We start from the raw sequence: 115,343 nt of genomic DNA, 5'->3' as shown, positions 1-115,343 counted from the left end.
CGTAAGCAACACGGGGACAGCCAGCGCCGCGAGCGTCGTCGTCTCGGATACGCTCCCGGCCGGCTCCGCCTTCGTGAGCGGCAGTGTGACCGTGGCGGGCGCCTCCCGGCCGACCCTGGATATTACGACCGGCGTACCGGTCGGCTCGCTCGCTCTCGGCACGTCCATCACCCTTACATACCGGGCACGGGTAGCGTCCCTGCCCAGTCCGCAGCAGCTGGCCAACCAGGCCCAGGCGGCCTTCACCTTCCAGAGCGTCGCGGGCGGCTCCGTCATCACGGGAGTCATTCCGTCCAATACCGTCATCACGCCGGTCTATGCCCCCGTCATCGGTATCGCGAAGAGTGCAGGCACTTCGGCGGCAACCGTCGGCGATCTCGTTACGTACACGCTGGCCGTGACCAATACCGGCAACGTCGGAGCGGCGGTGACGGTGACCGACAATATTCCGGCCGGCTCCGCCTTCGTCCCGAATTCGGTCACGGTCGGCGGGTCGACGGTACCCGGGGCGAATCCGGCCGCCGGCGTGAACATCGGCACCATCGCGGCCGGCGGCTCGTCGACGCTCACCTTCCAAGTCCAGGTGAACGCGCTGCCCTCCCCACCCCAGCTCGTCAATCAAGGCTCCGCCGCCTATTCGTCCCAAGTCCCTGACGGCCGGATACTGACCGGATCCGCCGCTTCGAATACCGTCACGATTCCGGTGACGCTGCCGAACGTCACGGCCGTCAAATCGGCCGGTGTCCCCAGCGCCGTAGTGGGCGATATCGTCACTTATACCGTAACGGCGGCCAACAACGGCAGCCAGAGCATCACGAATGTCGTCTTATCGGATCCGCTGCCGGCCGGCGGACGCCTCGTTCCCGGCAGCGTGACGGTACGGGGCATCTCCGTATCCGGGGGAAGCCCTGCGGCGGGTGTGGCCCTTGGCACGATTGCCGCAGGAAGCTCCGCTGCCGTGACCTACCGGATCGAGGTCTTCTCCCTGCCGAGTCCGGCCCAGCTCTCGAACCAGGCATCCGTGACGTACAGCTCGGGCACGTTCCAGGGCATCTCGGTGTCGAACGCCGTGGTCACACCGGTCTATCAGCCCGTCATTGGGCTGGAGAAAAGCTCTCCCGCCGGTGCCGCCGTCGTCGGCAGCGAGATTCCCTACGTGCTCACGGTCCGCAATACGGGCAATCTCGCCGCCTCCGTGACGCTGACCGACAGCCTTGCGCCGCCGTCGTCCTTCGTACCCGGCAGCGTGACGATCGGCGGGAATCCGAGCCCGGGCGCCAGCCCTGTTACCGGCATCCCGGTTGGTACGGTGCCGCCCGGCGGAGCCGTGACCGTCACGTTCCGAGCCATGCTCGGATCCCTGCCGTCCCCTCCGAGACTGGTCAACCAAGCGGCGGCCGCCTATACATACCAGCCCCCCGACGGCCGGACGCTGACCGGAAGCGTGTCCTCGGGGATTGTGGATCTGCCCGCTTCCGCACCGAACCTGACGGTCACGAAGAGCGTCAGTGCAGCCGAAGCCGTGCTGGGGGATGTACTCACCTATTCCGTACTCATTGTCAACAGCGGCGCCGCCGCAGCTCAAGGGGTCAGCCTCTCCGACACCGCCCCCTCCGGCACGCTCTTCGTTCCCGGAAGCGTTACGGTCGACGGCACCGCACGGCCCGAGGCGGACCCGGGCGGAGGAATATCCATCGGCGCACTGGCGCCCGGGGCCTCGGCATCCGTGACGTTCCGGGCGCAGGTCCGTTCGCTGCCGAATCCCCCTGAAGCAGCCAACCAGGCCGCCGTCTCTTTCACGTCGGGCGCCTTCAGCGGCGCCGCCTTCTCGAACATAGCGGCGACTGCCATCCTGCAGCCCGTGCTGGGGGCGGCCAAGGGGGCCAACCGGACCGTAACCTCGGTGGGCGACACCTTTGCATACTTCGTTACGGTAACCAATACAGGCAGCGCGGCTGCGGAGATTACGCTGACCGATTCGCTGCCGGCCGGCACTTCCTTCGTCACGAACAGCGTCATTGCCGGGGATAGGCCGCGCCCGGGCGTGAGTCCCCTCTCGGGCATCCCTCTGGGCGCCCTGGCCGCCGGGGCCCGCATCGATGTGACCTTCGAGGTAGCCGTCACCTCCCTGCCGTCGCCCCAGGTGCTCGTCAACGAGGCTGCAGCCGCTTATTCGTTCCGGCTCTCGGACGGCCGCACGGTAAGCGGCTCGGTTCCCTCGAACACCTTGACGATCCCGGTATCCGCCCCGGATGTCAGCGTCGAGCTGTCAGCCGGATCCATGACTGGGGTCTCGGGCGACATCATCCGGTATACCGCTGTGATCCGGAACAGCGGAACGGCCCCGGCGAACAACCTTGTTTTTGCAGCTAACAGCACGGAAGGCACCGCTTTTGTACCCGGCAGCGTTACCGTGAACGGCGCCGCCGCGCCGTCCGCGGACCCCCTGTCCGGCATTCCCATCGGAACCCTGCCTGCGGGCGGTGCGGTTACCGTGACTTATGAGGTGAGAATAACCATGGCAACCCCTCCGAATATCAATAACCAGTCTACGGTCAGCTTCACGACCGGCACGTTCGCCGCTTCCTCTTCGTCCAATACGGTCGTTACTCCCGTGACCCAGCCGGTGATCTCGCTGCAGAAGAGCGCGAATACATCGAATGCGACTGTAGGCGATACGGTAGTCTATACGGTGGTGGTCAGCAACACCGGGAATTTGGGTGCCGCGGTCACCCTGACGGATACGATCCCACCCAGCGCCACCTTCGTCCCGAACAGCGTGGTGGTAGGGAGTAGGCCCCAGCCCGATTCCAGCCCGGCGACAGGCATCGCGGTCGGCATGGTAGCTCCCGGCCAGAGCGTGGCGGTAAGCTTCGCCCTCGTGATCGATTCGCTTCCGCCGGACCAGCAGCAGGCGAACCAGGCTGCGGCCAGCTTCACGTTCACTCCGCCCGACGGGCGGACTCTGACCCGTACGGCCGCTTCCAATACCGTCTCCTTCCCGGTCTCTTCGCCGGATGTGGAGGTGGTGAAGAGCTCCCCCGCCATCGATGCGGTCGTAGGGGATATCGTGGGTTATTCGGTTGCCATCACCAACCGCGGCATAGAGGCGGTGACCAATGTACAGTTCACGGACAGCGTACCGGCCGGCACCTCCTACGTCGCCGGAAGCGCGGCCGTGGACGGCGTCCCGGTTGCAGGGGATCCGGGGACCGGCATCGCGATCAGCAGCATCGCGCCGGGCAGCACCGTCACGGTCACCTTCAGCGTGAGGGTCAATACCCTGCCCGAACCGGCCCAGCTGCTCAACCAATCCGTTGTCAGCTTCACGTCCGGCGCTTTCGCGAGCTCGGTATTCTCCAACACCGATGTCACCCCGGTCTTCCAGCCGATTCTGAATCTCGTCAAGTCGGCCAATACGAGCAATGCCACGGTGGGCGACACGGTCACCTACACGGTCAATGTCAGCAATACGGGGAACTTCCCGGCGGCCGTCACGCTCTCGGATACCCTTCCTCCGGGAACGTCGTTCGCAGCCAACAGCGTCATCGTGAACGGGTCGCCGCTTCCCGGCGCGTCCCCTGGCGCAGGCTTCCCCATCGGCACAGTGGCCCCGGGCGCTGCCGTACCGGTATCGTTCTCCGTCCTGATCGAGACGCTGCCGCAGACACAGCAGATCGTGAACCAGGCGGGCGCCGCCTTCACGTTCACCCCGCCCGACGGGCGGCAGCTCACCGGATCGGCCGTCTCCAATACCGTTACGGTACCCGTCTCCTCTCCGAATGTGTCGGCGGTCAAGAGCACGGCGTCAGTGGATGCGGTTCCCGGCGATATCATTCCCTACACGGTCGTCGTCACGAATAATGGTATTGGCACCGTGGTGGACAATGTGGTGGTATTCGACGCCCTTCCCGCAGGCACGGCCTTCATCCCGGGCAGCGTAAAGGTGAACGGGACGGTCCTGGAGAATGCCACGCCCGCTTCCGGCATCGTGATCGGCTCCATTGCGCCTGGGGATTCCGTTACGGTGGCCTTCCGGCTCCAGGTCGTTTCGCTGCCGAGCCCGCCCGTCATCACCAACCGTTCCTTCGTCAGCTTCACCTCCGGCGCCTTCTCCGGCACCTCGATCTCCAATACGGTCGTGACGCCGGTCTTCCAGCCGCTCCTCACGTTGACGAAGAGCGCGAACACCGCGAACGCTTCCGTGGGGGGAACCGTCGTCTACTCGGTGACGGCGAGCAACGCCGGAAATCTGGCGGCTGAGGTCATCTTGGCGGACCCGATCCCGGCAGGGGCATCGTTCGTGCCGAACAGCGTCATCGTGAACGGCTCCGTCCAGCCGGGAGCGGATCCGGCCGCCGGTTTCTCCATCGGCACCGTAGCCCCGGGCTCCCCGGTAACGGCAACCTTCACCATAGTGATCAATACGCTGCCCACGAACCAGCAGCTGACCAATGAGGCATCAGGCAGCTTCACCTACACGCCGCCCGACGGCAGGACCCTTACCGGCAGCGCCGTATCCAACAGGGTGACGGTGTCGGTATCGGCACCGAACGTCGGCATTGTGAAGTCGACGCCGACCGTGGATGCGATCTTCGGCGATACCATCACTTATACTTCCGTCCTGACCAATACCGGCATCGCGGATGTGACCGGCGTCGTCTTCGGCGATCCGATCCCGGCCGGGGCAGTCTTCGTTCCCGGGAGCGTGACGGTAGGCGGCACGCCGCAGCCGGGTGCGAACCCGGCGGCCGGCATACCCGTCGGCAGCATCGCGCCGGGCACGTCCCTCGCCGTCACATTCCAGGTCACCGTCACTTCGCTGCCGGCGCCCGCGGTGCTCAGCAACCGTTCCTCCGCCAGCTTCACTTCCGGCACGTTCTCGGGCACCAGCTTCTCGAATATCGTGCAGACGCCGGTCTTCCAGCCGCTGATCGCCGTGACCAAGTCGGCCAATACGAGCAATGCCACGGTGGGCGATACGGTCGTCTACTTCTTCTCCGTCACGAACACGGGCAATCTGCCGGCGAACGTGACCTTGACCGATTCCATCCCGTCCGGGACCGCCTTCATCCCGAACAGCGTAGTCATTGACGGCGCCCCCAGACCCGGCGCCGATCCGACCCAGGGCATCCCGCTGGGCAGCGTGGCAGCGGGAGAGACGGTGCTCGTCCGCGTGTCCCTCGAAGTGACGGTCGATGCGCTGCCATCGCCGCAGCAGCTCGTGAACTCGGGCTTCGCCAGCTTTACATTCGCCACGCCGGCAGGCCGGGCTGGCACCGGCACGGCCGCCTCCAACATTCTCACGATCCCGGTATCCGCCCCGGACGTCTCGGTGGTGAAGAGCGCGGACGTGATCGACGCCGTCGTCGGGGATACGATCACCTATACCGTCGTTGTCACGAACAACGGCATTGCGCCGGTGAATAATGTGGTTCTCTCCGACACGATTCCTGCCGGTACCCGGCTTGTCGCCGGCAGCGTGACGGTGGACGGCGCCTCGCGGCCTGCCGATAATCCCGGGACGGGCGTATCGCTTCCATCGATCGCGCCAGGAGCCTCTTCGACCGTCACCTTCCAGGTGGTCGTGGTGCCATGAGCGCCCGGCGGCCGCCCTCCGGGCTGACGAATCAATCGGTCGTCCGCTTCCAATCCGGAGGGTATTCGGGACAGTCCTACTCCAATCTCGTGCATACGCCGGTCATCGGCCCTTATCTTACCTTGGAGAAGGAAGCCGAACCGGCAAGAGCCATGCTCGGCCAGACCTTGACTTACCGGCTCCGGCTGAGGAATACCGGCAATGCTGCAGCCGAGGTCGCCTTGTTCGACAAGCTGCCGGAGGGAACCTCATATGTTGCGAACTCGGTGACGGTGGACGGCATCCCTCAGGCTGCAGCACACCCGCAGTCGGGCATCCGGCTCGGTACCGTGCTTCCCGGGGAAGAAGTGCTCGCTTCCTTCCAGGTGCTGCTTTTCGCCTTCCCCCCGGGAGGCAGGCTGGCTAATCAGGCCCGGGCGGTCTACAGCTTCCGGGTGCCTGACGGGCGCCTCGTGCATGGAGAAGCTCAGTCCTCCCTCTCCGTCGTAGAGGTGGAGAGGGTGCGGGTCGCCGTTATCAAAACCGTGACTCCCGCGGAGGCCCTGGTTGGAGATACAGTCACTTACCGGATCTCCATTCTCAACGACGGATCCCTCCCTATCCGCAGCGTCGTGCTGACCGATACCCTGTCGCCGTTCGCCGAATTTGTGCCGGGCAGCGTCACGGCGGACCGGGTGTTCCTGCCGGGCGCCTCCCCCCTGCAGGGCATCGCCCTCGGCACGATCGCGCCCGGCGCTTCGGTCGAAGTCACCTTCCGCGTCCGGGTCGCGGGGCTGCCTGCGCCGCCTTATGAGATTGCCTCCCAGGCGGCGGTAGAGTACACAGCGGGCACCGGCTCCCGCGGCGTCGCCTATTCGAATGAAGCCGCAGCCGTAGTCCTGGCCCCGGCTGTGACGCTGGACAAAAGCGTGGACCGTACGTCAGCCACGGCGGGAGACCGGCTCCGGTATCATCTGCTCGTGAAGAACACAGGCAACGCTGTCGTAGAAGCATTGCTCACCGATGCGGTGCCGCCGGGCAGCTTGTTCGTCCTCGGCAGCGTACTACAGGTGAACGGGCGCACGCTGGAGGGCGCTCATCCCGCCTCGGGCGTGCCCCTGGGTCCGCTCCAGCCCGGGTCCTGGACCGCCGTCACCTTCGAATCTACGGTCACTGCCGTCCATTCCCCTCCGCTGAGGGAACTCCTGTCCAACCAAGGCGAAGTGGGCTATACGCTGCAGCTCGGGCAGGGGCGGGTCGTTCGGCAATCCGCGATATCGAATGCGGCCGTGACACGGCTGCTGCTGCCGATTCTCACCGTGAGCGCCTCCGCCGCCCCCTCCTCGGCCGATCCCGGAGACCTCATCACGGTGCGTGTGAGGATTACGAATTCGGGCAATACGGCGGCCGCGGTTCAGCTCCGTGACCTGATTCCCCTGGGGGCGGAATACGTGGAAGGCAGCCTGCGGTGGATGGGCGGCGGCGGTACGGGGAGAACCGGGACGGTGCCGCCGTTCAGCTCCGTGGAGATCGTGTACCTGCTGCGGATCCTGCGCCATCCCCACCGGACCTGGATCAAGGGGCGGATCCGCGTACCTTACGAATACGCAGTGAACGAAACACTGCATACCGGAAGAGCCGAATCGGACGATTTCTTCATTTCGCTCGACCCCGGAATGGAATGACCGGGGCCGGGAGGTGCCTTTGGAGCCGCTGACCGCCAGGTCGGCGGCTTTTGGCCGTATTCTTGCTTGAGGTATGGTAGCTTGAGGTATGGCAGTTTCAGGCGGGGCCGGCTTCCAATGCGGGCGAACAGACTTAAGATCCGCTTGTGGATAAGATGTCCTGCCCTTTGGTAAATCTAAGAACAGAGGAGGCTTGCCCACATGACAGACGAACAACAAACCACCCTTGCCGGACTCTCGGACCGGACATCTTCCCTGGCCTTCGACTGGTCTGCGTATTGGCATCAATATTCGCATCCCGGTACCTGGCAGTTCTGGGTCTACCTTCTGACATTCGCTGTGCCCTTAGCGGCCTTGGTCTTCCTGCTGGACCGCAGTAAGGCTTACCGGCTCGGCTTCTACGGACTTACCATCCATCTCATCGCAGTCCAGGTCGATCTGTATGCTACGTCCCACCGCATGTGGGTTTATCCATACCGGCTCCTGCCCACCGCTACATTCAGCGTAGGGCTCGACGTCTCACTGATCCCGGTGGTCTATATGCTCTTCTATCAATGGACGCTGAACTCCCGCAAAAACTACTATCTCTGCCTGTTCGGGGTTGCTTTCGCCTTCTCTTTCCTGTTCAAACCGCTGCTGAGCTGGCTGGGACTCTTCCTGCTGGACGAAAGCCCTTACTGGCAGCTCTTCCTCCTCTATATTGCGGGCGGACTGCTCGGCAAGTGGATCACGGATCTGTTTCATTTCGCCCAAAAAACAGCCTACCGCCAAGACTGAGCCGCGAAGCGGAGCCGTCTCTTCCGCATCTGCCCGGGACGGCGCACGCGAACACCCCTCCCGGGCGAAGGCGGACCTTCCGGGAGGGGTGCTGCTGCCGTGCCTCCTATGATCCTGAGGGGCTTAGGACTAAGGAGTGGTATAAATATTCGGCTTCGCCGGCGTGCTCATGCCGGTGCCGAGGTAGTAGCCGGTATGCGGCGGCTGGTTGTATCCTACATTCTGCCAGGCTACGCCAAGGCGGTAGACCGGATCATGCATCAGCGTATGCAGCTTCGTAGCGGTAGGGACGCTCGTCGTGTAGATCCGCAGGGCAGAGCTGTCGGCCGTCCGCCAGATCACCTCTTCCCTCCAGTCGCCGATCAGATCGGCCTGCAGAGAGGGGTTGCCCTTGGTGGAATTGTTCGAGCTCGTGCCTGTGGCCGTAAGCAGCCGGGTCAGGGAACCTGCGTTATAGTCCCACTTGTCGATCTTGCCGGTTCCCCCGGTATGGTCGAGCAGCTCACGGGAGAGGTCGCCGTCCCACCAGACCGCAAAGTTGATCGAGCCCGGATTCGAGGAGCTGATCTGCGTACCTGTCACCGTATGAAGACCTACTCCCGAGGCCCACACTTCCTCGCCCTTGTAGCGGGGATCGATATCGGCAGACAGGCCCCGGCCTGTATCGGCGCCGGTCTTTTGGCCCCACAGAATCGCTCCGGTCTTCGCGTCATGAATCTCCGCCCCGTACGCGGCACTGGTGCTCTCATGCACCTGGAATACCTCCAGCCCGGCACGGTCCGGGTTCAGGTCCCCCAGGTGCATCGCATCACCGTGCCCCAGGCCCGTGGCATACAGCTTCGCACCATTGTCATCGATGCCGAGCGACCCGTAAGCGATTTCATCTTTGCCGTCCGCGTCGACGTCCGCGATGCTCAGATTGTGATTGCCCTGCCCGGCCGTGGAGGAGCCGTTGGTCGAGGAGCTGCTGTCGAACGTCCACTTCCGGGTCAAGCTGCCGCTCCGCCAGTCGTAAGCGGCGACCACCGTGCGGGTATAATAGCCGCGGGCCATAATAATGCTGGGCCTGACGCCGTCGAGATAAGCCACGCCGGCCAAGAAGCGGTCGACCCGGTTGCCGTAGCTGTCGCCCCAGCTTGATACGGTTCCTCTGGGCGGCACATAATCGATTGTTGACAGCGCTTTTCCATTGGTGCCGGAGAAGACGGTGAGGAATTCAGGGCCGCTTAGAATGTATCCGCTCGAGTTGCGATAATCCGCCGAGCTGCTTCCGATCGTGACCCCTGTCCCATCCTTGGTACCGTCCGCTGTTTTGCAGACCACCTCGGCTTTGCCGTCCCCGTCAAAATCATACACGAGGAACTGGGTATAGTGTGCGCCCGCGCGGATATTCTTGCCGAGATCAATGCGCCACAGCCGGGTGCCGTTCAGCTCGTACGCTTCCAGATACACATTGCCGGTGTATCCGCTCTGCGAGTTATCCTTGGAGTTCGACGGATCCCACTTCACGACAATCTCGTAGTCGCCGTCCCCGTCCAGGTCCCCTACGCTGGCATCGTTAGCGCTGTACGTATAAGAGACGCCGTCCGGCGTCGTTCCGCCTGCCGGCTTCTGGATGCCGACATCGAGATAACCGGAGCCCCATACGCTTGCGGCAGGCGAGGCCGCCTGCTCCGTCCCGTTCACGACAGCCTTCACCGTATAGCTGGAGGACGTCGTCCCCGCGGCATCTTCGTAATTCGTGCTGCCCGTAATCGGCGTCGAATTCACCTTCGATCCGCCACGGTACAGGTTAAAGGCAACCGAACTGTCCTCCGTTCCGAGGAGCCGCCATGACACGAACACGCCGCCAGCCGTCTTGACGGCCACGACCCCGCGGTTCAGCTTCTCCGCCTGCCGGGCTGCGGCAGCCTGGGCCCCGGGTTGTGGAAGGACCGGGGATGCAGCCAGAACGGCCGTTACTACAAGCGAAGCCGCCGCATGCAGCGGCATGAACCTTTTTCTACCCATTGCCGATTCCTCCTGTTCATTGCATGGAATGGTGAATGCAGTGGGGACCGTGTGACTTCCGCAGCACCGGGTGTTGGAATCCGAAGCGGCCTCCGCTCCCCTTCCGAAGCCCTGTTCCGAAGCCACTATTTAACCGGCATCCGGTGACTGGTCCCTCACTCCTGCCCGGTTCCATGTACGTACTCCATCCTTTGCGCCTGATCTTGATCCTCCGTTCTTCATTCCGGGCCGCCTGCGGGATTTGTCCCTGCGGACCGATAGAATTAACGCTTACTGAATGTACGGCTTCTCCTCCTTCCTTCTTCGAACTGGGGAAGAGAGCGCTTTCTTTTCTTCCCCGCTTTACCATCCTAGTTAATTATTTCAAGAAAATAAATACCAAAAATCAGTGGTCCCTGTTCAAAAAACAGACAATATAAGCGTTTAAATAAAGTTCTGCCGGGCTTAAAAGGGTTCTTCGTCCCCTATCAAGAAAGTAGAAGGGGTACAAAATAGTGGAATCCCAAGGAGGCTGCCGCATGGCTTGGCTGCATATCGACTATTATTCCGAAACGCTCCGCATGCCGGTTCCCATGGAGGTGCTGCTGCCCCAGCATGGCGGCCGGCGCGGAACCGCTTCACCCGGCCCTTATGCCGCCCTCTATCTGCTGCACGGCCGGACCGATAACCAGAGCGCTTGGATGCGGCGCACGAGCATCGAACGCTACGCGGAAGGCCTGCCCCTGGCGGTCATCATGCCCGCCGCTCATCTCAGCTGGTACACGGATATGGCGAACGGCCGAGATTACTTCGGATTCATTACGCGGGAGCTGCCGGCGATCTGTGAGCGGAACTTCCCATTGGCTCCTGTCCGCGAGCAGCGGTTCATCGCCGGCCTGTCCATGGGCGGCTACGGTGCCATGAAAGCGGGACTCCTGGCACCGGATACTTACGGGGCCGCTGCCTCATTCTCCGGCGCACTCGATGCGGTCCGTACCTATGACCGGCTCGACCCCGGGCAGGCCGCCGATATTTTTGGGAGCCGGGATGCCCTGGAAGGCAGTGTGAACGATCTCTTCGCGGGGGCCGAGCGGCTCGCCGGTACGGGAGCAGCCGTTCCCGACCTCTATCAATGGTGCGGCACGGAGGACTTTCTGTACGAAGACAATGTGCGCTTCCGGGAGCACGCCGTCCGGCTCGGTCTGCCGCTGACCTATGAGGAGGGTCCCGGCGGCCACGAGTGGAAGCACTGGGACCGGTGCATCGAACGGCTGCTTCAGCGGCTGCCGCTCGCAGCGCGAAGCACGGCCAAAGAGGAGGAATAGCCCATGCGGATCGAAACGAACATTCACTCGGACATGCTGTCGATGGACATCACAGTCAGCGTCATCCTCCCCCAGGATAAACAGCCATATGAGGGAGACGGGAAGCTCAGAGTGCTCTGGCTGCTGCATGGCGGCTCCGGCGACCACACGGCATGGCTGCGGATGAGTGCCGCCGAGCGATACGCGAACGAGTACGGCATCGCGCTGATCGTTCCCGGCGGCCTGCAATCCTGCTTCACGGACATGGAGCACGGAGGCCGCTTCCATGCCTGCCTGACGGAGGAGCTGCCGCCCCTGCTGCGCCACTTGTTCCCGCGCCTGTCGGCCGCCCGTGAAGACAACTATATCGCCGGCTACTCCAACGGCGGCTACGGCTGCCTCAAGGCCGGCCTCTCCCGGCCGGATCTGTATGGAGCGATCGGCGCCTTCTCCGCGGGGGACAAATCCGACGTTCCCTTCGAGAACGACGGCTCGCCCCGCTCACGGGAGCGGATCCAGCTGTTCGGCGAAGGGAGCCTGAAGGGCACCGGGAACGACCTGCAGCACCTGGGCCGCAGAGCCTTGGCGAACGGCGGTCCCCTGCCCCGCGTCTACCATGCCTGTGGCAGCCTCGACCCTTGGCTCGATCTGAATCTGATCGTGCGCGGATTCTTCGAAGGTCTCGAAGGCAATCCTTACGCTTACCGGTATCATGAAGCGGAGGGGATGGGCCACACCTGGGAGTTCTGGGAGGCGGAGCTGCTGCGTTTCTTCGCCTATCTCGGATTGGCGCAGGAGCCCGGACGCTATATCTCGGGGATGTAGGTATATGGAACGCGGACGCTATAGGCTGGAACAATGACATTTTAGATTCGCGGATACGCTTTTTATAGCACTTATAATGGAAGCCGCCTTTAGTTAGGCGGTTTTTTTGATTGTATTTTTGTACAATAAATTGTACAATAAAGAGGAAAGAGAAAGGGGAGGTGTGACGCGATGCGTGCAGTCAACTATTCTAGGGCAAGAGAAAACCTGAAAAAGATATGTGACGAAGTAATCGCAGATTGCGAAACGATTATTATTACTCGCAAGAAAGGCGAAAATGTTGTTTTGATCTCGGAAGCAGAATACAACAACATGAAAAAGAGAATTGAGCGAGGTTTACAGGAGAACAACTTGGACTAATATGCATTCAATAATCCGCCTTTTTAGGATGCCGTGATTCGCGCCTAGTTCGAAAAGGAATAGATGAAACCAACCATCTCGAAAAGGGAGTTTGCCAGGCGGCAGACTCCCTTTTCCCCGTCCTAGTCCTTCACCGCCATACGGGTTGTGATAACATACTCCCCTCCCGAGCACTGCAGGTTGATCGTTCCCGCCTGTGTTGGTATACTTCTGGAAAAAGCGGCAAGCTGAGATCAGCTGAACCTAATCAGCGGGAGGAAGTTCATGAATCTGAAACGTCTATTGCCTTGGATTCCTCTACTTCTTCTCCTCTTGCTCGCGACGGCAGCCTGCCTCCTCCTCAGCGCCCGATTGGGCGAGGCGTATCACTTTCTCCGGTGGGATGTCACGCTGGCCTGGATTCCCGTCGGGCTCGCCCTTCTGTTCCTGTCGCTTTGCAGACTTCAGACGGGCTGGGTCCGCCATCTGCTAAGGGCCGCCGCCGGTACGCTCTGGCTTGCTTTCTTCCCTAATTCGGCTTACCTGGTTACGGAGCTGCTGCATGCCTTCCGGTTCTTCGAGATGCAGCCCCTCTTCTGGACCCGGAACGACTACTGGTACAGCCTCCTGCCGATCTTCGGCGTGGCTTGCCTGGGACTCGCCCTCTCCGCCTGCTCCCTGCTCCTGCTGCATCGGCGGACTTCAAGCCGGCTCGGCACGCTGCCCGGTTGGTTGTTCGCTGCGGCCGCTATGGGCCTCTCGAGCTTCGGCGTGTATATCGGACGCTTCCTGCGCTGGAATTCATGGGATATTGCGGCCCGTCCGCAGATGATCGTGACCGAGCTTACCGCCCTGTACCGGGACCCAGGCAGGTGGACTCATGCGGTAAGCTTCGTGGAGTTGTTTTTCTTTGTCCTCCTTCTCAGTTACGGGATTTTCTATGCGGCTGCTGTACGTATATTAGATCCCGACGCACAATGACCTAACGGCCATGGTTCCGCGCCTGCCGGCCGCTCTGCCCTCGAAGTCGCCGGCTCTCCAACCCCGGCTGCGGCTGTCTCAAGGCCGGCATCTCCGGGCGGATCTGTATGAAGTGTCGGCACGTTCCCCGGGGACAAATCCGACGTTCCCTTCGAGAACAACAGTTCGACCCATTCATGCGACCGGATCCGGCTATTCGGCGAAGGGAGCCTGAAGGGCACCGGGAACGACCTGAAGCACCTGGGCCGCAGAGCCTACACATATCTTCAGACAGGGGCGCCCGAAGTCCCGGGAGCGCACGGCAAAATAAGGAGCTTGCCGGACGGCAGGCTCCTTATTCCTTCATTCTTATTCCGTTTCCTTTGGAGGCGCGGGAGCTGCAAGATGCTCCGTCTCATTGTCTGCTTTTTCTTCAGGAGGCAGGTTCTCAGCTGCGATGCCGTCCCTTATTTCATAATCGCCGCGTAACCGGATTCCCTTGGTCAACTTTAACAGCAGGACAAGCGGCAGGTACAATCCTACCGATGCCAGCACCCCCATAAGGATAAAAGTAACCGGAATGAGCAAGAGTACGAACAGTATCTCTTGAATCCCTGTCACTTCCATCCCGTTAAAAGTGGTGACGAATTTATCAGTGATCATGCTCAGTAGGGAAAAGGGGATCCCAAGTAACGCACCAAACGCGGCTGACGCATAAACATTCCACTTAATGAAGGATCCGAAGCGGATGTGTCTGATATGCAGGTCTGTTCCTTTCAATTCCGCATATATATCTGTGCCCTTCAATTCCTTTCCTCCCCACGGCTGTTCGGCTCAGCGCCTCCCCCTCAACCTTTCGACAAACTTCCCTATTCCCCTCTTGGCAAATGATGCCGCAGATCGGCAGCCGTATATGCAGCACGCCCCCGCCTCTTTCGCTGTGGCGATCCTGGAGCGGCAGCATCCGGCTGTCTTTCGGCTTCCGGCCTGCCGCACCTTATGCTACAATCGGGGGGACAGACTCATCTATCGCAGGAGAAACCCAACATGACCGAACGCAGCGGCATCAAATATACGATCGGGCACACCGCGTTTGCCATCCAGCAGCTGCAGCGAACCGGCGAAACCTCCATGCCCCGCCCTCACTCCCATGAATTCTACGAGCTCTATTATTTGTTCCACGGCGAGCGCGTCTACTTCATTAACGGCAAAGTCTATACCGCCCGCAAAGGCGATCTCGTCGTCGTCGTACCGAACGACCTGCACTCCACCGCCTCCTCGGCTGTGGCCGAATTCGAGCGGATGCTCGTTCATTACTCACCCGGCTTCCTCGGAGAGGAAGGGCCCAAGCTCATGGAACTCCCGCCCTTCCGGACGTCGACGCTGCTCAGCATCCCGATGAAAGAACAGCCCGAGGTGGAGCACCTGCTCCTCCAGCTACATGCCGAATGCAGGGACCAGCCGCCGCTCTACGAGACCTGTGTGCGTCATCTGCTGGGCGAGCTCCTCGTGCGCCTTCACCGCCGGGGTACACTGGAGCTGGAGCAGGAACCGGCTGCAAGCATGCACCCGATGCACCAGAAGGTCACGGAGATCGCTTCCTATATTCACGAGCATTACCGGGACGAGCTGACGCTGGGCGGCGTGGCGAAGCAGTTCTTCATCTCACCGGCCTACCTGAGCCGCGTCTTCCTGAAGCTCACCGGGTTTCACTTCAGCGAATACATCCGCGTGGTACGCATCCGCGAAGCCCAGAAGCTGCTCCGCAGCACCCGGGACAAGGTCCAATGGATCTCCGAGCAGGTAGGCTTCGAACATATCTCCCACTTTAACAAAACATTCAAGCGCATCTCCGGCCTCTCCCCGCTGCAGTACCGCGACCAGCACAGGTAGGCGCGGCGGCAATCGAAGGACTGGCTTCTAAGGCAGGAATACTCCAGGCAGAGCTTCGAAGCGCCAGCCTCTTGGGCGGGTCCCGCTCCAAGCAAGCTTCAAGACGCCAGCCCCTTGGGCGGGACCGCCGGCGCAAAGCAAAGACCCCGGTCTGCAGCTCACACTGCGAACCAGGGGTCTTTGCTTTGCATTCGCGAGGACTTAGCCGACAACCGTCGCCTTCGCCTCTACTTCTTCCGCGACCGTTACCCCGCGGAGCGCATCCGGCAGCCGCGTCTGCCGGCACGCGATATCCCGCGAGCCGCGGCCAGACACGTGCAGCATGCCGCTATGCTCAGGCGCGCTGCCGCCGAGGCCCTCCAGCTCCACCTGCTGCGCATGGCGCAGGGTGACCAGAGGTCCGCGGCTCACCTGCAGCGAGATCTCCCGCAGGGTCAGGTCCAGCACATTCGTGCACACGGCCCCCCGCTCCGCTGAAGCGGTGAAGTTCTCGATGCGCAGTCCTTCGAGCGGCTTCTCCGGCAGCCCGTTGATGAGCAGCGCCGTCTGGGCGCCGGCACACTGGACGTCGCGGATGGTAATCCCGCGGAAGACCGGGGTCTCGACCGATACCGGCACGCGGTTCTCGCCGGCCTCGCCCGAGCCTTCTTTGCCTTCATAGAAGAGGTGGAAGGAGATGGCTTCGCCAACGATGTTGTTCATGCGGATGCGTTCGATCTCGATGTCTTCCACGAGACCGCCCCGGCCCCGCGCGCTCTTGAAGCGGAGCCCGATGTCCGTGCCCATGAAGGTGCAGTCCTCCACGCGCACGCGCCGGACACCGCCGGACATCTCGCTGCCGATGACGAAGCCCCCGTGGCCGTGATACACCCGGCAGCCCCGGATCAGGATATCCTCGCACGGGATGCCGAGCTTCCGGCCTGCTTCATCCTTGCCGCTCTTGATGCAGATCGCATCGTCGCCTACGTCGAACGAACAGTTCTCGACGAGTGCGCCTCGGCATGAATCGAGGTCGAGGCCGTCTCCGTTCTGCCCATACCAAGGGTTGCGGATCACCGCTTCCCGGATCGTGACATGCTCGCACGCCCATGGGTGCAGGTTCCAGGCTGCGGAGTTCTGGAATGTGGCTCCTTCGAGCAGCACGTACCGGCAGCGGCGGAAGCTGAGCAGGTTCGGGCGCAGGTACGCCCTGGCGGCCTCGTAGTCCTTCGGATCCGTTCGGCCTTCGCGCTGCAGCCGTGCTACCGTTGCAGCTCCGTTCATAGCCTCCTCGGACGGCCACCACATGCCGCCCGCGGCATCCAGCGCGCCGCCGGAAGCGATGAGCTTCGCCCACTGCCTCTCGGTCATCTTCCAGTCCTTGACCGGACGCCAGGCATCGCCTCCCCCGTCGAAGACCCCTTGGCCCGTCACAGCCACATGCTCCAGTCCTTCGCCGTCCAGCGGGGATTGGCAGCGGATCGAAGGCCGGCCTTCGTACTGCGAAGCGATCAGCGGATAATCCTCGAAGCGGCGGGAGAAAAGCACGAGCGCGCCGGCTTCCGCGCGGAGCTCCAGCCGGCTGGCCAGGGTCAGCGGGCCGGTAAGCCAGACGCCGGCAGGGATAATGACCCGGCCGCCGCCCGCCCGGGAGCAGGCATCGATCGCCCGGCGGAAGGCGTCGGTATTATCGGTAACGCCGTCTCCGGCCGCGCCGAAGTCGGTGACAAGGAACGCCCGGTCCGGAATGGACGGAAGCTGAACTTCGGGCATCTGCCAGGCGGGCCTGGATACAAGCGGTTCCATGGATGACATGGGGGAATGCACCTACTTTTCTGATAGTGGATGGGTTACTTCGGATCTGTCCCCTCATTATAGGTCATGGAATCACTCGGTTTCTCCCACCGCCCTTGTCCGTTTTGCCCAAAATTGATTCCCCTTGTGCTTATTCCCCTCGCTGGGAGTAGAATTCATACCGGTTTTTGCCCCGCTTCTTGGCCCGGTACATCGCCTCGTCCGCACGTTTGACGAGCGACTCGGCATCGGAGCCGTCTTCCGGATACAGGGCTATGCCAATGCTGGTGCGGATCGCCAGCTCCGCACCGTCGATCTGGGCCGGGTCCTGGAAGGCGCTGAAGATCCGGCCAGCGGCCCGCCGGGCCTCCGCTTCTCCTGTAATGCCCGTCAGCAGCACGATGAATTCATCGCCGCCGAGCCGGGAGACCAATCCGCTGTCTGCGCACACTCCTTGAAGTCTTTGGGCGCTTTCGATCAGAAGCAAATCCCCCATCTTATGCCCGTAGGTGTCGTTAACCTGCTTGAATCCGTCGAGATCGAGGAACAGCACGGCGGCCTGCTGCCCGCCGGCCGGCGCCGACGAGACCGCTTCGGACAGCCGCTCTTCGAACAGCTTGCGGTTCGGCAGCCCAGTCAGCATATCGTAGTATGCCATATTGCGGATCGTCTCTTCCGCCCGCTTGCGCTCGGTGATATCCATTATGGAGCAGACCACATTGCGGGTTCCGGCGATCGTGGCCACCGTCATCAGCATATCGAAGACTCTCCCAGTCCCAGAGACCCCCCTCACCTCATAGGAGGAAGGCGCATCCGGCTGGTTGTCCAGCCGCCTGCTGCGGTAGCCCGCGATCCGGGCCACATCATCCTTGTGGATGAATTCGTACCATTTGCGGCCCGTCAGATCCGCTTCTTCGAACAACCGCAGGCACTCCGAATTCGTGAGCGCCACCCGGTCCCCCTCACCGATTATGATCATCGCCGTCCCCGTGTTCTCGAAGATGGTGCGGTAGCGTTCCTCGGAGGCCCTCAGCTCCAGATTCGCCCGTTCCAACTCCCGGGTCCGTAGATTGACCTTGTGCTCGAGATAAGCATACAGGGAAGCGTTCTCGATTGAGGCCGCGAGCTGCGAGACCAGCATCCCAAGCATCTCCAGCCGGTCGGTCGAGAACGCATGGGTAACCAGATTATTCTCCAAGTAGAGCAGAGCCACCAGATGGCCTTGTTTCAATACCGGCATGCAGAGAACCGACTTCGGCTTCTCCCGCAGCACATAAGCGTCCTGCGTGAACATGCCGGTCTGTCCCGCATCGTCCAGCACTACGCTTTCCTTGGTGCGGACCGCATAGGCAAGAATGGTGCGCGGACGCAGCTTTCCCTCCATTGGCTCCATCGGCTGGGTCACCACAATCTCGCTGCCCGCAAGCGCGCCTTCCGCCGCGACGATCCAGCCTTCTTCCTCCTGGAGCACGAGGAAACCTTTCTCTGCTCCGGCATTCTCGATCACCCCAGCCATCAGCCGCTGCAGCAGCTGGTCGAGCTGGACTTCCTGCGAGATGAGCTGCGTCGCCTTCATGACGGTGCTCAGATCGAAGACATCGTGGAACAGGACGGGGGCACGGCCGGGGCTTCCTCCCGTCACCGCTTGCGGAAGCATCCCGCGGACTTCGGTCCAGGTGTCCCGCAGCCACTCGGGATACCGCTGCTCCAGCGAACTCGCCTTGGCCAGGGCGCCCCAGGCCCGGTAAGCTTCCCAGGCTTCCTGCAGGTAGGCCTTCGCGGCTACGCCAAGGCCCCTGCTCTCATAGAACCCTGCGGCACACTCGGCCGCAACCGCCGCATCCTTAAGATGCCCGCTCCCCTTGGCTGCATCTAGCGCTTGCTCGTAAGCGGCCATCGCCGCTTCGGATGCTCCCTGCAGCCGGAACATCCCGGCGCGGACCAACAGCGCCTTGTGCCGGAAGTTCTCCGGCGCATGGGACGCCCACAGGTCGAGCCGCTCCGCCAGGGACTGAAGCTCCCTCCAGCTCTCCTCCTGCCGGTCCTTCGTCCGGCCCGGGTAGAGGGCCGTGAGAATCAGCGCATGGGTGAACGTATCCTCCGCTTCGCTCCAGGTGGCGAGTCCCAGTCCCTGGCTTCTCATGGCCGCGGAAGCCTCAGCCTGCTCCAGTGCCGCCTCATACGCCCCGTAGAGATACAGCGTGAACGCCTTGACGCCGTAGTAACGCAGCAGGGAGATCCGCTCCGTAGCCGACTTCAGCTGCGCCGTCCAAGCTTCCTCGTCCAGCTCCGCATCCGAGAAGCTTGTCACCCCCTCGGTCTGGCCCCGCAGGCAGCGGACGAACTGCAGATAGAGCGTGAAGGAGTTCACAAGCTGGTCCTTGGTCCGCAGCACGAAGTCGATGTGGGAGGCTGCCGCATGGTACACCTCAGCAAGAGGCCGGCCCATATGGTATTTGGTAGCCATAAGGGTCGATGCCGAATAAGTCGCGAAGAGCGAATTGCCGCATTCCTGCGCGAGCTGCCAGGATTCCTCCAGCAGGCCGAGGCTCTCGTGACCCGGAGCGCACCAGTGGGAGAGAAAGCCGCCGAGCATGTACTGGACGCTGCTCTGAAGCCGCTTGCTCTTGTATTTGCGGGCCACCTCGACCGACAGCCTGCCGAAGGCATAAGCCCTCTCGTACTCCCGGCTCTGTCCGGCAAGGATCACCCCGTAGGCACAATAGCCGCTGGCCGAATTCGCAACGTTCCCATAGAGGATCGAAGTGTTCACGATGCGCAGGGCCACCAGGGCGTACAAGTCCGGCCGGACAAAATACAACGGCGTAACCATGCGGGTGTACAACGACATGATGAGGAGCTGCCGCGGATCCTCCATCGGCGGATGATCCGCCAGCTCCTCCACCGGCCTGTCCCCGGTGAGCTCGCGGGCCCGCCGCATCTCCCGGCCGATCTCTTCCCGCACATCGCCGTCCGGAAACTCGATGCCGAACATCCGCAGTCCCTTCCGGGTGGCCTCGATAGCGTCCGCGAAGCGGCTGAGATTCGTGTACATGCGGACCTGGACCGAGTAGACCTCGACCTTCTCCCGGTCGGTGCGTACCCGCCCCAGCAGGTCTTTCATCAGCACCTCCGCTTCTTCGTGGCGGCCAGTCAGATAGTGGCACTCCGCCAGCTCCATGCTTACCGCCACCATCATGCCGTACCGGATCTCCCACCCGTCCGCGCCAAGCAGAGTGCGGCCCGCCTTCAGGTAGCGCTCAGCCGACTCGTAGGCCGTCGAGTTCTTCGCTCTCCGGCCGGCGATCAGGTGCAGCCGGATCAGCTCATCGCGGTGCGGTATCTTCTCTACTGAGCCCGGCCCGCCGGCGGCCGCATGATAGTGCCCCAGAATCTCGAACACCCGCTCTTCCCGCTCGGCTTCTTCCATGCTCCCCAGCAGCACCTCCCCGATTGCCGCATGCGCGGCTGCCAGGCGTTCCGGATCCATCAAGGCATAGGCCGCTTCCCGCACCCGCTCGTGGGTGAAGGTCACCCCGCCCTCGCTCTTGTATAGGAGCCCTTCGGCGATCAGTACCCTCAGCGGAGCCTTCAAGCTATCCGCTGACCCGCCGTATGCTTCGGCGAGTATCCCCAGCGGGATGCTGCGGCCCACGGCTGCGGCCAGCTGCAGCAGCTCCTGGGCGCGGGCGGGAAGCCCCCGGATGCTGCGGATGAGAAGCCCGGCCGCACTGGCGGGCAGCTCGAAGCGTTCGATCCGCTCTTCGTCCCATGTCCACTCTCCCTTCTCCCCGTCGTACCGGAGCAGCCGGTCCCGGCGCAGCAGCTGCAGGAGCTGGAGGGCGAAGAACGGGTTGCCTCTCGTTTTGCGGAAGAGCAGCCGGGACAAAGATACACAGACCGCTTCGGGAATGCCAAGAGACTCAGCGACAAGCTCCAGCAGTTCGTCCTCCCGCAGCGGATGGAGCCCGGCGGTGCGCAGATTCACCCGCGGTGCGCCAGGGCGCTCGAGGATGCTCTGCAGCGCCGGAATTTCTCCCTCTTCGGCAGGGCGGGATGCGCCAATGATCAGGAGATAAGGAATCTCATAATCCGTCAGCATCCGCCGGATCAGATGCATCGACCCCGGATCCGCCGCGTGCAGATCGTCGAGGAACAGGGTCAGCGGACGTTCTTCCACCGCGATAGCCGAGAGAAAGTCGCGGAAGACCCCGTGAAACCGGTTCACCGTCTCGGAGACCGGCACCTGCTCGAGTGCCGGCTGCGGGCCGAGCAGCCATTCCACCTCGGGTATCATCCGGGTGACCACGCTTCCGTTCGAACCCAGGGCGCCGGAGAGAATCGTCCTCCACCGGGACCATACGTCCTCTTCCTTGGTCAGGAGCTCCCGGATCCACTGGCCGAAAGCTTCGATCAGGCCGGCATAAGGGGTGTATCCCCGGCCCTTCTCGCAGGTTCCCGACAGGAACACGCCTCCCGCCTCTTCCTCGGACAGCCGCCGCCGCATGGCCTGAACCAATGCGGTTTTGCCCGTTCCCTCGTCTCCCGTGACGATTACCAGCCCGGGCGTTCCTTCGGAGGCCTCCCGGTGGGCCTCGAGGAGGGTCCGCAGGGCGCCGTCCCTTCCGATAAGACGGGTGGGCAGGAGCTCCGGCACCTCCTCTTGGCCGGAAGGGACCGCCTGCCGGATCTCGCCGGTACGCCTCCACTCCCCGAAGAACGCTTCCAGATCCCGGATCAGGCCGGAGGCACTCTGATAGCGGTCCGATGCCGTCTTCGCCATGAGCTTCATGACGAGATCCGCCAGCTTCGGGGGAATGCCTGCGGCCAGGCTGCCGAGCGGTTTGGGCCGCTTCGCCGTATGGCAGTGCGCCCATTCGATCGGATCCGCCGCCTCGAACGGCAGCTGCCCCGCCAGCATCTCGTAATAGACGACCCCGAGCGAGTACAGATCGGTGCGGGGGTCCACGCCACGGTTCATCCGTCCGGTCCGCTCCGGGGGCATATAGGGGAAGGAGGCTTCCGACGGCTCGAGCTGAAGCGCGAGCTCCGGCTCTTCTTCATAAGGCAGGGACAGTGCGAAGCCGATGAGCTCCGCCTGCCCGGACTCCGGCCCGATAAGAATGTGCTCGGGACGCAGGTCCATATGCAGGATGCCTTCCCCATGAAGCTTGCCGAGCGCTTCCGCCGCCGCTATCGCGAGGGGGAAGAAGGTGCCCACATCGAGCGGTCGTCCCTTCAGCCGCTCGGACAAGGGCGCGCCTTCCAGAGGGCTCAGCAGTAGCGCGAGCCCTTCCCGGGTCCGGTGCAGCCCGTAAGTCCTCCGCAGCCCGGAAGGCTCCAGCCTTTTGACGATCTCATATTCGTGCCTCAGCCTCTCTTCCGCCTCGGCCGTCCGCTCTCCGCCCGCTAATTTGATCAGCGCTTCCGCCGTCCCCCCGGCTTCCCTCGCACGGTACACGGCAGTGAACGGGCCCTGATGCAGCTTCTCTGTGGCGGCAAATCCGGCAATCATCAGCATACCCGTCCTCCTCCCTCCTCCGCTAAGGCTGGCTGCCGGCAACTGCCCAGCCGCGTATCCGCTCCGCTTCGCCGTATCGCCACCGGGTCAGCAGACAGCGTTACACGCCCGTTGCCCGGCACGAAACGGCGAAGCCCCCGGCTCATCGTTCCTATAGGTTGGCTCCCCCTGCCAAGTTTATACATGTCTCTGCGCCTCGCAGCACACGGACGTCGACCCGCGGACGATCAGTTCCGGATGGAGAACAATCCGCTGCCTCTCGGCACCCGCCCCAAGCTCCTGCAGCAGGGCATCGACGACCAGCCTCCCCATATCTTCCATCGGCTGGGCGATCGCCGTCAGGGGCGGATCGCATACTTCCGATAGGATCGTATTGTCGAAGCTGACAATCGAGATATCCCCCGGCACGGCGAGCCCTCTCGTCTTGACGGAGCGAAGCGCGCCGGTCGCGGAGAGATCGTTGCAGCAGAACAGCGCCGTGGGCCTCTCCGGCAGGCCCATCAGCTCGTCGGCGGCTCTCCTGCCGTCCTCAATCTGGTTGTCGTCCCCGCAGATCCGGATGAAGCAGTCGGAGAGGGCCTGCCCGGACTCCCGCACCGTCTCGCAGAAGCCCCGGACCCGCTCCCGGTTATGCTTCTCGGAGATCACCGCGAGCCGCCGGTGCCCGAGCTCCAGCAGGTGGCGGGCGGCCATCGCGCCGCCCCCGTAATCGTCGATGATCACCTTGTGCACATCGGCGGAGGGCAGGTCTCTTGCCACGAGAACGGTCGGGACCATTCGCTTCGAGAGCCCTTCGAGGAGCGAAGCATCCGTGATCCCCGTTCCGATGATAATGCCGTCGACACTCTTCTGCTGCAGGAGGCTCAAATACCGTTCGAGCCGCTCGTCCTTATTGTCCGTTGAGCAAATAATCACGCTGTACCCAAGCTGGCGCCCCCGCTCTTCCACGGCCCTTGCAATCTCGCCGAAGAACGGATTCGATATATCGGGGACGAGCAGTCCAAGCGTATATGTTTTCTTGCCTGTCAATGCGGATGCGATCATGCTGGGCTGGTACTGCAGCTGCCTCGCAATCTCCAGGATCTCTTCGCGCTTCTGGGGACTGATCTTCCCTTTCCCCCGGATGGCATTGGAGACCGTCGCAATGGAGACGCCTGCTTCTCTAGCCACATCATAGATGGTCGCTTTCATCTCCATCCCTCCTTACCCTTATAGCATACCATATTTTAGGCGATAAATAGAGGAAATCCTTAGCGCGGAGCCGCAAAAACGCACTGCCCTGACAGGCTGTCCCCGCCCTATCCGGAGGTGCTCCGCCCGCTAATCCGTATGGGAGGATGATGCCACCGGCTGGAGAAATTCCGGACGGTGAACGGGCCTGGCGGGTTACACCTTCGCCAATGCCCAAAAAACACCGGCCTGAGAGACCGGTGTCTGGCTCAAGCCGTGACACGAATCGGAAGAGGAAGGCGGCGGAGAGCCCGCCGAGATAAACGGCTTCGCCGTCCTTTAATGACGATGCGTTTATATGAAATACAAGATGACAAGATCGAGCTCTGGTGAGATATCAATTCTAGTATTTCAAGTGCGCTGCGGACCGTCCCGATTGGATGCCGACGTACCGTCCTTCCCCTTAAGGCTCCGTACCCCAGACCCGTGTTCCGTCGCGGTATAGGGTCACTTGGTTCCAGTCCGCATACGAAGTCTTCGACGGGTCGTATGAATAATCGCCCGCTTCATTGAAGCTCGACCAGTCGCCCTTGTTGATACGAATCTGGATATCCCCCGTCTGGCCGCCGGCCGGGATGCTGCCGCCCGTGAAGCTCACTTCCAGGTACGTGTCCGCCCCGGCCGCCGAGGCGCTGCCGAACGCCCCTTGAACCTGACTGCTGCCGATCTGCGCCCAGTCCACGTTGAAGTTCAGGGACGCGCTCCCATCCTTCGTGAAGTAATAGCGGAGCTTAAGCCCTTTGAGGTCGACGGGCGCGGAGCCGGTATTGCGGATATTGAAATGGGGCTTGATCCCGTTATCCGATGCGTTCGTGTCGGCGGCCCGGTACTGGACGGATAGCGTTCCCGTGCCGCCGCCCCCTCCGCCCGGCGATGCCGCTGGCTGGGCGCTCACCGGCGCCGAATCCGGCCCCGAGCCCGCCGTGTTCGAGGCGCTCACGACATAATAATAAGTCGCTGCGTTCGCGAGCCCCGTATCGATATACCCGGTTCCCGTTACCGTCCCTACCGCCGAGTACGGCCCGCCGCTGACCGTCGCACGCTTCACTGTGTAACCGGAAGCGCCGGTTACGGCGTTCCAGCTCAAGGCCACCTGCCCGCTGCCGGCCGCTGCCTTCAGGCCGGACGGGGCGGCCGGTACGCTCACGAGGCCCTCCCGGAGCTTCGCCCGGACGAACTGGCCGGAAGCGGTGAGCTGCGAAGCGGGCCAGCCCCCTGCCGGATTCGCCCCCGGCAGCAGCGCAGCCGACGTCTCTTCCTTGTCGGCGAGCGACCAGTTCGCCCAGGAGATGCGCCGGGCAGCCATGAAGTCGATCCACTGCTGGCTCTGGCTGAGGAACGGGCCGCCGTCGCCCGACGCGTCGCTGGTCCCCCACTCCGTGACGAATACGGCAGCGCCCTTGCTCCGCGCGTAGTCGATCCGGTCGCGCAGCCACTGGCCGTGCGTGCCCGCGTAGAAGTGGGCGGCATACATGATGTTGCCGTAAGGCAGCGGGTTATCCGCCGCCTGGTTCACATCCTGGCTCCAGTTCGGCGTGCCGACAATGATGATGTTGTCCGGGTCGATCGCCCGGATCGCCTGGGTCAGCTCCTGCGCGTACGGTTTGATGTGGCCTCCCCAAGTCACATCGCCGTTAGGCTCATTGCACAGCTCGTAGATTACATTCGGATACTGCCCGTACAAGGAAGCCATCTCCTGGAAGAAGGCTTTGGCCTGCGTCTTGTAGGTGTTCGGATCGCCGTCAACAAGGATGTGCCAGTCGATGATCACGTAGAGACCGAGGTCGATCGCCTCCTGCACCGCTTCCTTCACCTTCTCCTTCACGGACGGATCGGTGATGTACCCCTTCTCGGCCGTATACATCGCCACCCGGAACAGATTGGAGCCCCAGTCTTCCTTCAGCCACCGCAGGCTCATCTTGTTGACGAGATCTCCATACCAATGCATACCGTGGGAGCTCATGCCCCTCAGCTGCACAGGCTGGCCCGTATCGCTCAATAGCTCTGCTCCCTGTACCCGAAGCTGTCCGTAAGGTACAGACGGAGCCGCATATCCCTGCCCCCCGGAGCCGAAGGGCAGCAGGAGGCCAAGCACCGCAGCCGCCGTTCCCAGCGAGGCGCCCCAAGCGCGAATTCGTTTCATAACCGTTCATCCTCCCTTATCGCTACGATGCAAGTCTATCCTTAATGTGCAGCCGGCGGGCATAAAGAAGGGAACCCGCCCCGCAGGCCGGATCCCCTCTCTTCACACGCTATGGTACAGCAGGCCGCCTACGGCTCGATTCCCCAGACCAGCGTGCCGCCTTGATACAAAGTCACTTTGTCCCAACCCGCATACGCCGTCTTCGACGGGTCGAACGAGTAATCGCCCGCTTCATTGAAATTCGACCAGTCGCTCTTCGAGATCCGCAGCTGGATATCGCCGCTCTGGCCGCCGGCCGGGATCGTCCCCGCCGCCGCCGCGAAGCTCAGCTCTACATACGTATCCGTCCCTGTGCCTGTTGCGCTGCCGAACGTCCGCTTCACGTTCGCGCCGCCCACCTGCGCCCAGTCGACCCAAGAGTCAAGACCCGCGCTGCCGTCTTTCGTGAAGTAGTAGCGGATTTTGAGGTCGCTCAGGTTGACCGCCGTAGTGCCGTTGTTCTTGATATTAAAATGAGGCGAGATCGCATTATCGGCCGGATTCGTGTTCCCTGCGCGGTACTGGAGCGTGAGGCTGCCGACCGGCGGAGTGACGGTCCCCTGCGGGGTCGCTGCCGCCTGCGCGGAGTTCGCGCTTTGCCCTGCGCTGTTCACTGCGCTGACGACGTAGTAGTAGGTCGTACCGTTCGTCAGACCTGTGTTCGTGTAGCTCGTGGACGTGAGACCTGCAGCCACCGTCGTGTACGGCCCGCCGCTGACCGCCGCCCGCTTCACCGTGTAGCTCACTGCTCCCGCAGAGGCGTTCCACGTCAGCTTGACCTGGGCATCGCCTGCTTGCGCGGTGAGGCCGGTTGGCGCAGCCGGTACCGTCACGCCTGCGCTTGGAACAGCGCTCACCTGCGCCGAGTTCGCGCTTTCCCCTGCGCTGTTCACTGCGCTGACCACGTAGTAGTAAGCCGTGCCGTTCGTCAGGCCTGTGTTCGTGTAGCTCGTGGACGTGAGGCCGGAGGCCACTGTCGTGTACGGCCCGCCGCTAACCGTAGCCCGCTTCACCGTGTAGCTCGCTGCTCCGGCGGAAGCGTTCCACGTCAGCTTGACCTGGGCATTGCCTGCTGCCGCCGTTACGCCTGCCGGTGCGGCCGGTGCTGTAGGATTGCCTCCGTTGCCGCCCGAAGCCGGGATCGCCGGGAAGGCATTGTTCACCAGCATCACGAACTGGTCATGGAACCAGTGGCCTGCCAGAGGGGAGTCCGGCAGAGAGCCCGTCAATACGCCGTCCGCGTTCGTAAAGGTCGGATCGCAGTTCGGATCCGCCAGCTTGCCTTCGTCGTTCGGGATGAACTTGCTCGCCCCGTCGGATTCGCCCGGCGGTTTGACCCAGACCAGCGCGTCAATGTGAGCTGCCGCATAGGCGGCCGGTGCTGACTGCGGCGGCAGGCCGATGCCTGCACCGCTGTTGTTGCACCAGAGACCTCGGTGCGCCCGGCGGTCGATTCGCCCGGAATTCACGTACGTGTTGATGTCCGAACCGCTTGCTCCTCCCGGACGGTTCACTCCGCCCCAGCCGTTGCGGCCCGTATCGACCAAGAAGCCGAGCGTCGCGGGCCAGCCGGCCGCGGTGAAGTCGGAGTAGAGCGCCGCCGTGAAGTCCGATTCGTCGAAGTTCGGATTCCACTCGTAATACTCCGACGAGCGGATCGGCTGACCGTTCAGCGTCAGGTTCGGATTCGTCAGGTAAGGTTCCTCGAGCGGCGTAGTGTTCGCCGTGTTCGTGATGAGACCGTCCACGCTGGCGAGGCCGGCGGTTGTGCCTTTCACCGCATTGGTGTAGAGCGTCACGGCTCCCCGGCGGTTATCGTCCCAGCCGAGCCAGCCCGAGTGGCCGATATCGAGGTAGTTGTATACGTTCGGGATCGCATGCAGCTTGTTCAGCGCATACTGGAACCCGGCGATGTAGAGGCCGCTGGAGTTCGCCGCCGCGCATTTGGGATCGCTGAGGTTCGTCACGAGATTCGGCAGGCCGTCGGGTTCGATGACCGTGACGATCCGGATATCCTGATACTTCGGCTTGGCGAAGATCGCTGCAATCGCGTCGATATACTCCGTCTTGTACCGCTGCAGCCCCTCCTGGGTCAGCGGCAGCTCGCCGTTCGAAGCGAGCGCGTGGCAGTCGCGTCCCGGCAGGTCGTAGATAACGAACGTAGCCGTGATCGGCGCGCTGCCCTGCTTCTGCGCCAGCACCGCATCGAGATGCCCTTCGAGGCCACGGCGTCCGCCGTTCGCCTCTCCGCCGCCGATCGCTGCGATCCGGTCGAGCCATACGGCCGTCGGATACGATTTGATCGTCTCCATCTTCGCCTTCAGCGCCGCGTCCCCCGTCTTCGCGATCGAGGTGTCGATCTCCGCCGCGTAGTCGGGGTTGACATACGATGTCGCACCCGCGAAAGGGTTGTCGACATGCGCAGCCGCCGCATAAGACGTATTCGCTCCTGCCGGCAAGAGGCCGCTCAGCAGCACGGCAGACGCCAGAACCGAGGAGATTGTGGACCATACCTTTTTCTTCCTCAAATCATTCACTCATCCTTTCGCATTCCCTATGGATTCGAGTCGACTACAGCCGTTATGGCGTCCGCTCTTCGCGAGCGGGAATGGCGCCGCTTGGGCCGTTCCTTTCGGCTATTCCAGCCGTATTCCGGATATTCTCCCGATACCGCCTCCCTTGGCTGCCCAGCCTCTAAGGATGCTTGATACCCTTTTAGTATAGTTGTAACTTCTGGAAGAAACTAACACTTGTGTAACCTGTTGACTAGCACTCTGGTGAGCATGGGACGGGTATCTCTGCCCGGGCCGGTCGAATGCCTTGCCCTGCAGCTTGCTTCCCGATCCCCTAGGATAGGCCCCGAGCTTGGGGGACTTTACGAAGACACACCAAAAAAACGAGGTCCGCCGGAACCCTCATCCGGTGACCTCGTTTTCCCCTTACCTGAGTCATGTATCCGCCGCCTCAACGGCCTCGGGCTCCCGCCTCTTCTATCCTGCCTTCTGCCATATCCCGGGGGCTTACGCCCCGGCCCTTCAGGCCGGGCCGGCTTGCGAAGCGGTCGTGACCATCCACTGCACGCCGAACTTGTCCTGGAGCTGGCCGAACAGCGCCCCCCAGAACGCAGGCTCGAGCGGCTGCTGCACCTGCCCGCCCTCCGACAGCTTCCCGAATGCGGCGTGCGCCTCTCCTTCCGATTCGAACTCCAGACATTGGTTAATGGCATTGCCGTGGCTCAGCGGCCCGAATACCGAATCGGAGAAGTAGAACGTCACTCCGGCAGCCACCAGACTCAGGTGGATCACCTTGTCCTTCATCTCTTCCTTCGCTTCCGGCATCTGGCCGTACGTCATCACGGACTGGATCTCCCCGCCAAGCGCCCCCGCATAGAATTCCGCCTGAGCCCTGGCGTCCTCCGAGATAAAATATGTGTTGTGCTTTGCCATCTTTCATCATCCTTCCGGCTATGTGTGGTGTTCATGCTTCTAAGGATAGCAGATTCCGGAGGCCGCCGTTTCTTTTGGATTGCGTTGTTGACAGCTGTATAGGAGAAGGCGGCGGGAGTTTCTTCAAAGCAGCGGTTACTTCTGCGTTCCCGGCCGATTAGACCAGCATGTGTCCGCCATCCACATGAAGCACCGTTCCAGTCACGAACCGGTTCCGGAGCAGATAGAGCACGCTCTCGGCCGCTTCTTCCGCCCGGCCCACCCGTTTTACAGGCAGTTGGTTCCTACCGAAGCGTAGAGCTGGGCGCGCGCCTCTTCCGGCATGTCGCTTCGGGCCGGCGTATCGATAATCCCCGGCGACACGGCGTTCACCCGGATCGGAGCCAGCTCTAGAGCCAGGGTCCGGGCCAGATTCGAGACGGCTGCGTTCGCCGCGCCCAAGATGGAGGAGCCCGCCATCGGTTTGTATGCCGCAACCCCGGAGAACAGCGTAATGGATCCATGCGGCGGCATAAGCGGCGCTCCGTATTTGACTGCGTAGTAAGGGCCCCAGAATTTATTCTCCACAAGCTGCCGGGCTTCCGCCGTATCCATCCGGAGGAGCAGCCCGCCCCAAGTCTGTGCAGCGCTGACCACCAGATGATCGAACGGGCCGAGTCGGTCGAAGAACGACTGAACCTGCTGCTCTTGTGTCACATCCAGCCGGAAGGCGGCAGCCCCCGGACCGAGCTGCTCTGCCGCCCTGTGCAGCTTCTCCTCGGAGCGCCCGGCGATGACGACTTCTCCCCCGTGGGCGATCACTTGTTTGGCGGCAGCCAAGCCGATGCCGGAGCTTCCCCCGATAATGACGGTCTTCTGGCCTTGGATCATGGTTTTTCTCTCCTTCAGTTGGGATGCAGTACGATTTGTTGCTCCTCGGGGTTGACATGGTCAACTTTCGGGGATCGCTCCGATCTGCTGCATGAATGTCAGATTGTCTTCCAGGTGCCAATCCTCTACAAGCTTCCCTTCCTTGATGCGCAGCATGTCGATGGCCATGAACCGGATCGGCTTGCCCGTCGCCTTCGCTCCGGCGAACTCTCCCGTATGGGTGCCGGTGAAGGAGAGACGGGCTGTCACTCTGTCCCCGGCAACCGTCAGCTCTTCGATTATGCAGTGCAGGTCAGGAACGGCTTGCCGGAAGCCCCGGGAAGCAAAGGCCAGGCCTTCCGGGCCTTGGGGCCGGCCCTTGGGCAGCGTGTGATCGATGAAGTGCGGCACGACGGTCTGAGGGAGGAGATCTTCTCGGCCCGTATCCCAGAAGCCGTAGAAGCGCTGCGCAGCCTGCACCATCGCCTCGGCTTCTTGGCGGCTCAGCGAAGCATCGGCGGTCAGCGTACGGGGTTGGGGCAGGTCCTCCAGCAGTCGGATCTCCCCAGAGAGCTGCTGGGCAGCAGGGGACGGCGCCCCGGTTCCTTTCAAGCTGCATCCCGGTACGAGAAGCAGAGCTGCAGATATGGCAGCCAAGCACACTGCCGGCCACTCGGGCCTTGCGGCTGTTTTCATAGGACACCTCCATAAGTGAATGGATTGATCGGGCACATGGCTATTATATGTGCATTAACTTCCCTTATGGAAGTAGTGATATTTATTTCACATAGTTTCCCTAAATATACTTTTGTGCTATGATGGGGAAAATGGCCCAAAAAACCTGTGACGGGAGGTGTTCCGATGCTTGGTAGTGAGCCGGTTACGCTGACGAAAGGCACGCCGGGGGAGCTTTGTCCGATCGCCAAGACGCTTGACGTGATCGGGACCAAATGGACTTTCCTGATTGTCCGGGACCTGCTCATCGAGGGCACGATGCGGTTCTCGGATCTCTTGAAATCGATGGACGGCATCAGCCCCAAGACGCTCTCCCTTCGTCTGAAGGAACTGGAGGAGCATGGCCTGTTGGAACGAACCGTGTTCCCCGAAGTCCCGCCGCGTGTGGAATATACGTTGACCGACAAAGGCAGACGGCTGGAGGGCGTCTTCATCGAATTGAAGCGCTTCGGCTTATCCCTGTAGAAATCAACCACAGTTGGGAGTAGTGGAGTGAAGAATACCGGACGAACCCGGATGTTCAGCCACAACAAAACAAACCGGCTGCCTCGGCAGCCGGTTTGTTTATTGTTCAAGCTCAACGCTCGTGGGGAAAGGACCGAACAACGGAGTCTTTCTACCGCTCCCGCTCCTGCCGCTCTCGCGCAAGAATACATCCGTTTACGAAATACTCCAGCGTCTCGAGCTCCTCCTCAAGCAGCGCGCGCCCCTTCTCCTTCTCATAGGCCGCCCGCATGCCTGCCGCGTCACTCCCGAATGATTCCGTAAGCCGGGCCATCGCCTTGAGGAGCGCCATCTCTTCCCGGAACTCCGCCCGGGAGACGGGCTTCCAGTGGGATAGCACATACGTGTCCGCCTCGAAAGATTCCAGTACCGCGGCCAGGGCCAGTATGTTCTCCGGGGTATACTGGCGCCTCTTGGCATAAATATCCGGGTATATGCAGTCTCCGAGGAACAGGATTCGCTCCTCTGGTATATAGACAACCACCGAGTCCCCCGCATGATCCCCGCCCACATGCTGCAGAATGCAGGTAACCCCGCCGAGGTCGACGGTCATCCGGTTCTCGAAGGTACAGACCGGGAGGGCGATCTCTATATCGCGATCCTCTGCGAATTCCTTCTTGATGGCGGCGGCGCAGAACTCAATCTCGATGCCCTCCTCTACCCGCCGGTCTATGGCCTCATCGCTCCAGGAGAACGGCACGAGCTTCGCCATCTCCTCTTTGGTCAGGGCAGACGCTATCGATACCGTCCCCTCCCTCAGCGCGGCAAGGCCGAAGATATGGTCCCAGTGCCAGTGGGTCAACACTACGAACCCGGGTGCGGGCACGCCCCTGGCTGCAAGTTCCTCCAGGAAGTACTGCGCATGGGCCCCGGAGTTGCCTGCGTCGATCATCAGCGTCCGTTCGCTTCCGGCAACCATCCCCAGGATCGGACGGTCCGTCTCCGAGACGGGGGTCTGATACCAGAATCGTTCGCCTACTCTTTCTATCGTTTGCACGGACATTTGCACGAGCCCCCTTCATCAATACATATTTCTTGCTTGTGCCATCCTCCTTTGTTTACTCCCAATGGAAGATCCCTGCACCGTAACCAAGAAGCTGAGGCGCCAGGAACGTCAGTACCAGCCCCGTGAACATCAGCGTTACGAACCGCTTCCTGTCATGGCCCTCCCGCAGCTCCCATAAGGCCAGCGTAATACAGTAGAGCCCGGTCATCAATACCATCGGCTTCCGCAAGAAAAACACCATACCCCCCTCTAGAGGTTATGGGCAGCAGACTGCAGAAGACTGCCCTCTCACAAAGCTAATCCCTACTGCGCTGCGTCTGTCTTACCTGGCCCCTGCACCTCAACGGCAAAATGGTATTCCGAGGAGTTTCCCTCGCCCCAAACCGCATGAAGATCGTAGAGATAAATTCCCGCGGCATCGGGAAGCGCGAAGGTAAAGTCCTCATAGCCCGGAACCTCCGCCCGCCCTGGTCCATACTTACCGGGGCTCACACTAAGCACAGTGCTGGAAGGCCGGTTCCAGAACCGGATTCGGACCTTGGCACGCGCCGGAGCGGTCATAGTCACATAGCCATTGTCGGACATTCTCTCGGTAGGGGAATCGATATCCACACATTCCGTGCCCCGAAGAGCGCTCCAACAGTAAGATCCGCGAATTACAGGGATCTCCTGCTCGCCTGCCATAACATCAGGCAAGGGCGGTTGGCTGTAGAAGAACGCAGTCCCCCGGCTCACCATCAGCGCAAGAACCAGAACGCACAGCAGGCCTCCCGCGAGATACTTCACAGCCACTCCCCCTTTACTCTCCAAGCCATCTTCGTACCTACACTGACGTCTCACCCCCTGTCAGGGTTGCAGTACCGCAGAGAGTCTGTATGTTCATCTTATTCCATGGGCGAACCCAAGGACGCGGCAGCCTTTGCCTTCGTGATCCAGCCGCCGCGCCTAGTTTGCGCTTACGATGACGGCTCCTTGGCCGCATAAGCTTCTGCCCCTGCAGCAAGATAATACGCCAATCCGGTTTGCTGGTCTTCGAGCATACGCAGATGGAAGGGGTCACTGAGGAAGAAGCGCGTCTGCAATACAAAATCGGCGGGAGCTGCCGCATGCCCCTGTTTGTTCAAGAAGGCGAGGTGGCTGCCGATCAGGCGGTGTACTTCCCCGTCGTTGTGCATGACTCCCTTTCTTAATGCCCGTGCCATGCCGTACATGAAGGCCGCGGCTTCCGCAGCTTGCTCGTTCATCTCTTCGACGTTGATTTCGGCTGAGTCCAGCAGGTCATAACCGTACGCTTCTTTCAAATATTGATTCTGCTCCGCTAGTCCCTTCCTCCACTCTTCCTCGCTCTCGAATCCTTTGAACATGTCCGCAGTCTCCATCGGTATGCCCTCCCCCATGCTGGATATGGACTGCCTCAAGGTGCGGAGAATCGCGTCCAGCCTTTGTTTGCGGAGCAGAAGAAGGTCTTCCTGCTGCGACAGAATCGATAACCGCTCCGGTTCTTCTCCGAGCAGCCGTTCGATTTCCTTCAGCGGAATTTCGAGTTCCCTGAAGAACAGAATCTGCTGCAGGCGCTCCAGCTCTTTCACCCCGTACAACCGGTACCCGGCCTCACTGACCTCACACGGCAGCAGGAGCCCGATCTTATGATAATGATGCAGCGTCTTGACGGTCACACCCGACAGGTCCGACACCTCTTTTACGGTATATAGCATTCATCCTCACTCCTCTCTGCCACCAGTGTAGAGACTCCCCTTAGGGGAGAGTCAAGAGCCGGTGAATGAAGATCCGCTCTCGCCGTCTTCCCGAAAATAACGATGGACTCTCCCCTTAGAGGAGGGTATAACCTGAGTTCGTAATACACCAAGCAAGGAGGGAACCACCCATGTCAAGTTCAACCCAGCTGCTTCGAAATGTATTTGTACGGACCATCCTGATCTCCAATGCTTTATCCCAACTTGGAATATGGATTCGGAATTTCGCCGTGCTGTTATATGTAATGGAGAGGACCGGAGGGAATGCTCTGGCGGTCTCCCTGATCTCCGTCGCCGAGTATGCTCCGATCTTCGTATTTTCCTTCATCGGCGGAGTGCTGGCGGACCGGTGGCGTCCCAAAAGAACCATGTTCTGGTGCGAACTCTTAAGCGCTCTGTCCGTCTTCATCGTCTTTCTGGTGCTTGAATCCGGATCGTGGGAAGCTGTTTTCTGCGCGACGTTATGCTCTTCGCTGTTGTCGCAGCTGGCTCAGCCCTCGGGAATGAAACTGTTCAAAGTCCATGTACAATATGAGGATGCTCCCGCCTGCATGTCCCTTCTTCAGACCTTATTCTCGATCTTTATGATCATGGGTCCCGTACTGGGTACGTATGTGTATCAGGGATGGGGCATCGGGCTGGCGCTCCTACTGACAAGCGTATCTTTCCTGCTCTCCGCGCTTGTTCTGTTGTTCATCGCCCCCGATAAGGAGCAGCAGCCCATTCGCCAAGAGGAAGTACCGCCGTCTTTGCTGCGCGAGATGGCAGAAGGAATTCGTTATATTGCGGCCCGCAAGGACCTCCTGTCCTTAAACATATGCTTGATGATCGTAGGGCTGGGCGTAGGTCTGATCACGCCGCTTAGTATGTTCCTCGTGACGGAGCGTCTCGGGCTGACCGCACAACATCTGCAGTGGATCACCATTCCATACGGTGCGGGAGAAATCATCGGCGGAATCGCCACATTCCTGCTCGCAGCCAGGATCGCCCCGCAGCGGTTAATCATGATCGGGTTAGCCGCCAATGGAGCCGGAATTCTATTGGTGGGAATGTCTACGAGCTTAGGGATGGCGATGCTCGCCCAATTCTTCATCGCGCTTCTGCAGCCGGCGATCTTTGTTGGGAACACCTCCCTGGTCATGCAGCGAACCGAACCCGCTTATATCGGACGCGTGAGCGGAATCCGCACTCCCCTGATGACCGGGGCCATGCTCCTGACGATGAGTTGTTCGGGAATACTAAAAGATGCTCTCTCGCTGGAATGGGTATACGTATGGGCCGGATTATGCTTCTGGGCGGGACTCCTTCTCATGCTTCGCCCCCTTCCTCTCGCAGAAAATGAAGAGCCTTCGGCGCACTGATCCCTCGCGCGGCAAGGAACGAAGTTCGTCCGCATGCTCATCCGACAAGGAGCTGTCCAGCGGCAGCTCCTTGCTTGTGGTCAAGCCTACTGGATGCGGTTCGGGAGAGTCATCCTCCGCTCTCCGTTCGCCCTAACATTTCATTAATACTATGTAGCTCGATTCGATCCGCTTGCTGTCTATTATCGAGATAGTCATTCTCACTTGTTACCAGTAATTCATGATTCTCAAAAAAAGACAGCAGTCTCTTTGCCTCGGCTGCAATTGGCACCAAGTAGCTGGCAAGCTTCGTTTTGTCTTCTCCTAGGATAGTCTGGTGTTCGTCGCTTGTCGTAATAAACACCAAGGCAATGTACCTAAGGAAAGTAAATCCGCTGCCGTATTCTTCATACAAAACCTTCATTACTTCAAGCGACTGGTCATCCGAAACGGCCAGCTTGCGAAGCAGTTCCACCAGACGTTCTTGTTCAAAGGCTGCCGGATCAATGAGCCTTCGGATTTGTGTTTCGCATTCATGAAAAGAAAATGTATGATGGTAGTCTCTGGAGATAAACTCAAGATACTCTTTTACACCCAATAGATTCTCTAACTCCGTGTGCTGATATAACCATTGCTCAAACTCATAAAGAGGCATTTCCTGTTTCATAAATCGAAATAAACATCGGTGTGCTTCCACTTTATCCATCATGGATTTGGTCTCCGATACAAGATACTGAAATTATTTACCGCTCTCTTGGGACAAGAATGCTGCCAACCAGGTTAAAATTTAGAGGCAGCCCCTTTCGCCGGGTATCCCAGCCTTGCCTAAAGGCCAGCACTCCCTTGGTTGAAGGTGTTAGCACCCACCTGGACACTTGTTGACCCACTGTTATTCTACTCCTAATGTCCTCTAATTTTATACGTATCAAGCACCCTCTCCAGCACCAAAGCAACCCCGTCCCTATCATTGGTTTCAGTCACTTCTGTGGCTGTATCGATTAATTCCTTCACAGCATTTCCCATGGCTACAGAAATACCGCAGGTGCGGAACAATCCCAGATCATTATAATCATCACCGAAACACATCACTTCACTCATCGTGTATCCAATGGATTCGACCAGATATTGAACGGCCTTTTCTTTAGAGGATTCTCTGGACATGATTTGAATGAGCCTTCCGCTATCCGTGCATAGAATATGAACCTGACTCCCGAACAGCCTGTTAAGTTCTTCTACACCTTCGTAATCGGAGATGAGGATTTTGGTGCAGTCATAAGTTCTAAGTTGCTCCATGGTCACTATGGACGGATTGCTGATAACCCTCATCATCTCCCGATAATCAAGCGCCTTATAAGTAAGCCATTCATCCTTAACTTCCATACTGAGATGGGCACCAGGGTCTCGGGACAGACAGTAATCAAAGATGGAACTGGCGGTTTCCTTCGTTATGGAATAATGCATTTCCCGGCCGGTTGTCCGGCACTGGAATAAGGCGCCGTTGTAATAAACCACCGAACCATACGATAACAAATCCACTTCCAGTTGGTTCACGGCTCTCGGCGGACGGGCTGTCGCAAATATCATCGGAATTCCCGCGTCCTTTAATCCACGCATAACCTGCAAATTCCGGTCAGTAATCCGCTTGTTCGAATCCAAAAGCGTTCCGTCCAAATCAAGTACGATCACTTTGGGCATCATCGATTCTCACTCCCCTATCCTCCTCTTATCCTACCATGTCCGCACAGGAATAGGCCCAAAAACCCCTTGAGTATTTATTTTATTTATAATATCATGAACTTATTAATAAATAAGTGAATAAATAAGCTTTTGGAAGCGGTTCATGGGCCTGGAGGAGGGATAAAAAAGTATTATTTTAAACAGAATTAAATGTATGCGTTTTTATTTTAAGGAGGGTCATGGGATGAAGAAAAGATGGACGCGAAGACTCACAATAGCTACGTTAGCATTGGTATGCCTTATGCCGAATACGGTTCTGGGACAGAGTGCGGATACGGCAGGCCAATATGAAAGTAATAGCAATAAGCCCGGGCAGGATCACCAAAAGCTGGCGCCTGTATTCCAGAACGTATCGGTGCACGATCCTTCGATCGTCAAGGACGGCAAGACCTTCTACGTGTTCGGCTCCCATATCGAAGCGGCGAAGTCTACGGACCTCATGAGCTGGACGCGGTTCACGAACGGCTACACGACGCCGGGGAATGTGATCTTCGGCGACCTCTCGAAGAACCTGGCGGGCTCCTTCGCTTGGGCCGGCGAGAACGACTCGGACAGCTTGAACGGCTTCTCCGTCTGGGCTCCGGATGTGTTCTGGAATCCGGACTACCAGAATGCCGACGGCACGAAGGGCGCCTACATGATGTACTACTGCACCTCTTCCACTTATAAGCGCTCCGCTATCGGATATGGCGTGTCCCAGAAGATTGAAGGGCCTTATACCTACGTCGATACCATCATGTATTCCGGCTTCACGAGCATGGATGCCTACGACAAGAACAGCAAGATCAATACCAAGTACACGAACACGAACCTCGGTCAGCTGATCGACCAAGGCGTTCTGGCCGGTCCGCGCTCCGACTGGTTCACCGGTACGGGTGACTTCAATACGAGTGAGAACGGCGGCTTCCCTAACGCGATCGACCCGGCTTTGTTCCACGACAAAGAAGGCAAGCTGTGGATGGCCTACGGCTCCTGGTCCGGCGGGATCTTCGTGCTGCAGATCGACAAGAAGACGGGCAAAGCGATCTATCCGGGCAAAGACGGCAAGACCAAGAACGGCAATACCGTTGACCGTTATTTCGGAACGAAGATCGCCGGCGGGTACGGCAAATCGGGCGAAGGCCCTTATGTGACGTACAACAAACAGACCGGTTACTTCTACCTGTACGACACGTACGGATGGCTCGGAGCCGACGGCGGATATAACATGCGGGTGTTCCGTTCCAAGAATCCGGACGGGCCTTATGTAGACGGCCAAGGACAGAATGCGGTGCTGCCGGGCGATACGGACCATGCGCCGTACGGCAACAAGCTCATGGGGAACTTCCTCTTCGAGCGTAAGGTCGGAGATCCGGGCACAGGAATCGGTACAGGTTATACGTCCCCGGGACATAACTCCGTCTTCCAGGATCCCAAGACCGGCCAGCAGTTCCTCGTCTTCCACTCGCGCTTCCCTAAGACCGGCGAGGTGCATGAGCTGCGCGTCCACCAGATGTTCATGAACGAACACGACTGGCCTGTAGTGGCGCCTTACCGCTATGGGGGCGAGGAGCTGGAGAAGGTGAACCGGCAGGATCTCATCGGCGAGTACCAGTTCATCAACCACGGCAAGGAGACGACGGGAGCCATCAAGACCCAGCAGTACATCCGCCTGAACAAGAACAACACGATTACAGGCGATATCCAAGGAACATGGGAGAAGACGGACCAGAACGAAATCAAACTTACCGTGGACGGCAGCAAGTATGACGGCGTATTCGTACGCCTCTGGGATCCAACCTCCGCGCGGTATGTCATGACCTTCACGGCCGTGTCCCAAGCCGGCGTCTCCGTCTGGGGCAGCCAGCTGCCGGACCGTACGGATGCTGATGTGGTAAGCGATGTGTACCAGGATCTGAATCTCGGCGACACAGACAAAGTCATTGCGAACCTGAACCTGCCGACCGAAGGCAGCCGACATACGAAGATTGTCTGGCAGACTTCCGACGCCGGCGTCGTGTCCGCTGCGGGAGAAGTGCACCGTCCGGAGTCCGGCTCCGCCAATGCGACGGCTACCCTGACGGCGACGGTCACCAAAGGCGGCGTGACGAAGACGAAGAGCTTCGCGATCACGGTGCTGCCGTACAAGGATGCGCTGCTCACCGCGCAGTATGGCTTCGAAGACAACCTGGCCGATGGCACAGGCCACTTCGGTGTAGGGACGATCACAGGCAACCGGCTCGATAATACCGGCGGCACCGTCACGTACACGCCAGGCAAAAGCGGCCAGGCGGCTGTATTGAACGGCGCATCGGGCGTGCGCCTGCCGAACGGTCTTATCTCGAGCAATGCCTACTCCGTCTCCCTGTGGCTGAAACCGGAGCAGCTGACCTCGTTCACGACGACCTTCTTCGGCGGCAGAGACGCGAACAACTGGGTGAGCCTGGTTCCAAGCGGTCCCGCAGCCAACAACACGATGGTCTGGTCGGGCAGCACCACTTGGTACGATGCCCCTGCAGGCATGACCATCCCGGCCGGCGAATGGTCGCACGTGGCCTTCACCGTGGATAACGGGACGATTACACTGTACGTGAACGGCGTGCAGAAGTTCACCGGATCGAACTTCCCGAACGTCTTCACCTCCAAGGATGCCGCCTTCGGCCTGGGCGTGAACTGGTGGGATACGCCGTTCAAAGGAGCGGTGGACGAGCTGCGCGTGTATGAAGGAGCGCTCTCGCCATCCCAGCTGAACAGTCTGGCAAGCAACACCCCTTAATCCAGCCGGGCCCTGCGCTCGCCAAACCATCGTACGGATGACCCGTACGATGGTTTTTTGGTGATTACAGGGGCCGATTCCATGTTCACCGGCAGCCCTTCGGCCCTACTCGCGGATATCCCATGTTACCTTGAAGCGCCCCCTGCTTCCCCCTCTGCTATCCGCGATGATCCGATAGGTGCCGTCCTCTTCGATCTGGACAGCCGAACGGTGGTCGGCCGTCTCCTCAAAATCGGCATAGCTGCCGCTCGGCTTCAGTACATGATGCCCTACAGACGAACCGCCTTGGGTATCCCACAGAATGGAGAACACGAGAGTCTGTCCTTTGCGCACCTCCACCGGGATCGCTTGCGATCCGTTGAACGAGCTGAATGACGCTTCGTAGGACGAAGCGGTCCGGGTTTCCCGCCAACCGATTTTCTGATTATTCACCGCAATCATCAAGACGAACAGAATGCACGGAAGGATGATTCCCGCCAGGTAAGGCACCGCCGCATGCTTGGCAGCCGCCTTGGAGCCGGCCCGGAAGGCAAGCGCTCCGAAGGCACCGACCGGTCCCGCGATCAGGAGGTTGGTGGAGAGTACCCAGGAAGACAGATCCGCCCCGCTGCGGATATAGGCGAGCGCCGGGAAGTAAAGATAGCCGCACACCAGGTAGAGCAGCAGTTCCAGAAGCCTGCCGGAGCCCCTCCGGGCCCAAGGGATATACCGTACCAGCAGGTCGATCAAGACCGAGCACCCGATACCGTAAAAGTAGAGAATCCGCCACAAGCCAAGCTCTTCCAAGGCTCCGAAGATCCGGTACGGATCAAAAAAGTTGACGAGGGCCGCAAGCCCCAACAGACAGAGCAGCGCGAATCCTGCCGAAGTCAGCTTCACGAGGATATAGCGGTATCCTTGAGCGAATGTGATGGAATTCATCTTGCCCCCCCGTTCCAATGGATCGGCCAAACCGATCATCGATATCGAAATCTTTCGTTGTACGAACCAAGTGAGCTCATTATATGATGGGTTTACCAATCTAACAACAGAAGGAGCGATTGCACTATGCAGCCACCCATTGATACCCTCCAATATTGGATCGACCGTCTGCCCTTGGAGCTCGGGCAGCTGTCCGAAGACGAATGTACCGCCCGCCCCCTCCCGGGCAAGTGGTCCAAGAAAGAAATCGTCGGCCACCTCTGCGACTCCGCTCTGACGAACCTGCAGCGGCTGGTCCGGGTCCAGTATGAGCCGCAGCCCTATACGATATTAAAATACGACCCGGATCAGTGGGTGCGGATCATGGGGTACCAGGCAATGCCGACAAGCGACATTCTGGCGCTGTGGATCCGGCTCAACCGGCAGATGGTCCAGGTTATTGGCTCCTTTCCCGCCGAAGCGCTGCTCTATCCATGCGACGCAGGCGGGGGCAAGCAGGTAACCGCAGCGTATATCATTGAAGATTATGCGGCGCATCTGGAGCATCACATTCATCGGATTCTCGGGCTTCCGTCCAGTTATCAGGCGTGAGTCCGCATAGGACGGGGCCCGAAAATGAAAGAAAGTCTGCCGGGGGCAGACTTTTTGACTTTCACGGTGCAGGGAGCACATTCCTCTAGACCAGCTCCACCGCCCGCAGCTCCTTCACCGGGTAGAACACCGGCCGCTCGTCCGGCGTGCGGTTCGGGGCATGGATGGCGAGCATCCACTCGCCGTCCAAGGTACGGAACAGCATCCCGTGCCCCCCGTCCTCTTCGAGCAGCCGCTGCACATCGTGAACCCAGGGCCCCTCGATCCCTCCGGATACCGACCGGGAGATCCCGATCGCATACCCCTTCTCCCCGATGCTCGACCACAGCATGATGAGCTCGCCGCTCCCCGTACGGTGCAGGAACGGCCCGTCCGTCACGTAGTCCGTCGCTTCCCGGCCATGCCGGGTCCAGGGCGCTTCGGATGCGCGGAAGAGCAGCAGGGGCTCGCCGACCGCGCTGCGCAGATCGTCCGACAACCGTACTGCGTGCATCTCGCCGTCGTGTACCTGCAGCCACTCCCGGCAGAAGACCATCCAGGGCGCTCCCTGCTCATCCCGGTACAGGGTACCGTCGAGGCACTCCCACCCCTCCGGAGTGACAGGCCCGCCGGTCAGCGGCACGAACGGCCCGAGAGGCGAGTCCGCTGCAAGAATCTGTGTCCCCCGGCACCGGTCTTCCGCTTTGAACGAGGCGAACATATAGTAACGCCCCTCGTACACGTGCACCTCGGGAGCCCAGAAGTGACGGTCAGCCCAGAAGTCTGCCGGCGGACGGAACGCCGCGAAGGGACCCTCCCACGCTTCCAAATCCCGGCTGCGGAATACATCGAAGCCTGCAGCAGCGCCTTGCCATACATTCTTGTCGGTTGTCCCGTAGAGATAATACATCCCTTCCTCGGGCATCGTCACCACATACGGATCGCGGATCCGAATTTCATCTCTGCGAAGCATGATCTCATCCTCCTGGCGGCTATTGGGCCGGTCGATCCAGCCTGTAACCCCGACTATAACGGGACCGGGCCCTGCCGTCCATCCAAGGAACCGACGATTTTGTTCAAAAAACGGTGTTCCCCCCTCCGCAGAATGCCAGCAGCATCGCACCGGTGCCTAATGCGGTTGACAGCCTCCGCCGGACTACGTATCGTGTAAGCCACGGGGCATCCGGCCCCTCAAGCCTTCGTTGACCCACAAGAAAGAGGAGTGACATATCGTGATCGTCCAGCTTCATGTAACCCAGCCGCCGGTAGCGAGCCAGCTGCTTGCTGTCCAGATCCCAGCTTACCTCGTCGAGGCGGAGCTCATCGGGTTCCATGGGATCCCAGCGCTGCAGGATACGGCAGAGAGCCTGGCCCGGTCGGCCGAGACCTTCTACGGATACTACGCGGACGGCGAGCTCGCAGGAGCGGCCGCCTATGAGCTCGTCCAAGATACGATGGACATTACCCGGCTGGTCGTGCATCCCCGTTATTTTCGCCGGGGTATAGGCGGCAGCCTGATCCGCTGTCTGCTCGGGCTGCCCACCGGGGCACAGCGGTATACGGTCAGCACCGGTGCCAAGAACGTGCCCGCCAAGGAGCTGTACAAGAAACACGGATTCGCCGAAACCACAGACGTCGAGGTCGCTCCCGGGGTCTGGCTCACGCGCCTGGAGCGGCAGGCGCCCGCCTCCTTGTAAGGCACCGGATTCCGCAGAGTGGATCCGCAGGCGGAATCGGCGTACGGCTAGACCAAGCTAGCTCATCCATTGATCGGCAAGCTTCAGCCTCTCCCGTTGAACAAGCAGGCGGGTGCGGCCTCAGCCGGCCGGCCACATTTGACCGTGATACGCCATATCCCAGAACATGTACTCGTACCTCGTCGTATGGAGGAAGATCTCCTCCAGCCTCGCGAGGTCCCGCTCGGAACGGCCTTCCGCCAGTTCGTCAAGCAGGCCGATGCACCACTGCGCCAGCGCTCCGAAGTCCTCCGAGCTGTACATGCGGATCCACTCGCCATAATACTCGTGATCGGCGGCTCCGGGAATCCCGCTGAGCTCCTTGCCGATCTCCCAGTAGCTCCACATGCAGGGGAGCAGGGCGGCCACGAGCTCCGCCAAGGAACCGTTCTGCGCCGCATGGAGCATATAGTGCGAGTAGGCCAGCGTGATCGGCGAAGGCTCCGCCGTCTCGAGCTCCTCCTCCGAGATCCCGAAGCGGGCGGCATAAGCGCGGTGCAGCGCCATTTCCTCATGCAGCGTCGAATGCAGCAGGGCGGCGAACCGTTCCATCGTCGCGAGGTCATGCGCCTTCACCGACCCGAGTGCGAACAGCTTCGCGTAATCGATGAGATAGAGATAATCCTGTACCATATAGAAGCGGAATTTCTCGCGGTCCAGCGTGCCTGCCCCCATCTCCCGGACGAACGGATGCGCGTGATTCTGGCGCCAGACCCCTTCCAGCTTGCTCTGCAGTCGTTCCGTGAATTTCATGTCCTCTTCTCCCTCCGCTATTTGGGCGTATGTCCCCATTCGTAAATAAATCGCAGCATGACTTTGGTGAAATCGACGAGCTGCCGCACAGACACTCCCTCGTTGACGGCATGAGCGTTGCGGAGGTCGCCGGGTCCGTAGATCGCTGCCGGGATGCCTGCATCGGCGAACCATCCGCCATCCGTTACCGTAGGCGATACATCGGTCACTGGCGGTACGCCGAGGGCCGCTTCATGCGAGCGCTGCAGCAGCCTGACCGCCGCATGGTCCGGATCCACCTCCAGCGACGGGAACACTTCGCCCCGGTCCTCGATCATGGAGCTGCCGCCCCAGCGGAACTCCAGGGGATGCTCCCTCAGCCACGGATCCGCCGCAGCCACCCGGTTCAGGTGCTCCTCGACTTCCCGCGCGACCCCTTCGTATGTTTCGTCCGGGTAAAAATGGACCGTGATCCACAGCCGGCATTCATCCGCCACGAAGGCCGCATGACGGCCTCCTTCGATCACCGCCGGATTGATCGTATTCGTCCCCGGCTCGAAGCCCGGATAGCTCTTCATCACGGCCCAATGCCGTTCGAGCTCCTGCAGCCCGGCGACGATCTTCATCATCTTCTCGATGGCGCTCGCGCCGTGGAGTCCGCCGCCTGCGTGGATCATCCTTGTGCGCGTGGCATCGTGGAAGGTCTGGTCGCTGCGGACCGTGACCCAGCCCGTAATGACGCCGCCCTGGCCTTGGATATGCAGGTCGCTCGTGTCGACGACCACGGCGAAGTCCGCCGTATATCCGCGCCGGCAGCACTGCAGCGTCCCCGCTTCCCCGACCTCCTCGCCGATCACCGACTGGAAGAGAAGGTCGCCCGGCAGGCGGATTCCCGCTTCATGGAGCAGACCGATGGCGAACAGAGCTCCCGCCAGCCCGCCCTTCATATCCGAGGCTCCCCGGCCGATCAAGCGGCCGTCCCGCACGACCGGCGTGAAGGGATCCTGCTCCCACGGCTCGTCCGCCCCTACCTCCGCGACGTCGATATGCCCGTTCACGATGAGGCTCTTGTGCGCCTGAGGCGCGGTTCCTTGGAGAACCCCGACGATATTAGGGTCGCCGGGATACACATCCCACCGGTCCACGGAGAACCCCTTCTCCTCCAGGTAGGAGGCCACGAACGCCTGTGCCTCCTCCGTATTGCGGGCCGGCGGCGCCGGCGTGCGGAAGGAGATGAGCTTGGACGCCAGCGCGACGAGCTCTTCCTGCCTTTGCTCCACGAGACCGGTCAACCTCTCTAACGTACCGCTGACGGAGCCCGTCCCTATGCCGGTCGGCGCTTGCGTGTTCCCTCCTGAAGCTTGCTTCGTTGTGTCCTTCACCCTCCGGATTCCTCCCATGCCGGCCCCTGAGTCTGCGCTCATGCCTGCTCTTTTTGTTAAGCATTGAAGAGAACGACCGCGAGGCCATTCCTTGAGGGGCGTAACCAAGATCAACGGCTTCGCCGTCCTTTAAGGACCATGCGCGTATGCAAAAAACCGCTCTCCGGAGGAAAGCGGCTCATACATCCGGAGACACGGTCATCATGCGGCGGACGGCAGACCACTTCCCTTCGCTGGCATTACCCAGATCAGGTGCAAGGGTTAAGACTCCCGTCTCTCTCAGCCATCGCGGCACCCCTAGTGTTCCTATCAATTCGGTTGTCATATTCTCCCGTCATCGTAGCATACCCTTCCGCCGGCGGGCAACCCCGGATCATCAAGTGGAGCGGCAGGCCATACCGCAGGGCCTGCGGAAGCAGCTGCCCATCCGCAGGCCCTCTCCGCCCCGCCCCCCCTTACACCAGTGCCAGGCAGAGCAATAGGAGCACCACGCCTGCCGACAGCCCGAGCAGCAGGAGATCGTTCCGGTCCCACCGTATGGGAGCCCGGCTGCGTACCGAGGGCCCTTCGATCCGGCAGCCTCTCGCCTCGAGCGCAAGAGCCAGATCCTCCGCGCTCTTCATCATCGACAGCAGCAGCGGAACCAGGAATGGCGGCACATCGCGCAGCCGGATCGAGCCGGGCTTCACCCGCGCCCGTCCCCGGGAGCGGACGATGAGCGACATCCGCTCGATCTCCTGCAGCAGCTGGGGGATCATCCGCAGGAGCAGGGCCGCGTAGAGGCTGACCGTCCCGACACGCAGGCCCGTACGCGAGAGGAGGCCCAGTACCTGGTCCAGCCCTTGGCGCAGCCCGCGCTGCCCTGTGACCCGGACAAAAACGAATCCGAGCAGCATAACCAGCGCCAGGTTGGACAGCAGGCGGAGCGTGACGGACGCATCGGCAGCGGAGAACATGCCGGCGCCCCCATCTGCCGCCCCCGGCCCCCACCGGATGCCGGCGAGCAGACAGGAGACCGTCAGGAAGATGAGATAAGACCGCAGCGGCTTCAGCAGGGGCGCGGGCGGCAGGCGGAACGCTGCCAGGCAGATGCCCAGCAGCAGCGCCCCCGCCCCGAGACCCGCCCACGTGTCCTGCGGAAGCATAGCCGCAGACACAAGCAGATACGCCAGCCACTTCGCCACCGGATGCCGCCCGCGGATCCAGGGGTGCCCCTCATCCGGCGGCTCGGCGGGATCCGGGGAGGCGGATTGCGCAGGCTCGGGCGCAGCAGCGGATGCGGGCGAAGTGCCGGGCAACTGCGCGGGCGCCGCATGCATTGGCTTGGACGCCAGCGGGCCGCCCGGAGCGCTGGGCACCTGCGTGTGCGCTGGGGACTCCGCTTGAGCAGTAAGCACGGACGCAGGCACCGGAGGCTCGGGCGGAGCACCCAGCGCCTGTGCGGAGCCCATCGGCTCAGCCGGAGCGCCAGGCACCGCGGGCGCCGAGCGCAGCGGCCCAGCCGGTGCGGCGGCGCCTGCCTCCAAGCGGCGCCGGATCGCGGCCGCAGCCGCAGCCGGCGCAAGCGGCAGCGGACCCGTGCCGATGCCGCGGGCCGCCAAGGCGGCAGCGAGCTGCACGGACGCGGGCACGCCGACGCCGGCGGCGAGCAGCGGCCCCGGATCGGCGCACCACGCCTCCGGCGTGCCGTCGCCCGCCAAGGCCCCCTCGCGGATGACGATCACGCGGTCGGCCACGGGGAAGAAGGTGTCGAGATCGTGCGAAGCGATCACGACACCTCCTCCGCTGCGCTTATGGGCCAGCACCGCGTCCAGCAGCGGCGGTATGCCGGCGGGATCGATGCCCGCCGTCGGTTCGTCGAGCAGCAGCCAGGCCGGCTTGACGGCCAGAGTCACCGCCAAGGCGGCCCTGCGCTTCTGGCCTTCGGATAAGGTCATCACCGCCTCCTCGAGCAGCGCTTCCGGCAGCCCCGCCGTACGCATGCCTTCCTGTGTCCTGCGCTGTAACTCTTCCTTCGACAACCGCAGCGGCCGCAGCGAGTACCGGAATTCCCTGCGGAGCGTCTGGGCGAACATCTGCCTCTCCGGGTATTGGAAGGACAAGGCCGTGAGCCCGAGCGCGTCCGCACCAATCCGCTCTCCATCCCACAACGGTACGTCCCCATAGTGGATCGACCCCGCCGTCAGCGGAACGAGTCCGGCCAGCGCGAGCAGGAACGTGCTCTTGCCTGCACCCGTCCTGCCGACGAGCAGCGTGATCTCGCCGGGCTGCAGCGTGCAATCGACCGGGCACAGCAGGGGCCTGCGCGCCGCATCCCTATCCGGATGTACGGCGGCTCCGCGCAGCGAGACCGTCACCATGATCCCACCATCTCCGCCAGGTCCTCCACCGTCAAGGGCCGCTGCTTAAGCACATGTCCCTTCCGTTCCAGTTCCTGTGCCACTCCGACCGCATAAGGCGGCTTGAAGCCGAGCTGTTCGCACGGCGTCACATCGCCCTCGCTCTTGTTGTAGAAGAAGTCGGTCGGCGTCCCGCAGAACGTGAGCCGCCCTCCATCCATGGCTGCCACGCGGTCCGCACAAGCAAGCTCGTCGAGCAGCTGCGTCACCCAGACGACCGAGGCCCCCTCCCGGTGCTTGCGCCGGGCGGTCTCGAGCAGTTCCCTCCGCGAGAGGGGGTCGAGCATGGAAGTCGCCTCGTCGAACAGCAGCAGCGGAGGCCGGAGCGCCAGACAGCCAGCCGCCGCCAGCAGCTGCTTTTGTCCGCCGGACAGCGAGTGTACCCGCCGGTGTGCGAGGTGGAGCAGACCGGTATCCCTCAGCGCCTCCTCGGCGCGGGAATCCATCTCTTCCATACTCAGCCCGAGGTATTGCAGACCGAAACGCACTTCTTCGTGCACGGTTTCCCCGAGCAGATGCGTATCCGGGTTCTGGAACACGAGCGGGATCGTACTCCCCGCAAGAGGCTCGGCAGACTCCGGGACCAGCAGCCGTACCGAGCCCGACGTCGGCTTGTGCAGCCCCGCCATCGCACGGATCAGGGTGCTTTTGCCGCTGCCGTTCGTCCCCGCGATAGCCAGCCACTCCCCGCGCCGCACGGACAGCGAGATATCCTGCAGCAGGGTCCGGCTCCCATCCGCCGTAGGCAAAGTATAAGTAAGATTCTCCAACCGGAGCAGCATAGGCTCGTCAAGATTCATAAGAAAACTCTTTTCCAGATAAGATCGTTATGATAGAATGCTCAGTAAAACTCATATTGTTAACCGTTATATCATAAATAAAGGTTAACAAAACAAAGGGGAAAGATCAATGAAAACATCCATCTCCATCCGGGGGCTCGTCTTCAGCACGCTTTTCGGGGCGCTGTTTGTAGCAATGAGCTTTTTCAACATCCATCTCGGCTTCTCTCCCGTACCCATCTCGTTCCAGAACCTGGCGGTCATGCTCGCCGGACTCATCCTCGGCCCCGTCTACGGCTTCATCAGCATCGGGCTGGTCGTCCTGCTCACCGCTGCCGGCCTGCCCCTGATGCACGGCAGCGGCGGACTGACCCTGCTCCTCGGCAAGACCGGCGGCTTCATCTGGGCCTATCCTTTCGCAGCGCTGCTCATCGGCTTGGTCAGCGAGCGCGTCCAAGGCCGGGGCGTCTGGGCCTTCGTCCGGCTCTTCCTCGCTGCCGAAGTGTTCGGCTCGCTGCTGTTGTATGTCACCGGTGTGCCTTGGCTGGCCTACGTGGCCCATCTCCCTATGGAGAAGGCGATGCTGGCCGCCTGCTATCCGTTCCTGCCCGGCGATGCCGCGAAGGCCGTGCTGGCCGCACTGGTTGCCTTGCAGGTCCGGCAGGTGTTCCCCGCCTCACGCCTACGCTAGCATTGTAATCCCAACCGTATCCGCAAAGCAATGAGCCATCCGGGGGATTCTCCGGATGGCTCATTTGATTGTATGGGAAGACTGTACAAAGTCCCAAATCCTTGCGCCCGGCGCTTCGCTGCACCCTGACTTCCTGACTAGCCCGCCTTCACCACAGATTATCACCCCGGCTTAAGGCCCAAGCTCTCCGGGCCCCTCCCCTTTAAGCAGCCGAAGCCCGGCCAGCTTCTGCCGACGCCTAAGCCCCTTCGTCCCTTTCATCCGGCCGCAGATTCAGCTCGAAGCCCTCATTGCGGTCGCACAACAGCACCCCGTCCTTTACCTCAAGCCTTGCGGCTTGAATAGAGGATCTCCGGCTGTCGATAGTCTCATCCCCGGCGCCATTTCTTCTTCCCGGATGGGTGAAATAGAAGATATACGCTTCCTCATCCTGTACGACCACATCGGCATGGAGACCGATCGTACCATCGTCCTCTCTAGTTCCTCCCGTGTCCAGAAGAAGGCCGTTTCGTTCCCAGTTCTCCAGATCGTCCGACCGATAGACACCCTGACCTCTCCATTCGTCGATAATCATCCAATACCGGTCCTTGAATCGGAATACGTTCGGCCCCTCATGCGCCCTGTGCGTAAGAACGGGACCTGCCACCTGCCAATGGAACAAGTCCGTGCTGTCTGCAGCGTAAGTGTAGGAGTGGTGCGCCTCGTCCTTATACCACATCCGGAACCGCCCGTCCGGCATGCGGAGGATGCACGCATCAATGACACGGTCCGAGGAGAGCGCCAGCTGCGAGCGGAAAGTCCAGGACAGCAGGTCCGGCGAGGTATAATGGAGCATGTGTCTCGGGTGGCCCGCCCACTCCTGCGGCACTCCCCGGATGTAGCTGACATACATGTGGTACAGCCCGTCATGCCACAGGATCTCGGGGGCCCAGAACGTATTGCGGCCCCATTCCCTATCGAGTCCGCCAAGCGTCCCGCGGTACAGCCAGCTCCGTCCGTTGTCCGCCGAGGACGCGACCCCGAGGTCCGTCCCATGTACCCAGGCCACCCCTTGGCCCGGTGCCGAAGCTCTGCGGTTTGTGTAGATCATCCACCACTCCCGGGCCTGCCGGTTCCAGATCAAGACGGGATCGGCGGCCCCGTCATAGACCGGATCCCGATACAGCGGTGCTTTCATGAGAACTCCCCCTTGGGCTTCGATGGGGAGAACAGCCGCAAGGTTCGCAAGGCAAGAGGATTCCCCCGCCCGCTCCCCTGCTTCCGACTCCCTGATGTGCTCTCATCTTACCGCAGCCAGTGCGCCGCCGGAACTGAAAAATCAGACGCAATTGTTCAAATGTCCGACTTTCCGCTCCAGCAGGCTTCCCCGGAAAGCTATACCGCTAGGGGAGGAGCATCTGCCAATAGAACGCCCACGGTACAAAAAGAAGGAATACAGCCAGCGTGAACAAGGTAAGCAGCCGGCCTTTCAGCCTCGTTCGGCCGCGCCCCTGCCACGCTCTCCAGGCGAACGCCGCGCCTGCTGCGCAGGTCACCAAGGAGCCCGCCTGCAGCAGCAGCCACACGAGCGGCCTGTCTCCCGCAAGCGGGGCCACATGCTTGGCGCCGCTGCTCATCAGCCAGCCGAAGTAAGCGGCGAAGCCCAGGACGCTGAGCAGCCCCGAACCGGCTGCCAGTTGAGCCGCCCCCCGTCCGGGAGGCTGCGTCCCCTTCCCCGCTGCCGCAGAAGGAACAGCACGCTGCCGCCTCCACAGTGCGGCAAGTCCGGCGAAGCCCGCGAGCAGCACCAGCATGACGCCCAGGTGCACCCATGCCGTTTGGTGCCAGGCATAGCTGTCGATCCCCGGCTGCGACATATGCTCCTGCACCGGTGCAGCGCCGGCCGTCTGCGGCCCCGTGCCCCGGCCTGCCGTTACATCCAGTACCCAGGAAGTCATCGCTTCGGCATAGCCCGGAGCAAAGTCTTCCGTCTGCCGGATGCCATCCGGAGCGGAGCGGAGATTATGGCCCGCCAGGTCAAAGAAGCGAAGCGAATACCCTGCGTTCCCTCCCCGTTCAAGGGCTTCCCTGATGAGACGCGAGCTCTCGAGAGGCGGCTCAATGCGGTCCTGCCTGCCCCAGATCGCAAGCACCGGCTGCTTCAGCGACTCGAACGCCTGCAGAGGATTATAACTCGCCTCGGCGAACATTCCGGCAGATACCGCAAGCTTCACCGCCCTGTCGGAGAGCGCCTCGGTAACGGAGGGGCTGGTGACCCCCTGGTCCCGGAGCCGGTTAACCAGCTGCCAGGACTGCTGCTGCACCGGGGGCACGCCCGAGGCACCGACGGTAATCAGAAAGTCCGGCTTCTCCGACCGCGAAGCAGCCAGCGAGGTGACCCAAGCCCCTTCGCTCAGCCCCCACAGCCCGATGTGGTCCGGATCCAGACTTTGGTGCGCGTGCAGCGCTTCCACAGCAGCGTTCGCATCAGCCGCCAGTTGATCGTACGAGCGCAGCTTGCCGAAGCCGTCGCTGCGCTTGTCATAGATCAACGCCGCGATGCCCGCCTTCGCGAACATTTCGGCTTCCCCCCGGTACTTCTCCCTGCTGCCCGAGCTCGAGCCATGCACCAGAACAACGGCCGGATGCGGCCCGGGAGTTTGGGGAAGGAGCAGGGTCCCATGCAGCGTCAGCGTTCCGCTCGCGAAGCTCACCTCTTCTTCGGTCCATGTAGCTGCTTCCGCCGCCTGCGCGCCTGGGAGAAGAGCCGCCAGGAACAAGAGGGCCGCCATTATACTGACAAGCATTTTACCTGCGGAGCGGAACCGCCCCCCGTTCCCTCTGCCTGAATTTGCACCTGCCGCTGCACTTCTACGACTTCCATCCCACCATATGAATGCCATAATCCTCACCTTTACCCTTCTGTGCCGGAAGACCGTTCCGTTTCTTTATCTTAATCATACCGGGAAAGGGATGGCAAGGTAACGAACCGCCGGCGGGGTGAGGCCCTGGACCAAGGTCGTATCACTAGCTGGACGCAAGGCGGCGTCCGGACGTCCGCTTGGGGCGAAGCTCGGCAGACTCTGCGGATGCTCATAAGGGGCATGCTTACAAACATCCTGTTGGAGGCTTACGTATCCAGCAGCAGACAAGCATCGCCCATCCGGCCCAGGATCGAGTCCTGGCGAGATATAAATTCTAGGATTTCAAAAAGGCCTCCATATGCTCCAGATGCAGACGCATCTGCCGGACCGCCCGGTCTTGGTCGCGGTCCGCCACCGCCTCATAGATCGCCGCATGCTCCTCGAGCAGCCGGCGGGCGGTCACGGCGTTATGCGTCTCTGCTGCGGCAGGGCACGGACGGCGATTCTGCTGCCCGCGCGTGCCTGTGATCGCCGCCTGCAGCGGCACGGCGATCGACTCGAACACGCGCAGCAGCACCGGATTCTGCCCGGCCCGGGCCAGCGCCGTGTGGAAGCGCAGGTCCGCCTCGTCCGCATCCGCGCCGCCCGCCGGCACCCGCTCCATGTCCGCCAGCGCCCCGCGCAGCCGGTCGAGGTCCGCGTCCGTCCGCTTGGCGGCGGCAAGCGCTGCGTTGGACACCTCGAGCATGCCGCGGGCCTCGAGCATATGCGCCAGCGCGCTGCGGTCCAGGGGCAGCGCAGCCGGGGAGAGCCCCAGCGCACCCGCTGCATACGCCGCAGCTCTCGTCTCGCCCCTGCCGATCACCCGGCAGGCGCCGCCCTGGCGGATCTCGATCAGCCCCATCGCCTTCAGGGCGCTGAGCGCTTCACGGGTCACGGAGCGGGAGACGCCGAAGCGCTCGGACATCTCCTTCGTGGACGGCAGCTTGTCGCCGGCCTTCAGGCGCCCCTGAAGGATCTGGGTCTTGAGCTGCTCCGTCACTTCTTCGTAGTGGCTGCGTCTTGCCACAGGCGTCACTGGCGTTCCGTTCATTCGCCCAAGTCCCCCTAACCGACAATCAGGGCATAGACGATCCCCGGTCCGTGGACACCGATCGTCAGGTCATTCTCGATATCCGCGGAGCGGCTCGGCCCGGAGATAAAATGAATCCCCGCCGGCAGCCCTTCGCGCCCCACCGCATCGAAGTTCACGAGAATCTCGCCCAGCCTCGTTTTCAGCCGCTCCACCGGGATGATCACGAACAGTACCGTAGGCAGCAGGCTGACGGAGCGGCCTTTTTGCTCCGCCGACAGCACCGTGACCGAGCCCGTATAAGCCGCCGCATAGTCCGCCATCACTACGCCGAAATCCGCTTCGGCCGCACGAGCTTTCCAGTTCTCCTCCGCATCCGCGTTCCAGACGGATACCCGGGCCTGCGGCAGAGCCGTCTCCAGGCCCAGCCCATCCAGCTCCGGCTGGTTCTGCCGGACGACATACTTCGCTCCGGTCTGGGCCGCTTTGTCCGCGATGAAGCGCGTGACGTCCTCCATGCCGGACAGTCGCTCGACATGTCCGCCAGCGCCCCGGAAGTTCGCCGTGAACCGTTCGATCCGCTCCTCCGCCGGCCATTCGAACTCCCGCCAGAAGTCCGGCGCCCCGATCACGGGACGGACCGGCTTCTCCGTCACTTGCGGGCGCCCCAGCTTCCGGGCGATACCGCCGATGAACCTATTCTGCTTCGCCTTCGATTCCTCTTCCATCCGCTGCAGCCAATGCGCATGCGTCTCAGCCATGTCCGTGTCCTCCCTTGCCGCGCTGCTTCACGATCGCTTCCATCCGGCTCTTCACAGCCGGGTCCATCTCCTGCAGCCCGCTGCGGATCTCCGCCTCCAAGGTGCCCCACTGCTCTCGGAACGACTGCTTCGGCAGCGTCGGTGTCACGCGGTACGTGTTCCAGCCCTTGAGCGGGCCGATCTTGATGCGGATCCCGCCGTCGCGGGCGACGAGCTTCTGGCCCAGCTTGCCGAGCTTCAGCGCCGTCTTCATCCTCAGCGAATCCCCGGCCAGGGCGGCGAAGCCCTTCATCCCGATCGTCTCCATCCGGTTATCGTGGCCGGCCTCCACCTTGCGGCGGCGCAGCGAGACGAGCATGTCATGCAGCGGGATCTTGACCGGGCAGGCTTCATAGCAGGCGCCGCACAGGCTCGACGCGTTGGCGATGTCGTCCCACTCCGCCACGTTCTTCTTCAGCGCCGGCGTAAGCACCGCACCGATCGGTCCGCTGTACGTGCCGCCGTAGGCATGGCCGCCGATATGGCGGTACACCGGGCAGGCGTTCAGGCAGGCTCCGCAGCGGATGCAGTTCAGCAGCTCCTGGAACTCAGGATCGCCGAGCTGCAGGGAGCGGCCGTTGTCGACGATGATGATGTGCATCTCCTCCGGTCCGTCCGCATCCTTGCTGCGGCGCGGGCCCGTGATGCCCGACATGTAGACGGTCAGCTTCTGGCCCGTCGCGGAGCGCGGGAGCAGCGTCGCCATGACTTCGAGGTCCGTCCACGAAGGAATGATGCGCTCCATCCCCATCAGCGTGATCTGCGTCTTCGGCACGGTGGAGACCATCCGCGCGTTGCCCTCGTTCTCGAAGAGCACCATGGACCCGGTCTCCGCAATGGCAAAATTACAGCCTGTCATGCCGATGTCGGCTTCGAGGAACTTCTCACGCAGCTTTTTGCGTACGAACCCGGCCAGTATGGACGTATCCGGCGGCAGCGTCTCGCCCGCTTCCTTCGAGAGCAGCTCCGCGATCTGATGCCGGTTCTTGTGGATCGCCGGGATGATGATATGCGACGGCGTCTCGCCGGCGAGCTGGATGATATACTCCCCGAGGTCCGTCTCCACCGCTTCCACGCCGATCCCTTCGAGCGCATGGTTCAGGTGAAGCTCCTCGGTCACCATCGACTTGGACTTCACGACCGACTTCGCCGACTTATTCTCGGCGATCTGCAGCGCAATCTTGACGGCTTCCTCCCCCGTATCCGCAAAATGCACATGCACCCCGTTCGCCCGCGCATTGTCCGCGAACAAGTTCAGATAGTAATCCAGATGCGCGATCGTATGCAGACGGATCTGCCGCCCGCGCTCCCGCCACTCGTCCCAGTTGCCGTGGTCCTCGGAAGCGTTCTTTTTGCCGAGCCGGAGTCTCTCCGTCGTGAACTTGACCGCCTTGCGCAGAAATTCGTCGTTCAGCGCAAGCTCCGCTCTCTCTTTAACCGTTCCGTTCGCCTTGGCTGCACTCATGCGCCCTTCACCCCTTCATACAGCAGCTCCGCCAGGTGCATCACCCGCACGGGTTCGCCCCGGTACCGCAGGTTGCCGGCAATGTTCATCAGGCAGGCCATGTCGAGCCCGACCAGCACTTCCGCTTCCGTCTCCTTGATGTGGTCGACCTTCTCGGTCACCATCGCGCCGGAAATATCCGCCATCTTCACCGCGAATGTACCGCCGAACCCGCAGCAGTCCTCGGCAAAAGGCAGCGGAATAAACTCCAGCCCCTTCACGTTCTCGAGCAGCAGGAGCGGCTCTTCCTTCACGCCGAGCAGCCGGCTGCCGTGACAGGACGGATGGTAAGTCACCTTGCGTGGGAACTGTGCGCCGAGATCCTTCACGCCGAGCACCTGCACGAGGAACTGCGTGAACTCGTAAGTCTTCTCCTGCAGCCTCTCCGCCTTCCCCAGCAGCACCGGATCGTCCTTGAAGAGCTCCGAATAGTGGTGGATCATGTACGTGCAGGAACCGGATGGCGCGATTACAAAATCACTGTCGTCAAACGCCGCCAGAATCGTCTTGGCGGAAGCGCGGGCCTCGTCCCAGTAGCCGCTGTTATAGGCAGGCTGCCCGCAGCAGGTCTGCACGGTCGGGAACTCCAGGCTGACACCGTACCGGGCCAGCAGGCGGGCCATCGCCTCCCCCACGGGAGGGAATAAAGCATCGCTCAAGCATGTGATAAACAAGGAAACTTTCATCGGGCACCTCTCGCGTATAAGGATTTTGGAATAGGGGGAATGAAATGGATGGTACACATTGGAACCAACAGGGTATAGTTATCAGGTTATCAGACAAGTTGGACAAAAAACAGAGCCTATTTCAAAAAAACACCGGCTCTTCACTTTGGAAGATGCCTTTCCTGGAGAAAGAAAAGCGCCGCCCCTCACGGCGGATCGCCTTCAGCCTCATAAGCATCGTCGATGCTTTACGTGACGGCTAACCGGCTTCGCATAGACCATGGGCCGCCTCTTCTATCCATCCCAAGAAAAGCTTCTTCCTGCCCGCATGCCTCCCTACACCAATGTCACCGGCAGCCCCTTCTCCTGCAGCTGCGCGACGGCCTCCTCCGCCAGACGGCGGTCGGTGATCATCGCGTGCACGCCGCTGAGTTCGGCCACCTGGGTGAACGCGCGGACGCCGAACTTGCTCGCATCGGCGAGAAGGATCACCTCGTCGGCGATGTCGATCATCCGCTGCTTCACGCGGGCCTGCAGCTCGTTCGACTCGGAGATGCCGCGCTCCAGATGCACGCCCTTACAGGAGAGGAACAGCTTATCGACGTGATACGCCTCGAGGGACCGCTCGGCCAGCGGGCCAACATAAGACAGCGAGCGCTTCGCCAGCTGTCCCCCCGTGCAGATCACTTCCACCTTCTCCTTGGAGCTGAGCTCCGTGGCGACCCGGATCGAATTGGTCAGGACCGTCAGCGGAATGTCGGGCAGGTAAGAGGCCATATACCAGGCGGTTGTGCTGGCGTCGAGCAGGACGCGGTCATGGGGCTGGATTAGCAGCACTGCCTCCTGGGCGATGCGCCGCTTCTCTTCGGCGTGCATCACTTCGCGCTCGGCGTAAGGAATCTCGCCCTGCTGCTCCTTGACGGAGACGGCGCCTCCATGGGAGCGCCTCAGCCGTCCGGCCGCTTCGAGCCGGTCCAGATCGCGGCGGATCGTCTCTTCCGTCACCTGGCACAGCTCGCTGAGCTCGGAGACCCGGATGCTTCCTCTTTCGTTGACCAGCCCCACTATTTTCTCGTACCTCTCAGCCACCAGCATAAGCCGCCCTCTTTTCCTGTCCATATTGCAATTCTGTCGTCCGTTAGTCCGCCAGCCCGGCAAGTCTGCGGAAAGTGCCGTACGCATCTTCCCACGCCTCGCCGTCCTGCGGTTCGTATACGGTAACTGGGAACGAATCGCGAATCACCCGGCGCGCTTCCCAGATGTCCGAGAACTCGCCGCGGGCGATCCACTGCACCGCCAGGTTGCCGATCGCGCTGCCTTCCGCAGGGCCGGCCCACACGGGCCTCCGGATCGCATTCGCGGACCACTGGCACAGCAGCGCATTCTGAATGCCGCCGCCGACCATATGCAGTCCGCCGAACTGCTGTTCCGACAAGGTTTCGGTCAGCTCCAGCACATAACGGTATTTTAACGCCAGGCTCTCCAAAATACAACGAACGACCTCGCCCGGCCCCTCCGGCGCTCGCTGCCACGTCCGGGCGCAGTACTCGCGGATGCGCGGCGTCATGTCGCCGGGATGGAGGAACAGGCCGTCGTCCGGATCGATGAACGCTCCAAAGGCCGGCGCCTCTCCGGCAAGCCGTACGAGCTCAGGGAAGGAATACTCCCGTCCGGCCCGATCCCACTCGCGCTTCGTCTCCTGCAGAATCCACAGGCCCATGATGTTCTTGAGCAGCCGGTACGTCCGCCCCACGCCGCCTTCGTTCGTGAAGTTGTACTTCTGCGACAGCTCGCCCATGACCGGGCGGTCCACCTCGGTGCCCATCAGCGACCAGGTGCCGCAGCTCAGGTAGGCAAACGACCGGTCCGTCGCCGGCACCGCCGCAACCGCCGAGCCCGTATCGTGCTCCGCCACCGCAATGACGGGGATCCTCGGAAGGCCCAGCGTCTCGCTCACCGAAGATCGGAGCTGACCGGCACTGGCCCCCGGATCGGCAATGGAGCCGAACCACGAAGACGGGATCCCGATGCCTGCGAGCAGGTCCGCATCCCACCCGCCGGTCAGCGGGTTGTAGAACTGGGTCGTCGTGGCGTTGGAGAACTCGTTCAGCGCCTCGCCCGTCAGGAAGTAGCGGAGCAGGTCGGGGATCATCAGGAAGCGCTCGGCGCCCGCGAGAAGCGGAGAGTCCGCTTCCTTCAAGGCCGCCAGCTGGTACAGCGTGTTGAACGGCAGGAACTGGATGCCGGTCTTCCCGAAGATCGTCTGCTCCCCGAGCCGCGCAGCCACCCGCTCCATCACACCGTCGGTATGATGATCCCGGTAATGGTACGGGTTGCCGAGCAGCTCGCCATTGCGGTCCAGCAGACCGAAGTCCACCGCCCAGGAGTCGATCCCGATGCTCTCCGGCGTCTCGCCCCGGTGCTTCGCCTTCAGCAGACCCTGCTGGATCTCATGGTACAGACGCAGAATATCCCACTGCAGCCGGGAGCAGGTAGCCACCGGATCGTTGCCGAACCGGTGGATCTCCTCTACCTCGATCTTCCCGCCGGTGAGGCGGCCGAGCAGCGCTCTGCCGCTGCTCGCCCCGAGGTCGAATGCGAGAATACTCACCAGCTCGCACCGCCCTTGCCTCTCGCCAGGATGTCCTTGCCGTAGGAGCTGCTCAAGTACGCTTTCATCGGATCGACCGGCAGCCCCTGCTCTTCACGCAGCGCGTGCAGCAGCGGAGCCACGTCGAATTCGAACGCACGGCGTACGGCATCTTCCGCGCCGAGCACGTCGCCGCGCTTCTGCGCTTCTTCCACTTCCGCGTGGTTGATCAGCAGCGCCTTGGCGTACTGCGTCTGCACGTTGAGGACGGAGCGAAGCATCGCCGGGATTTTCTGCTCGATGTTGTGCGACTGGTCGATCATGTACGCAATGTTGTCCACCGTGCTGCGGATCTTCGCATCGTCGTCGTTCGCCGCGCTGAGGATCTGGTAGAAGATCAGGAACAGCTCGTACGGGTTGACGGAACCGACCACAAGATCGTCGTCCGCATACTTGCGCGAGTTGAAGTGGAAGCCGCCGAGACGGTGCTCGTCGATCAGGTAAGCGACGATATGCTCGATGTTCGCGCCCGGCAGATGGTGGCCCGTATCCACGAGCACTTCCGCCTGCGGTCCAAGCTTCATCGCATAGTTGTACGCCATGCCCCAGTCCGCGATGTCCGTGTGGTAGAACGCCGGCTCGAAGCACTTGTACTCGATGAGCATCCGCATCTCCGGCGTCATCGCCTTGTACATCTCGTTCAGCGCTTCGAACATCCACGCTTTGCGCTTGCGGATATCGCCCTGGCCCGGATAGTTCGTGCCGTCGGCGAACCACAGGCTGAGGTCGCGCGAGCCGGTTTGCTTGGCGATGTCCACGCACTCCAGCAGGTGGTCGGTCGCCTTGCGGCGCACGGCCGGGTCAGCATTCGTTACGCTGCCGAGCATGTAGTCGTCCTCTTGGAACAGGTTCGGGTTCACGGCGCCGATCTTCAGCCCCAGGCTCTCGGCGTGGTTGCGGAGCTTGCCGTAGTCCTCGACCTTGTCCCACGGGATATGGATCGCAACCGACGGACAGAGACCGGTCAGCCCATGCACCTGCGCGGCATCCTCGAACTTCTCGAACGGGTTCCGCGGCACGCCTTCCTTCTGGAACACCTTGAAGCGGGTACCCGAATCCCCGTAGCCCCAGGATGGCGTTTCGATGTGGAGCGCTTTCAAACGGCTTTTCACTTGTTCCAGGTTGATGCCTCTGGCTTGCTGCTGCTCTTCAAATAATACGTAGGCGCGGTCGGACACATTCAACACCCTTTCCTTCATATGCAATGGCCCGCTAGTGGGGCATATTGTATCCATCTATCTTGTCCTAAGGTCACTTCGGCTGTAAAAAGGACTACAATCCGATGGAGCCGCCGGGAATCAGCATAAGTTAGCTGTTCACCGGCGGCGTCTCATGGGACAAGCAAGTCCTGGGCTCCCCGCTTCTACCGAACCGGGTAAGCCATCGTGGACATCAGGGCATTCTCTGCCTGCGTGGAGTCGAGGCGGCTGTACTGCACGATCACCGGCACATCGCTCACCACTTCGATCGCATAAGGAACGCCGGCCGGTATCGACACGCCATCCTTGAGCAGCGAGCTGGTGCGGATATGTCTCGTTCTCCGGCCCGGGACTACGACGAGAATATCGGCCAGCGGGTCGCGGTCCTCGAAGAAGATCGTAAAGCGGAGCAGCGCTTCCTCGGTGCCGGTGTTGAGCACGCACACGGATTCGTGGCTGGCCAGCTCGCCCGAGCTTTTCTCCGGAATGTAGGTGTCCGGAATCACCCAATGCTTCTCGCCTTTGGCCTGAAAGTACATACGGTTCACCACTCCTATGCTTAGCGGGTAAAGGCAGCCGGTACGCCGCCGTCGATCGTCAGCATGCAGCCCGTCGTCTTCTCGGACTTCGAGGAGGCGAAGAACGCAATGCCTTCGGCGATGTCGCTCGGATAGATGTTCACGAGCAGCGTCGTGCGCTTGCGATAGTATTCTTCGAGCTGGTCCGGCTCAATGCCGTACGCTGCGGCACGCTCGTTGCGCCACGAACCGTTCCAGATCGCGGAGCCCTGCAGGATCGCATCCGGCAGCACCGTGTTGACGCGGATGCCGAACTCGCCGCCTTCAGCCGCGATGCAGCGGGCCAGGTGCGCTTCGAGAGCTTTGGCCGCGCTGTAAGCCGAAGCGTTCTTGCCGGCATAGACGGAGTTCTTCGAACCGATGAACACCATGTTGCCGCCGGTCGCCTGTACTTTCATCTGCTTGAACGCTTCGCGCGCCACGAGGAAGTAGCCTGTGCCGAGCACGTTCATGTTCAGGTTCCATTCCTTGAGGCTCGTCTGGTCGAACGGGCTCGAGGTCGCAAGGCCCGCGTTGTTGACGAGGATGTCCACGCCGCCGTAGGCCAGAGCCGTCTCGGCGAATGCCGCCGCCACCTGCTCTTCGCTCGTTACATCCATTTTAACCGCAATGGCCCGGTTCTCGCCAAACTTCTCGTTGATCTCGGCTGCCACATTCTGCGCGCCCTCGAGATTCAGGTCCGCGAGCACCACATGAGCGCCTTCGGAGACGAGTCTGCGTGCGGCTGCGCTGCCGATGCCGCCGGCGCCGCCCGTGATCAGGGCCACCTTGCGCGAGAACTCGGCTTCCGCCGGGGCCAGCGTCAGCTTGTAGAGCTCAAGCGGCCAGTACTCGACGTTGTAGGATTCGTTCTCGCTCAGGGAGACGAATTCGCCCAGCGCAGTGGCGCCGCGCATAACAGCGATCGCACGGTGGTACAGCGCGCCGCTGACCTGGGACATCGCCCAGCTCTTGCCGGTGTTGATCATACCTACACCCGGGATGAGGATGACGCGCGGAGCCGCTTCGAACATCACGTCGCCTTCGTTCTTGTTGCGCTCGAAGTACGCTTGGTACTCTTCCTTGTAACGCGCGATGCCTTCTTTCAGCTTCGCCTTCAGGCCGTCCACGTCCTCCGCGTTCGGCTCCCAGTCGATGAGCAGCGGAACAACCTTCGTATGCACGAGATGGTCCGGACAAGCAGCGCCAACCTGGGACAGCTTCGGAGCGTTCTCGCTAGAGGCGAACTGCAGTACATCCGCTTCGTCGTCGAAGGAGAGAATCATCTTCTTCACGTCGCTGACCGCACCGCGGATGGCAGGCATCACTTCAGCGGCAATGCTGCGGCGTACTTCAGGCGCAAGCACTTCGTACTTCGCGCCGCCGAACAGCTTCGCTTCGTCCACGCGGGCGTCGATGAAGCTCTCTGCTTCATTAATAATCTGTATCGTCTTAGCGTAGCACTCTTCGGAGGTTTCGCCCCATGTCACCAGACCGTGCTTCTCCATGAGAACGAGCTCGGCCTTCGGATTCGCGAGCACGCCTTCGGCGATCATCTTCGAGAGCGTGAAGCCGGGACGCACGTAAGGAACCCAGACGAACCGGTCGCCATAGATCTCCTTCGCGATCTCCTTCCCGTTATCCGCGCAGCACAGCGCGATGATCGCATCCGGATGCGTGTGGTCGACGTGCTTGAACGGCAGGAACGCGTGCAGCAGGGTCTCGATGGACATGCGCGGGTGCTTCGAATCGATCATGCAGTGCGTTAGGTACGCGACCATCTCCTCGTCGGACATCTCCGGCTTCTCGAACAACGGACGGATATCCTCCATGCGCAGGCCGGTGAAGTTGCCGGCTTTCATCGTCGCGAGGTCGGAACCGCTGCCCTTCACGTACATCACTTCCACGTCCCGGCCGCGGAAATCCTTCACGGTCGTCTTCGCGGACGTGTTGCCTCCGCCCCAGTTGCACACGCGGCGGTCCGATCCGATGATATTCGAACGGTATACGAGCTCGTCGAGTCCGCCCTGCAGCTGCGATGCTTTCGTCTGATCCCACAAACTTTGTACCATGGTTTGGTTTCCCTCCGAATTTACGCTTGAATGATTTTGTTTTTGCTTGTTTTGATGATATCATCTTTATTTATCTTTGTATAGTATGAATTCAAAAGTAAACGGGCATCATAAATCGAGTTTATTTGATTCCAAGCAAATATAGTTGCTATACATATAATCGTCATGTTAATATTTTAAGAGTGATAATGGTAAGGAGAGGGAAAGCTATTGCCGCACAGGCACCACGTCTCTTCTCTGCCTTACGGATTGACAGGAGGTCCTGGCCTACGCATGCACACCAACGACTCGATCGGATTCATGATCAGCACCATCGGCCGCAAACTGAACCAGAGCTTAACGCTTCGGTTCCAGCCCTATGACATTACCTCGGAACAGTGGTCTGTTCTGAACACGCTGACGCTCAGGGACGGCGTCAACCAGCGGGAGCTGTCCCAGCGGACGGAGAAAGATCCGACCAACGTGACCCGGATCCTCGACCAGCTCGAGCGCAAGGGCTGGATCCGCCGCGCCCCCCACCCCGAAGACCGCCGGGCCTATCTGATCTATGCGACCGACAGCGGCCGCGAGCTGAACCGCACGCTGGCCCCGATGGAAGCGGAGATGGTCGCCTCATTGCTCGCTGCCGTCCCTCCAGAGGCCGAGCGCGTGCTCCGGGAAGCCCTGATCTCGATTAACGACCATATCAACGACCATATCAACAACCCTATTAAATAAAGAAAGAAGAGAAGTTCTCATGCAGCATCCATCTCCGATACAAGCCGCACACGCTCCCTTATGGACCCGGGATTTTATCTCGATCTGCTTCAGCTCCTTCTTCGTCTTCATGACGTTCTACATGCTGGCCGTAACGCTGCCAAGCTATGTGCTGGACGAGCTTCACGGCAGCAAAGGGCAGATCGGGCTCGTCACGACCGTCTTCGTCATCGCGGCGGTGGTGTTCCGTCCGCTGACCGGCAAATGGCTCGATGAACGCAGCCGCCGCACGCTGCTGCTCACCGCACTCGTGCTGTATGCCGTCTGCAGCGCTTTCTACTTGAGCGTGCACAGCTTGCCCGCCCTGCTGGCGCTCCGGGTGCTGCACGGCGTCTCCTTCGGGATTGCCGCCACGGCTACCTCCGCCATCGCCGTCGACCGGGTGCCTGCATCCCGCAAGGGCGAAGGCGTCGGCTACTTCAGCCTGTTCATGAGCCTGGCCATGGTGGTCGGCCCTTACCTCGGGCTCATGTTCATCGGCAGCTTCGACTTCACCGTGCTCTTCACCGCCTGTGCCATCCTGGCCGTGCTCGCCCTTCTCTGCGGCAGCACCGTGCGCATACCGGCACATGTGCCGAAGCCGGTCACCGGGCATCCGTGGCACTGGACGCGGTTCATCGAGCCGGCAGCCATTCCGATCTCCCTGGCCGGCAGCGTGCTCGCCTTCTCGTACGGGGCCATCTCGACCTTCATCTCCGTGTTCGCCAAGGAGATCGGACTCGAGTCCATCGCCTCCTACTTCTTCATCGTGTTCGCCGCGATGATCCTGATCTCCCGGCCGTTCACGGGCCGGATCTTCGACCGCAGAGGCGAGCATGTCCTCGTGTATCCCGGACTCGCGCTGTTCGTCGTCGGCATGCTCCTGCTGAGCGAAGCCCACTCCGCCGCCTTCTTTCTCTTCACCGGCGCCGTGATCGGCCTCGGCTTCGGTGCCCTGCTGCCGAGCTTCCAGGCCATCGCGCTGAAGGCAGCCCCCGCCCACCGCAGCGGCCTCGCGACCGGGACGTACTTCGTCCTCTTCGACACCGGGTACGGCCTCGGGTCCTATATCCTCGGCATCGTCGCCGCGGGGACAAGCTACGGCACGATGTACCTGGTCGGCGCGGTCATCACCGCCTTCACGGTGGTGCTGTACTACCTGCTGCATCACCGCAAGCAGAACAAGGCCGCAGCAGGCCGGCAGGCGGCGTAGTCCGCGGGAAGCGGACCGCAGGCGCAATCGGCATGACGGGTGGAATCTGGATCGAGCCCTAGTGAGATATAAATTCTAAATAGTTCAAAAAAACACAGCGGCCGTCAGGGATCCAAGCTCCCGGAATGCCGCTGTGTTTTTTTATTCTGCTGCCTGCGCGAATGCTGCGTGGGTGCCGTGCTCCCTTCCACTGCCGCTGTTCACTTCAGCTCATTCCTGTCGCCATCGGATCCTTCGGGTTCCTCGTCAGATCGTCCAAGAATCGGATTGCGGACCGTATAAGTCAAGCATGGACACAGGAAGTCCTAATTGTTTCATATAAGTAAACATCTGTGCCCGGTGATGAAACAGATGCGTCGTAATCTCAATCAACCATTTCGCCTGAGCGACGGGGTGATGTTTGGCAAAAAAAGGAGCCGTCGTCTTATACAGAAAATCCTTCTCATCCAAGGAAATCATATACCGTTTCAACTCTTGTACTCCCCGGTGCATGACATCCGATAAGGAAGCTGCATCACGCAGATGCATGATCGTCATCGCAAGATTCCTAATCTCCTCCTCGGGCTTCTCCTGCAGGATCGCCAGCTCCAGTGCGGGGACTTGTACAAGATGACGGACAAGCTCGATTAAACTCATCATCCCTTCCTGGGGGCGAAATTCCCACTGATCTTCCTTGATCTTAGCGATTAATCCACAGGTCGTAGAGAGCGCCAGCTCCATTTCGTCGAACAGAAGGTCCTGTACATGGGACATATCTTTATTCATCTTCTCTCATCCTCTCCAAGCTTATAATAGCTGCTCACGAGAAGACCATAACACTCAAATAAGACAGATCCCGGCTTATTTTCATGATAAACTGAAAGAAAATGAGCAGGCGAGGAATCCTTTTGATAAAATCACAGCGGCTAATTCAACTGATGATGGTGATCAACGCCAAAAAATCATTTACGGTCCGGGAACTTGCCGACGAGTTTGGCTTGTCTACACGAACGATTACCCGGGATTTGCAGGAACTGAGCGAAGTAGGCTTTCCTATTTACACAGTACAGGGACGGGGCGGCGGCTATCGGCTGCTGCAGGAGAGGATGTTACCGCCGATTTCATTCTTGGAGAGCGAAGCCGTCGCCATTTTTTTCGCCTGCCAGTCCTTGCAGTATTTCGGCTCTTTGCCTTTTGACGAAGGCGCGGCTTCCGCGATCCATAAGTTCTATCATTACTTGCCTGCCGACGTGAAGGAGCAGATCGACCGGCTGAAGAACAAAGTGGTCATCTGGAATCCTTACCGTTCCATGTCCTCGGCCTTCCTCCAAATTTTGCTGCAGGCGATCATGAAAAAAAGCATCGTTACCATCACGTACCATTCCACGGACGGTTTGACGCAAAGAGATATCCAGCCGGTGGGCCTTTATGCAAGCGAAGGCTATTGGTACTGTCCGTCCTTCTGCTTTCTGCGTCAAACGCACCGGCTTTTCCGCGCGGACCGAATAACCTCCGCCCGTTTGAACGAATCGCTCCCCTACCGGGAAGACCTGAACAGATCCGTATTCGATTGGATTACTCCCGATCTGACCCGATTTGAGCGAACCTCTCTTATCGTAAAGCTTACGCAGGAAGGCGTCCGTGCACTCGAATCGAGCGTCTGGTTCGGCCCCTGCATGGAACTTCATGAAGACGGAAGCGGAACCATCCGCATCCAGATCCCCGTTAAGAAATTGCCTTTTTTTGCAGATATGTTCTGGGCCCTGGGGGGAGATGCAAGAATCCTGGAGCCTGCAGAGGCTGTAGAGTACATCACACATAAAATCGAGACCATTAGACAGCAGTATCTATAAGATCCAGCGCCCCGTGTATCTCGGCATATATACCAATGTTTACTTGCACCCCTGAAGTGTATTTTGCGCAATAGCACGCCCCGTCTCCTTCGTCTTTGAATTAAAAAGCCGCACCTCCACACGTGTATTCACTGGAAGATCCATCGAAATCTCTTCCGTTTTCCCTGCCCAAAGCTGACCTCCAAAGAAACCAGAAGTCTTCGTATATACTGCAGACAATTTAAAGCGCCAAGAGATCGCACCAGGTATTTGGACCAATCCTTCATACTGATCATAATCACCAAACGAAGATGGATCTGGCATCCAATCAGCATAAATCCCTACACTTTGACGTTCTCTTAAAGGGCTGATGGGGTCAGCGGTATAGGGCTTTTTTACTTTGGTTATCAATGCAGCCCCTTGCGTATTAGGCATATCCATAACTGGAAGCAATACAACACTGCATGGGTATTGTACCTTTGGCTGTGTTTCTGGCTGAGCAGCTGTTGTACTAATCTCTAAAAGCAACAAAGGAATCAGCATCATCCATAGACGCATAGCATCACCTCAAGGATAATTTCCCCTGCAAAGATGAAGTTATCCTGCTTGCTAACGAAACCAGTGAGCGGTCTGCAGACTCGCCCGAGCCCCCAGCAACCCGCCACCCGCCACCCGCCACCCGTACAAGGTTACGAAACCGCTACTCAAAAAGTCACGCCTGTGGAAGTTATGGTCCAGGGAATATTTTACAATCGGTACAAGGGATTGCGCAACGCGTCTCGGACCCAGCACCGGAAAGGAGGGCCGGACTCTCCGCTTTCCACACTATTCCTAGGAGGAATTCAAATCGTGAATAAGAAGAACACGAAAGTGTACCAGCGCCTCGGCAAGCTGCTTCTCGCCTCTTCCCTCTCCCTGCCGCTGTTCTCGGGACTAGCCCTGACCGCCCCGGTGAACCGCGCCTATGCCGCGGAGGATACGACGAACAAGACCCGCTTCCTCACCTTGTACAACCAGATCAAGGACCCGGCGAACGGGTATTTCTCGCCGGAAGGCATCCCTTATCATGCGGTCGAGACGCTTCTCAGCGAAGCCCCGGACCACGGTCACATGACGACCTCCGAGACTTACAGCTACTGGCTCTGGTTGGAAGCGCTTTATGGACATCATACAGGCAACTGGACCCGGCTCGAGCAGGCATGGGACAACATGGAAAAGTACATTATTCCTAATGCCTCCGAGCAGCCGACGATGGGCGGCTATAACCCGTCGAGCCCCGCCACCTATGCGCCGGAGCACCCGCAGCCCGACCAATACCCCTCGCAGCTCGGCAGCTCGGTGACGGCCGGCAAGGATCCGCTGGACGCCGAGCTCAAGTCGACCTACGGCAATAACCAGACTTACCTCATGCACTGGCTTGTCGACGCCGACAACTGGTACGGCTTCGGCAATCCGCTGAACCCCTCCCATACCGCGAACTATATCAATACGTTCCAGCGCGGCGAGCAGGAATCCGTCTGGGAAGCGATCCCTCATCCGTCCCAGGAGACATTCCAGTTCGGCAAGCCGGGCGAAGGCTTCGCCACCCTGTTCGTGAAGGACAACAGCGCCCCTGCGAAGCAGTGGAGATACACCGACGCGACCGATGCGGATGCGCGTGTCGTGCAGGTCATGTACTGGGCGAAGAGCCTCGGGTACAACAACACCGTCTACCTGGAAAAAGCCAAGAAGCTCGGCGACTACCTCCGCTACGGCATGTACGACAAGTACTTCCAGCAGATCGGCAGCGCGGCGGACGGCACGCCGGCTCCGGGCTCCGGCAAGGATTCCGCGCATTACCTCATGGCCTGGTATACGGCTTGGGGCGGAGGCATCGGCTCGAACTGGGCTTGGCGGATCGGCGCATCGCATAACCACCAGGCGTACCAGAACCCGATGGCCGCTTACGCCCTGTCCGAGGGCGGGCTCGCTCCCAAATCGCCTACAGCCAAACAGGACTGGGAAACCTCGCTGAAGCGCCAGCTCGAATTCTATACGTGGCTTCTGTCCAGCGAAGGCGGGATCGGCGGCGGCGCCACCAACAGCAAGGGCGGCACGTATGCGCCTTACCCTGCCGGCGTCAGCACCTTCTACGGCATGGCGTACGAGGATGCGCCGGTCTACCACGATCCGCCGTCGAACACCTGGTTCGGCTTCCAGGCCTGGCCGGTCGAACGGATCGCGGAATACTACTACTCGATGGCCGCCAAGGGCGACACGGCCTCGGAGAACTTCAAGATGGCCAAACGTGTTATGGACCAATGGGTGAAATGGGCGCTCTCCTACACGTTCGTCGACAAGAAACCGGTGACCGACAGCGACGGCTACTTCCTGAACAGCAGCGGCCAAAAAATCCTCGGCGGCGCCAACCCGCAGGTGGCCACGACCCCGGATCCCGGGCAGTTCTACATTCTCGGCGGGCAGGAATGGACCGGGCAGCCTGACACCTGGAAGGGCTTCGGCAGCTTCACCGGCAACCCGAATTACCATGTCATCGCCAAAGGCACCTCCCAGGATACCGGCGTACTCGGCTCCTACATTAAGCTGCTCACCTTCTATGCGGCGGGGGCACAGGCGGAGAATAACGGTACCCTGACGGCGGCGGGCTCGCAGGCCAAAACGACGGCAGAGCAGCTGCTGAACGTCGCCTGGAACCACAACGACGGCATCGGCATCGCCGTCCCCGAGAAGCGCGGCGATTATTCCCGCTACTTCACGAAGGAGATCTACTTCCCGTCGGGCTGGAGCGGCACGTACGGCCAGGGCAATACGCTGCCGGGTACCGGAGGGGTTCCATCCGATCCGGCCAAGGGCGGCGATGGCGTCTACCTGTCCTACACCGATCTGCGGCCGAAGATCAAGCAGGATCCGAAGTGGTCCTATCTCGAGAACCTGTATAAGAGCTCCTATGACCAAGCCGCCAAAAAATGGACCAAAGGCGAGCCGACCTTCACGTATCACCGCTTCTGGGCGCAGGTGGATATGGCTACGGCCTACGCCGAATACAGCCGCCTGTTCGGCAGCGGCACGACGACGCCGTCGGTGCCGGGTGCTCCGGCCGGGCTCGCAGCGGCCGCAGGTGATGCCAAAGCGACGCTGACCTGGAGCGCCTCTGCAGGCGCGGCGTCCTACAACGTGAAGCGGGCGACCACCGCAGGCGGACCGTACACGACGGTCGCCACCGGGGTGACGGGCACGAGCTTCACGAACACAGGCCTGACCAACGGCACGACATACTACTATGTCGTCAGCGCGGTCAACGCCGTTGGCGAGAGCCCGAACTCCGCCCAGGTCAGCGCCAAGCCGCAGGCCGGCACGCCGGCCGTACCGGCAGCGCCTGCGGGCCTGACGGCTGCAGCGGGTGACGCCAAGGTCACGCTGGGGTGGAGCGCCTCCGCCGGTGCCGCTTCGTACACCGTGAAGCGCGCGACGACGGCGGGCGGACCGTATACGGCGCTCGCCACCGGGGTGACGGCGACCGGCTACACGGATACCGCCGTGACCAACGGCACGACGTACTACTATGTCGTCAGCGCCGTCAACGCCGCAGGCGAGAGCGCGAACTCCGCCCAAGTGAGCGCCAAGCCGCAGGCTCCGGCAAGCACGGGCGCCGTGTCACTGCAGTACCGTGCAGCCGACACGAACCCGGTGGATAACCAGTTCAAGCCGCATTTTAACCTGGTGAACAAGGGAACAAGCGCCGTGCCGCTGAGCTCCCTCACGATCCGTTACTGGTACACGGCCGACAGCGACCAAGCGCTGAACTTCAACGTGGACTATGCCGTGGTCGGCAGCTCCAATGTGACCGGCAAGTTCGTCAAGCTGGCCGCCGCCCGTACGGGGGCCGACAGCTATCTCGAAGTCGGCTTCGGCACCGGTGCCGGCTCCATCGCCGCCGGTGGCAGCAGCGGCGAGATCCAGACGCGCATCAACCGCGCCAACTGGTCGAACCTGAACGAGAGCAACGATTACTCGTTCGACCCGACGAAGACGGCTTTCACGGATTGGAACAAGGTCACCGTCTACAAGGACGGCGTGCTGATCTGGGGCGTGGAGCCGTAAGTGCGTATCGAGATACTTGAGCGGGAGTTCACCCCTCCTCAGCTGATTAGCTTATAGAAAGTCGTTACACAGCCCAAACACCGGAAGCCTGCGCAATGCGGGTTTCCGGTGTTTTCGTATATATGGGCCCTCTGTGCCATTCCCAGGGTACGCATATGCTTATTGAATTATCCGCCAGAATTATCATAACAGCAGTGAGAGTTTTGCTGGAAGAATACGTCTATATGGTATAGAACTCCTAGCCCCTATGACTCCACTTTCGGCGCTAACCCGGAAGACGTTCTGCTAGAGGATGAGAACCGCGCCCATCTTCAGATACTCATCCAACAGCTTCCTTCGAATTATCGTGCAGCGCTTCTTCTCCGAGGATGAGTGGACTTTAGAAGATCCAAGCGGTCATACGAGAAAATACCAACCCACTAAGCGGGGAGTCTCCACACCCCAAGGCAGCGGATGGAAGGACGACTTCACCCTTCTGGGCGAAGATTCGCCGGAAGGTTATGCTTTCCGGGCCCCGGGCCTCACCACGATACAGGAGCAGCTTCTGTTGAAACGCACAGTGGTAGGCCGTCTGTATAAGAACGTGGAATGGTCTGTTCGGCTGCATGAAACTACACAGCCGGAGTTGGATAAGCCCGGGCAATAGGTTCCTGCGGGAAAGGGGCTGCTGCTTGATGAGCCGCTCCTTCGTTCATCCCGAGGTAACTCATTGCAACGGATCCGCACTTCCGCCAACCAGACTAGTACGGAATGCCGCTGCCTCTATTCATGCCCGGAATCCATGGTTACTTGAATGATGATTATGAACTCGCCTCCTCCTGCGTTTTAACCAGACATTCCTCCCTCCTCTCTCCTCTTCCTCCGGTAGTCCTGCGGCGTCAGGCCTGTCGACTTTTTGAACAGCTTCGTGAAATGCGAAAAATTGCTGTAGCCGACCGTCTGGGCAATATCGCTCACCCGCAGCGTCGACTCGGCGAGCAGCCGCTTGGCCTTGTCCATGCGCCTCTCCAGTATGTAGCCGGTCAGGGAGAAGCCGGTCGTCCGCTTGAAGAGGCGGGAGAGGTAAGAGGGATGGAAGTGGACGTAAGCCGCCAGCTCTTCGCGCGTAAGCTCCTCCGCCAGGTGGTCGTCGATGAAGCGCCGTACTTTCTCGACCACCGGCCCTTCGATCTTCTTGGCCGCCTGCAGGCCGGCCATTCCTTCGGTGACGACCCGGACCGCCCAGGCACGCAGGTCGCCGAGCGATCGCGTCGCGGAGAGCATGTCGTGCAGCTCGGGGGCCGCATACACGTCGTGGACCGACAGGCCGTTCTTGTGCAGCGTATGGTAGATCGTCTGAAGGAAGGCGTGATAGAAGGCGCCCAGCGACTCCGGGGTCAGCGGCTGCGACTCGAAGGCCTCGAACTGCTCCCCGAGCGCCTGCATAACCTCGTCGCATTGCCCCGACTCGAAGAGCACGGACAATTCGGTGTACCAGGACAGCGGCACCAGCACGGTCGGCGGCTGGGGAACCAGCGCTTCCAGGAAAGCGACCGCCGGCGGACGCGCGGCCTGGCTGCGGACGCTCCCCGTCAACCGGGCGTGGGCATCTGGCAGGTCACGGATCGAGGTCGGCGTGCCGATATAGCATGACAGCTTGCAGTAGAAGTAATCCGAGCATGCCAGGATGTACCGCTCGCACCTGGCCGCCAGCTCCTCTTTGTCGGCATAGGCTTCGCCCCCGTCATAGACCAGCACGATATTGCTGCCCGACGGGTTCTGCAGCACCGTCCCCTCCCAGCCGCCCAGAATGAGCTCCGCCGCAGCGTTGCGCAGCGCGTACTTCATGATCTCCTCATCTGCGCCGGACAGCGGGCGTTTCCACTGCTCGATGCTCAGCAGGATCGGCAGGATGCCGCCCGGCTTCTCTAGAGCCAGGCCGTAGGTCGACAGAATCTCCTGCAGCCGTTCGGCGGTGGGAAATTCGCGGCGCTTGAGCAGATCGTACCAGAACCGCTCGACGAGCAGCCCCTTGCGGGACTCCCAGAGACTCCGGTACTTCTCGGCGACCGCCTCCTTGTCCACAGACTCGCCGCGCAGCCGGATCTTATCGAGCTCCCGCGCCACCGTCTCGCGCAGCTTGTCATGCCCCACCGGCTTCAGCAGATAATCCGCGCAGCCGAGCTGCAGGGCCGCCTGGGCATAGGAGAATTCAGCGTGGCCGGTCAGGAAGATCGTCTGCGTGTGCGGGGACGCCCGGTTCACCCAGCGCAGCAGCTCCAGACCGTTATCTCCTGGCATCTCGATATCGCAGATGAGCAGGTCAATCCCCGTTTCCTGAAGCACCGTCTTCGCTTCATGAACCCCGTACGCCCGGAAGATCCCTCCGATCTCCAGATCCGACGCCCGGATGGTCCGGATAATCCCGGCCACCGCATACTGCTCGTCATCGACCACCAGCAAGTTATACAATCACCCAGCCTCCCTTCGTGACTAAGCTCATCTGAGATCATTTGGACAGACCAATGAACCGCTTACATTTATCTCGTGAACCCTCCTTACATTCAATTATACCTTTTATGGTAAATAAAGGGTTACCAAAAATACTATAGTTTGTACTGCAATAATTAAATCAAGTGATTGGCGCAGGCTTTCCTTGCCTTGACATGCTATGTAAATTGATTTAGTAAGCGTTTACATATTTTATTATAAAGGTTTATAAAAGGGAAAATACCCCAAAATTTAGTGATCGTATCATATCATAATTACATCATTACAGCAAAAAGCAGACCTCCCGATTCGGAAGGTCTGCTTCAGCTAATCTTTAACCGTCTCCGGCAGCAAGCCTGCTTGGAATACCGGTCAAATCGCCAAAGGGCGGCATCTTGCGAGTTCGCCCAACGGCTGATGTCCTGCACGGTCGTCAGCTGCACACGCAACCGCCTGACGTAGGCCGGCCTCGTTCCCGGCGCTTGTGCCCGGCGTCAGCAGCGCATTTCACCCAACGGCTGATGCCCTGCACGGTCGTCAGCTGCACACGCAACCGCCTGACGCCCGGTGCAGGCTGACCGTTCCCGGCGCTTGTGCCCGGCGGCAGCAGCGCACTTCACCCAACCGCCGATGCCCTTCGCTGCAATCAGCTGCACACGCAACCGCCTGACGCCCGGCCCGGTGCAGGCTGACCGTTCCCGGCTCGCGCCCGGCCGCACCCGCCCTTACCGCCCGCTATCGCCTCACCCGCGGCGCTCCTCCGCCCCAATAAGCTTCGCACCGGCGCCCAGCCCCTGCGCCCCGCGGGCCGTTCCGCCTTCTACCCTGCCTCGGCAACGGCCTGCTGCCAGCGGGAGCCCGCCGGATTCGGGCAGTCATTGGCCCTCAGCTTCGCCCGCACCTGCACGAAGCAGCCGCACACCTTGCACGTCATGCTGCTCAGGGTGAGCTGCGGGCAGCTGTCGCACGCGGCCAGCCGCTGCTCGTACACGCCGTCCGGCACCGCAGCCTCGGAGCGGAAGACGGGTGCGGCGAGCACCCGTGCGATCCCCTCCTGCGTCACCTTGTACGCATCCGAGCAGCTGCGGCAGCCTCGGGGCGTACTCACAGTCCTTCCTCTTTCAGCTCGAGTACCACCAGAGACATCGGGGGCAGCACGGCCGTCAGGCCGCCTTCCCTTTGTTCAGCCCCATGGTAAGCCTGCGGAGCGACTTTGTCCGGCTCATCGAACGAATTATGATCCTGCATGTCGGTTGAAGCAAGCACGGTGCCGCTGACGGCATAGCCGCCGGCCAGCCCGCGAAGATCGAGCTCGACCTTCGCCTCCGAGCCCGGATCGAGATTGCACAGCGAGATGTGAATCCGTCCCTGTGCGTCCCGCGAAGCGGACACCGACACCTGCTCCAGCTCCTCGCCACCCTGTGCATACGAAGCGAACGTACCGTGGGTCTCCAGCCTTTCCGCTCCCTGGTGTACCTTGTACATATCGAACACATGGTAGGTTGGCGTCAGGACCATCTTGGCGCCCTCGGTCAGGATCACGGACTGCAGCACGTTCACCGTCTGGGCAATGTTCGCCATCTGCACGCGGTCGTTGTGGTTGTGGAACAGGTGCAGGTTCAGACCCGCCACGAGCGCATCGCGCATCGTATTCTGCTGGTAGAGGAAGCCTGGGTTCGTGCCGGGCTCGACATCGAACCAGGTGCCCCATTCGTCGACGATGAGCGCCACCCGCTTGTCCGGATCGTGGCGGTCCATGATCGCCTTGTGCTTCGTGAGCAGCTCGTCCATATGCAGCGTCTTCTTCATGGTTACGAACCAGTCTTCTTCCGTGAACTCCGTCGCAGAGCCCTTCTCTTGCCACGTGCCCGGTACCGTATAGTAATGCACGGAGATCGCGTCCATATACCGGCCCGCTTCCCGCATCACGACATCCATCCAGTTGTAGTCATCCGAATTCGGGCCGCAGGCGATCTTGTAGATCTTGTTCTCCCCGTAATTGCGCACGTAGGTCTGGTACTGCCGGTATAGATCCGCATAATATTCCGGACGCATGTTCCCGCCGCAGCCCCAGTTCTCGTTCCCCACGCCAAAATATTTCAGCGCCCAAGGCTCCTCGCGCCCGTTCTCCTTGCGAAGCTTCGACATCGGGGACACGCCTTCGAAGGTCATGTACTCGACCCACTCGGACATCTCCTGGACCGTGCCGCTCCCCACATTGCCCGAAATGTACGGCTCGCAGCCGAGCGTCTCGCAGAGCATGAGGAATTCGTGCGTGCCGAAGTGGTTGTTCTCGGTCACGCCGCCCCAGTGGGTGTTGACCATCTCCTTGCGCTGCCCGCGCGGACCGATGCCGTCCTTCCAGTGGTACTCGTCGGCAAAACAGCCGCCCGGCCAGCGGAGCACGGGAATGTTCAGCTTTCGAAGCGCTTCCACCACGTCATTGCGGATGCCGTTCGTATTCGGGATCGGAGAATCTTCGCCTACCCAGAATCCTTCATAAATACAGCGTCCGAGATGCTCTGCAAAATGCCCGTAAATGTTGGGGTTAATGGTCCCTCTATTGATGTCCGTCTGGATGATGACCCGATTGGCTGAAGCGCTCACAAGGTTTCCTCCTGTCCCTGGCGGGAATTAGATTAATGTAATTATTAAGTCATTCACATTTTCATTAACATAGTATCAAGCCCGCTCGACAGTGTCAATAAGGAATAGAGGAACCCTTTTCCACCCGAATCGTGATATAATCGAGCCAGGCTTTACTCCGTTTTGAGCAATACGAATACGATGAACAGTAGATGAGGTGACTCCCGTTGACTTATGATTTTGACCGACTTATTGACCGACGCAACACCCGTTCTTACAAATGGGATCAAGGTGCCAAGCTGTTCGGCAACCCGGATATTCTCCCGCTGTGGGTAGCGGACATGGACTTCCTTGCGCCGCCTGCGGTCCGTGAGGTGCTCGAGAAGCGCGCCGCACTCGGCGTCTACGGGTATGCCGTCCGGACGGAAGGCTACCTGGGCAGCATCGTGAACTGGTACAAGCGCCGCCATGGCTGGACGATCGAGCCCGGGTGGATCACCGATTCCCCGAGCATCGTGACTTCCCTGAGCCTGGCCGTCGAGCTGTTCACCGAGCCCGGCGGCGAGGTCGTCCTGCAGTCGCCGGTCTACTATCCGTTCTATGACGTCATCCTGGGCAACGGCCGCAAGGTCGCCAAGAACCCGCTCGTCATCCGGAACAACCGGTTCGAGATGGACTACGACCACTTGGAGTCCCTGTTCCAAGGAGGGGCCAAGCTCCTGCTGCTGTGCTCCCCGCATAATCCGGGCGGCCGCGTCTGGGAGCGTGAGGAGCTGCTGCGCCTCGGCGAGCTGTGCCTGAGATACGGTGTGACGGTGGTCTCCGACGAGATCCACTGCGACCTGGCCCTCTCCGGCCACAAGCATATCCCGTTCGCGTCCCTGTCGCCCGAGCTCGCCGACATTACGCTGACATGTCTTGCGGCTACGAAGACCTTCAACCTGCCGGGCCTGCATACGTCCTATGTCGTCACCTCGAACCCTTCCTTAAGACGCCGACTCGAACACCGGATCAAGACGCTGAGCATCCATATGGCGAGCCACTTCGCGCAGGACGCAGTCGAAGCGGCCTACAACGAAGGCGAAGCTTGGCTCGACGAGATGCTCGCTTACGTCGAGGGCAACCTCGAGTATGCGATCGGCTACCTGGCTCAGCATCTGCCGGAGGTGAAGCCGCTCCGTCCTGACGGCACCTACCTGCTGTGGGTGGACTGCCGCGCGCTGAACCTGGACATCCCGGGACTCAAGGACCTGATGTTCAACCGCGCCAAGGTCGCCTTCAGCGAAGGCTCTGTCTTCGGCACGGAGGGCGAAGGCTGGCTGCGCATCAACCTGGCCTGCCCGCGCTCCATCCTCGAAGAGGCGCTGCTGCGCTTCTGCGGAGCGGCTGTTCCGCAGTAAGCGGGGGCCGCTGCAGCAAAGCGAATAGCCGTACGGAAGCAGGAACATTCTGCTTTCGTACGGCTTGTTTGTCGTCTCCAGCCGGCCCGGCGCCAGCCCTCTGCATCTATGGTCCGCAGCCGGACGTGCAGCCAGCCGGTCCTGCTGTCCTACGATACTGCCCGCCCTCGCTGCAAGCGGTGCCCTTGCGCCCCGCTTCGTTCAGGGTGAGGCGGCCCCTCGTCCAGCTCTCCGGCCTTCGCCGCCCGCTGCCTTTTCAGCCCCCGGATCCCGTCTTCAGATATCCGGCAAGCGAACTGTCCGACGCCGCCAGCGCTTGCGCCACCAGCCCTGCCACATTTCGGGCCCCGAGCTCGTTGAAGTGCGTGTTGTCCCGCTCCCCTTCGGGGTAGTTCGGATGCTCGCCCGGCTCCAGCCAGACGAACCAGCCTTTGGACGCTTCTGACCCCAGCTTCCGGTACGCCCTCTGCGTGAAGTGACACAGATCGAGCAGCGGCACCCTCTGTGCCTCCGCCAAGCGCCGCACCGCATCCGGGTACTCCCCATGCGACGGCACAAGCACGCCCGCTTCATCGAATGCCCGCCGCTCTACCGAGGTCAGCAGCACGGGATACGCCCCCTTGCCGCGCGCCATCTCAATATAACGCAGCAAATGCTCCTCGTAAGTGGAGCCGGGGTCTGTATGCCGCGATTCGTCCGGCTTTTGGTCGTTATGCCCGAATTGGACCAGGAGATAGTCTCCCTCGCCGATTCCCGCCGCAATCCGGTCGAAGTGTCCCTCGCCGATATAACTCTTCGAGCTCCGCCCGTTGCGAGCTTCGTTACAGATCCGCACCCCGCCCGTCAAGTAGGAGCCGATCCACTCGCCCCAGCCCGACATCGGCCTCTTCTCCTCCGGGTAATTCGCGGCGGTCGAATCGCCGGCAATATATACCGTAACGGGTTTGGTCATTGTCCCACTCATTCGTATGCCAGCTCCATTCATCCCGGCCCTCATGCCGGTCCCTTTGTAAGACCCTGTATTTTGAGTCCTCAGACTCTATTCATTGTAGTACATCTATAAGAAAATTAATTCTATCTTCCTGCCCTATCGGAGCTATTCTTTCATTTATTTGTCCTTCTTCACCTAACTGCCAGCCAAGGAGGCTCCCATGAACGACGTTTACTCGCAGAAGTATACGCTGGAGGACGAATCCTTCGCCATCCAATATATGAACTACAAAGGCTATTACGCTATGCCCCGCCGCCACCTGCACTCCTACTATGAAATCTTCTATCTGCTCGGGGGCGAACGGGTGTATTTCATCAACGATACGGTCTACACAGCGCGGCAAGGCGACCTCGTCATCGTCAATCCGCACGACCTTCATCATACATCTTCCTCCGATGTGCCCGGATTCGAACGCATGCTGATCAACTTTACGCCTGAGTTCGCACTGCCGCTGTACGCGGCGGGTACCGCTTCGGAGCTGCTGCCCTTCGCCCAAGGCTCGAAGCTGCTCCGGCTTCCGCTCAAAGAGCAGACCGCCGTCGAGGGGCTCATCCGGCAGATGTATACGGAGTGCGCCGAAGCCCAGGCCGGCCATGAGACCTGCGTCAAGGCGGCCCTCGCCCAGCTGCTCGTCCGCATCCACCGGGACTATCTGCGGGAGAGCCTCAGTCCCTCCCCTCCCCAGTATACGCATCCCATGCACGGGAAAATCTCGGAGATCGCCGCCTACCTCGCCCGGCACTATTACGAAGAGCTGACCCTGGACGGGGTCGCCAGCCGCTTCTTCATCTCCCCGTCCTATCTGAGCCGCGTCTTCAAGAAGATCACCGGCTACCACTTCCGGGAATACCTGCTGCAGATCCGGGTCAAGGAGGCCCAGCGCCGCCTGAGAGAGACCCGCGACAAGACGATCTCGATCGCGGAGCAGACCGGCTTCCGGCATATCTCCCACTTCAATACGACGTTCAAAAAAATCGTCGGCCTGCCGCCGCTGCAGTATCGCAAACATCAACAGGAGCTGCGGGAACCGAAAGCGCCCCGGGGGTAGGCCCCCATTTCCTGTGAAAATAAAGGGTTTTCTTAATGCTTAGGTTAAAATAAGCACCTTGATTAAGAACTACAAGCTACCCGCGTACGTTCTTTAGTATCATTGGAAAATTGAATATAAGGAGTAGGGCGTAGCCCAAGCGAAGGCGCGGGAGCGCTCTTTTAAGTAAGGCATTTAACCGACAATGTTACTCGTTTACAAGTCAACGATGTACAAACAGTCCCGGCTTCTACCTTTCTGATTTATACTTAGTTTCTACGGACCTATGATTCCCAGATTGTTATCATAGTCATCCAGCAGCCACAGCCCTCGCTCTTTCTTCAGAATGAAGGTGTCCGTAATCTCCTTGTCTTTCTCATTTGTGGTAACAACTCGTACCTTTACTTTCTTCTTGGTAGGGCTGAGACCCCATATACTCACAATTTTGTAGTTCTTCATCTCGCCGTACTGCCATCTATAGTTCATTAGTTCACCATGGCTGGAAGGGGAGACCTTATGATACAGTGAGCCAAAATCTTTACGGCTGAATAACTCATAAAAGGTGGCGACTTCGGCTTTCACCTCCGATGTCCCCCTTTGATTCAATACCAGCAATAGACCGGAGAGCATTATAACCATAATGAGCATGCCCATGCGCTTTCTTCCCATACTAGCCCCCTTACCTTATAGCTTCAGAAAACTTCCAATATTTGGAATGATCTAGGTAGCTGGGCATTTAACATCAGGAAATGCTAGATGCTGTTACCCTTCAGGGATAAACACATTATTCTTGATAAGGATAACGGTTTGGAGAAATACTCTTTATGGATAACAAAGGAGGTGGACTATAAAATGAGCACTAAAACCAAACCCGATAAAAACAACCCAAAGAATAGCCCGTCACGTTCTAACGACCCAAACGATCAAGGAAGACCTAGCGTGCAAAAATAATTCGCATTAAATATTATGAAAGCATCACCGAACCCGGTCTTCACGACCGGGTTCTTTCGTTAGCCTAATGTTCAAAACCCTTTGTTCGTTTTTTATACAAGCCTACTAAAACCACATAAACCATATATCCAATTAGGCACCCTGTCTTTAAGTATATTGCGAAAAGATGCTTTGCTTTAATGCTTTTCATAATTGCGGTTATTGAGCAAGCTTCTTCGTTACTTCAAAAGATTCTGATAATTCGGGAGGAAGTCATCCTTATTGGGTCCTCTGAGATGTTCAACATTTTTAAATTCAACTCCAGCGGATGATATCCGATATGTAAGTATATCTTCACCGACAGATATATGAGGGCCGACTATTGGTTGAGCAGCGATTGTGATTAAAAAATCAAAACCACGGAAACCAGCTACCCTTTCAATGTTCTTCACATTTACAGAATACGGAGGGACGACTGGTGGTATTGAAATTACCTCTGAGTACACCTCAGCAAGCTTCTCTTCCATATGCGGAAGTAGAATTAAAACAAGCATATCTTGAAGCTGCAGTTCCCTTGAGTCCGCATGATCAGTTACATTTGAAGCTTGCGCTGAAAGAGCCTCTTCAGCAACATAGTGAACATCTATTTTATGTTTGTTATCCGTCTCAGGAGAGGCTTGTGTATATTTCACAAGAGCACCGCTGCTCTCAGCGAATAAACGAAGAGGTACATATGCCTTGCTATTATAGCTAATCACCTCTTCACCTTCCTGTAGTTCTACTACTTTGGAGAGCCCGTTAGCTAGAAAAAAAGTGACTTTACTCGGAAAGATTGTTGCTTCAATTACACTCGAAGCAAATACAGAAGCGGTTGTCATTAAGAAGGCACCACACAATAAACCTGCAATAAAATGTTTTTTCAATTCGTCCTCTCCTCTTGAATTCCAAATTATATCCAATTAACGAAGTCAATGTACTGTTTGTTGCAAACAAAGCTCCAGCATCAATATTTCGTGTTGAAGAGCGTATGCCTTTCAATGTTTTCGGACTGAATCCTTGAATGCATTTGTCAGTTTCATACAACACCGACAACACACTTACTTCATAACAAAACCTCCCTCTTAGAAGCAATTAATTCTAGTTAGCTTCTAAGGGGAGGTTTTAATCTGCCTGTTGTTTTGATCAGTGTTCCAGTTCCTCGATGTTGAATGATTAACGGGCTCCCCTCAACATTCCTATAAAGAAGACTTAAAAACAGGGAGTAGCTGCCGTGGCCTGCTGCGCTTATTGAACTAACGTCTCCTGGACAGCTCGATAGCACACTTGCTACATATCAATACACTTTAGTGTTTCAGGCTCATTTCGAAACATAAGTTCAAGATGATTTTTTATTGCTTGAAGTTGATCTACGGCAACATTGAACCTAATTGCAATGTGATTTGGTATTTGCAGCACTTTGACTGTTGAGTCATCAAGGATGATCTCTAATGAGTCACTACGTAAAATTATTTCTTTTATATCGCAGTAGTCTGAACAATCTTCTCCATTTATGGTGATATGTACTTTATCAAGCCCTAGAGCCTTGTCTTGGTCATCGCTCTCTGTAGATCTCTGAAGAAGTATATATTCTTTTGTTTCAAATTCTTGATCGGCAAAACCAACTAGTACAACCTCCATCTCTTCATCAAAATTCGAATATAAAAAATGGGCGTATTGAATGAACAAGTGTATATCCCTCCACCTTATTTCCGCTTAAGTTAAAAGAAAGGGTTCTCCCCGTTTATATAGATCACATCATATTCCCAAAGTATATTAGGGCTCTCATATTGAACGTCAAGAAAGTCCGTACGAACGAAACCAAGATCCTGAAATAATTGATTCGCTAGAGTTGCCCCACTGCTCTTTTCTTTATGATTCGAAGCTGTTGTAATTAGCGTAATTGAGCTACAGGCATTCTTACTATCTGTTTGTGCTTAATTCCCTTGTAGGAATAACTCGTATAGACTCTGTGACTCGGTATTAGCAGGGGAGTAATGGGTTTCCCATCAATTGTTAGACCAGTTAACTTAATACCTTCAAAGCCTTGTAGTTCAATTTCTAATAACTCGATCTCCTTATCGCTTTCGTTGACTAACCCTAGAACCATACTTCTGTTCGGTATTAACTAGACTAGGGGCAGCCGATCGCATGACCAGCTGCTGCAGTGGTTTATTCAGCTATCGTTCTCCAGATAGTTCAATTAACTCAAATCAAATGTGGTCCAACCTACCTCAATTATTTTTGTCTGCAAATCCCTGAACTTGCACTCAGCATTCAGACCGGTGAACTCAATCTTGGTGAAGGGCTTAGTGAAAAATGTAAAGAAGCAAGGCTTGGCACAGATATCACGTTGACCGACACACTTACTTTGATTGCGAAACTCCTGGGCCTCTACATCCAACCAATTGTTCTTCCGCTTGTGGTAGCTGACCCAGTTTTCATTACATTCCTTAAAATCCACTGATGATTCCTTACCGCTATTATCAATAAAGCTAAAGCCTTCTGAAGTTATCTCCAAAATTCTCAAAATCACCCCTCCAATCCCGAAGGCAGCGGTTTAGCTAGCCGGTGGCCTTCGTTTATTCCATTTTACTAACGTTCCTCGTTAGTTGAGCAATTAGCTAATTTCTTGACAGTATCCCCATCAATAACGATGGCTTCACCATCCGCCAATCTTTCAAATCCAATATTAGTTTGTTGTTCGAGTTGTTGTAGTTTCGTTTCAAATTGAGGATTGGCATCCATGAATCGATTGTAATGAGGAACTACGTTTATCTTTACTAACCCAACGGCACTATGATCGCTTAGCTCATCTACATCCATGGGATCATACCCTGCAATTACATTTAACTGATTCACATGTTTAATTGAATCAGCAAGCACCATAGCCCCCGCACTAGTCCCAATTATTATTTTATCTCGAAGTGCTACATTTCTAAGCGTTTCTATTGCATTGCTTTTATACAACCAAAGCAACAGAAAGAAAGGGTTCCCCCCGTTTATATAGATCACATCATATTCCCAAAGTATATTAGGGCTCTCATATTGAACGTCAAGAAAGTCCGTACGAACGAATCCAAGATTCTGAAATAATTGATTCGCTAGAGTTGCCCCATAGCTCTTTTCTTTATGATTCGAAGCTGTTGTAATTATGCAAGCTCGCCTGCTGGTAATTGGTAATTCCAGCAATTGAATTAGCTCTTCTCTGATACGATTGTTACTTATTCCGTTCGACGTTAGCATAATCTTCATGGCCCACCGCTTTCTGGGTTAAATATAATCTCAACAGAGACAGACGGCCGATCACCCTGCCAGCCGCCCCCTAGTCCTCCATTGTGCCAACGTTCTTCGTGAGCTGAGCGAACACGTATTTAAATACCCGTCGTTGTAAATAGCGACATAAAAAAAGACACCTAATAGTGGTGCCGATCATTCCGTAATAGATGAATTATTTCATCAAGTTTTCGCCCTATTTCTACATCAGCCTTTTTCTTCCAGTTTAAATACTGTATCCCTTTCACTATCGCAAAAACAATGAGCAGTATAAAGGCAAAATAAAGGATTTGAATAATACCAGATTTGAACTCTCCCACCACTTAGGTAACGCTTGAAGCGGGGGATTCTTGGATAATCGAACCTGTTGGTTCAAACTATACAGCACTAAGCTGTATGCCAAGCGAACCTGTGGTTCCCACAGCTTTATAGAGCCGCTATACAGCGAGTTTTTTTATATTTCGGGCGGCATTTTCGTCCCGATCATGCAAAGCACCACAGGATGGACAGCTCCACTGCCGAACGGATAGCTGCTTGACTGCTGGATTCACAAAGCCGCACACATGGCACGTTTGGCTGGTTGGTGCATACGTGTCCGCCACCTTTAGGATGCGTCCATACCATTCGGACTTATAGGTAAGCTGCCTTGCAAATTCACTCCAGGATGCATCTGCGATGAATTTTGCCAGCTTATGATTTTTGAGCATCTTCCCCACTTGCAGGCTTTCGATGCTGATCGTTTGGTTTTCACGAATCAGCTTCGTGGACAGCTGGTGCAAGAAGTCTTGGCGCATATTTGCAATTTTCTCATGGATACGAGCTGCCTTGATTTTGGCTTTATGCCAGTTCGATCCACCTTGGGTGCGGCGGCTCATGCGCCGTTGCCAGAAGGCTAACTTCTTCTCGTATTTGCGGTAAGCCTTTGGGCTTGCAACTCGCATTCCGTCCGAGCAGACCGCAAACTCTTTTAAGCCAAGATCAATACCGATATGCTTGTCGGCCGGCGGCAGGGATTGCTGCTCCACCTCACAAACAAGCGATACGAAATACTTACCCGCCGCATTTCGACGTACCGTAGCGGAAAAAATGCGTCCTCCGCAGGTTCTGGAATTCGCAAAACGAACCCAGCCCAGCTTCGGAAGCTTGACTTGGTTGCCTTGGATTGCAATATTGCCATTCGTATACTTGGTTGTATAGCTTTGAATAGGATTCTTGCGGCTTTTGAAGCGTGGAGCTTGGGTTTGCTTTTTGAAAAATCGGTTAAAGCTGTCAGCAACGTGCTTCACAGCCGATTGTAATGCAATGCTGTCCACTTCTTTAAGCCATTCAAAGGAGGTTTTCAGTGCCGGCAGCTGCGTGGCACATGTATTGTACGACAAGCCTTTCCCTGTTGCTGCATAGGTATCATTCCACTTCCCTAAGAAGTGATTGAACACAAAACGGCAACAGCCAAACATCTGGTGGATAAGCCTTTGTTGCTCTTTTGACGGATAGATGCGGTATTTATAGGCTTTGTGTATGAGCATGCCGCACACCCTCCTTTCAAAGTGAGTATAGAAACATTATAGCACATACGTTCGGATTGATAGCAAAAAAACGTGATTCATCCCCCACTTAGCTAACGCTTGAAGTCGGGGTATTCTCGCTTGGGTAGGATAAACGAAAAGGACATTTCTCCACATGGTCTCCTTATTTTTGATTTTCTCTTAACGATACAGAAATATCCATCTATTTGCAATCTTTACTGATGATAGCTTTAATGCCCTCCCCCCACCTTGAATCAACCCTTGACGGCATGGCAAAGAGACTTCAGTCACCCGGAGGCCGCGCTATACCCCGATCCACACCGTCGGCCTCAATGACAAGTTTGGTTTATTGGGCTGCATTGGAACTATCGTCTCCCGTTTAGTTGAACTTACTTTGTGCCTCTTTTACACAGTGCGCCTCGACATCACTCAACCTTAGGTTAAACATTACCTTGCATCTCTTTTATGATTTCTAAGAATTGACCAACTTCCTTGGATGGATGTAAGGGATATAGTAAACCATAGGGAACTGCGAAATCTAAATCACTAGGGATCGTCACCAAGGATGGATGAATATCTGCCCACGCCTCCAATGTTAACATAACCGTATTACTTTCCTCGCAGCGATTAAACACATCAAGATCATAGAGACGCGGAACATCCTTAATTTGTATTTGAGGATGTTTCATTTTTAGGAAATCACGTATGTCATGAATGACGGCACTATTCCCACCATTCACTACAGCCAATCTTTCCCCATACAAATCTTTGACAGAAAGTGTTTTTCTTGAAGCCAGCCTATGTTGCCGGGATACGGCAAAGCAAACGCGGTAACTCCCCAGTTCAAGCACACGGTAGTAATCCTTGGAGTTATCTGTAAGCAATGGCCCCGCAATGATATCGAGCGATTGGCCAATCATGCGGTAAGTGGTTGGGAGTGTATGTGCGTCATCTTCGAAATGAACGATGTTTATTCCGAATTGAGGGTATAGGTCGCTAATTCCATTCCACATATCAATCAAAACCTTACAGGGGTTAAGCATCGAAGTACCCACCCGAACAATATGCCGATTGGCCTGTGCGGAGTGATGCATGCGGATCAGAGATTCTTGAAAATACTGCAGCATATGTTCCGCATCTTTGATAAAAGCTGTTCCTGCCTTTGTGAGGCTGACACCGTGGTTGGTACGGATAAAAAGTGGGACTCCGGTTTGCTTTTCCAACAAATTCATTTGTTTCATCACAGCGGTTGAAGAAATAAAAAGCTTTTCGGCTGCCTTAGAAAAGCTTCCGGACTCCGCCACTTGAACAAACGTCTTCAGTTGCTCAATCATTCAGGCGGGCTCCTCCTTTTGCATAAACCATAAGTTAATACCATGCTAACTTATTTGAAATTCCGTATCAAGCTGATAAGCCGTAACATGATAGAAGAACGAAAGAGAAAACAGAAGCTTTAACAAAGCTGCACACAGAACTGTATTGGAGGAGAATACTATGGAAAACAAAGTCTGGTTCATTACAGGAGCCTCTCGCGGATTAGGACGCATTTGGGCGGAGGCCGCACTCTCCCGAGGGGATAAGGTTGCCGCGACCGCTCGGACACCGGAAAGCATCGCCGAGCTTAAGGAACGTTTTGGAGACGCTGTTCTCCCCCTAGCGCTCGATGTAACAGATTCGGAGCAGGCCCGGCATGCCGTTCAGCAGGCTCATGCGCATTTCGGCAGACTGGACGTCGTCCTAAACAATGCCGGTTACACACTGGTTGGCACGACTGAGGAGGCTGACGAATCCGACGTCCGCGAACTATTTGACACCAATTACTTTGGTACGCTTCGTGTCATCCAAGCTGCCCTGCCTCTGCTTCGACTACAGGGCAGCGGGCACATTCTCGGCGTCTCAAGTGCCATGGGGATTGTTGCGGTGCCGCTCATCGGCTTCTATTGCGCGTCCAAATGGGCTGTCGAAGCATTACACGACAGCCTCGCTCAAGAGGTTAAAAGCTTCGGCATTAAGGTCACGCTGCTCGAGCTGGGCGCCTTTGCAACTGACTTTGGAAGCCCCCTGTCCATGAGGACATCCCAGGGATTGGAAGTCTATGCTGAACTTCGAGATCGGGTGTCCGCTCGTTTATCGACAGAAGAACGGGGCAATCCGAATGCGACGGCCGAAGCGATTCTTCAAATCGTAGACGCCGAGGATCCGCCTCTGCGGTTTGCGGTCGGCGCAGGGGTCTTGCCTTTGGTGCGCGGAGTCTATGCTGATCGTTTAGCCACTTGGGAGACATGGGAAGCTGTTTCGAACGGAGCACAAGGAACGCCGATAAGCCGCCGTTAGATTTGGAATTAGCAAAGAGTAAAGAAACAGGGGGCAGCTGCCAACAAGGCAGTCTGTTCCCTGTTTGCCTTTTGCAATGCTTCCAACTGAGCCGATACGTAGACTTCAATTCAACTCTTCTGCCCAATACTTCAATGAAGAAGAGAGCAGCTACTGCGGTGATATGCTTCCCTTGTTGTTGAATTAACTGAGTTATTTACTTTGTTGAGTTTCTGCAAACCATGCAATCGCAAGCTGCTCCATTCTCGTTACAAAGGCCTTCTTTGCTGGACTATATTCACTTGTGTTTTCAAAGCGTTGAGCTACTTCTTCCTTGAATCGGCTATATCTTGCGACTTCTTCCGGATGACTTCTCAAGTAGTCTCTGAATATTAAATGCCGTTCCATTTGAGGATGATCGGCTTGTTGAACACTCCCACCACTTAGCTAACGCTTGAATTGGGGGATTCTTGGATAATCGAACCTACTGGTTCAAACTATACAGCACTAAGCTGTATGCCAAGCGAAACTGTGGTTCCCACAGCTTTACAGAGCCGCTATACAGCGAGTTTTTTTATATTTCGGGCGGCATTTTCGTCCCGATCATGCAAAGCACCACAGGATGGACAGCTCCACTGCCGAACGGATAGCTGCTTGACTGCTGGATTCACAAAGCCGCACACATGGCACGTTTGGCTGGTTGCTGCGTACGTGTCCGCCACCTTTAGGATGCGTCCATACCATTCGGACTTATAGGTAAGCTGCCTTGCAAATTCACTCCAGGATGCATCTGCGATGAATTTTGCCAGCTTATGATTTTTGAGCATACTCCCCACTTGCAGGCTTTCGATGCTGATCGTTTGGTTTTCACGAATCAGTTTCGTGGACAGCTGGAAGGCTAACTTCTTCTCGTATTTGCGGAAAGCCTTTGGGCGTGCAACTCGCAGTCCGTCCGAACAGACCGCAAACTCTTTTAAGCCAAGATCAATACCGATATGCTTATCGGCTGGCGGCAAGGGTTGCTGCTCTACTTCACAAACAAGCGATACGAAATACTTGCCCACCGCATTTCGTCGTACCGTAGCGGAAAGAATGCGTCCTCCGCAGGTTCTGGAATTCGCAAAACGAACCCAGCCCAGCTTCGGAAGCTTGACTTGGTTGCCTTGGATTGCAATATTGCCATTCGTATACTTGGTTGTATAGCTTTGAATAGGATTCTTGCGGCTTTTAAAGCGTGGTGCCCAGAGTTTGCTTTTTGAAAAATCGGTTAAAGCTGTCAGCAACGTGCTTCACAGCCGATTGTAATGCAATGCTGTCCACTTCTTTAAGCCATTCAAAGGAGGTTTTCAGTGCCGGCAGCTGCGTGGCACATGTATTGTACGACAAGCCTTTCCCTGTTGCCGCATAGGTATCATTCCACTTCCCTAAGAAGTGATTGAACACAAAACGGCAACAGCCAAACATCTGGTGGATAAGCGTTTGTTGCTCTTTCGACGGATAGATGCGGTATTTATAGGCTTTATGTATTAGCATGCCGCACACCCTCCTTTCAAAGTGAGTATAGAAACATTATAGCACTTACGTTCGGATTGGTCGCAAAAAACGCGATTCATCCCCCACTTAGCTAACGCTTGAAGTCAGGGTATTCTCGCTTGTGACAACGATAAATAGGGAGGAGCAGTTTGCCGTGGCAAGCCGCTCCTCCTGTCATTTTCTAAAAATATAGAGCTGTACGCCGGAAACAGGTACGCACCCGAATCCGCGAACTTTGGGCACTGGGCGTGCGCGGACAAGGCTTGTTCGTTACCGGGACTCCGTATTTTGATTCCGAAGCCTCCATTGCCAGATACGCTTAATTCATTTCATTATATCTTTCGACTGCCTTGCTTAGCAGATAATTGAAATTCTCAGGTGTACCATCCGTCGTGTGCAGGAACTGGCCCTTCAGGTCAGAATCCGATACAGGCTGCTTCTTATTGATGCGTTCAATGATTTTCGAAGCGGCCGCTTTTGCCTCGGTGGCTGAATGCACAAAGTTCTCGATGCTGAAGCTATTTACCCCTTCTTTTTGCATTCGTTCCTTGTCCTTTGCGATTGTCATGAGCGTATTCAGATCTTCAGTCATGATGTCGTATTTGGCTTTAAACTTCGTCATATCAAGCTGCAGCACATTGCCGGCGCTGATTCCCTGCTCATCCATTTCAATGGCTGCAGCCTCGGCATCGATCATGAACTTCAGGGCATTATACCGGCTCTGCTGGCCTGCATCCTTGAGTTTTTGCAGTTCGGCCTGACGCTGCTCGTTACCCAATTTTTGCATAGCCGTGAAGTATTGTTTGGCGACAGTCTCGTATGCGGTATGGGCACTTACTAGCTTGGTATGCAGCTGTTTTCCTTTTGCGAAATCATCATCCACGTAGCCTTTACTATCATAGTAGGCTTTCAGATCGTCCAGAACGGACAACAGATCTTTGATGACCGGTGTCAGTTTGTTCACTACAGGATCCGCGTTCGCAAAAGCAGGTTGGCTTGCGGTATAGCCGTTCGCTTTATCAATAACTTCCCGCTCCGTTGCGGCAACGCCGATCATGATAAAGCTCAGGTTCTTCTCGATTACAGGCTGTTGATCCACTCCGAACTTCTCGAAATAATGATTCAGAACCTCATTGATTCGGCCCGTCATCAAGTTATTGAGCCCCACATACGCATTGTATTTCTCGATTTCTTTGCTCTCGCCCGGCGTAACGCCCGCAGCCGCTTGATTCACGGTGGATGAAATGGCAGAACAAGCGGACAACATGGCACCTAACACGATAATGGCAATAAAAAATGATAGCTTTCTCACAAAGTAATTCCTCCGACTAAGTAATTGTGAAACATACCTATTGAATTCTAGAATGATTTGGTGAATAGGTCTTGAGTCTTGAGTAGCAAAATTTGCAACAGGATTGTGTTACATAATTTTCCCAAGCGTCCAATGTAATTTTTCCAACCCAAGTTTCAATATAATCAGGGAGCATATCACGGCGATCTGCTCCCTTGATTATTCCACTAATGTTCTCCCGAGAGTTGAGAATCGCACGACACGACTCCATTTTGGCTTCAACTTCGCTCCGAATTGAACTTACCTACAAAAGATACCTTGAAGTGGGAGGCAGGTTGATGGAATGGCTCAACCAACAGACTTAGGGGCCGTATTACACGGGGCCAAACGTTTGCACCGAGCGAGCGTACAGGATGTAATCCACACCGGCCGGCTCTATCCCGCCTGCGCGGAGCGCGGCATTGATCTGCCCGCGGTGGTACTGGCCGTGCAGGGCCACATGGATCAATATGTCCCGCAGGGACGACTCGAACGGTGCTCCGGCTTGACTGCGATAGGCGATCGGCTTATCCAATCGATCTTCGGGCAAAGCGTCGAGATAAGCCCGGTAGCCATCTCCATTCGCGTCGATCAGCGCAGCGCAAACGGCAAGATCAACAGGGTCTACCCATAGTGCGAGACCCTCGCTGCTCTCCCCGCGAAGACGTGTCAGCCAGATGTGCTCCGCTTGAAGCACGTGCAGGAACAGAACCGATGCCTTACTGGCTTCTTCCGCAGGCGCGGCTTGCAGTGCCTCAAGCAGCTTACGGTTCGCCCAATCCAAGTGTGCGAACAAGTTTCGAATCGTTTGCATGTCCGTTCGACCTCCATTATCCCTGATCTCTTACCTTATATACCCTTTGATTGTAACACGCATCGGCATGACAACCAACGCCCCTCCGTGTGCAGCCTGTAGTATTGGAATCATTTTGCATATTACTCCATAAGTTCGTCGATCGGAAGACCGTCCAACACGATATCTACAACAATTGGTAGTTTTTTAATGAATTGGTTCCACTTCAGGCCTCCATAAGTGTACAGTTCTTCATGCTCCACATCGAAGCTCCCTAGACATTTTTGATCAGGGATCCAAATGACAAAACCTGTGCTGCCATAGCCCTCAACTTCTTTCGTTAAGTCCCAAAAAACTCTACCCTGCCACTCTATAGGCTTAACGTCAAATATCGTTTCGAACTCGATGTATTGGGCGGGACATGTCTCAGGAAGGTCAATGCGGCGATTTTCGGTTCCAAGCCACTTCATGATGTCAGAGGGTAATCCCATTTTCTTGAGTTCTGCAGCCCGTTGATCCGCTTCATGCCAAATGGACGGTTCAAACTGCTTAATATACTCCATCATTTCTGTATTTTTATGCCGTTTCGCCTCCAGAAACGCACGATTCCCGTACTTATCCTTCATCGTCACGTCCGCGCCGTGCTCCACCAAATAGGTAACGATTTCAAAGTGATTTCCATTCGCAGCCATTTGGACAGGAGTCGTACAGTATGGAAAAACCTGATCCGGACCATTGAAATTGACATCCGCCCCATGTTCGACGAACAAACGGACCATTTCAAATTTACCATCCCAAGATGCAGTTCGAAGAGCATTCCCGCCATTCGATTTCAAATCGAAGCCCAGCTCAATCAAAGCACGAACACCTTTATAATTTTTAAAAGAAAGGGCTCTCCAGATAGCGGATGTTTTTACATGATTCAGTGCATGGAGATCTGCTCCATGCGCTAAGAGTTTTTCGAAAATCGCCCTATTCCCATATCGAGCGGCCGCGGTGATTACGGGTTCTTCTTTATCATTTATACTATCAATGCTGTAGCTGTCCAGGATATGGGAAGCCCAACCTATTCGGTTATATTCCAGCGCTTTCCCCAGCACCTGAAACGGTAACACAGAGCCTGCGGGATATTTGTATTTTTCCAGCGTATCCGTGAACTTACTGTAATCATTTTCCTTCAAACACTTTTGTACTTCTTCTAAAAAGTCCTTCATAAGCTCCTCCGATTTTTCCTTACCTATATTCCACGCAAAAAAATGCTTTACCCACTTTAATTGCATTGCTGTTACCAATCCGACATTAATAAAAAAATGACTCAGATGCCACAGGTATTGAGTATTGCTTTTCGAATTCACTCCTAACCTAATAAACGACAATCCCAATATTGAAAAAATGGAGCAGATGCCTCGGCAAACTGATCCTGGATCGTTGAACTAACGTCCCCCAAAGCCTTTTTCCTCACCTGGTCTCAACCAGCCATGCAAACTTTCCAGCAATATCCGAGGCAACTTGAGATATCGCCTCTTCGAATTCATCATCCATGTCCATAGGGTGATCGATCTCGATAATCTCCTCAATTCATTTAGAGACACGAATGCATAATTCCCTTGGGAATTCGCCAAGATTCCAGTTAATCTAATGATTCACTATTGATGACCCTGTTGAACTTCAGATAGCTTTCTTTAGTAAAGTGAGGCACGGACAGCAGATATTGTTCAAGCTCATATGCCCCAACCTCTCCAGAATAAGTTGTATCGGGGTATATACATCGTACATTTCGTTCTCCTCCTGCTCTTCTATGCGCCCTTCCTTTCTCCTTTATGCGTAATAACCGCCTTCTTCCGGATACTTGCTATCTTTGAGATAATGACGGTAGATCTCTCCGAAGACTCGATTCGCCATGCTTTGGCTCTGCTTGTCGTTCATTAATCTTACCACTTGACTGATCGGTGTATCTCCGTCAATATCCCCTCTCACCAGCTTGGTGATATCGATTTCGAATACTCCGTCTAGCACCTCGTTACATCCGCCGAATCTGTATCTCGCTGTCGTATCCACGACTTCTACTAACTCGAACTTAAGACAAATCGCCATATACTCCGCTCCATTCTCATCCGCAATAGAACCTTGAAGATTCTTGCTTCGTACGTTCACACCCCATTCACTTGTCAGAAGGGCTGCTCCGCCCGGTTCTGTAATCAGCGAATATGTGCCGTGCCTCCATACAACGCAGCCAAGACTGCCTCTCCCGATGGCAGTCTTGGTTCAACCCAGCGATATTCGAACATCAAGGCGTCATCCTTCGCCGCCTGGTGCGGGTTCAATCCGGCAGGATGCCGAGATGAACCAGACCAGGAACACGGCACACAGCATAGCTATGAAGCCATACCCTCGGAACACGTCGTACCGGGATGCGAAATAACCGAAGCCCAGGCCCGCCAGCATATGCACCGCATTCAATCCAAGCGATTGGAAGGAATCGATCGTCGCCCGCATGGACGAATCCTGGATCCGGTGATGCAGGTAGCCGGTTGTGAGCGGTTCGATCACACCGGAGAACAGACACACCGCGAGTATGGCCGCCAAGCCTAGAACGCCTCGGCTTAGGGCAGCACAGGATAGGCCGATCGCCAATAGGGCCGTGACGCTGATCAGCAGCCCCCGGATGCCGAAGCGGTCTGCCAGCCGGTGGGCGAGCAGGCTGCCCGGCAACCGCAGAAGCATGAACGCGGCGGACATCACCCCGAAGTAGAGTACGGGCAGCCCGAGCCGGTTCACGTACAGCTGCCAGAACTCATCAATGAATCCTATGGCTGTACCCGTCACCATGCCGGAGAGCAGGACGGTGACCACGCTGGGGCGGTTTCGAAAAAATCTCAGAGACACCACTACCGACCGCTTGAGCGAGACCGCTTCCCCGGCAGCGGACTCCTCTGCCACCGAGGCTGGCTCGACCAGCAGGAGTGTAAGGGACAGCGCGGTCAGCGCGCTGCCAAGGGATATCCAGTAATTGAGCTCCAGGCCGAACCGGCTGGCAAGCAGGCTGCCGCATAGAGCCGCGAGCATGGCGGAGACGAAGTCGCAGGCGTGCAAGCGCCCCAGCTGCTTTTCGAACGAGGGCGCCCTGCCCTGCAGCAGTAAGGTATCGTAGAGCAGCGCATTCTCCGCCCCGCTGCTGGCCGAACGGCTGATACCGGCTAAGAAGACGACCAGCGCGAAGTGCCAGAACTCCTCTGCGACCAGCAGGATGCCGAATTCGCCGCACGCCAGCAGGCTGCTGAGCACCAGCATCCTCTGCCGGCCCCACTTGTCGGCAAGGACGCCGGTCGGCACCTCCAGCAGGACGATCGTCAGCGCATAGATGATCTCCGTGTACACGACCATCTGAATCGACATGCCCCGCTCCTCCCAGTAGAGCCTCTCGATCACATAGGCCGGGATGAGGCTAGACAAAAAACGGAATGCATACAGCTTCCGCAGATTTGCAGTATAGTCCATGAAGGTACTCCTCTCCTGATTGCGGTTGAGACGGTTCACTCAACCCGGTCAGGGAGGGGCACGGGAACGACCGGCGGTTCGATCTTAGCAGGGAGGTCTGGCGTAATCGGTCATCTTCCGCTCTCCTTCCTTCAGATCCATGTATTCCCATCATAAGCCGGCGGATGGGAAAGGGTCAATTCACCTTTCGCTATTTTGTCACCAGAGCAACAAACGAACTTGTTTCTTGCCAAAAACTTATTAATAAAAGGTAAAAGTTGTAAATTTACCAGAACCAATTTATACTAATCTGGGACTACTCATTCTCAATAAGTACCAGGCAGGTGATACCTATGAACGAATCCGGCCGGAGGGGGGGCTCCCCTCCCGAGACATACACTCCCAAAGATAAAGCGATCGCCATCACCGCTATTGTCCTTATGATCGCATTCATTCTAGTCTTCGTGGCAGCAGCCGTATTCTTCCTGACCACGGGCACGTTCTACCTCCTCGGCATCGAATACGACTCCTGGCAGTCGGTCCTCGCCTTTATCGGGATAGGGTTCGTGTTCGACCTCGTGCTCGGCTTTCTGATCTTATGTCTCATCACCTGCTGTACCCTCATCTTTCCCTCCGCCCCGAAGTGGCAGGTAGCCGGGCTCACGCTGCTTCTCCACTTTACGTTCGATCTCCTCTCGCTGCATTATACGGACGAGTGGATGGACGGCGTGACGTTCGGCTCCGGCGCGGAGGTCGCCTTCGTTGCCTTGATGCTCGCCATAGACGGGCTGATCCCGGACAGCAAGAAAAAGGGCAGGACGGAGGACGGGGCCTCCGATGCACCGGTCTGAGCTTTTTTGCGCGGATGACAGCATTTGGGTGTCCATTCGGGCTGCAGGAATGAAACGGAGGACGTGCGCCGCACGTAATACGGGTATAACCGATTGCGAGGTGTCCAACATGTATCTTCTTGCCATTCTGCTGCCTCCCGTAGCCGTGCTCTTATCCGGCAAACCGTTCCAGGCGTTCCTTAATCTCATCCTTACCTTGTGCTTCTGGCTGCCAGGCGCCATCCACGCCTGTATGGTCGTCCACGAGAAAAAGCAAGACCGTCGTATGGAACGCATGCACCGGGAGTACCACAGATAATCTATCCCGGATCATCAGATTCTCACCAATAAGCGTTACGAAGAAGACCGGCTGCAGCGCAGACCGGTCTTCTTCGTGTATAGCCACCGCCCTCGATACCGGCGGCTTCGCCTATCCGTACAGTTCACGGGCGTCCTGCGGCAGCGTTCTTACATAGTTCAGATGGGCCGTTACTTTGCGGTCATCCTCGTGCGGGTAATCGCAGCCGAAGTGGTCCGCCACCTCTAATGCCGTTTCGCGGAACAGGCGGACCATCGCGAAGAGCGCCTCCCAGATGCGGTCGTCATCCCCGTCCGCATAAGTGCTTACGTAGGCCGCCCAGCGCTGCGGCTCCAGATGCTTCTCGAGATATTTGCCGGCCTTACCGGGGACGGCAGTGAACCCGCTCCGGACGCCGATATGCCACTCCAGCATCCGCACCAGCATATCCCGCACCGGTCGATCCATCATGTATTTGGCGTACGGCAGTTCGCGGCGCCACAGGCCTTTGGCTATGTAGGTGCTCACCCACCAGAACTCGTTGCAGCAGTGGGCGAACTGCTCCCGGCTTGGGGGCACAATGAGATAATCCCGGTCGCTCGGCGGCGGGAAGGGCTCCAGCGCCCCGTCTTTGTCGAGCAGCAGCACGCTCAGGCTGTCCCGCTCCAGCATCTTCTCCTGCCCGGCCGGACAGAGGGTCAGATCGATGCGGTTCCCATCGGCGAACTGCATCAGGAACGCAAAGCGGTTGTACTCGCCGGAAGCGTCCGGCTCTGTGTCCATGTCGTCCGGCGTCTGCATGATCATCATCTCGCCGAACCGCTGGATCCAGGTCCGGTCCCGGACGAACGCGCTGACCTCCCTGACGAAGAACACGATATCATAATCCTGGAACGGGTCCCGGGGCGCGGCAGGATTCACACGCGATCCGTTCATCACGACAGCCCGCACCCCGTCATGCTCCCGGGCTAGCCCCAGAATCGCCTCCATCATTTCTTGTTCGCTTCGCATCGTCACACCCCTCCGCTCAAGTTTACCGGTACTGCACCGTTCCTTTGTACACGAGCTCCCCGCTTTCCGGACTGCTGCGCCGCACCTCTTCGTGATAGGCCAGGTTGTATACCAGGATCACCGTGTTGTATGCCTCGCCCGAAGGACCGGGCAGCTCCCGGAAGGCCGGGAGAATCTCATCGTCATAGGAATGCCCGGCCAGTAAGACTTCGAGTGCCGCTTCAGGCGCCTCCTTGTAGTTCAACTCGATGAAGTCCGGGTCATACCGGAAAGCAAAATCCTGCTCGAATGAAGAGGGCGCATACTCCCCGTCCTCCGTATAGCTTCCTTCCACATACTGCCCTGCGGCTTCCTCCGAGCTGAAGGTACCGAGCCACAGGGATACGCGGGCCTCGTCCTTGAGTTCCCTGCCCATGTCTGTTCCTCCTCTGCTGTCCGGCAGCCCATTAATCTTCGCCTGCCGGCCGTACTTCCTTCGCTTCCACCGGCGCCTCTGCGACAAACGCCACGTCTTTCCACTGATGGACGACCTCCATATAGCTCCCTTTGGACTGGTCGTAGTAAATGTTCACGAAGGCCTTCGTACCCCTCTTGCGGTATCGGATCGATGCCTCTTGATCCGCGGAATACATCTCCTTCGAGAGTACCCGGAACCCGTCCGGCCCGAGGGTCAGCATGGAATACACACTGCCATTGCTCCCTTGCCGCTGGCCGACCGTGAATTCGGAGCGGCCGTCCTCGTTGTAATCGTCGAAGAGCAGCCGGAAGGGTGCTCCCTTGCGGAATCGCATCTCCCCGCCGCCGAAGGCCTCGTTCAGCGGGAACCGGTGGAGCTCTTGCCCGTCCGGGGCCGTCGCTACGGCCTCGAACGTACCGTAGAGGAAGGTGCCCTCATAGGCTCCGGGGTTCGCATCCGTCACTTCCCTGCCTCCGCTTATCTGGATACGGACAGTCTCCCGCATGCCGTCCCCATCCATATCGCTCTTGCCTTCGCCGATCACGATGCCTGCCAGCGCCGGATCCTCCGCCGGCTCCACTGCTGGTACGCCCGCCTCGTTACCAGGCTCCGGAGCGGCAGCTTGTCCCGCCTCCCCGTCATCTTGGCCGGGAGAAGCATACCGGTACACCGGCTGCTCCTCCCCTATATGCACCACTGCTCCCTCCGGATCAGGAGATGGGCTCCCCCTCCCGGGTGCGGCAGCCGACGCAGGCGTCGAAACGAAGCTGGCGGGCGGCTCAGGCACTCCTGGAGCTGCACCCGTCTGCGGGAAGCCCGATACAGCAAGCGCACTCCCGAGGAGCGCGGTGATCCAGATCCGATTCACAGCTTTTCTCTCCATTCGCCGTTTCTCTCCCTATGCGCCAGAGGAGCAACCCGTGAAACGGGGCTGCCCTGCTCCAAGTCCTTCCCGGGGCAAGAGACATTATCCGCCGAATCCGGCACCGCGTCACTCAGTTCAGCCTCCGCAGCGGCTCGCCGGCTAGAAAGGCATGAATGTCCTCGGCCGCCCCCTCGTAGAAGGTGCGGTAGTTGCGCCCTGTGACATAGCCGAGGTGCGGGGTCGTCAGCACGTTCGGCAGCGAACGGAAGACATCGTCCGCCGGCAGCGGCTCCTGCTCGTAGACATCGAGTCCGGCACCGGCGATCCACCCCTGCTGCAGGGCTTCGACCAGTGCCTCCCGGTCGATGATCGGGGCGCGGGACGTATTGATGAGATAGGCGGTGGAACGCATGCGCCGCAGCTCTTCCCTGCCGATGAGCCCTCTGGACCGGTCGCCGAGCACGAGGTGGATCGAGACAAAATCGCTGCTCTCCAGCAGCTCTTCCTTCGAAGCGGCGAGCTGTACTCCCTCTTCTTCGGCACGTTCCCGCGTCAGATTCGGACTCCAGGCGCATACTTCCATGCCGAAGGCCAGACCGACGCGGGCCACCCGGGAGCCGACCTTGCCAAGCCCGAGCAGACCGAGCCGCTTGCCGCTCAGGTCTACGCCGAGGGTGCTCTGCCACGGGCCGTTCGAACGCAGCGCCTGATGCTCCGGCACCAGATGGCGGGCGAGCCCCAGGATCAGCGCCCAAGTCAGCTCGGGGGTCGGCTCGGCATGCCCCGGGGTCCCGCAGACGACGACGCCATGCACCGAAGCGGCGGCGAGATCGATCGAAGCGTTGCGCATGCCCGTCGTCACCAGCAGCTTCAGCCGGGGCAGGCGGGCGAAGAGCGAAGCCGGGAACGGCGTCCGCTCCCGCATGATGACGATGATCTCGAAGCGCTCCAGCCTGGAGGCGAGCAGGTCCTCGTTCTCCTCGTGCTCATGGAAGGTCTCCACTTCCACCCTGTCCTCCAGGGCGGACCAGTCGGCGAGACGGTGTGCGAGCTGCTGGTAATCATCCAGTATGGCGCAGCGAAGTTTCATATCAAGGCAACCTCCATTATATGGATGTGAATTCGAAGTTATATGGAGAGGTTCGCCGGAACTGCGGCTTTTTCCTTCCCTCGATCAAAACTTAGTTCAGGCCATGGATTACGGGCCGAATCCAACCCAACGCATCGGTGAACTGGCGGTCTATCCAGGGTACGGCATAAAAGGGAAGTTGTCCCTAGCCTGTCACATCATCGGATCATCATTTCAAGACAATAGATTCAAGAGGTGCTATAATCCAACAATATATTCATTTATGGGGGATAGATATGAGCAGTGTTCAGGGAAATCATCAAACGGAAGAACAATCCGAGCGGCCGGCCATTGGAGGAGGACTTCTCTTTTTGGCCGTAATTTTACTACTTCTCCCATTCAATGTGCTAGCCTATTACAAGACCGACGTCTTACCTTTTTTTACAGGCGGTTCATTCTCCATCATGTTGGAGATGTCTCCCCTCTGGAGCTTACTGCTCCTCGTGGATCTCGTAGTGCTGCCTGCAGCCGCGCTGTTCTCACTGGTATTCATTGTCCTTATCTTCAAGAAACATCCCATCTTACCAAAGGCCACGGTCATCCTGTTCGCTACATTGGGTGTTCTCGCTGTATTTGATTATGGAGCAGACATCCTGATCGCTCAGTATGCTGACGCTACACTCAGAGAGGCAATTCATCTCCGAATCATTAAGCATATGTCCAAGATGCTCCTCTACAGCGTCCTATTGATTCCTTATGTTCTCTTCTCCAAAAGAGTTAAGGAAACGTTCCGTAAATGAAGATGGTTACCCGCTTAAGCAACGGTCTATAACCCAATACACCAAGAAGCCCGCCTCCCCTCATCGGGAAAAGCGGGCTTCTTGGTGCTGCAAACCTACAGCTCAGCCATGCTTACGTGCCGAACTGGGCCTGATGCAGCCGGCTGTACATGCCGCCGGCGGCGACGAGCTCCCGGTGCGGGCCTTCCTCGGCTACCCCGTCCTCCGTCACGACAATGATGCGGTCCGCATTCTTGATCGTGGCGAGGCGGTGGGCGATGACGAGCGTCGTGCGGCCGACCGACAATTCGGCCAGGGACTGCTGGATCGCCATCTCGGTGGCTGTGTCGAGCGCCGAGGTCGCTTCGTCGAGGATGAGGATCGGCGGGTTCTTCAAGAACATCCGCGCGATCGCCAGACGCTGCTTCTGGCCGCCCGACAGCTTCACGCCGCGCTCGCCGATCTGCGTCTGCATGCCGTCCGGCTGCTTGCGGATGAAGTCCTCGAGCTGGGCCCGGCGCGCCGCTTCCCAGATCTCATCGTCACTGGCTTCGAGCTTGCCGTAGGCGATGTTCTGGCGGATCGTGCCCTCGAAGAGGTACACCTCCTGCTGGACGATGCCGATCTGGGCCCGCAGCGACTGCAGCGTCATGCGGCGGATATCCATGCCGTCGATGGTGATACTGCCTTCGCTGCACTCGTAGAACCGGGGGAGCAGAGAGCAGATGGTCGTCTTGCCCGCACCCGAAGGCCCGACGAAGGCGACGGTCTCCCCTGCCCGGATGGACAGATTCAGTCCGTTCAGGATCCGCTTCTCGTGGTCGTAGCCGAACGATACGGACTGGAAGCGGATGTCTCCCCGCAGAGGACCTGCCGTTACCGCATCCGGCGCGTCGGCCACATCCGGCTCGGTGTCGAGGATGGCGCAGTACCTTTTGAACCCGGCGATGCCCTTGGGATAGCTCTCGATGACCGCGTTGATCTTCTCGATTGGCCGGAAGAACACGTTCGAGAGCAGCAGGAACCCGACGAACTCGCCGTAGGTCAGCTCCCCGCGGATGACGAACCACGTACCGCAGATCATCACGAAGATGGAGACGAGCCGCATCATCATGTAGGTGATCGACATGCTCTTCGCCATGAGCTTGTAAGCGAGCAGCTTCGTCAGCCGGTACTGCTGGTTCGTTCCCTTGAAGAGCTCCTTCTCGTACTCTTCGTTCGCGAACGCCTGCACGACGCGGATCCCGCCGATGTTATTCTCGACCCGCGTGTTGAATTCGCCCACATCGCCGAACAGCCGCTCATAGGTGCGGGTCATCTTGGAGCTGAAGTGGATCGCGAACCAGGCCATGAGAGGAATGATGATGAACGTCATGACCGCGAGCTTCCAGTTGATCGTGAGCATGAGGCCGAAGGCGCCCAGAAGGGTCATAATGGCAATGAAGACATCCTCCGGACCGTGGTGCGCAATCTCCCCGATCTCATTGAGGTCGTTCGTAATCCGCGTCATGAGCTGCCCGGTCTTATGATTGTCGAAGAACCGGAACGACAGCTTCTGGATATGATTGAACAGCTTCCTGCGCATATCCGTCTCGATATTGATCCCGAGCATATGCCCCCAGTAGGTGACGATATACTGCAGCGCGGTGTTCAGCACGTAGATGAACAGAAGCGCCGCGCAGGCCCACAGGATCAGCGTCCAGTTCTGGCCCGGGAGCAGCTTGTCCACGAACTGGTTGACCGCCAGCGGGAAGCCCAGCTCGAGCAGGCCCGCTAGGACAGCGCAGCCGAAGTCCAGGAGGAACAACCCCCGGTAGGGCCGGTAGTACGAAAAAAATCGGCGAAGCACACGCATCCCCCATTTCATAAAAAGTAATCCATTCCATTCATCCTACAACCGGAGCCGGTATTTGGCAATCGGGTCCCGGACTCCTGCCTGCGGAAGATCCGTATCGCGGAGCTCGGACTGGCCGCTTTCTTCGACGACGCCGCGCCTGCCTCCTTTACCTAAAAATTTCAAACTATTTTTGAAAAAAAATCCAATAAATCCATCGCCGGATGCGGACTGTCCATAAAAATCAACAACAAACCCAAATTATATTGCATATAACATTAAAAGAAAGCGTTTTATAATTGGTTGATATTAAAATAAAGGCCGCGCCTGATCGCCATGCCACAACGCGGCAAGGAGGAACGATCTCTATTCCAGCGAAAATCAAGAAGGCCGGACTCCGGCACCCGTATCATCATTCCACCGCCCCAAGGAGGCCGCGTATGAAACCATGGGCTTCAATGCTCGTACTGGCCGCGCTGCTCTCGTCGGCTTACACGCCCGCCGCTTATGCGGACAATCCCGTCATCAAGGACGCCTTCACCGGGGACCCGGCGGCGTTCGTGCACGGAGACAAGGTCTATCTCTACACCGGGCATGACGAAGCGGCAGCGAACGGCAATTTTTTTGCCATGAAAGATTGGCTGATCTTCTCCTCCACCGATATGGTCAACTGGACCAAAGAAGGTTCACTTGACCTGGGCACATTCGCCTGGGCGCAGCCGAATTCCGCTTGGGCCAGCCAATTGACCGAGAGGGACGGCACCTTCTACTGGTACGTCACGGTGCTCAATCAGGACGGTAACGGCTATTCCATCGGCGTCGCCACATCGGACAATCCGACGTCCGGCTTCAAGGACGCGCTCGGCAAACCGCTGGTGAGCAGCCCCATGACCCAGGCACCCGAGAGCATGGGCACCGCCCCGTGGGACGATATCGACCCGACCGTCTTCATTGACGATGACGGGCAAGCCTACCTGTATTGGGGCAATACGCACTGCTACTACGCCAAGCTGAAGCCGAACATGACCGAGCTCGACGGCGAGATTCACCGCGTAAGCATCAACAACATGGAAGGCACTTACACGGAAGCGCCTTGGATTCATAAGCACAACGGTACATACTATCTCTCCTTTGCCCACAACTACCCGGAGGAGCTCGCTTATGCGACAAGCAGTTCCCCCACCGGCCCTTGGGAGTACCGGGGACTCCTGCTCGATGCGCTGACACAGGACGGCAGCGATACGGCAGCCAGCAACACCAGCCACCAGGCCATCATCGATTTCAAAGGCAAGTCGTACCTGGTGTATCACAACAGCGCTCTGCCGACCGGCGGGCAGTACCGGCGCTCGGTCGCCATCGACCGCCTGTATTACAACGCGGACGGCACGATCCGCCAAGTCATTCCGACGTCCACAGGGCTGGACGGGACCGCACACAAGATCGAATCCTACAACCATACGGGCCGATACATACGTCATTACAACCGCGATGTGCGGATGGATCCCATAGACCGGTCGATACAGGATTCCAAATGGTACATGGTACCCGGCCTGGCGGATGCAGGCACCGGCTATGTATCGCTGCAGTCCGTGGACCGGCCTGGCTACTATCTGCGTCACAAGGACGCAGGCGTCGTGCTAGAGAAGCATGACGGCACCCCCGCATTCGCCCAGAGCGCTACATTCCGGGTAACGGCAGGCCTTGCCGACGGGTCGTTCTCTTCCTTCGAGGCTTATTCCCTGCCGGGTCATTATCTGCGCCACGCCGGCACTCTGCTTAAGGTGGAGCCGGTGAGCGGTGCGGCAGCTCAAGGCGATGCCACGTTCCGCACTGCAGCGGCGGACGTCCAGGGTGTCTCGCTGGACAAGCAGTCGGTCGTCCTTCAGAAGGGGACCGATGCGGTGCTGACAGCTGTCATACGGCCGGCTTCCGCGCTGAACGGCAGAATCTCGTTCACTTCGAGCGATCCGGCGGTGGCGGAAGTCGGCACCCCGGTCCTTCACCCCGAGAGCGGTACGGCAACGATCACGGTAAGCGCCAAGTCCCCAGGGAACGCGCAGATCACAGCGCTGACCGAGGAGGGGCAATTCGCGGCTTCTGCGGACGTTAAGGTAGAGGCGGCCAGCACAGCGGGCGCGATCGAGCAGGTGAAGATCGGCGTAAGCGCTGCGGAGCAGAAAGTGACCATCGAAGGGCGGGCGGCTTCCGGCGCAGGCAGCGAGATTGCCGTCCGTGTCACCAGGCCCGACGGCACCCTCGATTATCTCGACCAGGCGACGAGCGGCGAGAGCGGAAGCTTCGCGTTCGGCTACACGCTGGCAAGTCCCGTACAGGGCGAGTACAAGGTGGCTCTCGGAGCGGCGGATGTCGCCGAGCCGCTGGCAGCGAAATTCGCGTACACGCCTGTCGCAGACGGCAATGGCGGCGGCGACAGCGACAGCGGCAGCGGCAGCGACAGCGGCAGCGGTAGCGGCAGCGGTAGCGGCAGCGGTAGCGGTAGCGGCAGCGGTAGCGGCAGCGGTAGCGGCAGCGGTAGCGGCAGCGGCAGCGGCAGCGGCTCCGACAGCGACAGCGACAGCGACAGCGACAGCGACAGCGACAGCGACAGCGACAGCGGCAGCGGCGGCAGCAGCGGCGGCAACGGCAGCGACAGCGGCGGCAGCGGCGGCAGCGGCGGCAGCGGCGGCGGTAGCGGCAGCGGCTCCGGCAACGGCAGCGGCAGCGGCAGCGGCAACGGCAGCGGCAGCGACAGCGGCAGCGGCGGCAGCAGCGGCGGCAACGGCAGCGACAGCGGCGGCAGCGGCGGCAGCGGCGGCAGCGGCGGCGGTAGCGGCAGCGGCTCCGGCAGCGGCGGCGGTAGCGGCAGCGGCTCCGGCAGCGGCAATGGCGGCGGAGACAGCGACAGCGGCAGCGGCAACAGCAGCGGCAGCGGCGGCAGCGGCAGCGGCGGCAGCGGCAGCGGCTCCGGCAGCGGCAGCGGCTCCGGCAGCGGCAGCGGCGGCACGCCAGCGGCCCCGGTGTTCAGCGACGTGACCGAGGGCTATGCCTGGGCGCAGGAGGCGATTAAGGCATTGGCGGCCCAAGGCTTCATCCAGGGCACGTCCGAGACGACCTTCGAGCCCGGCAAGCCGGTAACCCGGGCCGACTTCATCACCCTGCTCATGAGAGTCTTCGGCTTGCAAGGGACCACGCAGACCGGCGGCTTCGAGGATGTGCTGCCCGGAGACTATTACTATGAAGCCGTCAACCTGGCCCATTCCCTTGGCCTGACAGATGGCGTCGGCGGGAACCGCTTTGATCCGCGGGCCGAAATCTCGCGTCAGGACATGATGGTGCTGATCGCAAGAGCCTTGAAGACGGTGAAGAAGACGGAGCTGGCCGGCAGTTCCGATGACTTGAGCGGATTCGCCGACGCGGCGGACGTGTCCGATTATGCTGCAGAGAGCACGGCGGCTCTGATCAAGGAAGGCATCATCGAGGGCAGCGGCGGCGCTATCCACCCGCGCAGCAGCGCAACCCGGGCGGAGACAGCGGTCATGCTGCACCGCATCTGGACCAGCCATTTGACGACAAAGAAGAACTAAGGGGGCAATCACGTGCGACTGCATCAAAAACTCGTCTCATGCTTCACAGCGTTCACGCTGCTGGCCGCCCCGTTCACTGCACTGCCGCTGCCGCAGGCATCCGCGGCAGGCACGGATGACGGCCTCCTGCTCCGCTACGCGTTCGATGACGCCCCGGGCTCTCGGACCGCAGCGGACAGCTCCGGCGGCGGACATACCGGCGAGCTTGCCGGCGAAGCGGTCATCACCGCTTCGGAGAAAGGCGGCGCCGTCGATCTCAGCGGCTCCGAAGCTTATGTCAAGATGCCGGCCGGCATCCTGGACGGCTTGACGGACCTCACAGTCTCGGCCTGGGTATACATGGACACGGCGAAACCTTGGGCCTCCCTTTACAGCTTCGGCAATTATAAGGACAGCACGAACGAAGCTTTCTCGGGACTGAACTTCGCCCCGGTCAACGACGCGGCGAAGAGTTCGCTGGAACTGTTCAAGACCGGCTTCGCCAGCAATCAGTCCCTGACCCTGGAACCACTGCCGGCGAAGTCCTGGAAGCATGTCACCACCGTCATCTCTGGCTCCCGGCATACAAACTCGCTCTATGTGGACGGTGTGCTCCAAGGGACGCTGACCGGCATGAATGCCCTGCCGGGCGACATTGTCAGCACGTATAACTACATCGGCTATGCCCAGTTCCCTTGGGAACACGGTGCCGGCAAAGGCCTCGACGGCAAAATCGCGGACTTCCGCCTCTACGGCCGGGCTCTCGGCTGGGAAGACATCCGGGCACTCGCCGGGGCTTCTACGGCGGCGTTATCCGTCGATACCGCCGAAGTCAGCACGACGGCAGGGGTCGCTCCCGTTCTTCCTTCCACCGTCACGCTGCGGCTAGCCGACGGCAGTACGGAAGCCGTGCCCGTTCAATGGGACAGCGTGCCGGCCGATGCCTATGCTACTGAAGGCACCTTCACGGTCAGCGGCACCGCAGAGGGGACGGCGCTTCCGGCGGAGACCCGCGTCACGGTCCTCGGCGAGCTGCGGATCGTCTCGGCGGAGCCCGTCCGCGTCATTACGGCGGCGGGCAGCGCTCCCGTACTCCCTTCCGTGGTGACCGCCGTGTATAACAACGGAGCCACATCCGTAGTACCTGTGACCTGGGCGGCGATCGAGCCTGCATTATATGCGGAGCCCGGACGCGAGTTCACCGTGAAGGGCAGCCTCGGCGGAACGACGGTCGAAGCCGAAGCGGTGGTAACCGTGTCGGGAGGCATAACGGAAAGTCTCATAACATGGTACAAGTTCGACGAGCTGAACGGCACGACGGTGCCGGACGCTTCCGGACACGGCAAGAATGCGACCGCCGTGAACGGACCCTCCTTGACGACGGTGAAGGAGAAAGCGGCTCTGGATTTCGACAACACCAAGAAGCAGTATGTGCAGCTTCCGGCAGGCATCATGAGTACGCTGGATGATTTTACACTGGCGACCTGGGTATACATCGACTCCAAGACCGGCGATTGGACCCGGATCTTCGACTTCGGGACGGGCGTCAGCGCAGGCAAAATGTTCCTGACGACGAACCTGCGCTACGACATGGAAGGCAGCATCGCCGATGCGACGTCAAGCGCCCCGAAGGCCGGGGCATGGACGCACGTGGCCGTCACCAAATCCGGCACCGCCTACACGATCTATGTTAACGGAACCGCGGCGGCTTCGGGTACGTCCACGAAGAAGCCTTCTGATTACGGGGCCACAGCCTACAACTATATCGCCAAATCGAACTGGACAGCCGACCCTTACCTCGACGGCAAGCTGAGGGACTTCCGGATCTACAATAAGGCCCTCCCCCAGCAGGAGGTCGCAGGCATCGTCACCGCCTCTTACTCCGATCAAGAGGCGGTCACCGCAGCCAAGGAAGCGCTCAGCCTTGGGGATACGACCCAGGTTGTCTCCGACCTGGAGCTGCCTGAAGGGGCGGACAACGGGGTCCGCGTCACTTGGACCTCCGACAAGCCGGCCATCCTCTCTTCCGCAGGCAAGGTGACCCGTCCGGCCAAGAACGAGCAGGATGCGGTCGTGACGCTGACAGCAGAGCTCAGCCGCGGCGGATACACCGATACACAGACGTTCCAAGTTAACGTGCTCGCGGACAGCATCGTCTCGGTGGACGAAGTCCGGGTAACGACAACCAAAGACTTCCCGCCAGTGCTGCCGGACAAGGTAACGGTCCGCCACTATGACGGCCATAAGGTTGAATTGCCCGTAACTTGGGAGCGGCTGCCGCTGGACAAACTGTCCGGCCTCGGTACGTTCCAGTTGAACGGTACGGTCTTCAGTACGGCCATTCCCGCCGCCGCCCAGATCCGTGTAGCGGATCTCGTCAGCGTCGACGAGGTGCAGGTAAGCACGACCGCGGGAAGCGCACCCGAGCTTCCCGCGAAGGTGACTGCCAGGTACAGCGACGGGACTTCCGCGGAGCTTGGGGTCACGTGGGACGAGATTCCGGCCGGCGCTTATGACCAGTCCGGCGTCTTCTCGGTGCAAGGCTCGGCCGTCGTGCAGTCCTATGACAACCCGCTCATCGAGCAGCGGGCCGATCCGCACATCATGAAGCATACGGACGGCTACTACTACTTCACCGCCTCCGTACCCGAATATGACCGCATTGTCCTGCGCAGAGCCAAATCCCTTCAGGGGCTCGCCGAAGCGGAGGAAGTGACCGTCTGGCAGAAGCATGCGTCCGGCGAGATGGGCGCGCATATCTGGGCGCCGGAGATTCACTATATCGACGGCAAGTGGTACATCTACTTCGCGGCCGGGAGCAAGGAGGAGATCTGGAAGATCCGTCCGTACGTCCTCGAATGCGCGGATGCCAACCCGCTCACAGGCACATGGATCGAGAAAGGCATCATAGGGAAGCCGGCTTCCAATACCGCTTCCTTCACCGACTTCTCCCTGGACGCCACCACGTTCGAACATAACGGACAGCGCTATCTCGTATGGGCCCAGAAGGAGAACGGCCCTTCCAACCTGTACATCGCCCCGATGAGCAATCCGTGGACAGTCTCGGGCGATCAGGTGCTGATCTCCACACCGGACTACGCCTGGGAGCGCCAGGTGTACTGGGTGAACGAAGCGCCGAGCGTTCTCAAGCGGAACGGCAAAATCTTCATCTCGTTCTCGGCCAGCGCGACGGACGACAACTATGCCATGGGTCTGCTTACCGCTGCGGACACGAGCGACCTGCTCGATCCGGCTTCCTGGACGAAGTCGCCGGAGCCTGTGCTGGTGAGCAGCGAGGCGGCAGGCCAGTATGGCCCGGGCCATAACTCCTTCACGGTCGCCGAAGACGGAACGACGGACGTGCTCGTCTACCATGCCCGTCCTTACAAGGATATCGAAGGCGACCCGCTCTATGATCCGAACCGGCACACCCGCGTGAAGCGGCTCGCCTGGAAACCGGACGGTACGCCGGACTTCGGAGCACTTGCGGCCGGCAAGTCCGCAGGCCCGGCGGTACCAGTCACGGCGCGGATCACGGTCGCAAGCGAGGCTCCCTACACGGTGCAGACCGCATTCAATGCGGACCGTCTCACCGCAGGCGGGAAGCTTGAGGCGTCCGTGACACTGGCGGACCGCAAGGGGACCGGGGGAACGCTTCTGGCCGTGATGGCGCTCTATAACGGCGGAGGGACCCTGGTAGACTCGGCCTACGTGCCGGTGAACCTGACGGGCACAGATGGGGATACGGCGAAGCTGGGTCTCACCCTGCCTCTGGACGTGACAGGCCACAAAGTCAAAGTGTTCGTCTGGGATGGAAGCACTCCGGACGACTCCCTCCTGAAGCCTGCCGCGCCGCCGGCCATTCTTCAGCCATAGAGGGATGCCGGAGCGGCAGCCCGATCATCCAAACAAGATAAACGGCTTCGCCGTCCTGTAGGCGATGCGCGTTTATAAGAAATACAAGATTACGGGATCGAGCTCTGGCGAGATATACATTCTATATAAGACGCAATTAAGATTATAACCTTAAGAGTAGTCGATCAATTGTCATCAATGGATGCTTGTTGATTCGCTTCATGAACTGACCTACATGTAACTTGATTCGATAAAACTTTTCAAAAAACACATTGTTAACGACGTCTGCCTTTAGCCATAGCCACAATCCTTCCACCGGATTTAAGTTCGGGCTGTACGGCGGTAGAAAGACAAGTTGTAGACGAGTATGCTTTTTCAAAAAAGGCTGCAGTGCCGCTGCATGATGAATGCGGCTATTATCCAGAATGATTGCGATCTTTCCCTGTGGATACGCAGCAAGCAGATCTTCCAGGAACCGTATCCAAGCTGCTACATCCGCTGTTTCTTCTTCTCGATGATGTACTTGTCCGGTTTCATAATTGATCGCTCCAAATAACTTGGCACCTTCATGCTTCCCGTACGTTGGCACTCTGCGCTGTCTTCCGCGCGGAAACCAGCTATATTGCAACGCTTGATAAGAACGAATCATCGATTCGTCTTCGAACAGCAGGTGATCAATATCCTCTTCTTCAACCCGTTCCTTGAGCCGGGCGAAGGTGTGTTTCCGGAAATAAGTTTGCTCTTCCTTGTCAGCTTTAGCCAGTGTATAAGTGGCTTTGGTAAAGCTGAAGTTCATCCGTTTGAGCATCGCGCTGATGCCACGAACGCTAATCTCTTGGCCAAATTCACGCTGAATCCACTCGGCTACCAGGGGCAATGTCCAGGTATAGCGGGCTTCAAAGCCAACATCGGCCGGCTGCTTCTGCTCCAGCATCGCTGCCAGCTGCTGCCTCTGTTCTTCGGTCAGTTTGGGCGGCTGCCCAGGGGAATGATCCATCTCTAGGCCTGCGATCCCTTGTTTTTGATAGCTTTGCCAATAGCTGCTGATCGTTTGGCGAGCGCGGCCAAGCCATTGACCGATTTCCACGAAGGAGTGACCTTCCAGATGAAGGCGCACGGCCAGATATCTCTCGTACAACCGTTTTTCTGAAGTTTCTTTCATGGCTTCATTCAAGCGTTCGATCTCTGTTGACGTCTTATCCATCTTCATCGCCGCCTCAGGTGTTTTACTAATAATTACCCATACCAGCGGCATGTTACGTTGTTAAATGCGTCTTATATAGTATGATATAAATACTAATATTTTAAAGAAGCAGGCCCGAAGGATCTCGTTCCTTCGGGCCTGCTTGTATTCGTGTGATTACCGGCTCCGCTCCGCGCCTCCGAGCTTCATGCCCACCCGGAGAAGCCGGCACAGCCTTGCTGCCGCTTCTTCCACCAGCACGGGAGCCGAGGCGATGCACTCCTGGAGCGGCATGGGCCCGGGGACGATGCTCATCAGGGCACCGATCCCCTGCTCCAGCACATCCCCGCTGCCCGGCCCGAGGCTGCCGGAGAGACAGACCACCGGCACCCCGTACTGCCGGGCGATCTGCGCTACGCCTACGGGCGCCTTGCCGAAGGCCGTCTGGGCGTCGGTGGCTCCCTCGCCCGTAATGACGAGATCGGCCCCCTGCAGCTTCCGCTCGAACTCCGCCGCCTCAAGCACGAGCCGGATGCCCGGCGTAAGCTCCGCCTCCGTGAAGTACAGCAGCCCGGCCCCGAGGCCCCCCGCCGCTCCCGCGCCCGGAAGCTCGGCCGCCTGACGGCCCGCCGCCCGGTGTGCGGCTTCGGCGAACCGCTGCAGCGCGGAGTCCAGCTGCGCCACCATCTCCATCGAGGCCCCCTTCTGGGGACCGAACACAGCCGAAGCGCCGCGCGGTCCGCACAGCGGGTTGTCGACGTCGCACGCGACGCGGATGGCGCATTCGGCGAGGCGCGGATCCAGGCCCGCCGCATCGATGCGGGCCAGCCTTGCCAGCGCCGCGCCGCCCTGCGGCAGCTCCTCCCCCGCCCCGTCGAGGAAGCGGACGCCGAGCGCCTGCAGCAGCCCGGCACCGCCGTCATTGGTGGCGCTGCCGCCGAGGCCGATGATGAGCTTGCGCACTCCGTGCTCCAATGCCGCTCGGATCAGCTCTCCCGTTCCGTAGGTCGTGGTGAGCGCCGGGTTGCGCCGGTCTGCGGGCACGAGCGGGAGTCCGGAGGCCGCGGCGGTTTCAATCACGCCGGTGCGCCCGTCCCCGAGCAGCCCCCAATACGCTTCGACGGGTTCGCCGAGCGGGCCCATTACGCGCTCCCGGAGCAAGCGGCCGCCGGAGGCCGTGACCAGCGCCTCGGCGGTACCCTCCCCGCCGTCCGCGACAGGCACCTTGTCCACCTGCGCTTCCGGGAAGACGGACAGGACGCCCTTCTCGATCGCGCCGGCTGCCTCCAGGGCGGAGAGGCTTCCTTTATAAGAATCGGGGGCAGCTATGATCCGCACATGATTCACTCCGATCAATAAATTCTGGATACGTTCTCAATTCGAGACGGATCCCCCCTGTTCCTGCCCTTCCCCCAAATGAAATAAGACGCTCCCCGCTCCGCCCGGGGCGGAGAAGGAACGCCTATAGGTGGAGCTGCAGCCCCTTGCTGCCTGACGCTAAGAACCTCGCAACACGGCAGGCGCTCACCTGCTGCCGAACCGCATACATTCCTTCAGAACGCTTTCTTCAAATTCAAGCCGTGCAGCGATGGCAGGACGACGACCTTCTGTTTGCCGGATACGAGTCCGAATACGTCCCTGTTCTTGTACTTCTCCCGATAGGTGTACACCCACATTTTCTTCGCTTCGTCGAAGCCAAGATACTGCATATACTGAATTCTTTGCTGCAAATCCTGGACCGTCATCATCTATTATTCCCCCTTGGCGGCTGTGTTGTGCTGCAGGTCGGTCGCGATAGCACCTGGACTCTCTTGGCTCTCTTCTATCTTTCCATTGAATCTGTTACTAAAGGATATACGGAAGGATGCGTTAGTTTGAGGGGGCCCGCCACGGTATTCTTCACTTCCATATTTCTACACCCGGCGAGCGCCGAAGGCGACAGGGACCTCTGTCCTCCCGGAATTAACCCTTGTACATTCATGGATCCGCGGTTCTCAAGCGTTGTAACCCCTTCCGCTCCAGCCCCCTATCACGGGAAACTTCTATCTTTTTGGAATTATTTTTCTTTTTGGGAGAGCCTCGACACGATTTGCTAGAATATGATATTATGGGATTCTTGATAAAGTGGTAACGCACTAAAGCAAGGAAATGAAATGATAATTCGAGACAGTAGCATAATTCGTTAAAGGTGGTTTTTCTTGTGAAGAAACGTTTGGCAGCCATGGGACTCATATTAACAGCCGCATTCTCGATTCTGGCCGGATGCTCCGGCTCCGGCGGCTCCGCAGGCGCGGACAAGAAGCTCGTCATCGGGATCGACGACAAGTTCGCCCCGATGGGCTTCCGCGATGAGAAGAACGAGATTGTAGGATTCGATATCGACTATGCGAAGGCCGCAGCCCAGAAGATGGGCAGCGAGGTGGAATTCCAGCCCATCGACTGGAATACCAAGGAATCCGAGCTGAAGAGCGGCAGGATCGACCTCATCTGGAACGGCTATACGATCAACGAGACGCGCAAAGCCCAAGTGCTGTTCACTAAGCCTTACCTCAAGAACGCGCAGGTCGTCGTAACACTCGCGAAGTCGAACCTGACCAAGCTGGATGAGCTGGAAGGAAAAACGGTCGGCCTGCAGTCCCAATCCTCCGCGGGAGAAGCCCTGGATGCGAATCCTGCCGTGAAATCCAAGATCAAGACGGTGACGGAGTACAAGGATAACGTGCTCGCCCTGACCGATCTTAAGATCGGCCGGATCGATGCGGTCATCGTCGACGAAGTCGTCATCAATTATTACATGGCCAAAGAGAAGGAATCGTTCAAAATCCTGAGCGAATCCCTGGCTCCCGAAGAATACGGCGTAGGAGTGAAGAAAGGCAACGAAGCCCTGCTGCAGAAGCTCCAGAAGGCGCTCGACGAGTTGAATCAAGACGGCACGGCCGCCAAAATTTCGCAGAAGTGGTTCGGCGGAGACAAGGTCCTGAAGTAAGGGTGAAGCTTCACAACAAATGAATGATGATCAGCAGAACGGATTTCTTCCCGGAAATCCTGTTTTGTTTTTTGGGGGAGTTCTTTCATGTCCGCAGGGGATTATATCTCGATGATTAAGCCTATGCTCGAAGGGGCGCAGATGACGGTGCTGTTGTTCCTGATCGCCATCGCGCTGTCCATTCCGCTGGGCTTCGCACTCACGCTTGCCGTCCAAAGCAGCATCAAGCCGCTCTCGGCGCTGGCTCACGGTTATATCTATATTATGCGCGGCACGCCGCTGCTGCTGCAGCTGCTCTTCATCTGCTTCGGCCTCCCGATGATTCCGGTCATCGGCGAATTCCTCGTGTTCGACCGGTTCACCGCGGCGTGCATCGGCTTCATCCTGAACTATGCGGCCTACTTCGCCGAGATCTTCCGCGGCGGATTGCTCGCTATCGACAAAGGGCAGTACGAGGCCTCGCAGGTGCTGGGCTTGAGCAAGTGGCAGACGACCACGCGCATTATTCTGCCTCAGATGTTCCGCGTCGCCCTGCCCTCCGTATCCAATGAGTCAATTACGCTCGTCAAGGATACCGCCCTGCTCTACGCCGTAGCCGTACCCGAGCTGCTGCACTATGCCCAGACGGTGGTCAACCGCGACTTTACCATCGTTCCGTTCTTCTTCGCGGGTATCATCTATCTAATCTTGACCCTGGTATTAACCGCGCTCTTCAAATGGCTGGAGCGGCGGTTCAAATTCGAATAAAGGAATGGCGCACGTGGCTATCATTGAAGTATCCGCCCTCAAAAAATCATACGGCACACTCGATGTGCTGAAGCAGATCACCTTCGATGTCAATAAGAACGATGTCGTTGCGGTCATCGGCCCCTCCGGTTCCGGCAAGAGCACGATGCTGCGTTCGCTCGTCCATCTGGAACAGATCAACGACGGGTCAATCCGTGTGGCAGGGGAAGATCTGGTGAAGGACGGGATCTATTCGAAAGGACAGGAAATTAAGCGGATCACCGCCAAGATGGGCATGGTGTTCCAGCATTTCAACCTGTTCCCGCACCTGACCGTGCAGGAGAATCTGGAGCTCGCCCCCCGCCTCGTGCAGGGGGAGCCGGCCGCCGCATTGCGCCGCCGCAGCAGCGAGCTGCTCGAGAAGGTAGGCCTCACCGGCCGGGCGGACGCGTATCCCGCCAAGCTCTCGGGCGGCCAAAAGCAGCGCGTAGCCATCGCCCGGGCGCTGATGATGAACCCCGAGATCCTGCTCTTCGACGAGCCCACCTCGGCCCTCGACCCCGAGCTCACGGGCGAAGTGCTCCAAGTCATGAAGAGCCTCGCAGAGGAGCACATGACGATGATCGTCGTCACTCACGAGATGGGCTTCGCCCGGGAAGTCGCCAGCCGCGTCCTCTTCATGGACAACGGCGAGATCATCGAATCGGGCCCGCCCGAACAGCTTTTCGGCAGCCCGCAGCACGAGCGGACGAAGGCATTCTTGAACCGGAGCTATCAGTAGAACAGCCCCTGATCCCCCGGAGCCTCCAGTTTCTGATATTTCAATCGAAAGACCACCTCAGTGAAATGACACTGAAGTGGTCTTTTTGGGTGGGGGTTCCAGCTGCCGCTGCATTAGGACTGCCCCCGCATAGAACTCACTGCTCCCCCATAATCTCCCCAAGCCCTTCGCGCAGCCATGCGTTCGCCAAGGCGATCGCGCCGCGGGCAGCCGCCGTGTCGGCGAGGGCATTGAGCATCACGAAGTCATGGATGGTCCCTTGGAAACGGGCGGCCGTCACGCGCACGCCGGCTTCGCGCAGCTTGTTCGCGTAGGCTTCGCCTTCGTCCCGCAGCACATCCGCCTCGCCGGTGATGACAAGTGCGGGCGGCAGGCCCTCCAACTGTTCGGTGGTAGCGCGCAGCGGCGAGGCCGTGATCTCGGCGCGCTGCTCTTCATCCTTCGTATACTGATCCCAGAACCACATCATCGCATCCCGCCGCAGGAAGTAGCCTTCGGCGAATTCGCGGTAGGACTCCGTATCGAACGAAGCATCCGTTACGGGGTAGAACAGCAGCTGCTGGCGGATCGCCGGGCCTCCGCGCTCTTTGGCCATGAGGGTAACCGCCGCCGTCATATTGCCCCCCACGCTGTCCCCCGCCACCGCAAGGCGATTCGGATCGAGGCCCAGATCCCGCCCGTTCTTCGCGACCCACTCCACTACGGCATACACTTCTTCAATGGCCGTAGGATATTGGGCCTCCGGGGACAAGCTGTAGTTAGGGAAGACGACGGCCGCTTGGACGCCTACGGCAAGCTCGCGGAT

At 58.8% G+C, this 115,343-nt stretch carries 91 protein-coding genes, 3 pseudogenes and 1 riboswitch (2 of these 95 cut by a window edge); of the genes and pseudogenes, 30 read left to right on the top strand and 64 right to left on the bottom strand.

Translation table 11 applies throughout. The annotated features are described in order from the left end of the window. From O9H32_RS03610 to O9H32_RS03600, 3 genes are all read left to right on the top strand, one after another. Positions 1 to 5,599 carry the 3' portion of a DUF7507 domain-containing protein gene (locus tag O9H32_RS03610; RefSeq protein ID WP_269864450.1) on the top strand. It extends 1,118 nt beyond the left edge of the window, so only the last 5,599 of its 6,717 coding nucleotides appear in the window; its start codon lies off the left edge, out of view; the stop codon is at positions 5,597 to 5,599. Next, positions 5,596 to 7,263 (top strand): hypothetical protein, encoded by a 1,668-nt coding sequence (locus O9H32_RS03605; RefSeq protein ID WP_269864449.1) that lies wholly within the window; start codon positions 5,596 to 5,598, stop codon positions 7,261 to 7,263. The genes O9H32_RS03610 and O9H32_RS03605 overlap by 4 nt, the downstream gene beginning before the upstream one ends. Positions 7,264 to 7,464: 201 nt before the next feature. After that, positions 7,465 to 8,040, top strand: a complete 576-nt coding sequence (locus tag O9H32_RS03600; protein WP_269864448.1) for a CBO0543 family protein — start codon at positions 7,465 to 7,467, stop codon at positions 8,038 to 8,040. 129 nt (positions 8,041 to 8,169) lie between these two features. Here O9H32_RS03600 and O9H32_RS03595 read toward each other — a convergent pair whose 3' ends face one another. Further along, positions 8,170 to 10,050, bottom strand: a complete 1,881-nt coding sequence (locus tag O9H32_RS03595) for a rhamnogalacturonan lyase (RefSeq protein ID WP_269864447.1) — start codon at positions 10,048 to 10,050, stop codon at positions 8,170 to 8,172. Positions 10,051 to 10,568: 518 nt separating this feature from the next. Here O9H32_RS03595 and O9H32_RS03590 point away from each other — a divergent pair. The 4 genes from O9H32_RS03590 (at position 10,569) to O9H32_RS03575 (ending at position 13,478) form a co-directional block, all read left to right on the top strand. Beyond that, positions 10,569 to 11,354 (top strand): alpha/beta hydrolase, encoded by a 786-nt coding sequence (locus tag O9H32_RS03590; protein WP_269864446.1) that lies wholly within the window; start codon positions 10,569 to 10,571, stop codon positions 11,352 to 11,354. A gap of 3 nt (positions 11,355 to 11,357) precedes the next feature. Beyond that, complete coding sequence (locus O9H32_RS03585) at positions 11,358 to 12,158, top strand: alpha/beta hydrolase (protein WP_269864445.1); 801 nt, start codon at positions 11,358 to 11,360, stop codon at positions 12,156 to 12,158. 171 nt (positions 12,159 to 12,329) lie between these two features. Beyond that, a complete protein-coding gene (locus O9H32_RS03580; protein WP_269864444.1) occupies positions 12,330 to 12,518 on the top strand; it encodes a type II toxin-antitoxin system Phd/YefM family antitoxin in 189 nt (62 codons plus the stop codon). A 264-nt stretch (positions 12,519 to 12,782) separates the two neighbouring features. Next, complete coding sequence (locus O9H32_RS03575) at positions 12,783 to 13,478, top strand: DUF1361 domain-containing protein (protein ID WP_269864443.1); 696 nt, start codon at positions 12,783 to 12,785, stop codon at positions 13,476 to 13,478. A gap of 348 nt (positions 13,479 to 13,826) precedes the next feature. On the opposite strand, the gene O9H32_RS03570 is transcribed toward O9H32_RS03575, so the two are convergent. Beyond that, positions 13,827 to 14,264: a hypothetical protein gene (locus O9H32_RS03570; RefSeq protein WP_269864442.1), complete on the bottom strand. Its 438-nt coding sequence runs from the start codon at positions 14,262 to 14,264 to the stop codon at positions 13,827 to 13,829. Positions 14,265 to 14,504: 240 nt separating this feature from the next. On the opposite strand from O9H32_RS03570, the gene O9H32_RS03565 reads away from it, so the two are divergent. Next, entirely contained in the window at positions 14,505 to 15,350 is an 846-nt protein-coding gene (locus O9H32_RS03565; RefSeq protein WP_269864441.1) for a helix-turn-helix transcriptional regulator, read from the top strand. A 201-nt stretch (positions 15,351 to 15,551) separates the two neighbouring features. Here the strand turns inward: O9H32_RS03565 and O9H32_RS03560 are convergent, their stop codons facing one another. The 8 genes and pseudogenes from O9H32_RS03560 to O9H32_RS03525 all read right to left on the bottom strand — a co-directional run bounded on the left by O9H32_RS03560 (position 15,552) and on the right by O9H32_RS03525 (position 31,047). Beyond that, a complete protein-coding gene (locus tag O9H32_RS03560) occupies positions 15,552 to 17,144 on the bottom strand; it encodes a glycoside hydrolase family 28 protein (protein ID WP_269864440.1) in 1,593 nt (530 codons plus the stop codon). Between the two features lie 130 nt (positions 17,145 to 17,274). Continuing rightward, positions 17,275 to 22,644, bottom strand: coding sequence for a diguanylate cyclase domain-containing protein (locus O9H32_RS03555; RefSeq protein ID WP_269864439.1), 5,370 nt, complete (start codon positions 22,642 to 22,644; stop codon positions 17,275 to 17,277). Between the two features lie 177 nt (positions 22,645 to 22,821). Then, entirely contained in the window at positions 22,822 to 23,835 is a 1,014-nt protein-coding gene (locus tag O9H32_RS03550) for a LacI family DNA-binding transcriptional regulator (protein ID WP_269864438.1), read from the bottom strand. A gap of 442 nt (positions 23,836 to 24,277) precedes the next feature. After that, entirely contained in the window at positions 24,278 to 26,017 is a 1,740-nt protein-coding gene (locus O9H32_RS03545; protein ID WP_269864437.1) for a cellulase family glycosylhydrolase, read from the bottom strand. 128 nt (positions 26,018 to 26,145) lie between these two features. Beyond that, positions 26,146 to 28,593, bottom strand: a complete 2,448-nt coding sequence (locus tag O9H32_RS03540) for a glycoside hydrolase family 6 protein (RefSeq protein ID WP_455072774.1) — start codon at positions 28,591 to 28,593, stop codon at positions 26,146 to 26,148. A 498-nt stretch (positions 28,594 to 29,091) separates the two neighbouring features. Next, positions 29,092 to 29,502 (bottom strand): VOC family protein, encoded by a 411-nt coding sequence (locus O9H32_RS03535; RefSeq protein ID WP_269864435.1) that lies wholly within the window; start codon positions 29,500 to 29,502, stop codon positions 29,092 to 29,094. Between the two features lie 157 nt (positions 29,503 to 29,659). Next, positions 29,660 to 30,372: pseudogene (locus O9H32_RS03530) on the bottom strand (SDR family oxidoreductase). Between the two features lie 60 nt (positions 30,373 to 30,432). After that, positions 30,433 to 31,047 (bottom strand): ester cyclase, encoded by a 615-nt coding sequence (locus O9H32_RS03525; RefSeq protein ID WP_269864434.1) that lies wholly within the window; start codon positions 31,045 to 31,047, stop codon positions 30,433 to 30,435. 165 nt (positions 31,048 to 31,212) lie between these two features. Here O9H32_RS03525 and O9H32_RS03520 point away from each other — a divergent pair, with 165 nt between their 5' ends. After that, the gene (locus tag O9H32_RS03520; protein WP_269864433.1) at positions 31,213 to 31,551 is read left to right on the top strand and encodes a winged helix-turn-helix transcriptional regulator; all 339 of its coding nucleotides are present in this window, start codon (positions 31,213 to 31,215) and stop codon (positions 31,549 to 31,551) included. A 151-nt stretch (positions 31,552 to 31,702) separates the two neighbouring features. Here the strand turns inward: O9H32_RS03520 and O9H32_RS03515 are convergent, their stop codons facing one another. The 4 genes from O9H32_RS03515 to O9H32_RS03500 all read right to left on the bottom strand — a co-directional run bounded on the left by O9H32_RS03515 (position 31,703) and on the right by O9H32_RS03500 (position 34,311). Further along, on the bottom strand, positions 31,703 to 32,587 hold the full coding sequence (locus tag O9H32_RS03515) for an MBL fold metallo-hydrolase (protein WP_269864889.1): 885 nt from the start codon (positions 32,585 to 32,587) through the stop codon (positions 31,703 to 31,705). 61 nt (positions 32,588 to 32,648) lie between these two features. Beyond that, positions 32,649 to 32,837: a hypothetical protein gene (locus O9H32_RS03510; RefSeq protein ID WP_269864432.1), complete on the bottom strand. Its 189-nt coding sequence runs from the start codon at positions 32,835 to 32,837 to the stop codon at positions 32,649 to 32,651. A 62-nt stretch (positions 32,838 to 32,899) separates the two neighbouring features. Continuing rightward, a complete protein-coding gene (locus O9H32_RS03505) occupies positions 32,900 to 33,382 on the bottom strand; it encodes a hypothetical protein (protein WP_269864431.1) in 483 nt (160 codons plus the stop codon). Between the two features lie 170 nt (positions 33,383 to 33,552). Next, a complete protein-coding gene (locus tag O9H32_RS03500; protein ID WP_269864430.1) occupies positions 33,553 to 34,311 on the bottom strand; it encodes a MerR family transcriptional regulator in 759 nt (252 codons plus the stop codon). 170 nt (positions 34,312 to 34,481) lie between these two features. On the opposite strand from O9H32_RS03500, the gene O9H32_RS03495 reads away from it, so the two are divergent. After that, entirely contained in the window at positions 34,482 to 35,711 is a 1,230-nt protein-coding gene (locus O9H32_RS03495) for an MFS transporter (protein WP_269864429.1), read from the top strand. Positions 35,712 to 35,820: 109 nt separating this feature from the next. On the opposite strand, the gene O9H32_RS03490 is transcribed toward O9H32_RS03495, so the two are convergent. Both O9H32_RS03490 and O9H32_RS03485 read right to left on the bottom strand, forming a co-directional pair. Next, positions 35,821 to 36,399 carry a hypothetical protein gene (locus O9H32_RS03490; protein WP_269864428.1) on the bottom strand — a complete coding sequence of 193 codons (579 nt, stop codon included), beginning with the start codon at positions 36,397 to 36,399 and terminating at the stop codon, positions 35,821 to 35,823. Between the two features lie 191 nt (positions 36,400 to 36,590). After that, positions 36,591 to 37,388, bottom strand: coding sequence for a Cof-type HAD-IIB family hydrolase (locus O9H32_RS03485; RefSeq protein WP_269864427.1), 798 nt, complete (start codon positions 37,386 to 37,388; stop codon positions 36,591 to 36,593). A 223-nt stretch (positions 37,389 to 37,611) separates the two neighbouring features. On the opposite strand from O9H32_RS03485, the gene O9H32_RS03480 reads away from it, so the two are divergent. Then, positions 37,612 to 40,182, top strand: a complete 2,571-nt coding sequence (locus O9H32_RS03480; RefSeq protein WP_269864426.1) for a LamG-like jellyroll fold domain-containing protein — start codon at positions 37,612 to 37,614, stop codon at positions 40,180 to 40,182. Between the two features lie 105 nt (positions 40,183 to 40,287). Here the strand turns inward: O9H32_RS03480 and O9H32_RS03475 are convergent, their stop codons facing one another. Beyond that, a complete protein-coding gene (locus O9H32_RS03475) occupies positions 40,288 to 41,103 on the bottom strand; it encodes a hypothetical protein (RefSeq protein WP_269864425.1) in 816 nt (271 codons plus the stop codon). 126 nt (positions 41,104 to 41,229) lie between these two features. Here O9H32_RS03475 and O9H32_RS03470 point away from each other — a divergent pair, with 126 nt between their 5' ends. Next, entirely contained in the window at positions 41,230 to 41,694 is a 465-nt protein-coding gene (locus O9H32_RS03470; protein ID WP_269864424.1) for a DinB family protein, read from the top strand. Positions 41,695 to 41,779: 85 nt separating this feature from the next. On the opposite strand, the gene O9H32_RS03465 is transcribed toward O9H32_RS03470, so the two are convergent. Further along, positions 41,780 to 42,646, bottom strand: coding sequence for a glycoside hydrolase family 43 protein (locus O9H32_RS03465; protein WP_269864423.1), 867 nt, complete (start codon positions 42,644 to 42,646; stop codon positions 41,780 to 41,782). Between the two features lie 259 nt (positions 42,647 to 42,905). On the opposite strand from O9H32_RS03465, the gene O9H32_RS03460 reads away from it, so the two are divergent. Continuing rightward, positions 42,906 to 43,370: a GNAT family N-acetyltransferase gene (locus O9H32_RS03460; protein WP_269864422.1), complete on the top strand. Its 465-nt coding sequence runs from the start codon at positions 42,906 to 42,908 to the stop codon at positions 43,368 to 43,370. Positions 43,371 to 43,490: 120 nt separating this feature from the next. On the opposite strand, the gene tenA is transcribed toward O9H32_RS03460, so the two are convergent. From tenA to O9H32_RS03440, 4 genes are all read right to left on the bottom strand, one after another. Continuing rightward, complete coding sequence (gene tenA, locus O9H32_RS03455; RefSeq protein WP_269864421.1) at positions 43,491 to 44,162, bottom strand: thiaminase II; 672 nt, start codon at positions 44,160 to 44,162, stop codon at positions 43,491 to 43,493. A 17-nt stretch (positions 44,163 to 44,179) separates the two neighbouring features. Beyond that, complete coding sequence (locus tag O9H32_RS03450; RefSeq protein ID WP_319946924.1) at positions 44,180 to 45,469, bottom strand: acetylornithine deacetylase; 1,290 nt, start codon at positions 45,467 to 45,469, stop codon at positions 44,180 to 44,182. Positions 45,470 to 45,731: 262 nt separating this feature from the next. After that, positions 45,732 to 45,832: riboswitch (TPP riboswitch) on the bottom strand. Positions 45,833 to 45,978: 146 nt separating this feature from the next. Beyond that, positions 45,979 to 47,883, bottom strand: a complete 1,905-nt coding sequence (locus tag O9H32_RS03445; protein ID WP_269864420.1) for an ATP-binding cassette domain-containing protein — start codon at positions 47,881 to 47,883, stop codon at positions 45,979 to 45,981. After that, complete coding sequence (locus O9H32_RS03440) at positions 47,877 to 48,722, bottom strand: ATP-binding cassette domain-containing protein (RefSeq protein ID WP_269864419.1); 846 nt, start codon at positions 48,720 to 48,722, stop codon at positions 47,877 to 47,879. The genes O9H32_RS03445 and O9H32_RS03440 overlap by 7 nt, the downstream gene beginning before the upstream one ends. Positions 48,723 to 48,831: 109 nt before the next feature. On the opposite strand from O9H32_RS03440, the gene O9H32_RS03435 reads away from it, so the two are divergent. Beyond that, positions 48,832 to 49,392, top strand: coding sequence for a biotin transporter BioY (locus O9H32_RS03435; RefSeq protein ID WP_269864418.1), 561 nt, complete (start codon positions 48,832 to 48,834; stop codon positions 49,390 to 49,392). A 238-nt stretch (positions 49,393 to 49,630) separates the two neighbouring features. Here O9H32_RS03435 and O9H32_RS03430 read toward each other — a convergent pair whose 3' ends face one another. From O9H32_RS03430 to O9H32_RS03405, 6 genes are all read right to left on the bottom strand, one after another. Further along, a complete protein-coding gene (locus tag O9H32_RS03430) occupies positions 49,631 to 50,569 on the bottom strand; it encodes a glycoside hydrolase family protein (protein ID WP_269864417.1) in 939 nt (312 codons plus the stop codon). Positions 50,570 to 50,774: 205 nt separating this feature from the next. Then, entirely contained in the window at positions 50,775 to 52,178 is a 1,404-nt protein-coding gene (locus O9H32_RS03425; RefSeq protein ID WP_269864416.1) for an alpha/beta hydrolase family protein, read from the bottom strand. A gap of 391 nt (positions 52,179 to 52,569) precedes the next feature. Then, positions 52,570 to 53,328 (bottom strand): FadR/GntR family transcriptional regulator, encoded by a 759-nt coding sequence (locus O9H32_RS03420; RefSeq protein ID WP_269864415.1) that lies wholly within the window; start codon positions 53,326 to 53,328, stop codon positions 52,570 to 52,572. A gap of 14 nt (positions 53,329 to 53,342) precedes the next feature. Continuing rightward, entirely contained in the window at positions 53,343 to 54,068 is a 726-nt protein-coding gene (locus O9H32_RS03415) for a LutC/YkgG family protein (RefSeq protein WP_269864414.1), read from the bottom strand. Continuing rightward, positions 54,061 to 55,572, bottom strand: a complete 1,512-nt coding sequence (locus O9H32_RS03410; RefSeq protein WP_269864413.1) for a LutB/LldF family L-lactate oxidation iron-sulfur protein — start codon at positions 55,570 to 55,572, stop codon at positions 54,061 to 54,063. The genes O9H32_RS03415 and O9H32_RS03410 overlap by 8 nt, the downstream gene beginning before the upstream one ends. Continuing rightward, positions 55,569 to 56,297 carry a (Fe-S)-binding protein gene (locus O9H32_RS03405; RefSeq protein WP_269864412.1) on the bottom strand — a complete coding sequence of 243 codons (729 nt, stop codon included), beginning with the start codon at positions 56,295 to 56,297 and terminating at the stop codon, positions 55,569 to 55,571. Before O9H32_RS03405 ends, O9H32_RS03410 begins: the two co-directional genes overlap by 4 nt. A gap of 98 nt (positions 56,298 to 56,395) precedes the next feature. Here O9H32_RS03405 and O9H32_RS03400 point away from each other — a divergent pair, with 98 nt between their 5' ends. Beyond that, on the top strand, positions 56,396 to 56,539 hold the full coding sequence (locus tag O9H32_RS03400) for a hypothetical protein (protein ID WP_269864411.1): 144 nt from the start codon (positions 56,396 to 56,398) through the stop codon (positions 56,537 to 56,539). 73 nt (positions 56,540 to 56,612) lie between these two features. On the opposite strand, the gene O9H32_RS03395 is transcribed toward O9H32_RS03400, so the two are convergent. From O9H32_RS03395 to O9H32_RS03375, 5 genes are all read right to left on the bottom strand, one after another. Then, positions 56,613 to 57,371, bottom strand: a complete 759-nt coding sequence (locus tag O9H32_RS03395) for a DeoR/GlpR family DNA-binding transcription regulator (RefSeq protein ID WP_269864409.1) — start codon at positions 57,369 to 57,371, stop codon at positions 56,613 to 56,615. 43 nt (positions 57,372 to 57,414) lie between these two features. Next, positions 57,415 to 58,887: a rhamnulokinase gene (locus O9H32_RS03390; protein ID WP_269864407.1), complete on the bottom strand. Its 1,473-nt coding sequence runs from the start codon at positions 58,885 to 58,887 to the stop codon at positions 57,415 to 57,417. Next, positions 58,884 to 60,104, bottom strand: coding sequence for an L-rhamnose isomerase (rhaI, locus tag O9H32_RS03385; RefSeq protein WP_269864886.1), 1,221 nt, complete (start codon positions 60,102 to 60,104; stop codon positions 58,884 to 58,886). Before rhaI ends, O9H32_RS03390 begins: the two co-directional genes overlap by 4 nt. A gap of 185 nt (positions 60,105 to 60,289) precedes the next feature. Continuing rightward, positions 60,290 to 60,664 carry a sensory rhodopsin transducer gene (locus O9H32_RS03380; RefSeq protein ID WP_269864405.1) on the bottom strand — a complete coding sequence of 125 codons (375 nt, stop codon included), beginning with the start codon at positions 60,662 to 60,664 and terminating at the stop codon, positions 60,290 to 60,292. A 20-nt stretch (positions 60,665 to 60,684) separates the two neighbouring features. Beyond that, positions 60,685 to 62,754, bottom strand: coding sequence for a bifunctional aldolase/short-chain dehydrogenase (locus O9H32_RS03375; RefSeq protein ID WP_269864404.1), 2,070 nt, complete (start codon positions 62,752 to 62,754; stop codon positions 60,685 to 60,687). Positions 62,755 to 63,027: 273 nt separating this feature from the next. Between O9H32_RS03375 and O9H32_RS03370 the strand changes: the two genes are divergently transcribed. Both O9H32_RS03370 and O9H32_RS03365 read left to right on the top strand, forming a co-directional pair. Next, positions 63,028 to 63,471 carry a MarR family winged helix-turn-helix transcriptional regulator gene (locus tag O9H32_RS03370; protein WP_269864403.1) on the top strand — a complete coding sequence of 148 codons (444 nt, stop codon included), beginning with the start codon at positions 63,028 to 63,030 and terminating at the stop codon, positions 63,469 to 63,471. Between the two features lie 19 nt (positions 63,472 to 63,490). Further along, the gene (locus O9H32_RS03365; protein ID WP_269864402.1) at positions 63,491 to 64,702 is read left to right on the top strand and encodes an MFS transporter; all 1,212 of its coding nucleotides are present in this window, start codon (positions 63,491 to 63,493) and stop codon (positions 64,700 to 64,702) included. Positions 64,703 to 64,948: 246 nt separating this feature from the next. On the opposite strand, the gene O9H32_RS03360 is transcribed toward O9H32_RS03365, so the two are convergent. Continuing rightward, positions 64,949 to 65,467: a DinB family protein gene (locus tag O9H32_RS03360; RefSeq protein WP_269864401.1), complete on the bottom strand. Its 519-nt coding sequence runs from the start codon at positions 65,465 to 65,467 to the stop codon at positions 64,949 to 64,951. 122 nt (positions 65,468 to 65,589) lie between these two features. Between O9H32_RS03360 and O9H32_RS03355 the strand changes: the two genes are divergently transcribed. Then, a complete protein-coding gene (locus O9H32_RS03355) occupies positions 65,590 to 66,534 on the top strand; it encodes a helix-turn-helix transcriptional regulator (RefSeq protein ID WP_269864400.1) in 945 nt (314 codons plus the stop codon). 39 nt (positions 66,535 to 66,573) lie between these two features. On the opposite strand, the gene O9H32_RS03350 is transcribed toward O9H32_RS03355, so the two are convergent. Then, positions 66,574 to 67,059, bottom strand: a complete 486-nt coding sequence (locus O9H32_RS03350; protein ID WP_269864399.1) for a hypothetical protein — start codon at positions 67,057 to 67,059, stop codon at positions 66,574 to 66,576. A gap of 300 nt (positions 67,060 to 67,359) precedes the next feature. Here O9H32_RS03350 and O9H32_RS03345 point away from each other — a divergent pair, with 300 nt between their 5' ends. Next, positions 67,360 to 70,614 (top strand): glycoside hydrolase family 48 protein, encoded by a 3,255-nt coding sequence (locus O9H32_RS03345; protein WP_269864885.1) that lies wholly within the window; start codon positions 67,360 to 67,362, stop codon positions 70,612 to 70,614. A gap of 825 nt (positions 70,615 to 71,439) precedes the next feature. On the opposite strand, the gene O9H32_RS03340 is transcribed toward O9H32_RS03345, so the two are convergent. The 3 genes from O9H32_RS03340 to O9H32_RS03330 all read right to left on the bottom strand — a co-directional run bounded on the left by O9H32_RS03340 (position 71,440) and on the right by O9H32_RS03330 (position 75,690). Then, complete coding sequence (locus O9H32_RS03340) at positions 71,440 to 73,065, bottom strand: response regulator transcription factor (protein ID WP_269864398.1); 1,626 nt, start codon at positions 73,063 to 73,065, stop codon at positions 71,440 to 71,442. Between the two features lie 838 nt (positions 73,066 to 73,903). Further along, on the bottom strand, positions 73,904 to 74,191 hold the full coding sequence (locus O9H32_RS03335) for a DUF6171 family protein (RefSeq protein ID WP_269864397.1): 288 nt from the start codon (positions 74,189 to 74,191) through the stop codon (positions 73,904 to 73,906). Then, a complete protein-coding gene (locus O9H32_RS03330) occupies positions 74,188 to 75,690 on the bottom strand; it encodes an alpha-N-arabinofuranosidase (protein ID WP_269864396.1) in 1,503 nt (500 codons plus the stop codon). Before O9H32_RS03330 ends, O9H32_RS03335 begins: the two co-directional genes overlap by 4 nt. A 206-nt stretch (positions 75,691 to 75,896) precedes the next feature. On the opposite strand from O9H32_RS03330, the gene O9H32_RS03325 reads away from it, so the two are divergent. After that, entirely contained in the window at positions 75,897 to 77,069 is a 1,173-nt protein-coding gene (locus tag O9H32_RS03325) for a MalY/PatB family protein (protein ID WP_269864395.1), read from the top strand. A gap of 256 nt (positions 77,070 to 77,325) precedes the next feature. On the opposite strand, the gene O9H32_RS03320 is transcribed toward O9H32_RS03325, so the two are convergent. After that, complete coding sequence (locus O9H32_RS03320; protein ID WP_269864394.1) at positions 77,326 to 78,021, bottom strand: rhamnogalacturonan acetylesterase; 696 nt, start codon at positions 78,019 to 78,021, stop codon at positions 77,326 to 77,328. Between the two features lie 199 nt (positions 78,022 to 78,220). Between O9H32_RS03320 and O9H32_RS03315 the strand changes: the two genes are divergently transcribed. Further along, entirely contained in the window at positions 78,221 to 79,108 is an 888-nt protein-coding gene (locus O9H32_RS03315; RefSeq protein ID WP_269864393.1) for a helix-turn-helix domain-containing protein, read from the top strand. 255 nt (positions 79,109 to 79,363) lie between these two features. Here O9H32_RS03315 and O9H32_RS03310 read toward each other — a convergent pair whose 3' ends face one another. The 8 genes from O9H32_RS03310 to O9H32_RS03280 form a co-directional block, all read right to left on the bottom strand. Continuing rightward, the gene (locus O9H32_RS03310) at positions 79,364 to 79,756 is read right to left on the bottom strand and encodes a hypothetical protein (protein WP_269864392.1); all 393 of its coding nucleotides are present in this window, start codon (positions 79,754 to 79,756) and stop codon (positions 79,364 to 79,366) included. Between the two features lie 500 nt (positions 79,757 to 80,256). Further along, the gene (locus O9H32_RS03305) at positions 80,257 to 80,940 is read right to left on the bottom strand and encodes a DUF3888 domain-containing protein (protein ID WP_269864391.1); all 684 of its coding nucleotides are present in this window, start codon (positions 80,938 to 80,940) and stop codon (positions 80,257 to 80,259) included. Positions 80,941 to 81,343: 403 nt separating this feature from the next. Next, positions 81,344 to 81,742 (bottom strand): Imm10 family immunity protein, encoded by a 399-nt coding sequence (locus tag O9H32_RS03300; protein ID WP_269864390.1) that lies wholly within the window; start codon positions 81,740 to 81,742, stop codon positions 81,344 to 81,346. Positions 81,743 to 82,256: 514 nt separating this feature from the next. Then, a complete protein-coding gene (locus O9H32_RS03295) occupies positions 82,257 to 82,583 on the bottom strand; it encodes a hypothetical protein (RefSeq protein ID WP_269864389.1) in 327 nt (108 codons plus the stop codon). Positions 82,584 to 82,648: 65 nt separating this feature from the next. Then, positions 82,649 to 83,308, bottom strand: coding sequence for a Type 1 glutamine amidotransferase-like domain-containing protein (locus tag O9H32_RS03290; protein WP_269864388.1), 660 nt, complete (start codon positions 83,306 to 83,308; stop codon positions 82,649 to 82,651). A gap of 161 nt (positions 83,309 to 83,469) precedes the next feature. Beyond that, positions 83,470 to 83,649: a DUF4083 family protein gene (locus O9H32_RS32850; protein WP_406627250.1), complete on the bottom strand. Its 180-nt coding sequence runs from the start codon at positions 83,647 to 83,649 to the stop codon at positions 83,470 to 83,472. A gap of 117 nt (positions 83,650 to 83,766) precedes the next feature. Beyond that, positions 83,767 to 84,855: an IS200/IS605 family element RNA-guided endonuclease TnpB gene (tnpB, locus tag O9H32_RS03285; protein WP_269864387.1), complete on the bottom strand. Its 1,089-nt coding sequence runs from the start codon at positions 84,853 to 84,855 to the stop codon at positions 83,767 to 83,769. A 440-nt stretch (positions 84,856 to 85,295) separates the two neighbouring features. Continuing rightward, a complete protein-coding gene (locus O9H32_RS03280; RefSeq protein WP_269864386.1) occupies positions 85,296 to 86,189 on the bottom strand; it encodes a LysR family transcriptional regulator in 894 nt (297 codons plus the stop codon). Between the two features lie 160 nt (positions 86,190 to 86,349). Here O9H32_RS03280 and O9H32_RS03275 point away from each other — a divergent pair, with 160 nt between their 5' ends. Then, on the top strand, positions 86,350 to 87,189 hold the full coding sequence (locus tag O9H32_RS03275) for an SDR family NAD(P)-dependent oxidoreductase (RefSeq protein WP_269864384.1): 840 nt from the start codon (positions 86,350 to 86,352) through the stop codon (positions 87,187 to 87,189). A gap of 192 nt (positions 87,190 to 87,381) precedes the next feature. Here the strand turns inward: O9H32_RS03275 and O9H32_RS03270 are convergent. From O9H32_RS03270 to O9H32_RS03240, 7 genes and pseudogenes are all read right to left on the bottom strand, one after another. Continuing rightward, positions 87,382 to 87,594 (bottom strand): annotated as a pseudogene (locus O9H32_RS03270) (GrpB family protein); the annotation flags it as partial. 131 nt (positions 87,595 to 87,725) lie between these two features. Continuing rightward, a pseudogene (locus tag O9H32_RS03265) lies at positions 87,726 to 88,701 on the bottom strand (RNA-guided endonuclease TnpB family protein). Positions 88,702 to 89,020: 319 nt separating this feature from the next. Then, positions 89,021 to 90,013 (bottom strand): YiiG family protein, encoded by a 993-nt coding sequence (locus tag O9H32_RS03260; protein WP_269864383.1) that lies wholly within the window; start codon positions 90,011 to 90,013, stop codon positions 89,021 to 89,023. Positions 90,014 to 90,365: 352 nt separating this feature from the next. Then, a complete protein-coding gene (locus tag O9H32_RS03255) occupies positions 90,366 to 90,845 on the bottom strand; it encodes a DinB family protein (protein ID WP_269864382.1) in 480 nt (159 codons plus the stop codon). Between the two features lie 122 nt (positions 90,846 to 90,967). Further along, complete coding sequence (locus tag O9H32_RS03250) at positions 90,968 to 92,104, bottom strand: ankyrin repeat domain-containing protein (protein ID WP_269864380.1); 1,137 nt, start codon at positions 92,102 to 92,104, stop codon at positions 90,968 to 90,970. 538 nt (positions 92,105 to 92,642) lie between these two features. Next, positions 92,643 to 92,918, bottom strand: coding sequence for a hypothetical protein (locus O9H32_RS03245; RefSeq protein WP_269864379.1), 276 nt, complete (start codon positions 92,916 to 92,918; stop codon positions 92,643 to 92,645). A 201-nt stretch (positions 92,919 to 93,119) separates the two neighbouring features. Continuing rightward, a complete protein-coding gene (locus O9H32_RS03240) occupies positions 93,120 to 94,322 on the bottom strand; it encodes an MFS transporter (RefSeq protein ID WP_269864378.1) in 1,203 nt (400 codons plus the stop codon). A gap of 332 nt (positions 94,323 to 94,654) precedes the next feature. Here O9H32_RS03240 and O9H32_RS03235 point away from each other — a divergent pair, with 332 nt between their 5' ends. After that, positions 94,655 to 95,152: a regulatory YrvL family protein gene (locus O9H32_RS03235; RefSeq protein WP_269864377.1), complete on the top strand. Its 498-nt coding sequence runs from the start codon at positions 94,655 to 94,657 to the stop codon at positions 95,150 to 95,152. Positions 95,153 to 95,261: 109 nt separating this feature from the next. After that, positions 95,262 to 95,450, top strand: coding sequence for a YqaE/Pmp3 family membrane protein (locus O9H32_RS03230; RefSeq protein ID WP_406627249.1), 189 nt, complete (start codon positions 95,262 to 95,264; stop codon positions 95,448 to 95,450). A gap of 111 nt (positions 95,451 to 95,561) precedes the next feature. Here the strand turns inward: O9H32_RS03230 and O9H32_RS03225 are convergent, their stop codons facing one another. From O9H32_RS03225 to O9H32_RS03210, 4 genes are all read right to left on the bottom strand, one after another. Continuing rightward, positions 95,562 to 96,440 carry an aminoglycoside 6-adenylyltransferase gene (locus tag O9H32_RS03225; protein WP_269864374.1) on the bottom strand — a complete coding sequence of 293 codons (879 nt, stop codon included), beginning with the start codon at positions 96,438 to 96,440 and terminating at the stop codon, positions 95,562 to 95,564. Positions 96,441 to 96,462: 22 nt separating this feature from the next. Continuing rightward, the gene (locus O9H32_RS03220; protein ID WP_269864373.1) at positions 96,463 to 96,855 is read right to left on the bottom strand and encodes an immunity 22 family protein; all 393 of its coding nucleotides are present in this window, start codon (positions 96,853 to 96,855) and stop codon (positions 96,463 to 96,465) included. Between the two features lie 31 nt (positions 96,856 to 96,886). After that, the gene (locus O9H32_RS03215; RefSeq protein WP_269864372.1) at positions 96,887 to 97,780 is read right to left on the bottom strand and encodes a hypothetical protein; all 894 of its coding nucleotides are present in this window, start codon (positions 97,778 to 97,780) and stop codon (positions 96,887 to 96,889) included. A 112-nt stretch (positions 97,781 to 97,892) separates the two neighbouring features. Continuing rightward, positions 97,893 to 98,852, bottom strand: coding sequence for a D-2-hydroxyacid dehydrogenase family protein (locus O9H32_RS03210; protein WP_269864371.1), 960 nt, complete (start codon positions 98,850 to 98,852; stop codon positions 97,893 to 97,895). Positions 98,853 to 99,127: 275 nt separating this feature from the next. Here O9H32_RS03210 and O9H32_RS03205 point away from each other — a divergent pair, with 275 nt between their 5' ends. Next, complete coding sequence (locus O9H32_RS03205) at positions 99,128 to 99,631, top strand: DUF2569 family protein (RefSeq protein WP_269864370.1); 504 nt, start codon at positions 99,128 to 99,130, stop codon at positions 99,629 to 99,631. Between the two features lie 112 nt (positions 99,632 to 99,743). On the opposite strand, the gene O9H32_RS03200 is transcribed toward O9H32_RS03205, so the two are convergent. Both O9H32_RS03200 and O9H32_RS03195 read right to left on the bottom strand, forming a co-directional pair. Further along, complete coding sequence (locus tag O9H32_RS03200) at positions 99,744 to 101,459, bottom strand: ABC transporter ATP-binding protein (protein ID WP_269864884.1); 1,716 nt, start codon at positions 101,457 to 101,459, stop codon at positions 99,744 to 99,746. Between the two features lie 42 nt (positions 101,460 to 101,501). Continuing rightward, positions 101,502 to 101,630, bottom strand: coding sequence for a hypothetical protein (locus tag O9H32_RS03195; RefSeq protein WP_269864369.1), 129 nt, complete (start codon positions 101,628 to 101,630; stop codon positions 101,502 to 101,504). Positions 101,631 to 101,884: 254 nt separating this feature from the next. Between O9H32_RS03195 and O9H32_RS03190 the strand changes: the two genes are divergently transcribed. Continuing rightward, complete coding sequence (locus O9H32_RS03190) at positions 101,885 to 105,028, top strand: family 43 glycosylhydrolase (protein ID WP_269864368.1); 3,144 nt, start codon at positions 101,885 to 101,887, stop codon at positions 105,026 to 105,028. A 12-nt stretch (positions 105,029 to 105,040) separates the two neighbouring features. After that, on the top strand, positions 105,041 to 108,883 hold the full coding sequence (locus tag O9H32_RS32755) for a family 43 glycosylhydrolase (RefSeq protein WP_319946919.1): 3,843 nt from the start codon (positions 105,041 to 105,043) through the stop codon (positions 108,881 to 108,883). A gap of 142 nt (positions 108,884 to 109,025) precedes the next feature. Here the strand turns inward: O9H32_RS32755 and O9H32_RS03175 are convergent, their stop codons facing one another. The 3 genes from O9H32_RS03175 to O9H32_RS03165 all read right to left on the bottom strand — a co-directional run bounded on the left by O9H32_RS03175 (position 109,026) and on the right by O9H32_RS03165 (position 111,793). Then, complete coding sequence (locus O9H32_RS03175) at positions 109,026 to 110,066, bottom strand: IS630 family transposase (protein WP_269864883.1); 1,041 nt, start codon at positions 110,064 to 110,066, stop codon at positions 109,026 to 109,028. Between the two features lie 156 nt (positions 110,067 to 110,222). Continuing rightward, positions 110,223 to 111,383, bottom strand: coding sequence for a glycerate kinase (locus O9H32_RS03170; RefSeq protein ID WP_269864367.1), 1,161 nt, complete (start codon positions 111,381 to 111,383; stop codon positions 110,223 to 110,225). Between the two features lie 215 nt (positions 111,384 to 111,598). Beyond that, on the bottom strand, positions 111,599 to 111,793 hold the full coding sequence (locus O9H32_RS03165) for a hypothetical protein (RefSeq protein ID WP_269864366.1): 195 nt from the start codon (positions 111,791 to 111,793) through the stop codon (positions 111,599 to 111,601). Positions 111,794 to 112,266: 473 nt separating this feature from the next. Between O9H32_RS03165 and O9H32_RS03160 the strand changes: the two genes are divergently transcribed. From O9H32_RS03160 to O9H32_RS03150, 3 genes are all read left to right on the top strand, one after another. Further along, positions 112,267 to 113,031, top strand: coding sequence for an amino acid ABC transporter substrate-binding protein (locus O9H32_RS03160; RefSeq protein WP_269864882.1), 765 nt, complete (start codon positions 112,267 to 112,269; stop codon positions 113,029 to 113,031). A gap of 87 nt (positions 113,032 to 113,118) precedes the next feature. Next, complete coding sequence (locus O9H32_RS03155) at positions 113,119 to 113,778, top strand: amino acid ABC transporter permease (protein WP_269864365.1); 660 nt, start codon at positions 113,119 to 113,121, stop codon at positions 113,776 to 113,778. 13 nt (positions 113,779 to 113,791) lie between these two features. Beyond that, positions 113,792 to 114,538, top strand: a complete 747-nt coding sequence (locus tag O9H32_RS03150; protein WP_269864364.1) for an amino acid ABC transporter ATP-binding protein — start codon at positions 113,792 to 113,794, stop codon at positions 114,536 to 114,538. Between the two features lie 136 nt (positions 114,539 to 114,674). Here the strand turns inward: O9H32_RS03150 and O9H32_RS03145 are convergent, their stop codons facing one another. After that, on the bottom strand, positions 114,675 to 115,343 hold the 3' portion of the coding sequence (locus O9H32_RS03145; protein ID WP_269864363.1) for an alpha/beta hydrolase. 300 nt of this gene lie beyond the right edge of the window; 669 of the gene's 969 nt are visible here — the last part of the coding sequence; its start codon lies beyond the right edge, outside the window; it ends in the stop codon at positions 114,675 to 114,677.

The organism is Paenibacillus caseinilyticus, assembly GCF_027533645.1.
In the GTDB taxonomy this organism is placed as follows: domain Bacteria; phylum Bacillota; class Bacilli; order Paenibacillales; family NBRC-103111; genus Paenibacillus_G; species Paenibacillus_G caseinilyticus.
Note: the sequence above shows the minus strand (reverse complement) of the source record. Positions and strands in the feature narration are given on the sequence as shown.

Coding starts and splice junctions, on each gene's coding strand:
- O9H32_RS03560 (WP_269864440.1), bottom strand. CDS start 17,144: ATGTCATCCATGGAACCGCTTGTATCCAGGCCCGCCTGGCAGATGCCC.
- O9H32_RS03470 (WP_269864424.1), top strand. CDS start 41,230: ATGCAGCCACCCATTGATACCCTCCAATATTGGATCGACCGTCTGCCC.
- O9H32_RS03590 (WP_269864446.1), top strand. CDS start 10,569: ATGGCTTGGCTGCATATCGACTATTATTCCGAAACGCTCCGCATGCCG.
- O9H32_RS03575 (WP_269864443.1), top strand. CDS start 12,783: ATGAATCTGAAACGTCTATTGCCTTGGATTCCTCTACTTCTTCTCCTC.
- O9H32_RS03310 (WP_269864392.1), bottom strand. CDS start 79,756: ATGGGAAGAAAGCGCATGGGCATGCTCATTATGGTTATAATGCTCTCC.
- O9H32_RS03315 (WP_269864393.1), top strand. CDS start 78,221: ATGAACGACGTTTACTCGCAGAAGTATACGCTGGAGGACGAATCCTTC.
- O9H32_RS03420 (WP_269864415.1), bottom strand. CDS start 53,328: ATGAACGGAACGCCAGTGACGCCTGTGGCAAGACGCAGCCACTACGAA.
- O9H32_RS03580 (WP_269864444.1), top strand. CDS start 12,330: ATGCGTGCAGTCAACTATTCTAGGGCAAGAGAAAACCTGAAAAAGATA.
- O9H32_RS03585 (WP_269864445.1), top strand. CDS start 11,358: ATGCGGATCGAAACGAACATTCACTCGGACATGCTGTCGATGGACATC.
- O9H32_RS03415 (WP_269864414.1), bottom strand. CDS start 54,068: ATGGCTGAGACGCATGCGCATTGGCTGCAGCGGATGGAAGAGGAATCG.
- O9H32_RS03290 (WP_269864388.1), bottom strand. CDS start 83,308: ATGAAGATTATGCTAACGTCGAACGGAATAAGTAACAATCGTATCAGA.
- O9H32_RS03545 (WP_269864437.1), bottom strand. CDS start 26,017: ATGAAACGAATTCGCGCTTGGGGCGCCTCGCTGGGAACGGCGGCTGCG.
- O9H32_RS03565 (WP_269864441.1), top strand. CDS start 14,505: ATGACCGAACGCAGCGGCATCAAATATACGATCGGGCACACCGCGTTT.
- O9H32_RS03440 (WP_269864419.1), bottom strand. CDS start 48,722: ATGAATCTTGACGAGCCTATGCTGCTCCGGTTGGAGAATCTTACTTAT.
- O9H32_RS03160 (WP_269864882.1), top strand. CDS start 112,267: ATGGGACTCATATTAACAGCCGCATTCTCGATTCTGGCCGGATGCTCC.
- O9H32_RS03210 (WP_269864371.1), bottom strand. CDS start 98,852: ATGAAACTTCGCTGCGCCATACTGGATGATTACCAGCAGCTCGCACAC.
- O9H32_RS03510 (WP_269864432.1), bottom strand. CDS start 32,837: ATGGTGTTTTTCTTGCGGAAGCCGATGGTATTGATGACCGGGCTCTAC.
- O9H32_RS03465 (WP_269864423.1), bottom strand. CDS start 42,646: ATGCTTCGCAGAGATGAAATTCGGATCCGCGATCCGTATGTGGTGACG.
- O9H32_RS03600 (WP_269864448.1), top strand. CDS start 7,465: ATGACAGACGAACAACAAACCACCCTTGCCGGACTCTCGGACCGGACA.
- O9H32_RS03255 (WP_269864382.1), bottom strand. CDS start 90,845: ATGCAAACGATTCGAAACTTGTTCGCACACTTGGATTGGGCGAACCGT.
- O9H32_RS03405 (WP_269864412.1), bottom strand. CDS start 56,297: ATGAAAGTTTCCTTGTTTATCACATGCTTGAGCGATGCTTTATTCCCT.
- O9H32_RS03360 (WP_269864401.1), bottom strand. CDS start 65,467: ATGAATAAAGATATGTCCCATGTACAGGACCTTCTGTTCGACGAAATG.
- O9H32_RS03250 (WP_269864380.1), bottom strand. CDS start 92,104: ATGCAATTAAAGTGGGTAAAGCATTTTTTTGCGTGGAATATAGGTAAG.
- O9H32_RS03535 (WP_269864435.1), bottom strand. CDS start 29,502: ATGGCAAAGCACAACACATATTTTATCTCGGAGGACGCCAGGGCTCAG.
- O9H32_RS03235 (WP_269864377.1), top strand. CDS start 94,655: ATGAACGAATCCGGCCGGAGGGGGGGCTCCCCTCCCGAGACATACACT.
- O9H32_RS03205 (WP_269864370.1), top strand. CDS start 99,128: ATGAGCAGTGTTCAGGGAAATCATCAAACGGAAGAACAATCCGAGCGG.
- O9H32_RS03365 (WP_269864402.1), top strand. CDS start 63,491: ATGCAGCATCCATCTCCGATACAAGCCGCACACGCTCCCTTATGGACC.
- O9H32_RS03175 (WP_269864883.1), bottom strand. CDS start 110,066: ATGGATAAGACGTCAACAGAGATCGAACGCTTGAATGAAGCCATGAAA.
- O9H32_RS03320 (WP_269864394.1), bottom strand. CDS start 78,021: ATGACCAAACCCGTTACGGTATATATTGCCGGCGATTCGACCGCCGCG.
- O9H32_RS03425 (WP_269864416.1), bottom strand. CDS start 52,178: ATGCTTGTCAGTATAATGGCGGCCCTCTTGTTCCTGGCGGCTCTTCTC.
- O9H32_RS03500 (WP_269864430.1), bottom strand. CDS start 34,311: ATGCTATATACCGTAAAAGAGGTGTCGGACCTGTCGGGTGTGACCGTC.
- O9H32_RS03430 (WP_269864417.1), bottom strand. CDS start 50,569: ATGAAAGCACCGCTGTATCGGGATCCGGTCTATGACGGGGCCGCCGAT.
- O9H32_RS03245 (WP_269864379.1), bottom strand. CDS start 92,918: ATGGCGATTTGTCTTAAGTTCGAGTTAGTAGAAGTCGTGGATACGACA.
- O9H32_RS03280 (WP_269864386.1), bottom strand. CDS start 86,189: ATGATTGAGCAACTGAAGACGTTTGTTCAAGTGGCGGAGTCCGGAAGC.
- O9H32_RS03475 (WP_269864425.1), bottom strand. CDS start 41,103: ATGAATTCCATCACATTCGCTCAAGGATACCGCTATATCCTCGTGAAG.
- O9H32_RS03375 (WP_269864404.1), bottom strand. CDS start 62,754: ATGGTACAAAGTTTGTGGGATCAGACGAAAGCATCGCAGCTGCAGGGC.
- O9H32_RS03230 (WP_406627249.1), top strand. CDS start 95,262: ATGTATCTTCTTGCCATTCTGCTGCCTCCCGTAGCCGTGCTCTTATCC.
- tnpB (WP_269864387.1), bottom strand. CDS start 84,855: ATGCTCATACACAAAGCCTATAAATACCGCATCTATCCGTCAAAAGAG.
- O9H32_RS03495 (WP_269864429.1), top strand. CDS start 34,482: ATGTCAAGTTCAACCCAGCTGCTTCGAAATGTATTTGTACGGACCATC.
- O9H32_RS03555 (WP_269864439.1), bottom strand. CDS start 22,644: ATGCTGATGATTGCCGGATTTGCCGCCACAGAGAAGCTGCATCAGGGC.
- O9H32_RS03275 (WP_269864384.1), top strand. CDS start 86,350: ATGGAAAACAAAGTCTGGTTCATTACAGGAGCCTCTCGCGGATTAGGA.
- O9H32_RS03605 (WP_269864449.1), top strand. CDS start 5,596: ATGAGCGCCCGGCGGCCGCCCTCCGGGCTGACGAATCAATCGGTCGTC.
- O9H32_RS03490 (WP_269864428.1), bottom strand. CDS start 36,399: ATGATGGATAAAGTGGAAGCACACCGATGTTTATTTCGATTTATGAAA.
- O9H32_RS03215 (WP_269864372.1), bottom strand. CDS start 97,780: ATGGAGAGAAAAGCTGTGAATCGGATCTGGATCACCGCGCTCCTCGGG.
- O9H32_RS03155 (WP_269864365.1), top strand. CDS start 113,119: ATGTCCGCAGGGGATTATATCTCGATGATTAAGCCTATGCTCGAAGGG.
- O9H32_RS03380 (WP_269864405.1), bottom strand. CDS start 60,664: ATGTACTTTCAGGCCAAAGGCGAGAAGCATTGGGTGATTCCGGACACC.
- O9H32_RS03350 (WP_269864399.1), bottom strand. CDS start 67,059: ATGATGCTGATTCCTTTGTTGCTTTTAGAGATTAGTACAACAGCTGCT.
- O9H32_RS03410 (WP_269864413.1), bottom strand. CDS start 55,572: ATGAGTGCAGCCAAGGCGAACGGAACGGTTAAAGAGAGAGCGGAGCTT.
- O9H32_RS03220 (WP_269864373.1), bottom strand. CDS start 96,855: ATGGGCAGGGAACTCAAGGACGAGGCCCGCGTATCCCTGTGGCTCGGT.
- O9H32_RS03525 (WP_269864434.1), bottom strand. CDS start 31,047: ATGAAAACAGCCGCAAGGCCCGAGTGGCCGGCAGTGTGCTTGGCTGCC.
- O9H32_RS03480 (WP_269864426.1), top strand. CDS start 37,612: ATGAAGAAAAGATGGACGCGAAGACTCACAATAGCTACGTTAGCATTG.
- O9H32_RS03190 (WP_269864368.1), top strand. CDS start 101,885: ATGAAACCATGGGCTTCAATGCTCGTACTGGCCGCGCTGCTCTCGTCG.
- O9H32_RS03435 (WP_269864418.1), top strand. CDS start 48,832: ATGAAAACATCCATCTCCATCCGGGGGCTCGTCTTCAGCACGCTTTTC.
- O9H32_RS03225 (WP_269864374.1), bottom strand. CDS start 96,440: ATGCGAAGCGAACAAGAAATGATGGAGGCGATTCTGGGGCTAGCCCGG.
- O9H32_RS03445 (WP_269864420.1), bottom strand. CDS start 47,883: ATGGTGACGGTCTCGCTGCGCGGAGCCGCCGTACATCCGGATAGGGAT.
- O9H32_RS03550 (WP_269864438.1), bottom strand. CDS start 23,835: ATGAAAGCGACCATCTATGATGTGGCTAGAGAAGCAGGCGTCTCCATT.
- O9H32_RS03395 (WP_269864409.1), bottom strand. CDS start 57,371: ATGCTGGTGGCTGAGAGGTACGAGAAAATAGTGGGGCTGGTCAACGAA.
- O9H32_RS03595 (WP_269864447.1), bottom strand. CDS start 10,050: ATGGGTAGAAAAAGGTTCATGCCGCTGCATGCGGCGGCTTCGCTTGTA.
- tenA (WP_269864421.1), bottom strand. CDS start 44,162: ATGAAATTCACGGAACGACTGCAGAGCAAGCTGGAAGGGGTCTGGCGC.
- O9H32_RS03485 (WP_269864427.1), bottom strand. CDS start 37,388: ATGATGCCCAAAGTGATCGTACTTGATTTGGACGGAACGCTTTTGGAT.
- O9H32_RS03240 (WP_269864378.1), bottom strand. CDS start 94,322: ATGGACTATACTGCAAATCTGCGGAAGCTGTATGCATTCCGTTTTTTG.
- O9H32_RS03165 (WP_269864366.1), bottom strand. CDS start 111,793: ATGATGACGGTCCAGGATTTGCAGCAAAGAATTCAGTATATGCAGTAT.
- O9H32_RS03520 (WP_269864433.1), top strand. CDS start 31,213: ATGCTTGGTAGTGAGCCGGTTACGCTGACGAAAGGCACGCCGGGGGAG.
- O9H32_RS03370 (WP_269864403.1), top strand. CDS start 63,028: ATGCACACCAACGACTCGATCGGATTCATGATCAGCACCATCGGCCGC.